Below are 111,497 nucleotides of genomic sequence, written 5' to 3' on the forward strand. Positions count from 1 at the left end.
AATAGGAATGGTTCTTATTCTAAAGAATTACATCCTCCGGCATGCCGATGCCGTCGTCGAAGGTTGAAAATCAACTAACGGCGTGGCGCGTTAGCGCATCGGGCTCAATCACCGCTGCGCCAGTACCTCTTGCCGCCAAAGGGGGGGCAGGATCGGCTGTCGCCGACACGCGCCGTTCAGATTGCAATCTCACCCGGTGACGTCAGGCCGCAAGCGTACTTAAAGCGCAATCGACTACCCGTGTCGTATTCGAGTACTGCATTTATCGCGATTGCATCGTTTAGGCTGCCATGCCCACCAAGAGGTGCCGGCGTTCGGCGAGATTTCGACCGCCCCCAATCACCGGACGCGCGGGGGGCCATGGGAACTCCGCGGGAACGCTGGTGCAACCGCCCGGATGAGCTGAAAGTTGATAAAGTATTACCCATGACTACCGCGAGTTCTTCTTCGTCCATCGCGCCCACGCCGGTCAAACTGGACCCCCAGCTCAAGGGCCGGCTCAAGCGTCTGGCCGAGGCGCGCCACCGTGCGCCGCACTGGCTCATGCGCGAGGCGATCGCGCAGTATGTGGAGCGGGAGGAAAAGCGTCAGGAGCTTCACGAACAGGCGGTGGCCGCCTGGGATGAGTTTCAGCAGACGGGTCTGCACGTTACGGCCGAAGAAGTGAGTGCTTGGTTGGCCAGTTGGGGCACGGACAACGAGCAGCCTGAGCCTGAATGCCACAAGTGAGGTTCACGCCTGCGGCGCTGCGCGACTTGCAGCGTTTGCGTGAGTTCTTGCGTCCAAAAAACCCGCAAGCAGCGCGGCGCGCTGCTCTAAGTATTTTGCAGGGCGTGAAGGTGCTGGGTTTGCAGCCGTTGATCGGACGGCCGCTGGAGGATTTGCCCCCTGAGTATCGCGAGTGGGTGATCGACTTCGGTAGCGGCGGTTACGTATCGCTTTACCGGTACGACGAAGACATCGATGTGGTCACGGTGCTGGCTCTGCGTCATCAGCGCGAGGCCGGCTACTGACCAGCGAATTCTGGTTTCGAGCGACTTGCTGACTCAGTGAATCTTGGGTGTTGCCCGCGCCATCGGCAAGATCTTCCTCTTGTCCACGACTGTTTGCTCCCGATGGTTACGGGGGCATGGCGGGAGTGGAGAGCGGCATTGGAATGAGGTGCCGTGCCTTGGCCGCAGTGACATCAGCACCTCACGAGCTCGCTCAGAACTCAGCAATCGTGTGAGATCTCGCTGTGCCGGACCAGTCCTCAATCTGGCGCGAGCGATCGAACCATCTCGCGCTGGATGCGCGCGACCTCGCAGTTCTTCGCGGTGACCGATACGCAGCGCGTGCTGTCGCCATCGGCGGTCGGCGGTCGTTATAGCCCCGCGATCCGTACCGAGCCGGCAGGTAGTGCCATCGCCTTCTTGTGATGCCCTCAAGCCGCACTAGCCCACACCGCGGGTCGGCGCGCCGCCCAGGGCATCGTCTGTTCCAGTTGCCCGGCCAGCCGCAGCAGCAGGTCTTCGCGCGCAAAACCCCCCATGAACTGGATACCGATCGGCAGACCGGTCTCAGGATCGACGCACAGCGGCATCGACATGGCCGGCGTGCCGGCGACATTGGCTGGCGGCGTGAAGGGCGTGTGGCGGAAGACCCGTGCGGTCCAGTCGAGGCCGCTCATGCGCTCGGCACCTTCGCTGTAGGTGCCGAGCGCGCCCGGCATCTCGGGCAGCGTGGGGGTCATGAGCACGTCGATGTCGTTGAACCAAGCACCCACCGCGCGCGATACGGTGTTGCGCACTTCGAAAGCCGCCGCGAAATCGACCGCGCGAGCCTCCTGGCCGTAGCGATAGTTGGCAAGCGTCGAAGGCTCCAGGGTGCTCGCAGCGATCGGACGCCCCGTGGCGGCGGCGAGCCCGTCGATCCAGCGTACGAGCGTTGCGCACCAGATCTGCGCGTTGGCATGCACGAAGGCTTCCCACGAGACCCCCAGCACGGGCGCCACCTCCTCAACGTGATGACCGAGCGATTGCAGATGGACGGCCACGTCGCGCGCGGCCTGTGCGATGGGAGCGGCCGTCTGCGCGCCGTTCCAGGGATGCAGCATGAGCCCGATGCGGAGCCTGCCGGGATCACGTCCGACCTGAGACAGGAAGCCTTCGGCGGGCGCCGGCGTGTAGTACGGATCGCCGCGCGAGTAGCCCTGCACCGCGTCCATCAGCGCGGCGCTGTCACGCACGGAGCGACTCAGACCCAACTGCACGCCCAGACCGCCGAAGACTTCATCCAGCGCCGGCCCGTTCGAGGTGCGCCCGCGCGTCGGCTTGAGACCGAAGAGCCCGTTGTAGGCGGCGGGAACCCGGATCGAGCCGGCCGCATCGGTCGCGTGCGCGATGGGCACGATACCCGCGGCCACCGCCGCGCCCGAGCCGCCACTCGAGCCGCCCGCGCTCAACCTGAGGTTCCACGGATTGCGGGTCGCGCCTTGCCGCACCGACTCGGTTTCGGTACTGAAGGCCATCTCGGGTGTGGTCGTGCGCCCGACCGTGACGAGGCCGGCACGTCGATAGTGGCGCATCAGCAGCGAATCGTCCGCGGCGACCAACCCTTCGGCGAGACGGCTGCCAAGTTCGCAGCGCCGGCCGGCCATCTGGATCGCAAGGTCCTTGATGAGAAACGGCACGCCTGCGAGCGGACCGTTCGTGGACGTCGCGGTGGCGAGGTCCGCCTCTTCGGGCACCCACTGCTCGACGACGGCATTGACGGCGGGGTTGACCGCATCGGCCGCCTCGAGGGCCAGGGCGGCGAGTTCGGCCGGCCGCACGTCGCCCTTGGCCACCAGGCGGGCCAGGTCGACGGCGTCGAGATTCGCGTATTCGCTCAAGTTCATGGTGTTCTTCCGTGGCAGTGAAGCACTGAAGATAAGCATGGGCGGCCAACTTGATTAGCCCATCCGAGTGGCAAGAATTGGCCCATGGATGGAACAATGCGGACCGATGCCATCGAAGAGGTCACCGCTATGAGAAGAGATGTGAACGACACCCTCGTGTTCGTGCGGGTGGTGCAGGAGGGCAGCTTCACCGCGGCGGCACATGCGCTGCAGATACCGAAGACGACGGTCAGCCGACGGGTCCTCGAGCTCGAGAAGCATGTCGGTGCTCAGTTGCTGAGGCGCACCACGCGCAAGCTCAGCGTCACCGAGGCCGGTGCGATCTACTATGAAAACTGTAGAGGCATCGCCGCGACGCTGGAGCACGCAGAGGGAGAGGTCCACAAGCTGCGCGACGGCCCGCGCGGCTGGCTCCGCTTGACGATGCCCTATTCATTCGGCGTCGACTGGATCGCTCCGCTGCTGCCGGGCTTTCGTGCGCGCTACCCCGACGTGAAGATCGAGATCGTCGCATCGCATGCAACGCTCGACCTGGTCGAGTCCGAGATCGACATCGCGCTGCGCCTGGGCGAACTGCCCGACTCCAGTCTCGTCGCGCGCCGGCTCGCGAGCTTTCCCTCGGGTGCTTTCGCGAGCCCGGCCTATGTCAAGCGCGCCGGCCTTCCCACATCGCCGGAGCAACTGTGCGAGCACCGCACACTCACGTTGCATCAGGCGCGTCGTGACGTGGGGTATGTGTGGCCCATGCGCAAGGGCACGGGCAAGCCGCGCGGATTTCTCGTCCATCCCGTCATCGTCGCGAGCGATCCATTTTTCCTGCATCCCGCGCTGCTGCAGGGTGAAGGTATTTCCCTGGCGATGGAGATGAGCATGGCGGCCGACGTGAAGGCGCGCCGGCTCGTGCGCGTGCTTCCCGCGTGGTGGGGACCGCCGCAGGAGCTGAATGCCCTGTCGTCACGTGCGCATTTGCCGTCGCCAAAGGTGCAGGCGTTCATTGCCTACATGAGGGAGCAACTGCGCTTCCCTTTGGCCGATTAACTCGGGGCAGGCTTCGTTTGACCCACCATCGAGGCCGGGTCTCTGGAAGGACCTCCGCGGTGACCACCCTCGGCAGTTCCCCGGAGAGGACCATCGACAAGCAGGGTCTGGATTGGGCCAGCGCGGCTGAGGGGGAAATGTACGCCGTGACGCCACGGTCTTGGTTTCAGCGCACGATCATTCCAAAGCCGAGCCCAGCAGAGCAATGTAGAACGTCGAAGGCAGCGACGCTGGCACTGCACCTCTGGTGCCGGAGTGCTCCCTCCCGCATTCGTATTGTCTCGGTTGTACTTTGGCTCGCCGTCGATCACCTAGGTAGACGACTCGTCGTCGTTGATGGGCGGATGGCTGCCCGACAAGGCCGGTCAAGGCCCGGCGGTTCGGGAACAGTGCTCGTTGGTGGATGTCGGCCATCCGCTCAACCAGTGCACGCCTATTGATCTAGGTCGCAAGCAAGTCCGTTTTACTGGAGATCGCAGCGTGCCCGCACCGTATGACCAGTTCGTATCGCAAGACCAAAAAGCCGACGTTTGGCCGCCACGAGCACCATGTCTTCGCCGACCGCTGCAAGCAACCCGTTGACGATTTCAGGCGAGGTGATGGCCTCCCTCTTGCCTTTAATCGGTCACCACGGCTGCGGCTCACCGAACGCATTCTCAGGAAATTCCAGCTCGGCTCGCGCGACAAGTTCGGCCGGAAACGCAAACAGAGTCTGCGGGTGACGCTGGCCCCGCTCGACCTCGCGCGCGAAACGCTGATGACGGCGCTCGATGCTGGCAGAGTTTGTCTGTGCTGCAAGAAGGGCAACGTCCGCCGCCATACCCAGTTGCGCAAGGATGCGCATGTAGGTTCCCATTGTGACGGTGGGTTCGCCACGCTCGGCCGCACCGAGCGTCGTGCGAGAAATGCCAAGCTCGCGAGAAAGGCTCAGCGCTGTCAGTCCGCGGGCACGGCGCACAGACGCCAACCGCTCGCCGAACTGGCGCAGCAGTTCACTGGAAGACGAGGAATCAAGTTTGACCGCAGCAGACATGCTGTTCAGCTTTTCAATCGATCTACTTTTAACGCTAGAGATTCTGCACCTTTGCCAGGGCCCTCCCGCTCATCGGGTCTCGTGCCTTCTCGTCGTCGATGGGGAACTGCACGACCTCGCCTAGAAGCACGCTCGCAGCTCGAGCTGTCGAGTGAGTGGCTCGACAACGCAAACGTGCCATCGCTATCTCGAGGATCATCTGCACTCGACCTTGCCTGGCCCTCACACCTTGCATATCCAGGACTTCAGGTAGAGCTCGAGCTCCGCCTTTCAGAATTCGCCGCGGCGGCGCTTGCTTGCGAGATCGTGTGTTTTGTGTTGGGCAGAGCAGCGCACTCATTCGAAATCGGTCAAGCAACTTTCGGTCCCCGTGGGCATCGCGGCGTTGTGCCTGAACCGGCCAGGTTGCGCCGACCCACAGTGCAAGGGGATCGGTGCCGTACGGCCGATGGGGCGATTCGATGGCTTGGTTCGACTGACGCCTCTGTCCAAGCCCGATCTCGCTTCACCGCTGCGAGATCAGCAGCCTGCGAGTTCGCTCAGAACCTCATAGAACGCCCGAAACTTCACTGCGCCGAAGCGAGCTTCCCATTCACGCTCGATCGACCTGACCGTCTCGCGCTGGATGCGTGCGACTTCCCAGCCCTTCGCTGTGAGTGATACACGGCGCGTGCTCGTGCCATCTCCGTGCGATCGCTCAAGGTAACCCAACGATTCGAGTTGGGCCAGCAGATAGTTCATCGCCTGTTTCGTCGTGCCCGCGCGTTTCGCGAGATCGAGCGGGCGTTCGTTCTCGGGCGGTGGAAACCGGAACACTTTGAAGTGCGCGACGAGGACGTCCGGATGGCCAGCAGCCGCCAGTTCGGCTTCAAGGCGGCGCTCCACCTGGGTGAGGACAAAGCGAAGCCTTGCACCGATCAATGGATCGTCAGGGTTCGTATCGGCGAGCAGGATCTTCGCATCGGCGGCTTGACGTGGCATCGATTTTTGGTAAAGTCACTTTACTTCATTGTAAGAAAGACCTGCATGCTGCGCCAAGACAAGATCGTCATCGGCTCCCTTTCAATGCAATTCCTCGTGGATGGCAACGACACCGGCGGGCACATGGCGATGGCGGAGATGATCGTGCAACCCAACGCGAAAGTACCGCCCCCCCATCGGCATGCGGATGTCGACGAAACGATCCATGTGCTGGAAGGTTCGCTCACCTACCGTGTGGATGACGAGGTTCGTACGCTGAACCAGGGCGACCACTGCTTTTCGCCGCGCGGAAGCGTCCACCATTTCAGCAATGCAGGCGATGTGCCGGCGCGAGCACTTGTCGTGTTCTCACCCGCGAAGATCGGGCCCGCTTACTTCTCGGAGGTTGCGCAGGTGCTCGGTGCGGGCGGGCCGCCCGACCTCGTCGCGCTGAAAGCGGTCATGGGACGGCACGGGCTCGCGTTGGCGCCCTGAGATCTGCTGCGAAGCGATCAGCCTTCACGCGGCTGCCCTCCGCCTGCTGCTCGAGCTGAACACACGCGCGTACCATGGGTTATCAACGATTAAAGGGCGCGTCTGTCCAGGCGATTCGACTGGCTCAGCACGCCGCTTCTTGCCGCCGACGCAGGCTTGAAACACGGTCAGTAGCAGCGTGCGGGGGTTCACAGCCCCGCGGGAGACGAGCGGGGCAGTCCCGGCCCGAAGCCAACGAGCGCCAGGCCCGCCCAAGATGTCATCGTGGCACGGGGCACATCCACGGCGAGCCCAATCGCTGTGCCTCTCGCACCGTCACCAGCACGGGAGGCCGGCGACAGTCTCGTCGCCAACGACCGTGAGAAGGCGGCGCCGCGGCCGCCGACTGTTGGGCTGCTAGATCACCGGGGTGCTGTCGCAGGACACGCAATGTTGCTTCAGGTCAATTAGGAGCGAGCTCAGCTTCTGAGTGTCAACGCCGAGAAAGCTGATGCATCCGACCGCTGTCGGGGCATGTGATTGAGCTCGAATGGGTGTGAATTGAACCATGGAGGCCAGCGACGGTGCCAATGCCGGTTCGCCGGGGCGGAAAGTTCTGAGTCCACGGCATTCACGCAAGGGAAGAATCTATCCCCATGTCGCGTTCATGTGTCCCTGGTGAGCATAGGACGGCTATTGGGCCGTCCAGCCTCCATCCATGGCCCACGCAGCGCCGCGGACTTGATCCGCGCTCGGCGAACACATGAACACGGCTAGTTCGGCCAATTGCTCGACGGTGACGAAGTCCAGGGAAGGTTGCTTCTCGCCGACCATCCTGACCCTCGTCTCGTCGACCGAGGCGCCGTCGAGCCTGGCTCGATCGTCGATCTGCTTTTGCGCCAAGGGCGTGAGCGTTGCCCCAGGGCAGATCGCGTTGCAAGTGATGCCGGTGGTTGCGGTCTCGAGCGCAACGGCCTTGGTCAATCCGACGATGCCATGTTTCGCCGCCACATAGGCTGACTTCTGCGCCGAGGCCACCAGGCCGTGGGTCGATGCCACGTTGATGATTCTTCCCCAGTTGGCTGCGCGCATGGCTGGAAGTGCCAGTCGCGTGGTATGGAAAGCGCTTGAAAGATTCACCGCGATGATTTCATCCCATCGTTGGACCGGGAACGCCTCGACGTTCGCCACATGCTGGATCCCCGCGTTGTTGACCAGTATGTCGACGTGACCGAAGCTGGAAGCGCAAAACTTCATCATATCTTCGATCTGCGCGGGGTCTCGCATGTCGGCCTCGTGGCGCATCGTTCTGGCACCGCTTGCCGAAAGTTCGCGTTGGGCGGCGTCGATGTCGCCGAGCCCGTTGAGAACGATGTTCGCGCCTTGACGCGCCAGCGCCTTCGCGATGGCCAGGCCAATGCCGCTGGTCGAACCCGTGACCAGCGCTGTCTTTCCTTCGAGATTCAATTGGACCTCCTATTACACGTGCAGCTGAGTTGAAGAGGTGTTTTCGCGGGCATCTTTCCCTCTCCAAACACCGGTAAAAACGACATAGGTAACAACGTTATCCTAAGCGAGGTATCGAATCCAAGAAGGTCGAAACGGGCAAGGGTTTGACCCTAGATGGTCGGAAGGTAACTTCGTTACCATCAAGGATAACAAAGTTACCTGCAAGTTCAAGGCATGACCAAACTCATCGACGCGAAGGCGAAGGCGCAAGGGCCGACATCTCTCGCGAGCGAACGCATCATTCCCGATCATCTGCGCGATCGACTGTCGCCCGTCGTGATGGAGACGTACGCCGCCGGCGATTTCCACCGTGCCGATATGCGAACGATCGCGCGCGAAGCCGGGATGAGCTTCAGGACGATCTACAGCTACTTCGGAGACAAGGAGGCGCTACTGTTCTGGTTCATCCAGCATTGGCTCGAAGGTCTGTATCCGGCGTCATTCAAGCCGCTCGAAGGAGAGGGCGACGTCAGGACAAAGCTGCTCGGCGTGCTGCAGATGCATCTGGAGTTCTACGAGAGGAACCCCAGTGTGGGCCGCATCATCTTCATGACCGTTCCGCTCGAGCGTTGGATGCGTGACCCGAGCTATGCGCAGTCCGGGATGATGAAGCGCCTGCTTCACACGATCAACGAGGCGCAAGGCCAAGGCGAACTCCGAAGCGACATCGACAGCCGAGTGGTGCTCGATGCCTTCAACGCCATCTTCAACCGGGCCTTCCTGATGTGGGAGTACCGCCGTCGAAGCTATTCCCTTTCGGCGCAAGCGGCGCCGCTGATGTCGATCCTCTGGGGCGGAATCATGGCGCCGGGCAAGAGACAGGACTCGGCATCCCCGCTTCCGGCGAAAGCACCTGCGCGAAAAAAGACGGTGAAGTGAAGACCGGCGCCCAGCCTCATCGCGCAATCAACCCCAAGAAAAACAGGAGACATGCATGAAGGTATCGAGTTTCTATTTCTCCCGGCGACACCTCTCGACAGCGCTGATTGCGCTCGCGGGAGTCATCGTTCTAGGCGCGCCAGAAGCGCGCGCGCAGCCCGCATCCGACAAGCCGCTGCGCATCATCGTCTCCGCCCCCGCGGGCGGAGGCTCGGACATCGTCGCTCGCATTTTGGGTGACGGGCTGCAAAAGGAATTGCGCCAGACGGTCGTGGTCGACCCCAAGCCGGGTGCCGGCGGCGCGATCGCAGTCAACGACCTGATGCACTCACCGCAGGATGGATCGGCGGTGCTGGTCGGCATCAGCGGCATGGTCTCCGAGGTACCGCATATCCTGAAGCTCAAAATCGATATGGCGAAGGAGATCAAGCCGCTCGCGGAATTCGCGCGCTTCGGCCTGGTGCTGGTCGGCCACCCCTCCGTGCCTGCCCGAACCGTGCCCGAGCTTGTCAGCTATGTGAAGGCGAATCCGGGCAAGGTCAGCTACGCCTCGTACAGCGCCGGCACGGTCGCGCACGTGGCGGGCCTGAAGCTGAACCAGGCCGCCGGCCTGGACATGACGCACGTCGGCTACAAGGGATCGGCACCTGGTCTCACCGACGTCATGGGCGGGCATGTGCCGCTGATGTTCGACGGCATGTCGACGGCACTGCCGATGATCAAGGCGAACAAGTTGAAAGCGTTCGCGGTGACTCTTCCGGAGCGTTCGCCGGCATTGCCCAACGTGCCGACGTTTCGCGAGCTCGGCTATCCAGGCATCGAGACGGTGGTCTGGATCGGCCTGTGGGTCACGCCGGGCATGCCGGCCGACGCGCAGGCGCGACTGCGCCAGGCAACGCTCAAGGTGATGGAACAAAAGGCCGTGCGCGACCGACTCATCGAATACGGTTTCGGCGTCGGTCAGCCGCGCACCCCGGAGGAACTGGTGACCTCCTTGCAAGCCGATTTCGAGAAGAACGGCGAGATGCTGCGAGCCATCAACTTCAAGCCCGAGTAGTCGCTGTGGTGCCACCCGCGAAAGCGCGGGCGGGCACTGTGGATGCGCGGCGCTCGCGGCTCGAGAGCCCGAGCGCCGCATCAATAACCGAGCTCGGCGCAGGTCTGCGCCTTCGAACGCTCCCTGGATCGAACCCCTATTCCATGCAACCTGTATTCATCGCCGGCACGGGCATGACCCGCTTCGGCAAATTTCTCGATCGCGGACTGAAGTCGCTCGCGGCGGAGGCAATCACCGCGGCGCTGTCCGACGCCGGAATCGAGCCATCGCAACTCCAGGCCGCTTATATGGGGAACGCGGCGGCAGGCGTGATGACGGGCCAGGTGCTGGTTCCGGGACAGGTGGTGCTTCGCGGCCTGGGGATCGGTCGCATTCCCGTGGTGAACGTCGAGAACGCATGCGCCACGTCGGCGACGGCGTTTCAACAGGCTTTCCAGATGATCGGACTGGGCGCTTACGACATCGTGCTCGTCGCTGGTTTCGAGAAGCTCTACAGCGAGGACAAGGCCCGCACGTTCTCCGTCTTCCAGGGCGCCGTCGACCTCGAGGCCATCGACGAGGTCTATGAAAAGCTCTCCCGAAGCCTTCACGAGACGAAGTCCGATGCCAACCTTGCGGAAGCGGGCAAGTCGCGCTCGCTCTTCATGGACCTGTACGCGAGCATGGCGCGCGACTACATGGCTCAAAGTGGGGCGACGCAGCGCGACTTTGCCGCGGTCGCCGCCAAGAACTCGTTCCATGGGAGTCTCAACCCGAAGGCGCAGTTTCAGGAAGTCCTCACCATCGAGCAGGTACTCGCTGCGCCTCTCATCGTGGATCCCATGACGCGGCCGATGTGTGCGCCGATCGGAGACGGCGCCGCGGCGCTCGTCCTGATGTCCGAAAGCGCGGTGAAGAGGCTTGGCATCCAGGAAAGAGTTCGTGTTCTCTCCTCCGTGCTGGCCTCTGGCTGGGACTACACCGACGATGACCCTGCACGGCTGGCGCCGGCTGTCGCGGCCCAGGCCTATGAATTGGCCGGTGTGGGGCCGGTCGATCTCGACCTCGTCGAGCTGCATGATGCCGGCGCCCCGGCCGAACTGATCTATTACGAGCACCTGGGGCTCGCGGCTTCGGGCGAAGCTGCTGCGTTGCTCGACAGCGGCGCGACGCGGCTGGGCGGCCGTGTCCCCGTGAACCCGTCGGGCGGGCTGCTGCGCAAAGGCCATCCGATCGGCGCTTCGGGGTGCGCGCAGTTGGTCGAGCTCACCGACCAGTTGCGCGGGCGTTGCGGTGCGCGTCAGGTGATCGGTGCCCGTACCGCGCTGGCGGAGAACGGCGGAGGCTGGATTGGCGACGATGCGGCGGCGATCGTCATCAGCGTGCTTCAGAAGGCGTGATGCAATGAGCAGCAAGTCCCACGTCAACCTGGCTTCGATCATTTCGGAGTTTGCCCGGTCGCAGCCGGAGCGCGAAGCGCTCGTGTTCGAATGCGGTGCGGCGCTGCCCGATGTCACGCGCACTTATGGCCAGCTATGGCGAAACGGCCAGGCCCTGGCGCGCGGCCTGCGTCGCCGCGGCGTGGGACCGGGCAGCGTGCTGGCGCTCCTGATGGCCAACCACGCCGAATTCGTCGACCTGCTGGTCGCTGCATCGTTGCTGCGCGCGGTCCTGGTTCCGATCGATCCACGCACCAAGGGGGAGAAACTCGCCTTCATGGTCGCCAATTCGAAGGCGACCGGACTGGTCGCGGCCGACTACGCGCTGCGTCACGTCGAAGATGCACTGGATGGCGCGGCCGAGGTGGCATGGGTCGCCGCGCTCCCCACCGACGAGGGCCCGGGCCGCGCCCTGTGGGCGCCGCGCGTCGAGTGCTACGCCGATCTTTGCCTGGACGCGGGTGAGGACCTGCCCCTTCCGGAGTCCAACGGCGCCGACAGGATGTTGATCCTTCACACCTCCGGCACCACGGGCGACCCCAAGGGCATCGTCATGACGCAGAGGCGCTTCTGCGAGACCGCCGCTGCCGCGCTGAGGGGATTCGGCTACCAGGCGAGCGACCGACTCTATTCCGGACTGTCGTTGACCCATGCCAACGCGCTGCAGGTGACCCTGGCGCCGGCGCTCCTGGGCGGCCTGCCCGTGGTGTTCTCGCGTCGCTTCACGCGCTCCAGGTTGTGGGACCTCACGCGCAGATACGGATGCACGACCTTCACGGTGCTGGGTGGCATGCCGACCTCGATCTACGCCGAGCCGGCGAAGGCCGACGATGCGGACAACCCCGTGCGGCTCGTCGTCTCGGCGGGGATGCCTGCCACCCTGTGGGAGCGGTTCGAGCGGCGCTTCGACGTACGGATCCTCGAGTTCTACGGATCGGCCGAAGGAGGCCTCGCGATCAAGCCATTGGGTGAAGGCCCCGTCGGCAGCATCGGCCGCATCGCGTCGCACTTCATCCATCGCATCGTCGACGACGCGGGCATGGATGTGTCGCAAGGCCATCCCGGCGAGCTCTGGCTGCGCCCTGCGGATGGCTCGCCCTTTCAGATCGAGTATGTCGGCGACCCCGAGGCTTCCGCTCGCAAGGGCGAAGGCGGGTGGCTGCACATGGGTGACGTGGTTCGTGAAGACGCCGACGGATGGCTGTTCTTCGAGTACCGCAAGGGCGGGGGCGTTCGCCGCAATGGCGACTTCATCAGCACCGCCTATGTCGAGAAGGCCATCGTCGATTCGGGCCTGGTCTGCGATGTGTTCGTGTATGGCATTCCGGCCGCCTCGGGTGCGGCCGGTGAAAAGGATGTCGTGGCTGCAGTCGTGTCGGCACCGGATGTGCAGCTCGACGTGCAGGCGCTCTTCCGATGCTGTCGCACGGCGCTCGAGGCGAACTTCGTGCCGAGCTTCATCCAGGTGGTATCGGAGATCCCAAAGACGGCATCCGAAAAACCCCTGGAACGCCTGCTCGCTCAAGCCCTGGTCGATCGCCCCGAAAACGTTCACACCGAGCGCAAGGCGCTGACGGACGGCGCGAGGGCGACGTCATGAAGCTGGACAGAAATGTGTCGGCCATCGTGACCGGTGCGAGCAAGGGCCTGGGTGCGGCAACCGCCATTCGACTGGCATCCTTGGGTGTCAAGGTGGCGCTGCTCGACCTGGACGTGGAGGCTGGAGAGTCACTGGCCCGCCAGATAGGGGGCGTCTTCTGCGATGCCGACGTGACGTCGGACGAAAGCGTCGAACGGGCGCTTGCTCGAGCCCGCCAGGCCAATGGCCAGGAACGCATCCTGGTCAACTGCGCGGGCGTCGTGCACGCCCACAAGGCCGCGGGACGCGACAAGCTCACCGGCGCTGTGCGGCACTACCCGATGGCCGAGTACGAGCGGGTGATTCAGGTCAACTTGCTCGGGACCTTTCGCTGCATCGCGAAGTCGGCGGCCGGCATGCTGGAACTGGACCGCTTGCCGAGCGGCGAGCGCGGCGCGATCGTCAACACCGCTTCGATCTCGGCGGACGAAGGCCAGATGGGGCAGGCCGCTTACGCCGCATCGAAGGCAGGCGTCGCGGGCATGACCCTGCCCATTGCGAGGGACTTCGCGGGCGAGGGCATACGGGTCAACGCGATCAAGCCTGGCTTCTTCGACACGCCGATGCTGCGGACAGGACCCGAACATGTGAGGCGAGCACTGGAGGCCTCGGTGCCGTTTCCGAAGCGCGTCGGCGAGCCCGGGGAGTTCGCCCAGCTGGTCGAGTTTCTCTTGACCAATGACTACATGAATGGTGAATGCGTGCGCCTCGATGGCGCGGTAAGGATGAGCCCGAGATGAGCCAACCTCTACAGTCCAGAATCGCGCTGATCTTCGGCGCGGGTGCGGCCGAAAGCGGCCCCGGAAACGGCGCGGCGATCGCCATCAGAATGGCAAGCCAGGGCGCGGTGGTGTTCGCTGCCGACAGAGACCTGGAGGCCGCGCGCCGCACCCAGCGGCTGGCGCGCGAGCAAGGGGGCCTCTGTGAAGTGATCGAGGCCGACGTGTGCAGCGAGCCCGCGATTCGCGAAGCGGTGAGCCGGGCACAGGAAGTCAACGGGAGCATCGATATTCTCGTGAACAACGTCGGCGTCGTGATCCAGGGCGGGCCCGAGGAGCTCAGTGTCGAAGATTGGGACCGTTCGTTTGCGTTGAACGCGCGATCGGCCTTCTTGGCCCTCAAGCACGTGCTTCCGATCATGAGCCGTGCGGGGCGAGGGGCCATCGTGCAGGTGTCGTCCATCGCGAGCACGCGCGCTGGCGTATCCGGCGCCTGCGCCTATCACGCGAGCAAGGCGGCGCTGAATGCGCTCGGGATGACCGTGGCGATGCACTATGCAGCCCGTGGCATCCGGTGCAACAACATCCTGCTCGGACTGATGGATACCGCGCTCGTGCGAGAGCAACTGGCGGGAGCCCATGCGCAAGGACTGGACCATCTGCTGAAGACGCGCAACGCGACTTGTCCGCCTGGCGCAATGGGCTCGCCGTGGGACGCCGCGGAAGCCGCGGCCTTCCTTGCGAGCGACGCGGCACGCTACATCAACGGCACGGACATCTTCGTGGATGGCGGACTGCACAACCAGATCGTCGCGCCGGTTTTCAAGTCCGGCGCCTGAGCCGCGCAGGCATCGAGCCCGGCCATCGAGCGACAGAACGCAAGGATTCGACCATGACATTCGCGACCGCGGATATTTCCGATGACGACCCGCTTTCGTGCGAGCTCTGCGATGCCCCTTTCCGTGATTTCGGACGGCGGCGCACCTTCTGGGGTCAAGCGGTGACGCTCAAGGTCCGTGATGACCACCGCGCCGGCGTCGAAGCCTGCCTCGAGCCTGGCCATGGAAGGATCCTGGTCATCGATGGCAGCGGCTCGCGTGCTGTCGCGCTGTTCGGCGGAACCATGGCATCCATCGCCGTGCGAAACGGTTGGGCGGGCGCCATCGTCTTCGGGGCGATCCGTGACGCCGAGGAAATCGCTACCTACGATCTCGGCGTCAAGGCGCTGTGCACGACGCCACGCAGTTCGGCGGTGAGATCTCCCCATGAGCGCGACGTCGCGGTGTCTTTCGGCGAGGTCACGATCGAGCCGGGTGCATGGATCTACGCGGACGCTGACGGCGTGTTGGTGCGCCAGGCTCGGTACGAACCGCCTGTCATTGCTTATCAGGTTTGACGGCGCTCAAAGGAGCGCGTCGGCAAGAAACGACGAATTGCGTTAGTTCAGCTTCTGGAGAACTGCATCCGAGACAGAGGCTCACGGGCCTCGGATGCTGATTGCCGGAGTCGAACGTGCTCGCACGGTGCCGGGTCGTGGATGCGCTGCACTCGCTCAGGAGTTCATGGTTCCAAAGCCTGCGAGATCGCCGCGCCGGCAAGTCTTGCGGTGGACAGCAAGCGGTCCAAGCCCTGACCGTGACGAGCGCTGGCCGACATGCCGGCCATGACAGTGCTCACGAAGTCCGTCAACCGGTCCGCTTCCAACGGGTGTTGCTTGGCAATGTACTGGTGAATCAGATCTTGCGCCGCGACGTGGTAGCCACAGGCAGCCTCGCGCGCATCCTGGTCGTTGCAGTGGGTGCCTTCGAGCACAAGACAGCCAGTGGCGGCGGCATCGGCGGCGTACGCACGTGCGGCGCGGTCTAAAACCTCCGCAAGTGACACTGCCAGAGGCCGTTCAGTGCTCAAGATCTGGGTGAGCGGGATAGCGCCGGTGGTGGCATAGCGCTCAAGGACACGCGCGTACAGGCTGGCCTTGCTCCCGAACGCCGCATAGAAGCTGGGCGGGTTGATGCCCAGCGCCTTGGTGAGGTCCACCACGCCAACGGCATCGTAGCCCCGCTGATGAAACAGTCGTTGGGCTGTGGCGAGTGCTTCGTCCGGGTCGAAACGGCGCGGGCGACCTCGGGCGCGAGAAATATTTGTAGTCGTCATTACAAAATCCTTGACTGCGCTGAAGTTGTTTTTGTATTCTCCACTACATTAATGTGAAGGAGCAATCATGTCGGCGTTCGAGGGCAAATCTGTGTTGGTGCTTGGCGGCAGTCGGGGAATCGGGGCAGCGATCGTACGGCGCTTCGCCCGGGACGGCGCGCAGGTGACATTCACCTACGCTGGCTCACCTGAGGCGGCACATTCTCTCGCCAGCGAAACAGGCAGCCGAGCATTCTTGGCTGACAGCGCTGACCGTGATGCGGTCATCGAACGGGTCCGGGCCAGCGGCCCGCTGGATGTGCTCGTCGTGAATTCGGGCATTGCCCTGTTCGGCGATGCGCTGGAACAGGACCCCGATGCGGTGGATCGCTTGTTCCGTATAAACGTCCACGCGCCGTACCACGCATCGGTGGAGGCGGCGCGGCGAATGCCCCAAGGCGGCCGGATCATCGTGATCGGATCGGTCAATGGCGACCGCATGCCGATCGCGGGCATGGCGTCGTATGCGCTGAGCAAGTCCGCGCTTCAAGGAATGGCTCGAGGGCTGGCGCGGGATTTCGGACCGCGTGGCATCACCATCAACATCGTGCAGCCGGGGCCGATCGACACGGAAGCTAACCCGGAGAACGGTCCAATGAAGGACCTGATGCACAGTTTCATGGCGATCAAGCGCCATGGTCGCTCGGACGAGGTCGCAGGCATGGTCGCCTGGCTGGCCGGGCCGGAGGCCAGTTTCGTGACCGGTGCCATGCACACGATCGACGGCGCTTTTGGGGCCTGAACCGGCCGCTCCGCCCTCGCGCGCTTCATCCTGGACGCGGTCGGTCGAGCTGTCACACGCGCGTAGCGTCGGGCCCGACGCGTCCACACGATGCTCGACTGTTGAGTTCCCTGGATTCCTGTCCCTCGGTCTCGCCGAGCTGTTCCATCAAGACCATCTTGCCGTGCATCGTCGATGCCGAGGACCTGTAACACGTCCTTGGCCAAGTCAATGGGAATAGCCGTGATATTCATAACGACGCCCCGGTTCAGGCGGTGGGTGACACCGCCACTTTGTCAGGTTCTCTCAACTGCGGGTGGAGGGCGTACGTCCCATTGCTTATGATTAGACTACGGCCATGCAAGACATCATTGCCGGCTTTCTTCGCTTCCAGGCGGAAATATTCCCCACTCGTAAAGAGCTCTTCAGGGAGTTGGCAAAGAGCCAGACCCCAAAGGCGTTGTTCATCTCGTGTTCGGACAGTCGGATGGTGCCCGAGCTCGTTACGCAACGGGAGCCGGGAGATCTGTTTGTCATGCGCAACGCAGGCAACATCGTTCCTTCATTCGGTCCAGAACCCGGAGGCGTCTCGGCAACCGTTGAGTTCGCCGTGTCAGCCTTGAAGGTCAGCGACATCGTCATCTGCGGGCATTCTGATTGTGGCGCCATGAAGGCGATTGCAACCTGTGCCTGCATGGACACGATGCCTGCTGTAAAGTCTTGGCTGCGCTACGCTGATGCCGCCCGCATGATCAATGAAGCGAAGCCTCACGCGGACGAACGCTCGCGCGTAGATGGCATGGTGCGGGAGAACGTACTCGCCCAATTGAACAACTTGCGAACGCACCCGTCTGTTGCGCTTGCAATTGCCCAGGGTACGCTGACTCTGCACGGCTGGGTCTACGACATTGAGAGCGGATCGATCGAAGCGTTCGAGATAGGGGCGAATCGTTTTGTGCCGTTGGCGAATCATCCAGCGGCTAGAAAGCTGGATAAAGCCTGATAGCGAGCCACCAAATCTCGTGTAGCAATGAATGGCACGCCTTTTATTCTGGAGCGATGGTGAGCCCAAGGCCGGACGCAGTCCGCAACCCGTGGCGGGGACCGCGGACTTCCTGAATGCCTTCGTCCGTGGATTGATGTTCGCGGCGCGTGGCCACTTCGGCGCCACGTATTACGTACCGATGGTGGTTGTCCCGCCACTAAAGATCGGCCACTTTTTCATCCCAGCGAAGCTCCGGGTGGGGCCGAAGTACGGAACACCGGCTCGAGCTCGAGTCATCGGCCGAAATCCCCGTCCTCGGCCACCAGCGATGCCGAAGCAGATCGTCAGCCGTTGGCGAGTATGCGCGTGGATGCGCGTCAGCACGTTGCGGAAGTACACCCGCGGATCCCGGCCATTGAGCTCGGCAGCCTGCACCAGGCTCATCATTGCTGACGCTCACCCGCAGGCGAGTGGCCGTCCACGAACAGCCAATTCTTCGTGTCGACTTTCCAGGGCTTGATCTGTCCGGTCGATCAGGTTTCCTTCGATGGACACCGCTCCATGCTGCAGGCGCTGTCAGGCGAGACAGCAAACTGCCCACTTGGCGACTTGGCGACTTGGCGACTTGGGGAGTCAAGCCTCTTGCTGGCGGGAGGCCATATGCAGCCAGGAGTGATGGAATCAGGTCGCAGGACTCTTTCAGAGCCGCCTCGAGCGTAAACAACAGCCGGTCGGCATTGTCGAGGCGGTAGCCCTCTTGCTTCAGCACGAAACGCAGAGCGTGGGGAAGTGACGGAGAGGACCCGCGCTCTTCGATCTTTTGAAGCCTGCTGTTGCCAATCTCTCCTCGTCAACTTTAATTCTGCGGCAGGTCTTCGTCAGCCGGATCCGGCAGCGAAAATACGGCCTGGGCCTCGATCACCGCGCCGAGCGGCAGCGAAGCGACACCTACCGCGCTGCGCGCGGGGTAGGGCGCAGTGAAATGTCCGACCATCCATGCGTTGACTAGCGGCCAGATCGACAGGTCGACGAGGTAGACGGTCAGCTGCACTGCATCGTCCAGACGTGATCCCGCGGCCTCCGCAATGGCCTGAAGGTTGCGAAACACCTGCTCGACCTGCCCCTCGGCGCTCTGGACCAGCGCCATCGTCCGAGGATCGATGCCGATCTGTCCAGCCGTGTGCACCATGCGTCCCGCGACGATGGCCTGTGAATAGGTTCCCATGGCGGCGGGCGCGTTCGGCGTGGCAATGGCGTGGCGGGCAGCCATAATTCACGCCTCCACCGGGGCCAGCGCATCGGCCCATTCGCGCAGCAGGCCCAGCGCGGTGAATAGTGCCTCGACCACGTGCCGCATGCGATCCTCGCGAAGCACCCCTTGGCGGTCCAGCGTGCCCAGGCCGGGCGTCAGCACGATGTTGCCGTCCTCGGACTGGATCAGCAGCACACCCATTCGCGCCATCATGTGGCTAAGCACGTGCGCGCCAGCGATACGGTCTTCGTTGCTGAAGATTGGAAGCCCGAAATCGGTCCCGCTCCAACTGCGCTCGTAGTTTATTTCGACGCCGCCGAGGTTATACGACTTGGTAATGAGAAAGCCGGGTCCCAACATGTTGGCATGACGTTCATAGGCTTCGAGAACGATGCGATGCGTCGCGTCGATCGGGCCGCTCAGCCGCTCGGGCTCATCGCGTAACACGCGCAGGACCTGCACCAGTGCTGCCAGCGACAGCCTGCCAGGGTCGACCGACGCATACACGCCTTTTCCGTGCGCCGAGCCAGGACCGAAGCGCTCGCTGTGCACGCCCAAGGCGCGGCGGACGTTCACCATGGCGTTTTCGCGACCGACAATCAGACCGCTGGTTGGCCCGCCCGCGACCTTGTCCATGCTGTAAAGCATCACGTCCGCACCGACGAGCCTCGGGTCAGTGCCCACAAACGGCACGCCCCATGCGTTGTCCACGATGTATGGCACTCCGAAATGCTGCGCGAGTTCGCCCACTGCCGCCTGGATCGCCGGCACCCCGTGGGCGTTCTTGTCACCATATCCGTAGCCAGGGGTATCGTAGCCCAGGGTGACGAAGCCAGCGAGGTCGGCCGCATGGATGTCGGCTGCAACGCGCAACGTCTCGACCGCGCGCAACGAATCGGTTTCCAGGAGCAGCGGGCACGGCGTCATCTTGGGGCCGTGCGCGTCATAGCGCGCGCCGGCCATCGGGACCATCACGATGTCTGTCTCCATGGCGCGACGCCCACCCAGGCCGAACTCGCCCGCAGTGGTGCCGCGGTCGGCGAAGATTTCCTTATAACGTGGAGGGAAGGGCCTTCCGTAGCTCAGGTGGTGCTCAGCATGCCGTTCGATAAGCCCGATACACCGCGCACGGTAGGGGGTGCCCCTGCCTAACTGCGGCGGAGTCAACAACGCGTCGTAGGCCACGCTCAATGCCGCCTCGCAGCTGTTGGCGACCGCGGCGTCGTAGCCATCGCCGTAGACCGATTTGACGAGTCGTCGGATCTCGTCCCCCAACGCCTTGGGTGACACGAAGTCAGCGGACACCGAAGACATCGCTTCGAGCACGTCCTGCCGGATCGAGCCCGGCAACGCCGAACTGGCACCCGAGGTGCCAATCAGGCCCTTGAGCTCGGTCGGTATCTGAAGCCGAGCGCCGGCTTGCGCGGCCAAGCCGCACAGCACCTCCCTGTCCTCCAGCAAGCGCGCGTAGAGATCCATTCGATGGACGGTCATGGCTGTGTCTTTCCTTGATGTGGTTTTGCCACGCCGCGCTCAGCCGCGGATGGCTTGCAAGATGAATTGCTTGGCACGGATGAAGCGCTCGTCGTGAATCAGCGTCTCGTAGCGTCGAGGCCGTTCGATCCCGACGTCGAGGCACTCCCTGATGCGACCCGGCCGTGCGCTCATGACCACCACCTTGTCGGCCAGGAAGAGCGACTCGTCGATGTCGTGGGTGATGAAGAGCACTGTCGTGCGAAGCCGCTCCCAGACTTCGAGCAGTAGCTCCTGCATCTGCAGTCGGGTCTGCGCATCCAGCGCGCCGAAGGGCTCGTCCATCAGGATCAGCTTTGGCTCGTTGATCCAGGCGCGGGCGAGCGCCACGCGCTGCTGCATTCCGCCCGAGAGCTCGTAGGGGTAATGGTTCTCGAAGGCGGACAGGCCCATGAGCTCGATGTAGCGCTTGGCGCCCGGCAGGTAGCGATCTCTGGCTTGTCCCGCCATACGTGGCCCGAAGGTGATGTTGTCGATCACGGTGAGCCAGGGAAACAGCATGGGGCGCTGAAACACCATGCCACGTTCCGGCGACGGGCCGCGCACCGCCGCGCCATCGACTTCGATGCTGCCGGCGCTGACCTCTTCGAAACCCGCGACCATGTTCAGCACGGTCGACTTCCCGCATCCGCTCGGGCCCAGCAGGCAGATGAACTGGCCGTCCTGAATGTCGAGCGTGAAGTCTTCCACCGCGTGCGTGGTGCGGGCGCGTCTAGGATCCTCGTAGTTCTTTGCGACACCGCGGAGTTTGACTTTGTCGCGCGATTTCAGAGCTTGGCTGTCCATGTCTTAACCCTTTCCGGACCAATGAACGCTCATGCGCTGCGCGGTCACCAGCGCCAGATCGAGCAGATAGCCAACGCCGCCGAGCAGCAGAATGCCGAGCAGCACCACGTCGGTCCGAAGGTAGGAGCTCGCGTTGATGACCATCCAGCCAAGGCCGGAGCTCGACGCGATCATCTCGGCGGCGATCAGCGTGGTCCAGCCGATGCCGATCGCCACGCGTACGCCGGTAAACAGTTCTGGCATCGCGCTGGGGAGGATCACGAAGCGAAACAATTGCGTGCGGCTCACGCCAAGGGACTGCGCTGCGCGAATCCTGTCTTCCTGGACGCCGGTCACCGCGGCCGCGGCGCTCACTACCACCGTGAGGAAAGTAGAGAGATAGATCAGCAGGAACTTGGAAAACTCGCCGATGCCGAACCAGACGATCACGAGCGGAATCAACGCGAGCTTCGGCAGCGGCCGCAGGAACTGCACGAAAGGGTCGAAGATGGCGTTGAGGGTGGCGAAGCGCCCCATCATCAGGCCCAGGGGAATGCCGGTGGCGGCCGCGGCGGCGAAGGCCGCCATGCCCCGCGCAAGGCTGACGAGCACGTGCTGCCACAGCGGGACCTGGCGATATCCGTCCGTGATCAGCGTCGTCGCTGTCTCGAACACTTCGCGTGGACCGGGCAGAAGCAAGGGGTCGACGAGCTTGTTCTCGCCGACCACCAGCCATGCGAGGAAAACCGATCCCACGGCCACGGTACTGACCAAGGTTTGTCTCGAGCGTCGCATCTTGGCGCCTTCTATCTTCCCGACGCACGCTTCATGTACGTGGTGTTGAGCGCTGGCGCGAAGCTCGAGGGCAAATCCGCCGAGCGGATTTCTCCGAGTTCGACCAAGAAGCGCCCGGTGTCCATCATGGCTGGCGCCACCTTGCCACCTTGGGCGAGCATTTCAAGCTGCTCGGCGTTGGGCGGCGTGTAAAGGCCCTCGAGCGTGGCGCGCACCTGCGACTCTTCCTGATTCAAATGCTTGGCCACAAGCTGTATCGCGGCGTCCTTGTCTTGCCTGTACGCATCGGCGGATTGGTCAAGCGCGCGAAGGAAGCCGACCACCTTGTCCGGATACCGCGCCGCGAACTCCCTGCGGACCACGAAGGTGTTGAAGACGAAGTAGCCGTCCTTCTGCAGCTGGCGCGTGCTGAGGATTTCCTTTCCGCCGGCTGCCTCCATTGATTGCGTGAATGGTCCCCAGACATACGCTGCGTCGATGTCGCCGCGACGCCAGGCGGCCACCATCTCGGAAGGTGCCAGCGAAACGAGTGTCACGTCCTTGGGCGCGACTTTGTTGACCTTCAAGGCCGCCATCAGCGCGTAGTGCGCGGTCGAGCCTGGCGGATACGCGACGCGCTTGCCCTTCAAATCCGCGATGGACGAGATCGGAGCGCGGGCGATGAGTCGTTCGGACGTGGAGATGACTTCGGCAATGGCGATCACGTCGACGGGAAGCCCTCGCGCAATCCCGGCGACCGTGGGAGAGGAACCCATCCGCGCAATGTCGACCTGTTTGGACGCAAGCGCAGTCAGCGCCGCGGCACCGGAAGGAAACTGCGCCCATTCGACCTTGGCGGCCATGTTCTTTTCGAACAGGGCCGTAGCCTTTCCGATCACCCACAACCGGGGCGCGCCGTACCAGCCGAGCCGCACAGGCTCATCAGCTGCCTGCGCCGGGGTTCCCAGGCCAACGAGGCCCGCGCAAGCCAGCGCCAGTGCAATCCATCTCGATCTCAAAATCATGTGGGATCCTTCGCGAGAAGTTGTGGGCAACGGTTCGTGGCAGACGCCGCCGACACAGAAACCTTGGCCTAAAGTAAAACTGCACTATAGCAGTTGGTCGGCGAACTGCAATACAGCAGTTGAACTCGTCGAGCCGAGGATCTCTGGCACTCAGCCGATGTGGTTTATGTCTACCAGGAAGCGAACGTTGCGCAAGCGCTCGCCGAGAACGCGCTGCAGCGGGACCGAATCGTCGTCCACCGCGTTGCCACGCAGTCCCATTGCGGTCCAGGGGCTGGCGGTCGGATGTCGGCGCGACGAAAGAACCGGTTGCAAGGAGGCATCGTTCGATGCGCAGCAGCGGATGTGGGTAATCGACGTCGTGTCAACGCGCGACCTTTGTACTCTCGAGCAAGCACATCGCGCAGTAGCGGCCGCCCTTTGCTTGGCGGCGTCGATGCAATCGAGACCCGATGAACCTGTCGCTCATCATTGCGCTGGCGCTGGCATTACTTGAGCTCGAAATCAGCGACGCGCAGCCTCTCGTTGTACCGCGGCAAGTTAAACTGCTGTGTAGCGGTTTCTTAACCATCCGGGATACGCCATGCAGCAAGGGGACGTCGCGCAAGCTTCAACGACCAAGATCCAGCAGATCGTGAATTCGATCCTGGCCAGCATCGCTGCGGGTGAGTTGCAAGAGGGCGACCGCGTGACGTCGGAGCGCAAACTTGCCCTCGATTTTGATGTCAGCGTCGGCACTGTGCAGCGGGCGCTTCAGAAACTCGAGCATCGTGGCGTATTGATCCGAGAGCACGGCCGCGGCAGCTTCGTGCGCGGAATGGGCGCCGCACTTAATGCGCATTACGTCCGTTTCTGCGACGCGCGAGGAAATGACTTGCCTTTGTATTGGCATGTTCTGGGGCACAAGAAGATCAAGCCCAAGCGAGACATCGTGGACTTCTTCGGCACTGACGAGGCATTGGTACGCATCGACCGACGCGTTGATGTAAACGGTCAGTTCGTGCTACATGCGCAGTTTTATCTGTCGGAGCATGCCTATGCCTCACTACCTTCCGAAGTCACCGACAGCACCAACCTGCGCGAGTCGTTGAGCCAGGCGCTTTCGGTGCCGGTTCTGCGCGTAGAGCAACTTGTTGGTTTCGATGCAATGCCCGCAGATGTCGCCGCCTCTTTGGGCTGCGACCAGTCCAGCCCATGCTTCATGCTCGAGCTGCGCAGTTACGCGGTAGACAACCGACCGGTATCTCTTCAGCGCATCTATGGAGAACCATTCAGAAACGCCCGGTTTGTGATGGACACGCGACGCATCGGCTAACGGGTCTTCGAGGCCGGAGCCCTCTCGCGTGTTCGCTTTGTCGACGCCGCCTTAGCGTTGGGCGTGATCGCGGCGAGCTCGCACTGGCGGCCTTGTGTCGTGTTCTTTGCCAAGACGCTCTCAGGTGCACAGCCACCGGATGTCACGCTGTTCGAGTGTAGCTGCCGGCGTCCTCCTCGCTCGAGGCGAAGCCGGTTGCCGGCGATTGGCCAATCTTCCGCAGCAGGATCGACAATACGGCACTTAGTCAATATCGACAGGGTGGAAGGGCCTGACGGCACCGTCGCCGAGCCATTCGAGCGAAAAATTGGCGTCCAGACCTCGGCCACAAGGCTGGAAGACTTCAGCATCGACAAGGTGCCGCACCGGTTCGGCTGGAGCAAGCTTTGAAGGTCCGCCACGGCCTGGGCTAGTGGCTCGCTCACTTCGATACGTTTCTCCACATCAAAGTTGAGCGTCAGGTTGAAGTCCTGCTTCCTTGCATCCGCATGTTGCTTCAAGCGGGCGCGGATCGAGGCTGCGATGTTGCGGCTCACGTCGTGACGCTTTCGAGGTAGGGTCGCATCACATTGGATACGCGGTCGATCGTGGCGTAGTGCCAGAGTGCATCGATCGTCACCTTGCGTTGCGCCCAGCCGTCGCGCAGCGCTTCAAGCGCCACGTCAAGGCCGATCTTGTGGCGAAACTTGAAGCAGTCGGTAATGGTCTTGGCCGCGTTGAAGATTGGCACGCTGACACCGTCGATCTGCATGGGTTCGACGCCTTCGGACAGTGCGGGGCCGGACATGCGGATGGCGCGCAGCGCGGGCTGGTCGAGCCTGGGTGTTGGCGAGTTGCGGGGAATCGCGATCCACACTTCGAATGGTGCTTGCGTGCCGATCTCATGGACGCGCAGCGCCGACAGCAAGCAGACGATGCCCTGCGGCACGCGGAGTGCGACCTCTGCCAGCGAGCGGTGCTCGCTCAGTGGGCGCCCCGGCAGGCTGTAGACACCACGGGCGACCCGTTCGAGCTGGCCTGCGGCGACCAGCCGGCTGAGCACCATCGTTGGAAGGCCATGCGTGGCGAGATCCCGCGCGCGCAGCAGCGGCCGCTGTTTGGCCAACGCCAGGACGGCTTGTTCGCGTGTCGAAGTCGAGAACATGCTGGAGTTTGTTGCATTTGCTAGTTACTTGTCAGTAAAAAAAGAAGAAATGCAACGAAGGCGACTACGCATCACCCCAGCGAGGTGGGTTAAATCGCCAGTAGCGATCAGGTCCCAAACCGGAATCAATCGCTGCTGCTGGTCTGGTGTGCCCAACGGTGAGCCCGGTAACCACGACAGTCAGGGAAAAGCTAGTGTCGGCGCGGGTTGGGAGGTTTTTCGAGGCAGCCCCGGCCACCAAATTTCTCATTTGGATGAACAAGCGAGCCTGACTCGGACGAGTCGGTTTTTTGCTTGCCTCTTGTAGGCATCCGGGATGCGTGCCACTCGTTCTGTGCCGGGCCCGGTTCGCAACCCGGTAGAAGCCGCTGTCGCGGCCAGTGGCATCGGCCTTGGCGAGTCGACGCGTGCTTGAGATCCCGCGTTCGCACTAAGCGCCGCGTTGGAGAGCGAAGGGCGTGGGGCGGGGTGTGCGGTCTTGCTGGCACCTTCACCGTAGCACGGCGTTCTCGCCGTCAAGGGCTGCGCGCCGCTGTGCGGCGCTGGCGGCCTTCGGCCGTCATAGACCCCTGACCGCTGCGCTGCGCCGTGCGGGCCACGGTTTCGGGCAATCCCGCCCGACAACCGGAGATCATCATGAATGAGAAATCGCACGTGTCGATGGAGCAGCATGTCTGCCTGGTGTGCGGCGTCAGTTTCGAAACCGGCCACCTGCTGCTCGATCGACGTCTGCGCGCGAGCATGGGGCGGCACACGCAGACAGGTTGGGGCCTGTGCGCCGAGCATCGCAAGATGTTCGACGCGGGGTTCGTTGCCTTGGTCGAATGCGATCCGCGACGCAGTGGAGCTGCGTCGGCCCAAGGCAACCTCCGTCCGGAGCAGGTGTATCGCACCGGTCAGATTGCGCACCTGAAGCGCGAAGTGTTCGATCGGCTGTTCGACGTCAGGCTGGCGGCTGACAAGCCTTGCGTGTTCGTGGAGCCTGGGCTGATCGCGCAGCTGCAGGCCATGGTCGGGCCGCAGCACGACTGAAGCGCGGTCGGCGCTCGGAAGCGCATCGACGCGCATGGATGCGCCGGGCGCTTCTTCAGGGTCGCAACGCGACCCTCTTACTCGGGGCGTGAAGCGTTGCTCAAGTGCCGTGCACTTGGGCGCGTGGCCGGAACGAGCGCTCGCGCGCTGCGTTACGCCGTGGGCAGCTTGATTGGCGCGTGTCTTGGTGCTTTGCGGCGCATGACGACATTGGGGCGCAGACGACCGCGACCGTGAGCGCAATGCTTCGAATCCCTTCGTTGGCGTTGGGGGGCTGGGGAGGGCTTGCCTGTGAGCCCTGAGGCTACCCCATCGTTCTCGCGTTCAAGGCCCTGCGCGCGCTTCGCGTGCTCGGCGCGTGCCGCGCGCCTGCGGCGGTCTTGAGCGCTGCGCTGCGACGGGGTGGCGGGGTCTCGCAGGCAATCCCGCCTGTGTCATCCACAGGAGTTCTTCCTCATGAACACACCCGCTTCCTCTGCATCCGCTGGCGCGGAGTCGTCCGAATCCTTGGCGTCGTCCTTTATGGCCGTGCGCACCGAGTGTGAAGTGCTTGTAGCGTTGAATTCGCTACTTGGCGCTGACGCGGTGCGGCTTTACGAGGCGCATGGGCGATCGCTACATCGGCTGGTCGGTGCCGCGCGGGATGCGTCGTTTCCCGGCGGAGAGTCGTTGCTGTGCGGTCTTCGAGTGGCGCGTGCGCTGCTTGTCGAGGAGATGCTGCCGGGCGAGACCTTTGGTTCGCCGAAGGCGGTGGCAGACTATCTGAAGCTGCACTTCGCAGGGCAGGGGCACGAAAGCTTTGCGGTGCTGTTTCTGAATGCGCAGCATGGGCTGATCGCGTTCGAGGACCTGTTTCGCGGCACGCTCACGCAGACCAGCGTCTATCCGCGCGAGGTGCTGCGTCGTGCGCTGCGGTACAACGCCGCGGCCGTCGTCCTGGCGCACAACCATCCATCGGGCATGGTCGAGCCGTCACGAGCGGACCTGGCGTTGACGGCGGCGCTGAAGGACGCACTGGCGTTCATCGATGTGCGGGTGCTGGATCACGTCGTCGTCGCTGGAAGTCGCACGGTGTCCATGGCCGAGCGCGGCCTCGTCTGAACGAGGCCGGGGCGCTGCGCGCCCCATTTTTTGAGACTGCGCCGCTGTAGCGGTTGCGCGCTTCGAGCCCGGCGGACGGATGAAAGGCAAGCCTCGATGCTTTCGGTGGGCGGACGCCGTAGCGTCGCGCACGGCCTTGCCGTTCGGCGCTCGGTGAGCGCAGCGCGTCGCCATACACAACAGCATCCAGCTCCAGCGCTTGGTCGGCGCCTCGAGACATGTCACTGGATTGCGCAGCACGCGTGCTGCGAGTCGAAAGTCTTCTCTCGTGAAGGCAAGGCGTCATCGGACGAGAAAGGGATGTCGTGCTACGCAGCGTGAGCGCGATGGAGGATGGCGAACCCCTTTGTGCCGTTCAGGGACTGCGCCAGCGCGCAGGCAAGTCACGACTTGACCCCGCCGGTCGGCCCGGTGATCAGCACGCTGTGTCTGGAGTCGATCCAGTCGCCCAGCGTCATGCTCATCACGGCCTGGCGGTCGACGCCGCGGCCGGCGCGAGCGCCTCCGTCATCAATGGCTGCTCGCCAAGATTGATACCACGGCCAAGATGCACACCAGAGCCCAGGTTCGTGACGTGGCTCAGGGGCACACGAATTCAGAAACACATTCCTGCACTTTAGGCGAACGCATTTCCACGAATAGACGCCGTTTTCTCCAGTTACGCGGAAAAACCGCTTGATGGCTATCGCCGTTAGCAAGCAAACGGCTGTGTCTTGACATTTGTGGCTTCGGTAGCTACATTTACTGTTTGGCGACCGCGGTCCCGCAGCATCGCTCGATTTGGTCAAGGGCAGTCATGAGTCTGCGCGAGGAATACGACATCGAGATGCCGGTCTGGCGCAGGTCGCTGCGGCTTGCCGGCGGGAGTCGGGGCACAGGACGCCGCGCGTACTCGCGGATAGACCTGAGATTCAATCGCTTCTCGCAAGGGCACGTCGCATCTTCAACGACGGGGCTGCCAGGAGCGCTGGGCGCAGCGTCGCGCCACCGCGCGATCACTGGATCATGGAGCTCGACGGCTGGACCAATCTCACAACCGGCGAGAACCGGCGAGCAGGGAAGGCGTCTAACTTATCAGCCTGGACCCTTCGGGAGAAGCTCGCTGAGGTGCGAGCCGCAACGGCGATGTCTACAACTTTTACGTCAAGCTGCAGGCAATCGATCGGCGCGTGGGCGTGCCTTTTGGCTGGTATTTCTGCATGCTCGATGGCGACCGCGTTCATGCTGAATCGGGTGAGCACGCGCTGTAGGCGGCCGAAGACGTTCGGACTGTGCTGCAGGAATGCGACTATCAGGTGTTGAAGACCTGGAAACAACGGCCCTATAGGTTTCAGGAGAGATGGAAATGAATGCCCCCCACGTGATCACGAGCCGCGAGTTCGGCCACAACGTCAGCAGCGCGAAGCACCTGGCCAAGGAAGGTCCGCTCTTTATCACCGACCACGGCGAACCTGCCTTCGTGCTCCTCAACATCGGCGACTATCGAGCGCTCTCCCGAGGCGACGGCGATAGTACGGTTTCGCTGCTTGAGCTGATGGACAGCATGCCCGATACGTCGGAAGTCGAAGACTTCGAGATCACTCCGACGGCCATCCAGCTGCGCCCCGAGGTCTAAGGGTGTACCTGCTCGACTCCAATGTGCTGGCCGAACTGCGTCCAGGAAAGCTCGGCCAATCAGAAGAGGTCCGGCGCTGGGCTGGAACAGTTCCACAGAACCAGTTTTTCCTTTCGGCCATCACCATTCTCGAACAGGAGGAAGGCATTGTGCGCCTGGAGCGCCGTTCACCGCCCCAGGGACAAGCGCTGCGTCGGTGGGCCACGGCCGTCCATAAGGCATTCGCTGGGCGGATCCTAGCTTTCGGCGAGCGTGAGGCGCTGTTGTGCGCGCCCATGCATGTCCCCGATCCAAGAGCTCGACGCGATTCGATGATCGCCGCCACTGCGCTTTCGCACGGTTTCACTGTGGTCACCCGCAACACCAGCGATTTCGTCAGCATGCGAGGGCTGAAAGTGTTGGACCCCTGGAACGCATGAAGCTCAATCAAGGATTTCGCCATACCTTGCAAGTCGCTGCGCGTAAAGCACTTCGCATTCATCCGAGTGATCGCACGGGAGGTGGACCCGCTCAAGAGCTGAGAATCTACTTGGGCCAGGAAAGCCAGAGCATCGACGCGCGCAAGGTCCCAACGGCCATTGCATGGATCTTCAGTGAATTTGCAGTTCTGTCCCGCGGCAAGCGTGCTCCGGCCACGCGCGCGTAGCAGCGCGATCTGTTTGGGTGTTGTTTTATGAGAGCGCAGATCTTCCGAGAGAGCCGACCAGCCGTTGTCGCCCGGAGACGGCGGTCTGAAGCCTGACCATTTTGGTGGTGCATGCTGGGCGCAACGCTTTGGGTTGAGCGGCAGCGTCGCCGTCGCTGAGGCGATGGAGGGTGTGCGCATGCGTCGGTGCGCAACCTTGGGCGCAGATAGCGCTACGCGCGGTGTATTGTTTGCGCGAAGCATTGCTCGCCTGGCGCGAATGCTCACGCCGACTTGAGCGCTCAGCAGGTCAGAGCAGGATTCAACAGTTCGATGCCAGCACCCTTGCACTTGATCCAGGGGCCGCCAGGATGCCCCTTGCCATCCCAGGCGGCCAGTGCTTGGCGCGCCTCGTGTGCATGTTCGTAGCAGTAGCGGCGGTGATAGCCGACCGGGTCTACGCCGACGACCACGGCGGTGGTGAAGTTGAATCGGCGAATGCCGCATAACTGGCCTTCGCGCTCGCAGATGTCCGTGTAGCCGTCCGCTGCCAGCGCAGGCGCCCACGGGTGGTTGGCGAACTGCGAGGTGATAGGCGAGGGCGGCTGGATGCGCATGGTCATCGGGGGATTGTGGCTCCCCGATGCCAGCTTGGGCCGAAGCGCCTGCGGCAGTTTGGATGGTGCGATGGTGCGTGGTGCTCGCTCGCTCCTGATCCACCGGTGAGGTATGGTAGGAGGTGTTTTACCCAAAACCCATAAAATGGGTAAAATATAGAAACTCTGGTTTTGAAGGATCTTCCATGGCTGCCGTTTCCGCGACCGTCGGCTCCTCCGACATCGAGCGCTTGGCGCGCGATCTGCCGTCGTTTTCTGCGACGAAGCTGGCCTCGGGCATGCAGGCGGTCGCCAGCACGGTGATGGCGCGCGGCGCGGTGGTGATCACGCGCCACGAGAAGCCCGCCATGGTGCTGATGTCGGTGGAGCGCTACCTGCAGATGGAGCAGGCGTCGGAGCCGGACCTCGAGGCCCTCACGCACCGCTTCGACGACATGTTTGCGCGCATGCAGGGCGAGGCGGCTGCACGCGCGATGGACGATGCATTTGCCATGAATTCTTCGGCGCTGGGTGAGGCGGCGGTCGCTGCGGCTGCCCCGGCTGCCCCGGCCGCGCCTGCTTCGCGCGGCTGATGCCGGCAAGGATCTTTGTGCTGGCGGGCGTCAACGGCGCCGGCAAGAGCAGTGTGGGCGGCGCCGCGTTGCTCCAGAAAAAGGTCGACTACTTCAACCCCGACTTGGCAGCCCGCGTGGTGCTGGATGCCAATCCGGGCCTGACGGCCGAGGAGGCCAACGCCCGGGCCTGGGAGTTCGGACGCAAGGGTCTGGAGCGAGCCCTGGCGCAGGGATTCAACTTTGCCTTCGAGACAACCCTGGGCGCGAGGACAATCCCTCAGATGCTCGCCGACGGGGCGCGCCAGGGCGCCCAGGTGCATCTTTGGTACGCCGGACTTTCCTCGCCCGAACTTCATGTTGCGCGCGTGCAGGGTCGGGTCGCTGCCGGTGGCCATGACATCCCGGAAGCAAAGATCCGAGAACGCTATGAGACAAGCCGCTCCAACCTGATCCGGTTGTTGCCGCTGCTGGCGAGCTTGCGGGTCTACGACAACAGCGCCGAAGGCGATCCCAAGGCAGGACGCAAACCGCAACCCCGGTTGCTGTTGCATATGGAAAACGGGCAGGTCGTTGGCCACGTTGCGCTGGACCAGGTGCCGCGATGGGCCAAGCCGATCATGGCCGCCGCGCTCATGCATCCCCACAGGGCAGGCTGAGCCCGAGCTTCGACACTGTTGACGACATCGCGCAGCGCGTCTTTGCACGAGCTGATTGACGGCATACCCGGAGTGCGAGGCGGCTGACCGCCCGGATCTCCCAAGCGCAGAAGGCCTTCACGGAGCACCGGAACGCAGAAACCACCCTGGGCGCGCTCTACTTCGACCACGTCTGGAAGGCGGGGCCGACGGCGAGCACCTTCACAAGGTGTCCGGCGCCGGCCAATTGCCGAAGGACTTCGGGCCTTGGGAGGCCGCGCTCGAGAGAATCGCAAGCAGCCGCGCGGAGAAGAAGGCGGGAGCGCTCCGGGCGCGCGATCACTGGGCGCGGGAAGATGCGCACCTGCTTCAAGGCAATACCCGCGTGCTCGGCCAAAGCTACCGCCTTGTGGCGGGCGATCTCCAGCAGACGCGAGTCACCGGTGAGCTATCGTTTTCTTCTGCGCCGTGGTGTCAACGATCGGCCGCTAGAACTTGGCCGGCTCGATGGCGTTGCTGGTGACAGCCGGGTCGATGGTGGCCTAGAGCAATTCCTCCACGCCAGCCTCGCCGATGGCCAATCGGAAGGACCCGCGCTGCGTGGCATCGCACGGCAGACGCACTCGTAGAACCGCATGCCGCTGAAGTGCTGCCCGACGATGTTCTCGGGCCAGCGCTGCACCAATTCCTCGTCGCTGAGGTGGTAGGCATGCTTGAAGTGCATCAGGCTGGCCCACCGACGCAGGGGAAGTTGCGGGCGCCCGGCGGCGGCAGCAACTGCGCTGGCGACCCGCACGCTGGGGCCTGACAAATCGCCCTGCGCAACGGTCCGGCCTTCGCATACCTGGCGGGCAAACTCCGGTACCAGCGCGGTCTCCATCTGCGCCCAGGGCAACTGGCTGGCCAGCATCACCAGCGGTGGCGTGCATCGATCATCTCGGCCATCGGCTGCCGGAAGAAATCATATCGAGGTGCGTTGATTTTCAGGGGATCTCACACCAAACTGCAGCCGCAGAAACCCAGTGCTCATGCGGGGTGGCAGGGTTTTGCATGGCCGACTGGCTACCTGCCCCGCCGCGGGCGGCGCGCTCTGACTTCGTTCAAAAAGCGCGCTGTCTGCGGGAGCTTGCTATCACCAAGCGACTACCCCTTGGAAGGAACTTGACGTTTTACGTAATTCACGAAAATGGTGCTTCTACGGAGATTTCCTCATGATTACTGTTTCCGCAAGCGAGTTCGCGAAGAATTTCGGCCACTACCGCGAGATGGTTCAAGCTGAATCTGTGGCAGTCACTAGCCATAACCGCGTGACTGGGTACTTTATTTCGAGAAAGGAGTTCGACGAGTTCGAACGCCTGAAGGCCCGCGCGACAAAGTCATATGAGGTCCAAGACCTGCCAGCTGAAGCGATTCAGGCGCTGTCAAGCAGCGCTATGGATTCAAGTCACGATGCCTTGAACGCACTGCTGCGCGACTAAGTGCATGACTTTTCCGAAACCCGAGGTAGGTCTCGTCGTCTCGTTTGCCTACTTGTGGAATCACGAAAAAAAAAAGGGCAGACGGAGGGAGTTAAGAATCGACCTTGCGTCATCATCACAGCCGTCGAAGAAGTCGAAAATCGAGTCGTCGTCACTGTTTCTCGGATCACGCATTCACCCCCGGAAAGTACAAACCTCGGCATCGAAATGCCACCCCCCTTGAGCAATACAATAAAGCCTTGCGGTTTGAGATCCATTTTGTATGGCATTCCCTATTCGCGAATAGCGAATAGCGCGGATCAGCTGGCCTTTGACAAGTGCAAGATGCCTGAACGTCAAAACGTCAGCGAAGCCTTGCCCGACCGTCCAGAGCCCCGGACCGCGATGGCTTCAAGGGTACAGCCGGTACATGCTCCGACAGTCCTCGGTCGCGGCCTCGTTGGAAGAACTCATGTAGTTCGCTCCGCGGGTAGACCGGGCTCAGGCACCTTGCGTTCGACGGTGTCCTAGCCGATAAAAGGTACCGCGCAGGCTGTCGATCTTTAAATAGCTCGAGCTCAGCAACTGCAACTGCCAACAGCAGGCGGGTTCTTGCTTCTCCCTTTTGAGGTGCCGACATGTGGGTTGGCTAGTTTGCGCCTGCGCTGGGCGTGTGTGTCGCGTTGTCGTGTGTACCGTGTTGTGCCGGCGTTCGGTGGACAAAGCGCTCGCGGGTTGCTGGCGCCGGATGCGATCGGTGTTGCAGCGAGAACGCCAGCGCCATGGGTGAAGTCATGCAGGGCGCCCCAGCGGCTTCGCTGCTGTCGGGCTGCTCCAGGTTCGCGCCTTTGCGCTCATCCCCTGCGGGGACGGCTTGCAGCCGCCTTGCGCATCCCTGGCGCGGGGCCTGCGGCCCCAGATCCTCGATCAGACCTTTCTGCGGCAGGTGGGGGCGCTCGCCGCGCGGCGGTTCCGGTGCGCCCCGGCCCGGCGTCTGGGGGCTGCCGTCTTCCTGAGTGCTTCACCTTCTCGGCGACCGTGCACCCGCGCGGCCGGGCGACCGGCTGCGCCTGCAAGGGGGTGTTCATAACGCTGCGCGTTACGAATGCTTCCCCCTTGCTCTCCCGTCCGAGCGTGCGCGCTGTGTCACCGGGCGAAGAACTCAGGAAGACGGCGGCCAGGCTCGGCAGCTCGGCCGATGCGATCCGGAACCCTTTCACGAGGGGCTCTGAATCTAGGAATCCGGCAGGGCTTCGTCCATGCATCCATCCATCCATTCATTCACTGATTCACGCACTGAAGCGATCGAAAGGAAACGCACATGACTGCCAGAGCGACTGCACGGACCCCTGCGGATACCACTGCGAGCACCGCCACCGACCGGGCCAAGGTGGCGCCCGCCGCTGCCAGCGATGGTGCCGCCACGAAGGCGCCGCGGGTTGAAAGGCCCAAGCACGCCGGCGACACGACCCAGGCGCAGCCTTCGAAGGCTGCCCCGCCGCAAAATCCCACCCACGAGAAACCGGTTGCGAACGAGTCCGGTGCCATTGCCGCCGCGCCGGCGCGCGACATCGACGTGCCGCTGCATCAACTGGTGCTCGACGACGCCAATGTCCGCAAGGTCCGCAGCGCGGGTGGCGTGGAGGAACTCGCCGCGCTCATCGATGCGCAGGGCCTGTTGCATCGCCTTGCCGTGGTCGCCCTGGCCGATGGTCGGTTCGGCGTCATCGCCGGGGGGCGACGTCTGCTGGCATTGCACAAGCTCGCCAGCTACGGGCGATGGTCGGCTGCCAGGCCCGTGGAGTGCCGGCTGTACGACAACGCGCAAGCGGTGGAGATTTCGCTGGCGGAGAACTCGGGGCGCGAAGCGATGCACCCAGCCGACGAGGCCGAGGCCTTTCTGGCGCGGGTCGAAGCGGGCCAGAGCGTGGCCCAGATCGCTGTGCGCTTCGGCGTGGCACCGCTGACCGTCGAGCGCCGTCTCAAGCTCGCCCGGCTTGCGCCACGCTTCCTCGCGATGTACCGGGAAGGGAGCATCGCGTCGGACATGCTGCACGCGCTGGCACTGACCGACAACCACAAGGCCCAGGAGGCCGTGTGGGACGGCCTGCCCACTTATCGACGGGACGCCTGGACCATCCGACGCCTCCTGACCGAAGGCGCAGCCACCGCGGAAAGCCAACTCGCGCGCTTCGTGGGCGTCGAGACCTACGAGGCACGAGGTGGCAAGGTCCGGCGCGACCTGTTCGCCAATGACGATAGCGGCCGCTCGGGCATCTATCTGGAGGCACCGGGGCTGCTGCGCCAGCTCGCCACGGAGAAGCTGCAAGCGGCGGCCGAAGAGGTGCGCGCCGAGGGCTGGGCGTGGGTCGAAGGCTTGATCGATGCAGATCGGCTGGCTTTGCGCGCCTATGGGCAGCAGGCGCCGTCCGAACGTGCACCCAGCGACGCGGAGGCTGGCATGTTGGCCGCGCTGGAGACCGAGCGCGAGCGGCTCGACGCGGCCTACGATCAGAACGAGGCGAAGTCACTGCAGTTCGATGGCGATGGCGATGACGCCTACGAGGCCGAGGAAGTGCGGCTGTCGGGTCTGTTGAGTGACCTCGACGACCGGATCGATGCGGCGCGCGCCTCGCTGCGGGTCTGGACGCCCGAGCAGATGGGACGGTGTGGTGCGATGCTGCGCATCGACAGCGACGGAACGCTCGTCGTGCATCGTGGGCTGCTTCGGCGCGAGCCCGCCCATGATGGAGCCTGCGGCGCTGGCACCGAAGACGGCGACGGGTTGGTCAGCAAGGCAGAGCGGGGCAGCGAGAGCGGTGAGGCGGCCGAGGCCGGCAAACGACGCGCCGTCTTCAGCGAGAAGCTGATGCGCGACCTCACGGCCCATCGCACCGCCGCCTTGCAGGCCGCGCTCACGCAGGACGTCGACGTGGCACTCGCGACGCTGGTGCACCGCATGGTCGAGACGGTGTTCGATCTCTATGACCGGGGCAATGACATCGTGAGGGTGACGGTGCGGCCAACAGGAGACCTCGCGCTCGCCGAGCATGCGAGCGACTACGTCCATACACCCGCCGCCGCGCTGCTGGAGCGCGCCGCGAGCGATTGGGGCGAGCGCCTGCCTCGTGATCCGGCCGCGACCTTCCGTTGGCTGCTTTCGCAGGAGCGTCAGACCTTGCTGCAGCTGCTGGCCTATTGCACGGCGCGCAGCATCGATGCGATCCAGGGCCGTGAACGCCGGCGCAACCAGAGCGATGCAATCGCCGAGGCGCTCGGCCTGGACATGGCCGACTGGTGGACGCCAAGTGCTGCGAACTACCTGCACAACGTGAGCAAGGCCAAGGCGGTAGAGGCGGTCAGGGAAGCCAGTGGCATCGACTGCACCAAGGAAGTCGCCGCCATGAAGAAGTCCGAGGCCGCGGACTATTGCGCAGCCAAGCTCGAAGGCACGCGTTGGCTGCCTGTTCCGTTGCGGCCGCTGGTTGCCGGTACGTCGCGCGCCTGCGAGGACGCGCAAGCCGAGCAAGAGAAGAACGATGGGGGAGAAGAAGCCCTGAACCGGGCTGGGCCGGATGGCGATCCGGTCTCGGACGCTGGTCGTGACCAACCGGACCATGAGGCCTAGCCGGCTGGATTGATACCGAGCATCCAGCCCGCGCAGAGCGCGCCTGAGCCTGTCGCCCGTGAATGTGCGGGCGGCAGGCTTTTTTGCCTGAGCTCGTGTTCTGACGCATGACGGACCGCGCGGATGCATGACCTCGCGAACAACGAGCGATGGCATGTCGCTGCAGCAATCCGCTTCCACCAGCGTCGTGCGCAGCGGCGGTGGCTGGTTTTTTTAAGGGGGTGGCCAGCGCGCTGTGCGCGGGTCGCTGGTCAGCGCGGGCTTGGGCCCGCGGGTGTTGTTGTGTGGAGCGCACGACTCGCTTCGCCTCGTGCTGGCAGGGCACGACATGGCGTGGGGGAGGGCGTGTCGCGGTGGCGCGTTTTTTTTGGGCGGTGGCCAGCGCGCTGTGCGCGGGTTACTGGTCAGCGCGGGCTCTGGGCCCGCGGGTGTTGTTGTGTGGAGCGCACGACTCGCTTCGCCTCGTGCTGGCAGGGCACGAAATGGCGTGGGGGGGCGTATCGCGGTGGCGCTTTTTTTTTGGGCGGTGGCCAGCGCGCTGTGCGCGGGTTACTGGTCAGCGCGGGCTTTGGGCCCGCGGGTCTTGTTGTGTGGAGCGCACGACTCGCTTCGCCTCGTGCTTGAGAGGCGTGGTGATGTGGCGGGGCTGGCTCGCATGACCGTGAGCGTGCCACGCCGTTCTCGCTGTCAAGGCCTGCGCGCGCTCTGCGCGCTGGCGGCCTGCGGCCGTCTTCGAGCCTTGACCGCTGCGCTTCGGCGTGACCGTGACGGTCCTGGGCAATCCCGCCCTTTTCTTGGAGCGTCACATGACTTTCTCGTACTTCTTTTTGAGCGACGAACAGGTTCGGCGACTTGTCGCGAATGGCCGCGCATCGCGCGAATTTGAGGCGCGCGACGAACTCTTCGATCCGTCACCGGTGGTCAAGCTCTTCACGCCGGATGCCGGCGCGACGTGGTTGCTGAGCGAGATCGATCCCGACGATCCGACGATCGCCTTCGGCTTGTGCGATTTGGGTCAGGGCTATCCCGAGTTGGGATGCGTGAGTCTTGACACGCTGGCTTGCCTGAGGGGGCCGTTGCGCCTGCCGATCGAGCAGGACGTGGGATTCCAGGCGACGCGCCCGCTCAGTGCCTATGCAGTCGCGGCGCGCCTGGCGGGCCGGATCGAGGCCTGAGCGGCCGGCCTGTGCCGGCAGCTGGGCTGCCGGCACTTGTTTGTGCTTCTTCCCTTCTCTTGTTCATTCATTCTTTCCTTCTTTCGTGCGAGGGGCGCTGCCTCTTGCGTCTTTGGAAGGACGGTCTGGGGGGCTCACCGGGGTGTCCGGCGCCGCCCTTGGGTCGCTGCCTGGTGGTCAGGCCGTTCCCGGGACCGCCTCTTTCCGACGCCTGGCTGCGGGCCTTGCGGGCGCCAGGGTGCGGCTGCGCCCCCGTCCTCACCCGGTCCCTGCGCTTTGCTGCGGGCTGCGGCTTGCGGGCGGGCCCTGGCGCCCGCGCGGTCCTCGCCGTCATGGCGTCGAGGCGGCTCCGCGGGAGCCGGCCCGTCACCTCACAGAAAGGCAGACTCCCCATGGACAGCTCCGATCCCCGTACGCCATTCTCCCCACCCCCCGCCGTCGCAGGCGGCGCGCCTGGTGCCGGCGGTCCGCGCGAACCGCAGGCTTCGATCGTGTGGCGTTACGCGCTCAGCGTCGATCGTCACTGGGCCCTGGTTTTCGATGCGCAGGGGCGCAATCTTGGGGAAGTTCACCGTCCCGCCCTGGCCGCGGGGCCTGATGGCCGGCTCCTCACCTTCGAGCAAGTCGTGCGTCTGATGTGTGCGGCGCCGCGCATGCGCACGCTGCTGCAGGAGATCGTTGCAGCTGGTGGCGCCGACGTGCCCGCGTCCCGCGCGCAAGATGGGTGCTTGGCCCGTGCCCGCGCCCTTTTGGCGGAGCTGGGCTAGCTGTCCCGCCGGTGCGGCCGCCCTCGTGATTCGCTGGCGGCCGCGGGCCAATGCGATCGTATGCGGTCTCTCTTTGCTCAGGGAATCACGATCGATGTGTCGGTCTTCACGCGATCGAGCGCCACGAGCGAGCGAAAACTCTTGACGGCCTCGTTCTGCGCAAACAAGCGCCGCGTGAGACCTTCGTAACTGCGCATGTTGGGTGCGACGATGATGAGCACACAGCTGACGCCACCCGTCACGTAGAAGCATTGTTGGACTTCGGGCGTGTCTCGAAAAAGCGCTTTGGCGCGATCCACCGTCGACGCTCGCTCGTCGACGAGTTGTACCTCGACGATGGACGTGATGGTGGCCGACACCGCCTCCGGGTCGACGATCGCCACGTTTCTTATGATCACGCCCGCCGCTTCCATCGCCGCGATGCGCCGCTGCACGGCTGCCGCGGACAGATGGACCTCCTCGGCGATCACCCGCTGCGGTGTCTTGTTGTCACGTTGCAGGATGCGCAGGATCTCGCGGTCCTGGCGGTCGAGCGCGAATTCGGTGGCCGAGGGCTTGGGTGCCATGTCGAGTGAAAAGTGCGTCCGGGTGGTGATTTTCGGGTGATTTAATCAGGGCGGCGAATATAAAGTGCGCGGATGACCTCCATCTCCAACGCACGGCCTGTCGGCGCGGCCCCCTCCCACCCCCTCCTGGGGGTGGCCTGCGGCGCGGGTGCCGGCGCACTGTGGGGTCTGGTTTTTCTGGCACCGGCCTTGGTCAAGGACTTCGATCCGCTGCAATTGAGCATCGGTCGATACTTGTGCTATGGCGTCCTCGCCGCGCTGATGCTTGCGCCGCGCTGGCGGCAGGTGACGACGAACTTGTCGCGATCGCACTGGTTCACCTTGTCCTGGCTCGCCCTGACTGGGAACATCGTTTACTACATCTTGTTGTCGGGCGCGGTGCAGATGGGAGGCATCGCCATGACCTCGCTGGTGATCGGGTTCCTTCCGGTGGCCGTGACCGTCATCGGTAGTCGCGACACCGGCGCGGCGCCTTTCAAGGCGCTCGTGCCTTCGCTCCTGCTGAGTGGCGCCGGCACGCTTTGTATCGGTTGGGAGGCTTTGGCTACTTCGAACGCGGCGGCGTCCGGGTCAGGCGGGCTCGGGCTTGTGTGTGCCGTGGGGGCGCTGGCGTCCTGGACAGCGTTTGCGGTGGGCAATGCGCGCGCCCTGAAGCGGGTGCACGGTGTCTCTGGACACGACTGGAGCCTGTTGACGGGGATCGTCACAGGCGCGCAGAGTCTGGTTCTACTGCCACTGGCCCTGCTCCTGGCGACGACGCACTACGACGCGCATCAGTGGGTGCGATTTGCCTTGGTGTCGCTGACTCTGGCCCTGGTTGCTTCCATCGCAGGCAATGCCCTGTGGAACCGGATGAGTCGCCTGCTCCCCCTCACGGTGGTCGGGCAGATGATTCTTTTTGAGACCGTTTTCGCGCTCGTCTATGGCCTCGCATGGGAGCGCAGGCTGCCGAGCGTGTTCGAGACGCTCGCGCTCGTCTTCGTGATCTCGAGCGTGCTGGCTTGCCTCGCCGCGCATCGCCGCTTGCCCGAGAAAGGGAAGTTCGCTTAAGCGAGCGCTCGGACAGGGCGGGTGCGCGTCGCCTACTGGCGCCGTACCCCCGATCGACCTGATCGCGGGTGTTCGGCATGCCGAACACCTGTCGAAAGGGGGGCGAGGGATTCGCCGCTGGCGAGGTCGGGCGCTCACATGCGCGTGGAAACCTGGTTTCCAGCGTTGCACGCCTCGCCTCCACGTTCCGTTGGCGGCTTCGTGTTGGCACCGGGAGGCCGTGTGACGGTGCCGCGTCCTCGGCTCCCGCCAGCCCCTGCCGTCGCGCGCCTGTTTCGCGTTTACTTCGCGCCCGGATGCAACCCCAGCACATTCGCCCCGATGGCAGGGTCGACGAAGCGCTCGAGCCGCTGCGGATGCAGGATCACCGTGATCTCGCACGAGCCCGTGCCCACCGTCAGGCCCAGCAGGTGGCCGCCCGCGCCGATGAAGCTGCCGTCGGTCACGATGCCGTGCGCATGGATCGAGGGCTTGCCTTCCTTCCAGGCGATCGAGCCCGTGAGGTTGGCGAGCTCCACGTCCTTGAAGGTCTTCGGGTTGAAGACCTTCTTCGCGAAGTCGTAAAAGCCGAAGGTGGCCTCGCGCATGAAGCCGATGCCCACGATGCTGGCGCTCGGTATCTGCTCGACCACGGCGAGGCGCTCGAGGTGCGCGAGCACGTCGTCCCCGTTGCGCAGCACCATCAGGTAGCCGGTGGGCGTGCGCGTGACCTTGCCGGTCAGGTCCTGCGCGCTGGCCGAGGCGCTGAAGGCGAGCGAGGCACAGGCGGTGGCCAGTGCGAGGAGGGCGGAGGCGAGGGTCTTGAACATCGGTCTGTCTCGTTTCTTTTTGAAGATGCAACCAGGTTGCGGGTTCGGCTTTGTTCGCCGCACGGGTGAGGAACAGCCGCACGCCCGCACCGAAAGTGCTGGCGCGCCGCTGTCCGGCACGGGGCGCGGGCAATTGCCCGCGGAAGATCAGGCGTTCACGAGGCGTTCGCGCCCTGGGCGACGGCCGCGTGCACCTTGGCGCGCAGCCGCGCGACGTCGACGACGAAGCGGCCGTGGGTGCCGCTCGCGACTTCCTTGTCGCCTTCGTGCACCGTGAACTCGAAGTCCACGCCGCGGCCGTCGACCGCGCGCACGCGCGCCTCGATGCGCACCGGCTGGCCCAGCAGCGTGGCGCCCACGTGCTTCAGCGCGATCGCGGTGCCGACCGAGGATTCGCCCGCGCCCACGTGATCGAGCAGGAAGTCGAGGCAGGTCTGCTCGACGTCGCGCACCAGCTCGGGCGTGGCATAGATGCGCAGGTCCTCGCCGAGGAAGTCGACGGTGCGCGGGCGGTCGATCACGAGTTCGCGGCGGGTGAGGGCGCCTGCGCGCAGTTCTGGGTTCATGGGGCTTGGTCCGAAAGCGTTGAGCGTCAATTGACGTTGTCCCGACTGGCTGTGCGTCGGTGCGAAGGGCAGTCTAGGAAGCGCGGCGCGGCGCGGCAAACGAGTTTTTCTCGAAGCATTGCGTAGAAAATATTGAAGGCCTCGCGCCCCCGCCCCGTGCCCGCTCCCGAAGGAATCCGTCCACCATGTCGCGCCCCATTCCCCCGCTCAATCCGCTGCGTGCCTTCGAGGTCGCGGCGCGGCACCTGAGCTTCACGCGCGCGGCCGACGAGCTCTTCGTCACGCCCTCGGCCGTGAGCCACCAGATCAAGACGCTCGAGGAGAACCTCGGCATCGCGCTGTTCGTGCGCGACACCAAGTCGCTCGCGCTCACCGCGGCCGGCAAGGCCTACCTGCCGGGCATCCAGGAAGCCTTCAAGCAGGTGATGTACGCGACGCAGCAGCTGCGCCAGTCGCAGGGCACGCCCTCGCTCAAGATCAATCTGCCGCCGACCTTCGCGGTCAAGTGGCTGATCCCGCGCATGCGCCGCTTCATGCAGGCCTACCCCGACATCGACCTCGAGATCTCGACCTCCAAGCACATGGTCGACTTCACGCGCGAGGACTTCGACATGGCGGTGCGCTACGGCCGCGGCATCTACCCAGGCCTGCACTCCGAGCTGTGCCTGCCGGTCGAGGTGTTCCCGGTCTGCAGCCCCGCGCTGATGCAGGGCGAGCATCCGCTGCGCACGCCGGCCGACCTCCGGCACCACGTGCTGCTGCACGACAACAGCACCTACAGCGACGTGAGCAACCCCGACTGGGGCATGTGGCTCGAGCATGCGGGCGTGAGCGACGTGGACGTGACGCGCGGCCCCTCGTTCTGGCCCAGCCACCTGGTGATCGCCGCGGCGGTCGACGGGCTCGGCGTGGCGCTGGTGAAGAAGAACTGGGTGATGAAGGACCTGGCCGACGGCCTGCTGGTGCGGCCCTTCGACGTCACGCTGCCGGTGGAGTTCTCCTACTTCATGGTCTATCCACAGGACCGCGCCGCCGATGCGCGCATCGCGGCCTTCGTGTCATGGGTGCACGAAGAGCGCGCGAAGGACGAGGCCGCGGCTCAGAGCCTGTAGAGCCGCACGGCGTTGTCGTGCAGCAGCTGCCGGCGTTCCGTGTCGGAGTGCCCGGCGATGGCCGCGAGGAAGCCGCGCAGGAGGGTCTCGTAGCTGGCCACGAGCCTGTCGACCGGGAAGTTGCTCGCGAACATGCAGCGCGACGCCCCGAAGATCGCGATCGCATCGCGCATCAGCGGCACGTTGGCTTCCTCGGTCCATGGCAGGCCGCGTTGGCCCAGGCCCGAGATCTTGATCGCGGTGTTCGGCGCATCGGCCAGACGCTCGAGCGCGCGGCGCCAGCCCGCGAGGCCCTCGGTGCTGCGGTCGGCGGGCAGGCCGCCGTGGTTGAGGATCAGCAGCGTGCGCGGAAAGTCGCGCGCGAGCTGCGCGGCCTGGTCGAGGTTCCACCACGGGGCCTGCAAATCGAACGAGAGCCCGTGCGTTTCGAGCAGCGCATAGCCCGCGCGCCAGCGCGCATCGTCCATCGAGCCCGCCATGCCGCGCGCGGCCTCGGCGGCCGTCGGGGCGGTCACCGGCTTGTGGCGGATGCCGCGCACCAGCGCGAACGCGGCCTGCGCCGCGAGCACCTCGGCCACGTCGCCACGATCGAGCGCCGCATGCGCGACGATCGCCGAGGGCCGGCCTTCGGTGGCCGCGAGGCCGGTGAGCCAGCGGCTCTCGGCCACCGGGTCTGCGCGTTCCCATTCGGCCTCGATGTGCACCGTGCGCGCCGGCGCGAAACCGCGCGTGTCGCGCGCGAGATCGGCCGGCAGGTAGTTGCGCTTCAGCGCCGAATAGTCGCCGTAGCGGAAGTTCGGCACCGTCTCGCCCTGCAGCCAGGGATAGGGATGCGCATCGAGGTTCCAGAAATGCTGGTGCGCGTCGACGAAGGGTTCGCTGAATTCGAAAGCCATCGCGCGATTCTCGGCCGAGTGCCCGGCCTCAGCTCGAGAGGTTGATCTTGCCCGCGAGCGCCTTGAAGAACTCGCTCTCCCTGGCCATCACCGCCTCGAGCGCGGCATCGTCGGCATAGGTGTCGGTGCTGAAGTGCAGCTTGGCCAGCGCCTCGAGCCAGGCGGGTTCCTTCACGGCCTTCGCGACCGCGCCCTTGAGCACCGCGATCACGTCGTCGGGCGTGCCGCGCGGCGCCGACAGGCCGCGCCAGATGCCGATCGACAGGTCGATGTTGCGTTCCTTGAGTGTCGGGATCTTCTCGAAGCCGTCGGCCACGCGCCGGTCGGCCATCACGGCCAGCGCCTTGAGCTTGCCCGCGGCCACGTAGCTCGACACCTCGGCCGTGCTCACGGTCACCGCGTCGATGTGGCCGCCGAGCAGCGCCAGCACCGCGGGCGCGCCGCCGGCATAGGGGATGTGGTTGAACTTCGCGCCGGTCTTCTCGGCCAGCGCGGCGGCCGCCATGTGCCAGGTCGAGCCGTGGCCCGCATTGCCCACGCGGATGTTCGCGTCGCCCTTGCGCGCGGCCTCGAGGAACTGCTCGAGGGTGGCGTAGGGCGCGTCGGCGCGCACCACCACCGCGGCCGGGTCGGCATTGAGCCGCGCGATCGGGCGCAGGTCCTTGTACGAGAACTTGGCCAGGCCCAGGTGGTTGAGAAAGGTCAGCTCGGTCGACGACAGCACGATGCGGTAGCCGTCGGGCTTGGCATTGACCACGTCGCCCAGTCCGAGCACGCCGCTGGCGCCGGGCTTGTTGATCACGACCACCGGCTGCGGCAGGTACTTGGCGACCGCCGCGCCGAAGGCCCGGCCCACCACGTCGGCGCCGCCGCCGGGCTGCCAGGGCACGACCAGCTCGATCGGCTTGTGCGGATAGGCGCCGCCCTGCGCCCGTGCGAAGCCGGGCGCGAGCAGCAGCGCCCCCGAGAGCGCGGGGATGGCGCCGAGCCAGCGGCGGCGCGAGAGGTCGATGGTGCTTTCTTGCATGGTCTTGTCTCCGTCTCGTTGTTTTCTGTGTGTGCCTCAGTCCGCCGTCGCGTCGGCCGCGGCATGCGCCACGCCGAACGCGCCGCTGCTTCGCAGCGCCGCGATGTCCTCGGCCGTCATGCCGATCTCGCCGAGCACCTGCTCGGTGTGCTGGCCCAGCAGCGGCGCCGGATGCCGCACCTGCTGCGGCGTGCCGCCGAGTTTGACCGGAAAGCCCAGGGCGCGTGTCTCGCCCTCCACCGGGTGCTGGATCTTCAGCACCATGTTGCGCGCCACCGCCTGTTCGCTCGCCAGGGCCTCGGCGTAGTCGTAGATCGGCGCGGCCGGCACGCCCGCGGCCAGCAGCGCGTCGACCCATTCGGTGGCGGTGCGGCGCGCGAACTCGCGCTCGAGTTCCTCGATCAGCACGACGCGGTTGCGGATGCGCAGCACGTTGTCGGTGAAGCGTGCGTCGCGCACCAGGTCCTCGCGCCCGATCACGCCGCACAGCGCGGTCCAGAGCTTGGGGTTGGCCGCGCCGATGACGAAGGGGCGGTCGGAGGCGCGCACCGCCTGGTAGGGCGCGCTCATGCGGTTGGCGCTGCCGATCGGCGTGGGCACCTGGCCCGTGCCCCAGTACTCGGCCGATTCCCACACCGACAGGCCCAGCGCGGTCTCGAACAGCGAGGCGTCTACGAACTGGCCCTCGCCCGTGAGGCCGCGGCCGATCACCGCGCTGAGGATGCCGTAGGCCGCGAACAGGCCCGCGCCCAGGTCGGCCAGCGGGATCGCCGACTTCACCGGCGGCTCGCCCGGATGGCCCATCACGCTCATCACGCCGGTCATGGCCTGCGCGATCAGGTCCAGGCCCGGGCGCTTGGCCCAGGGGCCGGTCTGGCCGAAGCCCGAGATGCTCGCGTACACCAGCCGCGGGTTGAGCTGGCGCAGGGTCTCGTAGTCGATCTTCAGCCGAGCCGCCACGCCGGGGCGGTTGTTCTCGACCAGCACGTCGGCCTCCTTCACGAGCGCGTAGAAGGCCTCGAGGCCGGCCGGATTCTTGAGGTCGATCTCGATGCTGCGCTTGTTGCGGTTGAGCGCGAGGAAGCCGCCACTGTCGGCGCCCTTGAGGCGAAAGCCCATCGAGCGGCGGGTCTGGTCGCCGATGCCGGGCGTCTCGACCTTGATGACGTCCGCGCCCATGTCGCCGAGCAGCATGCAGCAGAAAGGGCCGGCCATGATCTGGCTGACGTCGAGGACCTTGATGCGGGAAAGGGGAAGGGTCACGCGGGGGCTCCGGATCTGAAAAGAGGGTGGCGGGCTCAGCGGCCCGTGAAGACCGGCTTGCTCTTGGCCAGGAAGGCCTGGAAGCCGATGCGGAAGTCCTCGGTGTCGAAGCAGGCGTAGGCCTCGGCGTTCTCCTCGGCCGACAGCGGCGCGGGCTGCGCGAGCCGGCGCACGAACTTCTTGTGCCAGCGCGCCACCAGCGGCGCGCCATTGGCGATGCGCCGCGCGGTCGCGTAGCCCTGTTCGAGCACCGCGGCGTCGTCGACCACGCGGTTCACCAGGCGCTTCTCGAAGGCCTCCTTGGCATCGAACACGCGGCCCTCGAGCACGATCTCGAGCGCGGTCGCGCCGCCGACCAGGTCGACCAGCCCGCCGAGCTCGCCGTACGACATCACCAGGCCGAGCTTGTTGACCGGCACGCCGAAGCGGCTCGAGCTGCCGCAGATGCGCATGTCGCAGACGGTGGCGATCTCGAGCCCGCCGCCCACGCAGGCACCCTCGATCACCGCGAGCGTGGGGTGCTTGCTGGTGGCGATCGCATGCATGGCGCGGTGCGTGACCTCGGCATAGGCCGCGGCCTGCGCCGCGTTGGCGCGGCTGCGCTGGAACTCCTCGATGTCGGCGCCGGCCGAGAAGGCCTTGCCGCCGGCGCCCCGCAGCACCACGCAGCGCAGCTCGTCGTCGGCCGAGAGCTCGGCGAAGGCATCGGCCAGGCCCTGCCACATGACCTGGTCCATGGCGTTCATCTTGTCGGGCTTGTTGAGGGTCACGGTCGCGATGCGGTCGTCGCGCTCGACCAGGATGAGCGAGGTCATGTCGGCTTGTCTCTTTCGTAGGGGGCGGGTTGCGAACGGGCCGAAGTCTAGGGAGCGGTCCGCGCGCGGCCAAACGAAAAAAACTGGGGCGGTCTTCAAGAAAAACTCGCGCCCCGCAGGGCCCGCGGCTTGTGAATTTTTCTCGCCCGGACTTCAAGTAAATCCACGTTGCCGCTCCCGGCACGCGTTCCTAGACTCGCGGCCCACGACGACCGGTGCCGCTTCGAGCGAGACACCGGCACCCGGACCACCGCCGAGACAAGGAACCCGCGCATGGCGCTCATCCACTACATCACCCAGATCCAGATCGACTTCGGCGCCGTGCAGCTGCTGGCGCAGGAGTGCGACCGCCTCGGCATCCGCCGTCCGCTGGTCGTGACCGACGCCGGCGTGCGCGCCGCGGGCGTGCTCGAGCGCGTGACGGCGCAGCTCGGCGCGGGCCGCGAATTCGTCGTGTTCGACGGCACGCCCTCCAACCCCACCGAGTGCGCGATGCGCGCGGCCGTGGCGCTCTATGCCGAGCACCGCTGCGACGGCATCGTCGCGGTCGGCGGCGGCTCGCCGATCGACCTCGCCAAGGGCGTGGCCGTGTGCGCCACGCACGAGGGGCCGCTGAAGTCCTTCGCGGCCATCGAGGGCGGCGTGGCCCGCATCACCGCGGCCACCGCGCCGGTGATCGCCGTGCCCACCACGGCCGGCACCGGCAGCGAGGTCGGCCGCGGCGCGGTGCTGATCCTCGACGACGGCCGCAAGGTCGGCGTGCTCTCGCCGCACCTGGTGCCGCGCGTCGCGCTGTGCGATCCCGAACTCACGCTGGGCCTGCCGCCGGTGCTGACCGCCGCCACCGGCATGGATGCGATCGCGCACTGCATGGAGACCTTCATGGCGCCGGCCTTCAACCCGCCGGCCGACGGCATCGCGCTCGACGGCCTGCGGCGCGCCTGGCGCCACATCGAACGCGCCACCGCCACGCCCGGCGACCGCGCGGCGCGCCTGAACATGATGAGCGCCTCGATGCAGGGCGCGCTCGCGTTCCAGAAGGGTCTGGGCTGCGTGCACAGCCTGAGCCATTCGCTCGGCGGCATCGCGCCGCGCCTGCACCACGGCACGCTCAACGCGATCCTGCTGCCGGCCGTGATCCGCTTCAACGCGCAGGCCGAGTCGATGCGCAAGGACGAGCGCCTCGCGCGCATGGCGCAGGCCATGGGGCTGGGCAGCGGCGACGAGGTGGCGCCGGCCGTCGCGGCCATGAGCGCGCGCCTCGGACTGCCCACGGGCCTGGCCGCGCTCGACGTCGCGCCCGACCTGTTCCCGCGCGTGATCGAGGGCGCCCTCAAGGACCACTGCCACAAGACCAATCCGCGCGAAGCCAGCGTGGCCGACTACCAGGCCCTGCTGGCCGAGTCGATGTAAGCCTCGAAAAGAACCGAAGGAGACAACGCCATGCAACGCCGCCGCTTCATCGCATCGACACTGGCCGCCAGCGCGGCCCTGCCCTTCGCCACCGTGCGCGCGCAGACCGCGCCGCTGCCCACCACGCCCGTGCGCATCGTCGTCGGCTTTCCGCCCGGCGGCGGCACCGACGTGATGGCGCGCGTGATGGCGCAGAAGCTCGCCACGCTGTGGGGCGTGCCGGTCACGGTCGAGAACAAGGCCGGCGCGGGCGGCGTGATCGCCGCCGAGTACGTCGCCAAGCAGCCGAACAACGGCACCACGCTGCTGATGACCAACATCAGCAACCATGCGATCGCGCCCGCGCTCTACCCCACGCTGGGCTACGTGGTGGAGCGCGACTTCACGCCGCTGGTGCTGGTGGGCGTCACGCCGAACCTGCTGATCTGCAACCCCTCGAAGCCGGCGCGCACGGTCAAGGATCTGGTGGCGCTGTGCCGCGACAAGCCGGGCACCGTGACCTTCGGCTCCTCGGGCGCGGGCGCCTCGCAGCACCTGGCGATCGAACTCTTCAAGCTGCGCGCGGGCGTCGATGCGCTGCACGTGCCCTACCGCGGCTCGGGCCCGATGCTCACCGACCTGATCGGCGGCCAGATCGACTACAGCTTCGAGACCATGACCTCGGCCACGCCGCACGTGGCCAGCGGCAAGCTGGTGGCGATCGCGCAGACGCGGCCGCGGCGCTCGAAGGCGCATCCCGAGGTGCCCACCGTGGCCGAGCTCGGCTACCCGGGCTTCGATGCCAGCACCTGGTACGGCCTGGTCGGGCCGGCGCAGATGAACGCCGCGATGGTGCAGCGCATGAACGAGGACTTCAACCGCGTGCTCGCCCTGCCCGACGTGGCGGAGAAGCTCGCGAGCTACGGCGCCGAGGACGGCGGCGGCAGCGCCGCGAAGTTCGCCGAGTTCATCGGCACCGAGAAGGACAAGTGGGCCAAGGTGGTCAAGGAAGCCAAGGTCACGGTCTGAGCGGCGGCCCCGGAAGGCGCGCGCCTTCCCCGAATTTCAACGACAGGAGACGACAACCATGCACAGGAATTTCAGGTCCCTGGCCGGCGCGCTGCTGGCCGCGCTGCTCGGCCTCGGCGCCGGCGGCGCCGCCGCGCAGGCGCCGGTCAAGCTGCGCTTCAGCCACACCGTGCCCGAGAGCGATTCGCAGCACAAGGCCGCGCTCGAGTTCGCGAAGCGCGTGAAGGAGCGCACCGGCGGCGCGGTGGAGATCCAGGTCTTCGCCAACAGCCAGCTCGGCAACGACGTGACGCTGGTGACCGGCGTGCGCAGCGGCACCATCGACATCGGCGCCACCGGCAACCCCTTCGTGACCGGCCTCGCGCCCAAGCTCAATGCGCTCGACCTGCCCTACCAGTTCGCCGATGCGCAGCAGGCCTACCGCACGCTCGACGGCCCGGTCGGCCGCTCGCTGCTCGACGAACTCGGCACGCACCAGATCAAGGGCCTGGCCTTCTGGGAGATCGGCTTTCGAAGCCTCGGCAACAACAAGCGGCCGATCAACGGCGCGGCCGACATCAAGGGCCTGAAGATCCGCACCACGCCCAATCCCTCGCACCTCAAGGCCTTCCAGCTGCTGGGCGCGAACCCGCAGCCGATGCCCTTCGCCGAGGTGTTCGGCGCGCTCGAGTCGGGCGCGGTCGACGGGCAGGAGAACCCGCCCACGCTGATGCTGTCGTCGAAGATGTACGAGGTGCAGAAGTACCTCTCGCTCACGCGCCATGCCTACACGCCGCTGGTGGTGATCATGAACAAGGCGCGCTTCGATGCGCTCAAGCCCGAGTTCCAGAAGGCGATGCTCGAGGAGGCCGCGGCGGCCGCGAACTTCCAGCGCAAGCTCAACAACGACGGCGAGAAGGACGCCATCGCCCAGCTGCGCGCCAAGGGCATGCAGATCAACGAGACGCCCGACGTCGCGAGCATCCGCCAGGTGGTGCGCGAGGAGACCCGCAGGATGTACGTCGAGAAGAACGGCGACGCGGTGCTCAAGGCGATGGACGCGCAGCCGTGAGCGCCGTGCTTCCCGCCGCCATCGTCGACGCGCACCACCATCTGTGGCACCTGGGCGAGGGGCACTTCCCCTGGCTGCAGGACGGCTACGACGCCGAGGCCTTCTTCCTCGGCGACTACGCGGTGCTGCGGCGCGACTTCGGCGTGGCCGACTACCGCGCCGCCACCGAGGGCCTGCCGGTGGTGGCCACGGTGCATGTGGAGGCCGAGCGCTCGCGCGCCGAGTCGCTGGCCGAGACGCGCTGGCTGCATGCGGTCCATGCGAAGCACGGCTTTCCGAGTGCCGTGGTGGCCAACGTCGAATTCCTCGCGAGCGACGCCGAAGCGCAGATGCGCGCGCAGGCCGAATGGCCGCTGGTGCGCGGCGTGCGCTGCAAGCCGCGCATCTCGCGCGGCCCCGACCACCGCGTGCGTGGCGAGCCCGGCACCCTGCAGGACGAACGCTGGTGCGCGGGCCTGGGCCTCCTGCGCGACAACGGCCTGCTGTGGGACGTGCGCGTGCCCTACTGGCACCTGGAGGAAGCGGCGGAGGCGGTCGCACGCTTTCCGGGGCTGCGCGTGGCGATCGAGCATGCGGGCCTGCCCTGGGACCGCAGCGAATCCGGCCTCGCGCACTGGCGGCGCGGCATGCAGGCGCTCGCGGCGCTGCCCGAAGTGATGGTCAAGCTCTCGGAATTCGGCCTGCCCGATGCGCCCTGGAGCGCCAACAGCAACGTGCGCGTGGTGCGCGAGACGGTCGAGATCTTCGGCGCCGGGCGCTGCATGTTCGCGAGCAACCTGCCGGTGTCGGGCCTGCGCGCGCCCATGGCCGAGGTGGTGCGCGCGGTGGCCGAGGGGCTGGACGGCCTCGACGACGCGGCGCGCGACGCGGTCTGGCGCGGCAACGCCCTGCGCTTCTACCGCATCGACCCGGCGGGCCCGGGTCGCTGAAGCGGCCGGGTGCAAGAACCGACTACAACAGGAGACTCCCCATGCTTTCCCGCCTCTTCGAGCGCGGCGCCAACGTGTTGATAATCGCGATGATGGCCGTGATGGTCGCGCTCGTGTTCGGCAACGTCGTGCTGCGCTACGCCTTCAACTCCGGCATCGTGTTCTCGGAGGAAGCCTCGCGCTTCGTCTTCATGTGGCTCACGCTGGTCGGCGCGCTGCTGGTGATGAAGGACAACGCGCACCTGGGCATGTCGACCGTCGTCGCGCGGCTGGGCGAGCGCGGCCAGCGTTTCTGCCGCGGCGTGGCCGATCTCGGCGCGCTGGTCTGCTGCCTGCTGCTCGCGCATGGCAGCTGGAAGCTGGTGGTGATCGGCATGGACGACCGCGCACCGGTCACCGGCGTGCCGATCGGCCTGGTCTATGCCTGCCTGCTGGTCAGCAGCGTGGGCATGGCACTGATGCTGGTCGGCTCGCTGTGGCGCCTCTTCACGGGCCGCATGGCGCGCGAGGAACTGGTCAACGACACCGGCAGTGCGGGCGAGTGAGCGCGAACGAAAAGAACACGGGACATCCATGACCATCTTCGTCTTCATCGCCTCGCTGCTCGGGGCCATGGCCTTCGGCATGCCCATCGCCTTCGCGCTGCTCGTCTGCGGCGTCGCGCTGATGGTGCACCTGGGCAACTTCGACACCCAGATCCTCGCGCAGAACATGCTCGAGGGCGTCAACAACTATCCGCTGATGGCGGTGCCCTTCTTCATGCTCGCGGGCGAGCTGATGAACGCGGGCGGCCTGTCGGCGCGCATCGTCAAGGTGGCCGACGCGCTGGTCGGCCACGTGCGCGGCGGCCTGGGCTACGTGGCCATCATCGCGGCCACCGTCGTCGCGAGCATCTCGGGTTCGGCCGTGGCCGACACCGCCGCCGTTGCGGCGCTGCTGATCCCGATGATGCGCAAGGCCGGCTACGACGTGCCCCGTGCGGCCGGCCTGATCGCGGCCGGCGGCATCATCGCGCCGGTAATCCCGCCCTCGATCGCCATCGTGGTGTTCGGCGTGGTGGCGCAGATCTCGATCACCAAGCTGTTCCTCGCCGGCCTGTTCCCCGGGATCATGATGGCGCTGACGCTCACCGCCACCTGGTGGCTGTGCGCGAAGAAAGAGAAGAACGTCGCGGTGCGCAGCTTCAGCGCGGGCGGCCTGGGCCGCGCGCTGCTCGACGGCGTGTGGGCGCTGGTGCTGCCGCTGGTGATCATCGGCGGCATGAAGTTCGGCGTGTTCACGCCCACCGAGGCTGCCGTGGTGGCGGCGGTCTATGCCTTCGTGGTGGGCCGCTTCGTCTACCGCGAGCTCGAGATGCCGCGCCTGCCCGAGCTGGTGCTCAGCGCCGCCAAGACCTCGAGCACCGTGCTGTTCCTCGTGGCCGCGGCGCTGGTGTCGGCCTGGCTCATCACCATCGCCAACATCCCGGCCCAGGTGGGCGAGCTGCTCGAGCCTTTCGTCGACAACAAGATCCTGCTGATGTTCGTGATCATGGTGCTGGTGATCATCGTGGGCACCGCGCTCGACCTGATGCCCACCGTGCTGATCATGACACCGATCCTGATGCCCGTGATCCACAAGGCCGGCATCGACCCCGTGTACTTCGGCGTGATGTTCATCATGAACAACGCCATCGGCCTGCTCACGCCGCCCGTGGGCACCGTGCTCAACGTGGTGGCCGGCACCTCGCGCGTGAGCCTCGACCAGGTGATCCGGGGCGTGTGGCCCTTCCTGCTGTCGCTCACCGGGCTGATGTTCCTGTTCGTGCTGTTCCCGCAGCTCATCACCGTGCCCGCCAGCTGGCTGCGCTGACAAGATGTGAGCGATAGGCCCTGGCTCAGGGTTCGGCCAGCGGCGCGATGCCCGCGAAAGCATCGGCCGCCGAGCGAAGCCATTGCGTGAACGCCGCGACCGCGGGCCGGTCGCCTGCGCCGCGCTGGCACAGCAGGTGGTAGCGGTACGGGCCGGGCAGATCGCCGGGCCAGGCCCGTGCCAGTTCGCCGCGCTGCAGCGCATCGCGCGCCAGCACGTCGGACGCGAGCGCCACGCCTTGTCCCGCGGCCGCGGCATCGAGCGCGAGATAGCTGTGCGAGAAGCGCAAGGCGGCCGCCGGTCGCAGCGATGCGCCGGATGCGACGCCCTGGGCCGCGAACCACGCCTCCCAGCTGATCTGCTCGGGAATGCGGGGCTCGAACTCGTCGTGCAGCAGCACCGTGTCGAGCAGATCGCGCGGCGACGCGGGCATGCCATGCCGTTCCAGCCAGCGCGGGCTCGCGACGGGATGGAAGGCCTCGCGCAGCAGCGGCCGTGCCTCCATGCCGGGGTAGGGGCCAGAGCCGAGCCGGATCGCCACGTCGACGCGATCGCGCGCGAAGTCCACCGGGGCCACCGCGGCGAGCACGCGCACCTCGACCGCGGGATGCGCGGCGCGGAACTCGCCGAGCCGCGGCATCAGCCAGCGCGTCACGAACGAGGGCATGGCGCTGACCGTCACCTCGCTGGCGCCCTCCGCATGCTGGCGCCAGCGCATCGACACGCGTTCGAGTTCCTCGAGCAGCGGCGCGACGCCGCGCAGGTAGGCCTGCCCGGCGTCGGTGAGTTCGACCGAGCGCGGCGTGCGCAGGAACAGCGGCAGGCCGAGCCAGTCCTCGAGCTGCCGCACCTGATGGGCCACCGCGCCGGCCGAGACGAAGAGTTCCGACGCGGCCTTGGCGAAGCTGCCATGGCGCGCGGCGGCCTCGAACACGCGCACCGACGGCATGGGGGGAAGCTGGCGTGCCATGGCTATCGCTCCAGGTTCAGGGGAGGGGAAGAGCGCTCGGCGGGACATGCCGAGCGCGAATTGCTTTGCGGCTCAGGCCCCAAAGCTTTGGTTTGTCCGCGTGGACCCGCATTCCTATGCTTCATCGCAGCGATCCGCTTCAACTTTTCTTCACGCAACAACACAGAGGACAGACGATGGACCTTCAGATCCATGGCCAGGCCAACGCGAGCCTGCCCGCCGCCTACCGGCAGGTGCTGGTGTCGTGGTCGGTACAGGGCGGGCTCAACCCGCCCGTGATCACGCATGCCAAGGGCTGCCATTTCCACGACACGAACGGCAAGGCCTATCTCGACATGACCAGCGGCTATGTCGCGGTGCCGCTGGGCCACGGGCATCCGAAGGTGGTGCGCGCGATCCAGCAGCAGGCCGAACGGCTGTGCTGGGTGGCCTCGAGCTACTTCAACGACGTGCGCGCCGAATACGCCGAGTTGCTGAACCGCATCTCGCCGTGGAGCGAGGGGCTGCGCGTGCACTTCGCGAGCGGCGGCGGCGAGGCCAACGACGATGCGGTGAAGATCGCGCGCCTTGTCACGCGCCGCCCCAAGGTGCTGACCGCCTACCGCTCCTACCACGGCAGCACCATCGGCGGCAGCGCGCTGACGGGCGTGGACCGCTGGCGCGACCCGCTGCCGAACCTGCCGGGCATGGTGAAGTTCTTCACTCCCTATCCCTACCGCAGCCCGTTCCACACGCGCGAGCCGGCCGAGGAATCGCGGCGCGCGCTGCAGCATCTGGAGCAGGTGCTGTCGCACGAGGGCGCGCACAACGTCGCGGCCATCGTGCTCGAGCCGATGACGGGATCGAGCGGCATGGTGATCTATCCCGAGGGCTATCTGCAGGGCGTGCGCGCGCTGTGCGACCGCCACGGCATCCTGCTGGTGTACGACGAGGTGATGACCGGCTTCGGCCGGACCGGCGCCGCCTTCGCCGCGACGCGGCTCGGCGTGCTGCCCGACCTCATGTCCTTCGCCAAGGGCGCGAGCTCCTCGTACACGCCGCTGGGCGGGGTGCTGGTGCGCGAAGGCGTGGCGAGCCACTTCGACACCGAGCTGTTCGACGTGGGCCACACGCATGCGGGCCATGTGCTGGCCGTCGCGGGCGGCGTCGCCGCGCTGCGGGTCTACCTCGAGGAGGGCTTGTTCGAACGTGCCCTCGAGATCGAGGGCTGGCTGCGCGAGGGGCTCGGCGAACTGCAGCGCAGGCACCCGGTGGTGGGCGACGTGCGCGGGCTCGGCGCGCATTTCGGTATCGAGCTGGTCAAGGACCGCGAGACGCGCGAGCCGCTGGTGGAATGGCACCATCCCGAGGGCTCGGCGCCGATGAAGCTGTTCTACGGCGAGCTGATGAAGCGCGGTGTCCATGCCTATGGACGGTACAACGTGGCGATGGTCTCGCCGCCGTTCGTGATCACGCGCGACGAACTGTCGCAGGGGCTGGAGGCCTTCGATGCCGCGCTGTCGGTGGTGGAGGCCGCGCTGTGAACGACGCCTTCGACTACGAGGACATCCGCTATGAAGAGAAGGATGGCGTCGCGCGCATCACCATCGATCGGCCCGCGCGCTACAACGCGCTGCGCGGCCGCACGGTGGAAGAGCTGCTGCACGCGATCGGCCGCGCCGGCTGGAATCGCGACATCGGCGCGGTCGTGCTCGCCGGTGCCGGCGACAAGGCCTTCTGCACGGGCGGCGACCAGTCCGACCATGGCGAAGGGCAAGGCGGCTACGGCGGGCGCGGCACCATCGGCCTGCCGATGGACGAGCTGCAGAGCCTGATCCGCGACATCCCCAAGCCGGTGATCGCGCGCGTGCAGGGCTATGCGATCGGCGGTGGCAACGTGCTGGTCACGGTGTGCGACCTCGCCATCGCGAGCACCGACGCGGTCTTCGGCCAGGTCGGACCGAAGGTGGGCTCGGTCGATCCGGGCTTCGGCACCGCGTTGCTCGCGCGCGTGGCCGGCGAGAAGCGCGCGCGCGAGATGTGGTTCCTGTGCCGCCGCTACGGCGCCGACGAGGCGCTGGCGATGGGCCTGGTCAACCGCGTCGTTCCGCCCGACGAACTCGATGCGGAGGTGGCGCGCTGGTGTGCCGAGATCCTCGCGAAGAGCCCGACCGCCATCGCGATCGCGAAGCGCTCGTTCAATGCGGACTCCGAGAACATCCGCGCCATCGGCGCGCTGGGTTTCGAGGCGCTGGCGCTCTACTACGGCACGGCGGAATCGCGCGAAGGCGTGGAAGCCTTTCTCGCAAAGCGCGCGCCCGATTTCCGTGCCGCGCGCCGGCGTGGCGGCTGAGCCGGCAGGAACGGAGGACGGTACATGGAATTCCCCGATCTCACGCTCTGGCGGCCCGATGCCGAACGCATCGCCTCGGCGCCACTCACCGCGCTCGCCCATCGCATGGGCCTGGCGGGTTATGACGAACTGCACCGTGCCTCGGTGGACGATCCGGCGGGCTACTGGCGCCACGTGCTGGCGCAGCTCGACATCGTCTGGGATGCGCCGTGGCAGCGCTTTCGCACCGACGCACCCGATGCCGCGCATCCGCGCTGGTTCGACGGCGGCCGTCTCAACTGGGTACGCAGCGCCTTGCGCTGGTCCTGCGATCCCGAGCGCGCGACGCAGCCCGCGCTGATCGCGGAGACCGAGGACGGTCGCGTCGAAAGGATCAGCCACGCGGAACTCGCGCTGCGCGTGCGCCGCTTCGCCGGCGGCCTGCGCGCGATGGGTATCGCGCCCGGCGACCGCATCGGGCTGATGCTGCCGATGGGTGCGGAAGCAGCCATCGCTTTTCTCGCCATCGCCGCGCTCGGGGCCGTGTGCGTGCCGCTGTTCACCGGCTTCGGTGCCGAGGCCATCGTTTCGCGGCTCGAGCTCGCGCAGGCGCGCATGCTGATCGCGGCCGAAGGCTTCATGCGGCGCGGCCGCCGGGTGTCGGCGGCCGCGGCCGTCAGCGAGGCGCTGGGGCGCCTGCCCGTGCTCGCGCAGGTGGTGGTGCTCGGCGACCGCGATGCCATCGAAGGCGCCTGCGAGCGCCGCCCATGGGATGAGGTCGCCGGCGCCGAGCCGATCGCGGACTTCGTCTCGATGGATCCCAACGATCCCTTCATGATCGTGTTCACCTCGGGCACCACGGGCGCGCCCAAGGGCACGGTGCATGTGCATGGCGGCTTCCCGCTCAAGATCGCGCACGACAGCGCCTTCCATTTCGAGCTGCGGGCCGGCGACACCTGGTGCTGGCCTTCGGACATGGGCTGGATCGTCGGGCCGATCACGGTCATCGGCGCGCTGATCGCCGGCGCCACGCTGCTGTGCTACGACGGGGCGCCCGGCTTCCCCGACTGGTCGCGCTTCGCGTCGATGATCGAGCGGCATGGCGTGACGCATTTCGGCGCCTCGCCCACCTTGATCCGCAGCCTGGCGGCGCATGCGGACGCGGCCACGCGGGGTGACCTGCGCAGCCTGCGCATGCTTATGGCGGCCGGCGAGGTGCTCGATCCCGAGCACTTCGAGTGGTTCTTCCGCCGCTTCGGTCGCGGCGCGCTGCCGCTCATCAACTACACGGGCGGGACGGAGGCGTCGGGCGCCATCCTCGCCAACGTTCCGGTGCGGCCGATCAAGGCCTCGGGCTTCAACAGCGCCTCGCCGGGCGTGCAGGCCTTCGCGGCCGACGACACGGGCGCGCGGGTGGTCGGCGTGCCCGGCGAACTGACGATCGCGCAGCCCTTCGTGGGCATGACGCAGGGCTTCTGGCGCGACGACGCACGCTACCTCGAGGCCTACTGGCAGGCGGTGCCGGGTCGCTGGGTGCATGGTGACCTGGTCTACGAGGATGGCGAGGGCCATTTCTTCGTGCTCGGCCGCTCGGACGACACGCTCAAGATCGCGGGCAAGCGGCTCGGGCCGGCCGAGGTCGAGGCCGTGCTGCTGGCCGCGCTCCCGTTGAAGGACGCCGCCGCGGTCGGCCTGCCCGATCCGGTGAAGGGACAGAAGCTGGTGCTGGTGCTGGTATCGCAGCCGGCGGGGGATGGGGCCCCGTACAGCGACGACCTGGCGGTGCGCGCGGCGGCCGCCATCGAAGCCGCTCTCGGCAAGCCTTTTCGGCCCGCGGTCGTGCATTGTGTCGACGATCTGCCGCGCACGCGCAATGGCAAGGCGATGCGCCGGCTCATCCGCCGCGTGCTCGCGGGGCAGCCACCGGGCGACCTCTCGGCGCTCGAAAATCCCGGCGCGGTCGAGGCGATCCGGCGGCTCGCCGACACGCCTTGAGGGCGGGGGCCGTTCAGGCACGGCCCTCTTCCACCGCATGGCAGGCCACCTGCACGCCACGGATGCTCTGGAGCTTCGGCCGCTCGGCCGAGCAGCGCGCATTCGCATGCGGGCAGCGCGGATGGAAGGCGCAGCCCGCGGGCGGATTGAGCGGATTCGGCACCTCGCCCTGCACCGGCGTGCGCGCGCGCCCCGTGTGCTTCATCTGCGGGATGGCGTCGAGCAGCATGCGCGTGTACGGGTGCTGCGGCGTCGCGAACAGCTTCTGCTTGTCCGCCACCTCCACCAGCCGCCCCAGGTACATCACGCCCACCTGGTCGGCCACGTGGCGCACCACCGCGAGGTTGTGCGAGATGAACAGGTAGGTCAGGCCCTGCTCGCGCTGCAGGTCCTTCATGATGTTGAGCACCTGCGCCTGCACGCTCACGTCGAGCGCCGAGGTGGGCTCGTCGCAGACCAGGAACTCGGGCTGCGTGGCCAGCGCGCGCGCGATCGAGATGCGCTGGCGCTGGCCGCCAGAGAACTGGTGCGGGTACTTGCTCATGTCCAGCGGCGACAGGCCCACCGACTGCAAAAGCTGGCCCACGCGCTCGCGCAGCTGGGACTTGTCGCTCAAGATGCCGTGCTCGCGCAGCGGCTCGCCGATGATGTCCTCTACGATCCAGCGCGGGTTGAGGCTCGCGTAGGGGTCCTGGAAGATCATCTGGATGCGCCGGCGCAGCTTGCGGCCCTCGGCGGTCTTGAAGGCCGCGTGCGCGTCCTGGCCGTCGAACTGCAAGCCGCCGCGCGTGGGCGCGTACAGGCCCACGAGCAGGCGCGCGACCGTGCTCTTGCCGCAGCCCGATTCGCCGACCAGCGCGAGCGTCTTGCCGCGCTCGATCGAGAAGCTCACGCCATCGACCGCATGCAGCAGCACGCGCGGCTTGCGCTCGAGCACGCGGTTGAGCCAGGGCGGCGAGACGTCGAAGGTGCGCGCGAGGTCGTGGGCTTGGACGAGGGCTGTCATGGGTGGGCGAGGGAAGGGTGGGGAAAGAGAGGGCTTGCCGCGGTGCGCGCATGCAGCCAGCAGGCGGCATGCGTCGCGCCCGCGGCGATCAGTTCGGGCCGTTCCCGCGTGCAGCGCGCGAAGGCCTGGCCGCAGCGCGGATGGAAGGCGCAGCCGGAAGGAATCCGGTTCAGGCGCGGCATCGCGCCGTCGATCTGCGCGAGCCGCTCGGGCGACGAGTCCATGTCGGGAATCGAGGCCATCAGTCCGGCCGCGTAAGGATGGGCGGCGTGCCGCACCACGTCGTGCACCGGCCCGATCTCGGCCACGCGGCCGGCATAGAGCACGGCCACGCGGTCGCAGGCCTCGGCGATCACGCCCATGTCGTGGGTGATCAGCATCACGGCGGCGCCGCGCTCGCGGCAGATGCGCTGCAGCAGCGCGACGATCTGCGCCTGCACCGACACGTCGAGCGCGGTGGTCGGTTCGTCGGCCACGATCAGCACCGGCTCGGCCGCCAGCGCGAGCGCGATCACCACGCGCTGGCGCATGCCGCCCGAGAACTGGTGCGGGAAGTGATCGATGCGCTGCGCCGCGGCCGGAATGCCGGTCTCGTCGAGCAGCGCGATCGCGCGGGCGCGGGCCTTTCGGGGATCGAGCCGCAGATGGGTGCGGATGGCCTCGGTCAGTTGCTGGCCGACGGTGAACAGCGGATTGAGCGAGGTCAGCGGGTCCTGGAAGATCGAGCCGATGCGGCGGCCGCGGATGTGGCGCATGGCCTCGTGATCGAGCTGGTCGATGCGCTCGCCCTGCAGCCGGATGCGGCCGCCCGCGATGCGCCCGGGCGGTTCGAGCAGGCCGATGATCGAGGCGCCCGTCAGCGACTTGCCGGCGCCCGACTCGCCGACCACGCCGAGGATCTCGCCGGGTGCGATGGAGAAGCTGACCGCGTCGAGCGCGCGCAGGGTGCCGCGGCGCCCGGGAAATTCGACCACCAGGTCTTCGACGTCGAGGATGTTCATGGAATCCGTTCCTGGCGTGCTCATCGCAGCCTCGGGTTGAGCGCGTCGCGCAGCCAGTCGCCCAGCAGGTTCACGCTGAGCGCGACCGCGATCAGCATCAGGCCGGGGAAGAGCGCGATCCACCATTCGCCCGAGAACAGGTAGTTGTTGCCCACGCGGATCAAGGTGCCGAGCGAGGGCGAGGTCGGCGGCGCGCCCACGCCGAGGAAGGACAGGGTCGCCTCGGTCACGATGGCGGTCGAGACCTGGATGGTCGCGAGCACGAGCACCGGCCCGAGCACGTTGGGCAGCACATGGCGCCGCATGATGCGAAAGGGCGCGACGCCCGTGACCTGCGCGGCCTGCACGTATTCCTTGTGGCGCTCGGACAGCGTCGCGCCGCGCACGGTGCGCGCGTACTGCACCCAGCCGCTCAGCGAGATCGCGAGCACCAGCACGGCGAAAGCCACCGAGGCGTGGGCGTTCGGCAGCAGCGAGCGCGCCACCCCGGCGATCAGCAGCGCGGTGAGGATCGGCGGGAACGACAGCATGACGTCGCACACGCGCATGAGCAGCGCGTCGACCCAGCCGCCCGCGAAGCCGGCCAGCAATCCGAGCGCGACGCCGACCACGGCGGAGACCGCGACCGAGGCCAGGCCCACGACCAGCGAGATGCGCAGGCCGTGGATCACGGCCGACAGCATGTCGCGTCCCTGGTCGTCGGTGCCCAGCGGGTAGTTGGCACTGCCTTCCGGCGCCCATGCCGGCGGTAGCCGCGCATCGAGCAGCTCGAGCCGGGTCAGGTCGAACGGGTCGTGCGGCGACACCCAGCCCGCGAAGACGGCCGCCAGCAGGCAGGCGAGTGCGACCAGCGCCGCCGCCATGGCGACCGGCGAGCTGCGAAAGCTGTGGCCGACATCGCTGTCGAGCCATCGGGTCCAGAGCTGTTTCATGGCGCGAGCAGGTCCTCGGCGAGTGCCGCGAACACGCCGCTGCCGACCGGGATGGTGGCGTCGTTGAAGTCGTAGCGCGGGTGATGCAGGAAGCGGCCGTCGGTCATGCCCTGGCCGAGCCGGAAGTAGGCGCCCGGCCGTTGCTGCAGCATGAAGGCGAAATCCTCCGATCCCATGCTGGGCTCCATGTCGCGGACCACGTGGGCCTCGCCGACCACCCGGCAGGCGACGCGCGCGAGCGCTTCGGCGGCCTCGGGGTGGTTGACGGTCGGTGGGTAGAGCTCCTCGTAGTGCACCTCGGCCTGGGCGCCGAAGGCCAGTGCCACGCGCTGCGCGGTCTCGATCAGGCGTTCGCGCAGCACGGCCTGCACCTGGGGCTTGAACCACTTGACCATGCCGTGCAGCTGCGCGTGGTCCGGAATGACCGACAGGGCCTCGGGCGCGCCCGACTGGAAGGACTGGAAGCTGATGACCGCCGCATCGACCGGATTGACGTTGCGGCTCACGATGGTGTGCACCGCCGAGACGATCCCGGAGGCCACGAGGATCGGATCGATGGCCTGCTGCGGATGGGCGCCGTGCCCGCCGCGACCCTGCACGCGGATCGAGAAGCGGTCGATCGCCGCCATCATCGGCCCGGGGTTCAGCGCGATGGTGCCCGCGGGCAGTGAGGGCCAGTTGTGCAGCGCGAACACCTGCTGCGCGGGGAAGCGCTCGAACAGGCCGTCGCGGATCATCTCGCGCGCGCCGGCATGGCCTTCCTCGCCCGGCTGGAAGAAGAAGTAGACGGTGCCGTCGAAGTCGCGGGTCTGCGCCAGGTACTTCGCGGCGCCCAGCAGGATCGCGCAGTGCCCGTCGTGCCCGCAGCCGTGCATGCGGCCCGGGATGCACGAGCGATAGGCCGGATCGCCGAGTTCCTGGATCGGCAGTGCGTCCATGTCGGCCCGCAGGCCGATGCTGCGCCCGCTGGCCGTGGAACGGCCGTGCAGCACGCCGACCACGCCGGTGCGGCCCACGTGGCGGTGCACCTCGATGCCGAGCGCCTGGAGGAAGGTGGCGATGCGCGCGGCGGTGCGTTCCTCCTCGAAGCCGAGCTCGGGGTGCGCGTGGAGGTCCTGGCGCAGCCGGGCCAGGTCGTCGTGGAACGCGCGCACCGCTTCGACGGTGCGCGCCATGGGAGGCGTGGGATTCATGCGGGCCGCTTTCAGGCTGTCTCTAGACGGGGATCGATCGCGACATAGAGGATGTCCACGACCAGGTTGATGCACACGTACATGGCCGCGACGAAGCACAGGTACGCGGCGATGACGGGCGTGTCGGCAAAGCCGATCGCATCGACGAACAGGGCGCCGAGGCCGGGCCACTGGAAGACGGTTTCGGTGACCACGGCGAAGGCGATGACCGCGCCCAGCTGCAGCCCCACGATCGTCACGACCGGCACCAGCGCGTTGCGCAGCGCATGGCGGTAGAGGATCGCGCGCTCGCGGATGCCGCGCGCGCGGGCGAAGCGGATGTAGTCGGCGCGAAGCACCTCCATCATCTCGGCGCGCGCGAGCCGCACGATCAGGGCGAGCTGGAACAGCGCGAGCGTGACGGCCGGCATCGCGAGGTGCAGCCAGCCGTCGCGCGTGAGCAGCCCGCTCTTCCACCAGCCGATGGCCACCACCTCGCCGCGGCCGTAGGAGGGCAGGAGGCCGAGCGTGACGGAGAAGACCAGGATCAGCAGGATGCCGATCAGGAAGGTGGGCAGCGAGGCGCCGATCAGCGAGAGTGCCATGGTGCTGCGCGCGAACCAGCTCCGCGGGCGCACCGCGCACGCGACGCCCAGGAACAGGCCGGCCACCACCGAGACCACGGCGGCGACCAGGCTGAGCTCGAGCGTGGCCGGCAGGCGCTCGGCCAGCAGTTCGCGCACCGGCCGGCCCTGGCGCAGCGACACGCCGAGGTCGCCTTGCGCGAGCCGCGCCGAGAAGCGTGCGAACTGCAACACGAAGGGGTCGTCCAGCCGCAGTTCCTGGCGCACGCGCGCGCGGTCGGCATCGCTTGCATCGGGCCCCAGCATCTGCGTGACCGGGTCGCCCACGTGCTTGAACAGGCCGAAGGCGATGAACGCGACGGTGGCCAGCACCCCGACGGCCGCCAGCAGTCGGCGGATGAAGAACGCGAGCATCGGGCCTACCGGACGTTGATGAAGCGCAGGTTGACGCGGTTGTCGCTCTGCAGTGCCGCGTCGACGTTCTTGCGCATGCCCCAGGCCAGGCCCTGCTGGTAGAGCGGGATGTGGCCCACGTCGTTGCGGTGCAGGGTCATCGCCTGCGTGACCAGCCGCGTGCGCGCCTGCGGGTCCATCTCGGTCAGCACCTGGCCGATCAGCCGGTCGACCTCGGGATTGCTGTAGCGCCCGACGTTCCACTGGCCGGCCTTGCCGTCGCGCGTGGCCATCATCACGTTGAGGGTGTTGTAGGCGTCGAGGTTGACGGGCGTGTAGCCGAAGAAATTGAAGCTCGAGTCGCCCGCGCCCACCTTGGTGAAGAAGCGCGCGCCCGGCAGTGCGTTGACCGCCACCTTCACGCCGATGCGCGAAAGCATGCCGGCGATCGCGGTGCAGACCTGTTCGTCGTTGACGTAGCGGTCGTTGGTGCAGTCGAGCGTGACCTCGAAGCCGGTCGGATAGCCGGCGTCGGCGAGCAGCTTCTTCGCGGCCGCGAGGTCGTAGGGAAAGGGCCGCGCCACCATGGCGGCGTCGACCGAGTTCACGCCGCGCGGCACGAGGATGCCGGTGGGCACCGCCGAGTCGCGCAGGATGCGCTTGCCGATCGCCTCGATGTCGATCGCCTGGTAGATCGCCAGCCGCACGCGGCGATCGGCGAAGGGATTCCTGCCCTTGACGCTCGCGTAGCGCAGCTCGGGGCTGGCCTGGTCCATCGAGAGGAACAGGTTGCGGATCTCGGGGCCCTGCAGCACCTTGTAGCCGGTCGAGGCCTCGACCCGCGGAATGTCCTGCAGCGGGATCGGGTAGGCGAAGTCGAGCTCGCCCGACAGCAGCGCCGCCACGCGGGTGGCGGCCGACGAGATCTTCACCATCGTCGCCTCGGTGATGTTGGTGCCGGGCTTGTCCCACCAGCCCGTGTGCGCCACCAGCACCGTGCGCACGTCGGGTTCGCGCACCGAGAGCTTGAAGGGGCCGGTGCCGTTGGCGTTGCGGGTCGCGAAGTTCTCGCTCTTCTGCCGCATGTCGGCCGGGCGCAGCGCGCCGTTCTTCTCGGCCCAGGCCTTGGACATCACCTTGAGCTCGGGCAGCGACTGCAGCAGCGCCGCGTTGGGGAATTCGGTGACGACGTCGACGGTCGTGGCGTCCACCGCCTTCACGTCGGCGATCGAGGCGGCGAACACCTTCATGTCCGATTCGGGCGTCATCGCGCGCTTGAGCGAGAACACCACGTCATCCGCCGTCAGCAAGCTGCCGTCGTGGAAGCGCACGCCCTCGCGCAGGCGGAAGCGCCAGACGGTCGGCGCCGGCTGGGTCCACGACTGCGCGAGCGCGGGCTCGATGCGCTGCTCGCGGTCGCGCCGCACCAGTCCCTCGTAGATGTGGCCGAGCACGGTCATGGTCGGCCCGTGGTTGAAGGCATCCGGGTCCATGGTCGCGGCGTCGTCCTGAGACGCCCACTTGAACGCAACGGCATGCGCGGAACAGCAAAGCACGAGGGCGAGAAGGCCGGCGAAGCGGCGAAGGGCCCGAGGCGGCATGATTGACTCCAGTAAACGGTACGCACCGTATCTAAAACTTTAGAACGGTACGTACCGTATGTCAACAGGCATCGGAATGTCAGAATCGCGCCATGACCATGCAGGACACCCCCGACCAGAGTTCCGAGCCCGTGGAGCAGGGGCCGCGCGGCCGGCGCCGCCGGCAGCAGACGCACGACGCCATCCTCGAAGCCGCGCGCGAGGTGCTGCGCGTGCACGGCTACGCGCGCTTCGCGATGGAGCAGGTCGCGGCGCTGGCCGGCGTATCGAAGACCTCGATCTACCGCCGCTGGCCGAGCAAGGGCGCGCTGCTGATCGAGCTCTACATGGAGGGCCTGCCCGACACGGCCATCGTCGAGGACGCGGCCTCGCTCAAGAGCGAGTTGCGCCGCTACCTGGTGTCGACGGTCGAGCGCGTGCAGGACCGCGAATGGCGCACGATCCTCAGTTCGCTCGTGGCCGAGGCGCAGTACGACCAGGCCACCGCCACCTTGCTGCGCGACAAGGTGGTGCTGCCGCGCCGCGAATCGGGCCTGCGCCTGCTGCGCAAGGCCCAGGAGCGCGGCGAGATCGCGGCCGACGTCGACCACGACATCGTGCTCGACCTGCTGTTCGGGCCGGTCTGGTATCGCCTGCTGTTCGAGCATGCGGAGCTCGATGCCGATTTCGCGAAGCGGCTGCTGGCGCAGGTCGAGAAGATGCTGTTCGTGCCGAAGGCCGCGGGCAAGGGCGCGCGGGGCGCCTAGGCTCCGCTTTCATCATCGCCTCGCGAGGCGAAGTTGCCGCTCACGCGCAGGGCGGCACGTCTCCGTGCCCATGCCATCGGCTTGCGCGCCGCGCGCCACATGATTGTTTTTGCCATCCGGATGCGGCCTTTCGCAATCGCTACGCGCGAACTCGCCACGTAGCATCCGCGGACTTTTCGCAACTGCCTTGCAAGTGGAAGGCACAGGTTGCGGCTAGTGCCGAGGTCGCATCAACAACTTCAACGGAGACAAAGATCCATGCGGGGATTCAAGAAAAGACGCGTCTTGCCATTGCTGGCTGTCCTGCTTCTTCAAGCGTGCGGCGGCGGTGGAGGAGGCGGTGGCGCCATCCAGATCGATCCGTCGGCGGTCGCCACGACACAGCCGCCACCGTCGCCGCCTTCGGCGGGCACGGCATGCGCCGCACTTCGGGGTGCCAAGGTGGACGGGGCCGCGATCGGACTGCCGACCCAGGGCGCAACGGTCACCGAAGCAGCGCTCGTGCCGGGCACGGGCCAGGCGGGCGAGCATTGCATGGTCAAGGGCCGCATCGCTTCCGTCTCCGAAGGGGCACAGGACATCGTGTTCGCCCTCGCGCTCCCCACGAACTGGAACGGCCATGCGATGCACTTCGGTGGCGGCGGATTCGACGGCGTGGTTCCGGATCTCGTGACCACGCCGCTGACATCGGGCGCCAGCCCGCTGCAGCGCGGGTACGCCATCTTCGCCGGCGACTCGGGGCATCAGGCGCCTCCGACCGACCCCTTCCATACCGCCTTCGCATCGAACGGCGAAATGCTCCGGAACTACGCCGGCGATGCCTTGAAGAAGACGCGCGACGCGGCGATGAAGCTGATCGGCCTGCGCTACGGGAAGGCGCCAGCCAAGACCTATTTCATGGGCGGCTCGAAGGGCGGTCACGAAGGCATGCAGGTGATGCAGAAATGGCCCGCCGACTACGACGGCGTGGTCACCTACTTCCCGGCCTATGCCTACATGCCGCAGATGATGACCATCCAGGTCGCAACGCGCGCGCTGTGGGGCAATGGCGGCGTCGGCTTCCTCGATCCGAAGAAGCTGCAGGCGCTGCGCACGGCCGAACTCGCGGCCTGCGATGCGCTCGATGGCGCCGCCGACGGCATCGTCGGCAACCTCGCCGCATGCACGTTCAAGCCGCAGAGCCTGCGTTGCAAGGGCGGCGCGGATGCGGGAGACGATTGCCTGTCCGATGCCCAGATCAAGACGGTCGAGACGCTGCAATCGCGCACCGAGTTCTCCTATGCTTTCAAGAACGGCGCGACCGGCAACCCCGGCTTCCTGCCGTCCACCGACTACGCCTCGGTGCTCGGCGCGACCGCGACCTTTCCGGTGCCTCCGAATCCGCTGCTGCTGGGCGCCCTGGGTGCGTTGCCAGACGCCTTCATCCGCAATGCGGTGCTGATGGATCCCTTGGGCCTGTCGATCGGCCTCGATGGCGCCTCACCGGGAAGCTACCTGCCGCGCATCCAGGAGCTGTCCGCGGTCATGGACGCCACGAGCACGAACATCGAGCCCTTCGTCGCGCGTGGCGGCAAGTGGCTGCTGGTGCACGGGACCTCCGATCCGCTCATCACCTTCCAGGGTTCGGTCGACTACTACAACGCGCTGCTGCTGAAGCTCGGCCGGCCCCAGGTCGATGCCTTCCTGCGCTTCTACCAGGTGCCGGGATACGGGCACGGCACCGGACACTTCAATGCGACCGGCGGCATTCCGGTGCTGGACGCGCTCGAGGGCTGGGTGGAGCAGGGCAAGGCGCCGGGGGAACTGGTGGCAACCGACGCCAACCCCGCGACGGCCGGACGCACGCGGCCGCTTTGCATCTATCCGAGCTGGCCGAAGTACAACGGGTCCGGCGACTTGAATGCGGCGGGCAGCTATCGCTGCGCGACGAGCTGACGCAGTCCATCCGGTCGGCTTCTCCCGTTCCTCACGTCGACTTCTTCTTGCGCGGCAAGGAAGTCTCCAGCAGATCGATGAACGCCTTCGCGGCAGGGCCGGGAAGGCGCGAGGTCTGCCACACGAGATGGATGGGACGCTCGAGGCCTGGCGAAAGCACGGGCACCAGCGCGACCTTGCTCGCATCGAAGAACGGGACGGCGATGCTGGGCACGACGCTGATGCCGAGGCCCGCCGCGACGAGGCCCGCGACGGTCGGCAGGTGCTCCACTTCCATCACCTCCTCGACGGCGATGCCGCGCATCGCGTGTTCCAGATGCTGTCCGATGCTGCCCGAGCGGGCGTAGCGGATCAGGGACGCACCTTCCAGGTCCCGCAGGTCGACCCGCTTTCGCGAGGCGAGCCGATGGTCCGCCGGGCATGCGAGCACGAACGACTCCTGCATCAGCACACGGTACTGAAGGCCCGCGAGCGGGCCCGGCGCGCTGAGGATCGCGAAATCGGCCTGCCGCTCGCGCACCAGCTCCATGCACTTCGGAGGCAGGTGGTCGAACAGATCGACGCGGATGCCCGGATAGCGGGCGCGGAAACGCGCGATCAGCGGCGGCAGCCAATGGGCCGCGAAGGGCGGTGAGGTGGCGACCGCGACCCGTCCCTTGTTCATGCCGGCGTGATCTCGCAGGTCGGCACCGATCTCGTCGAGCTCCGCGACGATTCGCCGCGCCGAGGCGACGAGTCGTTCGCCGTCGCCCGTCAGGCTGACACGGCGCCTGTCGCGGTCCACCAGCCGCAGGCCGACCTCGGCTTCGAGCTTCGCAATCATCTGACTGAACGCGGACTGCGTCACGTTGCATCGCTCCGCGGCCTGCGAGAAGTGCCGGAGCTCGTCCAGCGCGATCAGCGCACGCAGCACGCGGGTGGAGACGTTGATCAATTTATCTACTCACAGGACGCAAAGAATTAATTTTACTGAACGAAACCCGCTGCCTAGGATTCGCTCCACGACAACGGCAAGGAGCCGAACCATGAGACAAGACACACGACGCCACTTCTCCGCCGCGCTCGGCGCGGCCGCCTTCTGGGCGATATCGGGCATGTTCTCGCCGAGCGCGGGTGCGCAGCCTTATCCGAGCAAGCCCATCCGCCTCGTCATTCCCTGGCCCGCGGGCGGCAGCACCGACGTGCTGGGCCGTGCGCTCGGCGTCGAGCTGGGCAAGCAGCTCGGGCAGCCGGTCATCATCGACAACCGGGCGGGCGCGGCCGGGAAGATCGGCACCGCCATCGCGGCGAAGGCACCCGCCGACGGCTACACCATCTACCTGGGCACCGTCGCCAACTTCAGCGTGGCCGCGGCGTGGGAGCCCTCGCTGCAGTACGACCCGATCAAGGATTTCTCTCCCGTGGCCTACGTGGCCGACTCGCCGGCGATGCTCGCCGTCAGCAGCTCCCTGCCGATCCACGACATCAAGGAACTGCGCGACTACATCCGCCAGTCGGGGCGCCAGATGTCCTATGCCAGCGCGGGCGAAGGCAGCGGCTACCACCTGATGGCCGAACTCTTCAAGCTGCAGGCCCGGCTCGACCTGCTCCATGTTCCGTTCCAGGGAACGCCGCCCGCGGCGACGGCGGTGGCTGCCGGCCAGGTCGACATGACCTTCGATGCCGCCGGGCTCAAGCCCTTCGTGGAATCGGGAAAGCTGCGGCCGATCGCCGTCACGGGCAACGAACGATGGGCCTTCGTGCCCGACGCCGCCACCTTCGCGTCGCAGGGCGTGAACAACCTCGAGGGCAACAGCTGGTTCGCGATCTTCGCGCCCGCGGGCACGCCGGCCGATGCCATCGACAAGCTCAACGGCGCCATCAACAGGTCGCTCTCCTCGCCCGAGTTGCTGGCGGTGCTGAAGGCCAATGGCTACATCCCGGTGGGCGGCACGGCCGCAGCGCTGGGCAGCATGGTGGCGAAGGACATGGCCAAGTGGAAAGACGTCGTGCAGAAGGCCCATCTGCGCGCCGTGAAGTAGCAGGCGCGGGCGCGATGAGAACGAAACGAACGCTGTTCAAGGGCGCGACCATCCTCACGATGGACGACGCGCTCGAGGACCTGGCTCCTGGCGATCTTCTGGTCGAGGACGATCGCATCGCCGCGATCGGGCCGTCGCTGGCGGTCGATGACGCCGAGATCGTCGATGCGAGCGGCATGGTGATGTGCCCGGGCTTCGTCGACACGCACCGGCACACGTGGCAGACGCCGCTGCATGGCGTGCGCACGGACTGGAACCTGCTGGACTACATGACCTACATCCGGGGCATGTACTGCATCAGCTACGACCCCGAGGATGCCGAGCTCGCGAACCGGGTCGGCGCGCTGGAGGCACTGGATTCCGGGATCACGACGCTGGTCGACCATTCGCACCTGCAGCTGTCGGAGGCCCATTCCGATGCGTTGGCGGAGGGCTTCCTGAGCTCGGGCATCCGTGGCATCCATTGCTACGGCACCTACCGCAACCTGGCCTTCCGGCCCGGCGAGCCGGCGCAGCGGCTTCCCGAACTGCTCGGCGAAGTCAACGGGCCGCTGAACGAATGGCACCGGCGCAACGCGGCGCGGGTGCGGCAGAAGTACTTCGCCGACGACTCGGCGCGGGTTCGCTTCGGCATCGCCTCGCGCGAGTTCGAGACGCTCTCCGAAGCCGGTTCGATGCTCGACGAACTGCGCTGGGCGCGCACGCTGGCACCGGCGCGCATCAGCATCCACGTGGGCATGAGCGCCAATGAGCCGCTCGACGTGGTACGCGCGTTGCACGAGGCCGGAGAGATCGGCCCGGACCTGCTGTTCGTCCATGGCAACCATCTGCCCGACGAGGTACTGCGCATGGTCATCGACGGCGGCGCGTCGATCAGTTCCGCCATCGAGATCGAGATGACCTACGGCGCCTGGCCCGTGGTCGAACGCTTCACGTCGATGGGCGGCCGGTCGAGCCTCGGCATCGATGCCACCATCGACTTCGGCGGCGACATGTTCGGCCAGATGCGCGCGCTGCTCAACACCTGGCGCCTGGAGCGGTCGCTGAGGAATCCGCTGCGGATGACCCGCAAGGTCCATCAGAAGAAGGTGCTGGAGATCGCCACCGTGCGAGCCGCCGAGGCGATCGGGCTCGGCGAGATCACGGGCAGTCTCGTGCCGGGCAAGAAGGCGGACCTGCTGCTGATGCGCACAGACGGCATCGGGCAGGCGCCGATGTGGGATCCCTATGCGGCGATCGTGAGCTACGGGCATGCGAGCCTGGTCGACACCGTGATGGTCGACGGCCGCTTCGCCAAGCGCCGCGGCCAGCTGGTCGGGATCGACTGGCCCGCGGTTCGTGCCTCGCTGCAGCGCTCGAAGGAGAACATCCAGCGCCGGTTCTCGCTCGTTCCCGAGCAGCCCATTCGCGCGCGCTGGGCACAGGGCTTTCGCATCGAGATCGCGGACTGAGAGGTTGCGGAATGCTCAAGACCCTGCCGCCGGCACTCACGCCCGACCTGCTCTGGATCCTCGCCGCGATGGGTCATGGCGATCGCCTGGTGCTGGCCAATGCGAACTACCCCGCCTATGCGTGGCATGCGCGGCATGCGCGCACCGTGCCCCTGCCCGGCGTGTCGCTGGTGGAGGCGACCCGGGCCATCGCGCAACTGATGCCCGTCGACGACCTGGCGGAAGCGCCGGTCCAGCACATGGTCGCGGATGACGAGCGGGACGAGTTGCTGGCCGTGCATCGCGATGTGCAGCAGGTTCTCGAGGCGGCCGAGCGCCGCCCCGTCGCCATGAAGCCGCTGTCGCGCGCGGAGTTCCTCGAACTGGCCGCCACGGCCTTCGCCACCGTGCACACCACCGACAACCGTCCCTATGGCTGCTTCGTCATCGCCAAGGGCGTGGTGCGCAACCCCTGACTACTTTCCTTGGAGCCAAGAATGTCCCTGAACGAAATGGCGGTGCTCGCAGCCCGCGTACAAGCGCTGGAAGATCGCAGCGCGATCCTCGAAACCCTGAACGAGTACGGGCAGGCACTCGACTATGGCGACGTCGAACGCCTGGTGGACTGCTTCACGCAGGACGCGGTGCGCGAGACACGCCGCCCCGACGGCACCGTCAACCGATGGGAGGGCGCCGCGGGAACGCGGGAGTTCGCGACCACCCACACCCATGCGCCCGACAAGTACCACAAGCACCTGGTGCTCAACAGCACGGTGAAGCTGCAAGGCGACACGGCGGACGTGGTGAGCTACATGTTCCGCTTCGACGCCGCCGCCAGCGACAAGTCCTATGTCTGGGGCATGGGCAAGTACGTCGACCGGATGCAGCGAGGCGCCGATGGCCGCTGGCGCATCGCGCTGCGCGTGACCTTCATCGAGGACGACTGGCCGGGCCGCTCGCGGCCCGCGACCGGACTGGTCCTGTCGGGTGCCGACACCGCGCGCGCCTGAACCGCCATCGGAGACACCATGAACATTCGATCCAGGGCGATCGGGAAGATCGTCCTTTGCGTGTCGGCCTGGGCGGCCCTGACCTCGCTTCTTTCCTCGGCCCATGCCCAGGAGGCGGCCTTTCCCGTCAAGCCGATCCGGCTCGTGATTCCGTTTCCGGCGGGCGGGCCGACCGATGCCCTCGGTCGCCGCATCGCGCAGACGCTCGGCGAGTCGCTCGGCCAGCCGGTCGTCGTCGACAACAAGCCAGGCGCCAGCGGCATCATCGGCAGTGCCGAAGTCGCCCGTGCACCGGCGGACGGCTACACGCTGCTCTTCTCCAATTCCGATGTCTTCATCAACGTGACGGGCATCGTGAAGAAGATGCCCTACGACCCCTTGCGCGATTTCGCGCCGGTGTCGCTGCTCGCGAGGTACGGCGTGGCGATGATGGTGCGGCCGGACATGCGGGATGCCGCGGGCGTGCCGGGCCTGCCGGGTGTGCTCAGGGCGATCCAGGCGAACCCCGGCAAGCTCAGCTACGGATCCTGGGGACCGGCCACCTATCCGCACCTGATCGGCGAGGCGCTCGCCCGGCGCGCCGGCGCGCCGCTGGTGCACGTGCCCTACCGCGGCGCCTCGCCCGCGCTGCAGGACCTGCTGGGCGGCAGCATCGACATCGCCTTCCTCGGCACCGCCGTGGCCGCGGGCTATGCGCAGAAGGGACAGGTCAGGCTGGTGGCGGTGACGGGCGAGCGGCGCGATCCGCTGGCGCCGGACGTTCCCACCTTCGCCGAGCAGGGCATGGCGGAGGCGCTGGTGCGCATGTCGCCCTGGATCGGCGTGGCGGCGCCCGCGCGCACCCCCGATGCCGTCGTGCACAAGCTGCAGCAGGCGCTGGTCGACGCCCTGGCCACGCAGGAGGTTCGCCGCACCCTGCGCGACCTCAGCATGGAGGCCGTCGGTTCCACGCCGCAGGCCTTCGGTGCGCAGCTGCGCAACGACTTCCCGTGGATGACCGACCTGATTCGAGCGGCCGGTGTCGTCGCCGAATAGCACGGGCCGCTCCCAGCCAACGATGGATGACATGCAGAACGACTACCTGATCGTCGGCGGAGGAACCGCTGGCGCCGTGATCGCGGCCCGGCTCTCCGAAGACCCCGCCTGCCGCGTGGTGCTCATCGAGGCAGGCGACGACGTCGTCCCCGGCGACGAGCCGGCGGACATCCGCGATCCCTTTCCCGCGGCCACGCTCAACCCGCACTATTTCTGGAGCGGGCTGACGGCAACCGCCTCCGACGGCGGCGCGCCGGCGCCCTATCCGCAGGCGCGCGTGATGGGCGGCGGCTCCAGCATCAACGGTCTCTATGCGCTGCGCGGCGTGCCCTCCGACTACGCACGCTGGGCCGAAGCGGGCGGCGGCGACTTCTCGTGGGATGGCGTGCTGCCGCGTTTCCGGGGCATCGAGAACGACCGCGACCGCCAGGACCAGCGGGCGGGCTGGCATGCCGTCTCGCGCACGCCGAAGGAGCAATGGCCGGACTTCGTCCGGGCGATGGAACAGGCGGCCGGACGCGACGGGCTGCCTTTCGTGCCGGACATCAACGAGCAACCCGGCGACGGCTTCTTCGCGATGCCGAATGCCATCGATGCCGAGGCGCGCGTGACGACCGCCGGCAGCGTCCTGACGCCCGAGGTCCGCGCGCGAGCGAACCTGCGGATCCTGCCGAACACCGTCGCGACCCGGCTGCGCACGCAGGCGGATACCGTCGTCGGCGTGGATGCGATCCAGAACGGCGCGACGATTCGACTGAGCGCCGATCGCGTGGTCGTATGCGCCGGTGCCATCCATTCGCCGACGTTGCTGCTGCGTTCCGGCATCGGCCCGGCGGACGAACTCGCGGCGCTCGGGATTCGACCGGTTCTCGACCGCGCCGGCGTGGGGCGCAATCTGCAGAACCATCCGTACATGTTCTTTGCGCTCACGCTGCCGCGCGGCAAGCGCGTGGCCCCGGACCTGCGGCGCTTCGCGCTGGCCGGTATCCGGTCGTCGTCGCGGATGCCGGACTGCCCGCCCAGCGACCTGTTCAACTTCATCATCGGGCGCGTGAGCGGCGAGTCGTACGGTCCCGATTTCGCGCTGGTGGGAAGCGCCCTGTATGCGCCGAAGTCCCGCGGATCGGTGCGGCTGCGAAGCGCCGATGAACGCGATGCGCCGGACGTCAACTTCCGCTTCCTCTCGGACCCCGCGGATGCGCCGCGGATGGTCGCCGCCGCGCGCCAGGCGGAGCGCCTGCTTCGCGATTCGGCGGTGCTTGCCCAGTACCACGAGGCCTTCCTGCTGCCGGGCGCGCTGGCCATCAAGCAGTTCAACCGGCCCGGCCTGGCCGGCAAGGCGCTGGCGCTCGCGGCGCAGGCGGCCGCCAATTCGCCGGCCATGCTTCGCCGCCGGATCTTCGGGCGAGCGTTCAACAGCGGCCCGCCCGCGGTGCACCGCGGGGGTGGAAGGGCGATCGCGGATGCGCAGATCCTCTCGTCGATCAGTCCCATGGGACATCCGGCGGGCACCTGTGCGATGGGCCGCGCGGCCGATCCGATGGCGGTGGTCGACCCGACGTTTCGCGTGCACGGCATGAAGAACCTGTTCGTCGCCGATGCCTCGGCGATGCCGGTCGTTCCCAGTGCCAATACCAACCTTCCCACGATCCTGCTGGCCGAGATGGCGGCCGAGCGCATCGGTGCCTCCACCTTCGGCCCATTCGTTTCATGACTTCCGCTTCTCAACGAATCCTGATCGCCGGCGCCACGGTGGTCTCGATGGACGATGCCCTGGGCGTCGTCGACAACGCCCGACTCGCCATCGACGGCGAGCGCATCGCATCGCTTTCGAGCGGGGCCTGCGAAGCGCCGAGCCCGGGCGACGTCGAAGTCATCGACGCGCGCGGCTTCATCGTGATGCCGGGCTTCATCAACGCGCACATGCACACCTGGCAGACGGCGCTGCGCGGCGTGGCCAGCAACTGGACGCTGCTCGAATACTTCCGCTGGATGCACGCGGGCCTGGCGACGCGGTTCACGCCCAACGATATCCACGTCGGCACCCTGGCCGGCGCCCTCAACCAGCTCGACTGCGGCACCACGACGCTGGTCGACTGGTGCCACAACAATCCGACGCCCGAGCACACGGATGCCGCGGTCGACGCGCTGGAGCGCAGCGGCATCCGCGCGGCCTTCTTCCATGGCAGTCCGAAGCCCGATCCGAAGCCCGGCCAGGCGCCCTTCTGGGAGGTCGCCCATCCGCGCAGGGAAGTGGAGCGACTGCTGGCGCAACCGCGCTTCGGCACGGGCCGGCGGCTGAGCCTGGGCATGGCCGTGCTCGGTCCGCATTACTCGACGCTCGATGTCGCGCGCGCGGACTTCAGGCTGGCGCGCGAGCTGGACCTGACGGCCTCGATGCACCAGGGAGGCGGTCCGGCACGCGCCCCAGGGGGCTGGGAGGTGCTCGAGCAAGAGGGCCTGCTGGGCCCGCGCATCAACATCGTGCACGGCAACGATCTCACCGATGCGCAGCTCGACCGCTTCGTCGGCGCCGGCGTCTCGTTCTCGGTCACGCCCGAGAACGAGATGACGCAGGGCCACGGCCATCCGATCGTCGGCCGCCTGCGCGACCGGGGCGTTGCCGCCTCCATCGGCGTGGACCTGGAGTCGGGCCTGTCGGGCGAGATGTTCACGGCGGCGCGCATCGCGCTGGTCCACCAGCGCTCGCTCGACAACCAGGCGTTTCGCCAGGCGGCGCGAGGCACCGATCCCGTCATTCCGCCGACCTCCACCCTCCGGACGATCGACGCCCTGCGGTGGGCGACGGTCGAGGGTGCGCGCATGCTGGGCCAGCTCGACCGCATCGGCACCGTGACGCCCGGCAAGCAGGCCGACCTGGTGTTGATCGACGCGAGGCGCCCCAACATGCAGCCCCTGCACGATCCCGTCGCTGCCGCGCTCATGCAGACCAGCCTGGCCAACATCGATTCGGTGATGGTCGCGGGCAGATGGCGCAAGCGCGGCGGCCGGCTGGTCGGCGACGACCAGGTGCCGCTCGATCCCGAGCGGTGGCTGGCGCCGCTGAGGGAGTCGGGGCGTCGTCTGGCCGCGGCGGTGGGATGGCATCCGGCGCACAGGGCCTGATACCGATGCTGTTCGTCGCCGAGGCGACGACGAACACCGGGCGAACGAACTAGAACCCCGCGCCCTTCATCGCCGCATCGAAGCGAAGCTGCCGCTCCAGCGCCACGCCATACGTCTCGTGAGCCCCCGCATCGAAGCGCACATGCTCGGTGAACTCGAAAGCGAAATCCGCCAGCCCGCCGACACCAAGGCCTTCCAGCGCCAGCAGCGCGGCCCCGCGCAGCGAGGCCTCGTCGATTGCCGACACCTGCACGTCCTGCCCGATGCAGTCGGCGACGATCTGGCGCCAGGTGGCCGAGCGCGAGAGTGCGCCGCCCGTGACGACGATGCGCCGCGCGGGCCGCATGCGCGCTTCGAGCTGCTGCTTCAGGCCCGCGAAGCGCAGGCCGACGCTCTCGAGCATGGCGCGATGGATCTGGGCGCCGCTGGTGGCGGCCGTGATGCCCGCGATGCAGGCGGTGCGGCCGTCGATCCAGTCGGGGCTGCGCGCGCCCAGCACATAGGGCAGCACCGCGAGGCCGTGCGAATCAGGGGCCATCGCGGCCACCTGGGCATCGAGGTCCGGCGTGGCGCCTTCGAACAGGCCGCGTGTCCAAGCGGCCGAGGCGCCGCCCTCTGACATAGCCATGCCGCCCGCGAGCCGGCGCGCATCGACGCGATAGCACCAGAGGCCCGGATCGTCCAGGCGCGCCTCGTGCGCGTCCCACACCACGCGCATCGAGCCGCTGGTGCCGAGCATCAGCACCAGGGTGTCGCGGTCGATGCCGCCGACCCCGATGTTCGAGCAGGCGCCGTCGCCGGTGACGGGGAACCAGGGCACGCCCTGCAGCCGCGGCCAGCGCTGCGCGAACTCGGGCACGAGCTGGGTGCGCGGCTGGTCGGTCACCGGCGGCAGCATCGACACGGGCACGTCCGCGACCGCGAGGGCCTCGGGATGCCAGCCGAGCGACCACAGGTCGAACAGGCCGGTGCCCGAGGCCATCGAGACCGAGGTGCCGAGATCGCCGAAGAGGCGCGCCAGCAGGTGGTCGGCCGCCGACACCCAATGCGCGGTGGCGGCCCAGGCCACGGGGCGCGACTGCCGCAGCCACGGCAGCTTGGCGGTCCAGTAGCTCGAATGCACGGGGCAGCCGGTGTCGGGGCGCAGCGCGGCGGCGCGATGGCCGGGCTCGCGCTGGCCGGCCGCGATGGCGCCCGCGCGGCGATCGGCCCAGCTCAGCACCGCGGTGGTCGGCGCGCCGTGCGCATCGAGGCCGAGCAGGCTGTGCCAGAAGCAGCTGATGCCCACGCCGAGGATGCGCGTGTCGGGCGAGGCCTTCAGCACCTGGTCGATGGCTTCGATCACGCCGCGCGCCAGCGCCTCGGGATCGATCTCGGCCATGCCGGTGGCATCGGTGCGCAGCAGGTTGGCACGCTGCGAGGCCGGCCCATGGGGCATGCCCGCGAGGTCGAACAGCGCGGCGCGCGTGGAGGAAGTGCCGATGTCGATCGACAGGACGGCGGAGGTGCTTCTCATCGGGCGATGCAGCTCAGCCCTTCACGGCGCCCATGGTCAGCCCCTTCACCACATAGCGCTGGAAGATCATCGTGAGAACCAGCGCCGGCGCCATGATCGCGACCGAGGCCGCCATCACGCCGCCCCAGTCGATCTCGGCGTACGAGAGGAAATTGAACACGGCGATCGGCAGGGTCTTGGTCTTCTCCATGCTGAGCACCTGCGAGAACATGAAGTTGTTCCACGAGAAGATGAAGGCCAGCGTGGTGGCGGTGATCACGCCCGGCCCCGACAGCGGCAGGATGATCTTGAAGAAGGCGTACTGGCGCGAGGCGCCGTCCACCATCGCCGATTCCTCCAGGTCGCGCGGCAGCGCCTCGAAGTAGCTCGCCATGATCCACACCACGATCGGCAGCGCGATCAGCATGTGGCTCAGCACCAGCGCGGTGTAGCTGTCCATCAGGTTCAGGCGCGAGAAGATGATGTACCAGGGCATCAGGAACGAGATGCCCGGCATCAGACGTGCCAGCAGGATGAACATCGCGAGCCGGCGCTGCGTGAAGCGCGCGATCGAATAGGCGGCCGGCAACCCCAGCAGCAGCGAGAACCCGACGGCCAGCAGCGCCACCGTGGTGGAGTTGATGAAGTACTTGACGAAGTCCTGCTCGCCGAACACCTTGCGGTAGTTCTGCAGGGTCGGGCTGAACACCAGCTTGGGCGGCCAGGCCACGATGTCCACCTGCGTCTTGAACGAGGAGGCCAGCATCCAGGCGAAGGGGAACAGCACGATCAGCACCATGGCGATCACCGCCAGGTAGAACAGCACGCGCGGCAGCAAGGAACGGTTCGACGGTGTGCTCATGTGTTCTCGCTCAGCTTGCGCAGCCGCGTGATGGCGAGGCTGCAGGCGAAGACCACGAGGAACAGCACCACCAGGACCACGGCCGCCTGGCCCATGCGGAAGTATTCGAAGCTGTACTTGAAGCCCATGATGTTCAGTGTCTCGGAGGCATAGCCGGGGCCGCCGCCGGTCATCGCGAAGATGATGTCGAATGTCTTCAGCGCGTCGATCAGCCGCAGGATCAGCGCGGTGAGGATCACCGGCATCACCATCGGCAGGGTCACGAGCCGGATGATCTGCCACTCGCTGGCGCCGTCGATGCGCGCCGCCTCCACCGGTTCGTCGGACAGCGAGGCCAGGCCCGCGAGCACGATCAGCGTGATCATCGGCGTCCATTGCCAGACGTCGACCAGCACCAGCGAGATGAGCACGGTGTCGGCATGCGATACCCACGAGCCCGTGGGCAGGCCGAACGCCTGCAGCACGTAGTTGGCCAGGCCGATGGTCGGATCGTAGAACAGGTTGAACACGATGCCCACCGCGACCGGCGTGGCGACCAGCGGCAGCAGCAGCAACAGCTTGGCGAGCGCGCGGCCGATGAAGGCGCGGTTGAGCAGCAGCGCCGCCGCCACGCCGAGCACGCCCTCGATGCCCACCGCGAGCACGGTGAAGGCGACGGTGCGCCACAGCGCATGCAGGAAGCGCGGCTCGGTGAGCACGCGCACGTAGCTGTTCACGCCCGAGAAGGAAGGCGGCATGCCCGAGGTGAGCGTCCAGTTGGTGAAGCTCAGCCAGGTGGTATAGAGCACCGGGAACACCATCAGCAGCGCGACGAAGAGCACCGCCGGCAGCGGAAAGATCCAGTGCAGGTGGCGCTCGGCGCGGGTGGAGTGGATCATGCGGCCTCCGTCGGGACTGGGTTCGATCGGCGATGCCGGGGCGCCGCCGCCCCGGTGGCCCCGCTCACTTGCCGTACTCGCCGGTGTCGCGCAGCAGGTCGTTCACCTTGGCCGCGCGGTCCTTGGCCATCGCCTCGATTTTGGTCGAGGTGCCCTTCGAGTTGATCGACTCGATGATGACCTCGCCGATCAGGTCGCGCGCCTCGCCCACGGCGCTCATGAAGGGCTTGTCGGCCGGGTAGCCGTTCTTCGCCGCGAAGGTGCGCGTCTCGACCAGGCCCGGGTTGACCTTGGCGAGCACGGCCTTGTCCTCCCACACCGAGGAGCGCGCCATGGTGATGTTGGCGAGCATGGCGCGCGTCGCCAGGTCCTTGCCGGTGGCCCAGTCGAGGAAGGTCTTCGCGAGGTCCTTCTTCTTCGACTGGCTCGCGATCGACATGCCCCAGGCCGTCACGTAGAACGGCGAGTTGGTGACCGGTCCGGCCGGGAAGTTGGCGATGCCGATCTTGTCGGCGCCGATGGAGGTCTTCGCGGGATCGACGAGCTGGCCGTAGAACACCGAGGCATCGGTCCACATCGCGACGCGGCCGGCCTGGAACAGCGGCATGATGTTCTCCCACGACATCGAGGTCACGCCCTTCGGACCGTAGCTGCCGACCACCTTGCCGTAGTAGCGGATCGCATCGACCGCGCCCTTGGAATCGAAGGCCGCCACGCCCTTGTCGAGGTACTGGCCGCCGTGGTTGTAGACGTAGCTCGAAAGCTGCGTGACGGCGGCCGCGCCCTTGCCGCGCGCCGCGAGACCGGCCACGCTGTCGGAGTTGAGCTTCTGCGCGGCGGCGGCGAGCTCGTCGAAGTTGGTCGGCACCTTGAGGCCCGCGGCGGCCAGCAGGTCCTTGCGATAGAACAGCACCTGCCATTCGGTCACCAGCGGCACGATGCTCGGCTTGCCGCCGTAGGTCGACACGCTCATCGCGGTGGCCGGGTAGTCGGCGAAGTCGTAGCCCGCGAGCGGTTCGAACCAGTTGTTCTTCGCGAACAGCTTGCCTTCCTGCAGCGGCCGGGTCATGAACACGTCGACCGACGAGGACTTGGTCGCGAACTCGGTCGTGAGCTTGGTCGAGAGCTGGCTCTCCTGCAGGCTCTCGGCATTGACCTTGATGCCGCTCTGCTTCTCGAACTCGGGGATCGCGGCCTTGAGCAGCTCGCCGTAGGGATGGTTGGCGAGCAGCACGCGGATCTCCTTGGTCTGCGCCAGGGCCGGGCCGCCGATGCCGAGCGCGAGCGCGGCGAGCAATGTGGTCTTGAGGGTCTTGTTCATGGTGTCTCCAGTTGAAAGGGGCGCCTTCTTTGCAAGGGCGCTCGGGTGCGTCAGCCGATCGCGAGCGCGGTGGCCGGGTCGAACAGGTGCGATTTCTCCATCTTCACCTTGAGCCGCAGCACATCGCCCACGCGCAGCGGCGTGTCGGGCGTCTCCATGCGCGCGACGATCGAGTGCGCGCCGCAGCGCAGGTAGGCGAAGATCTCCGAGCCCAGCGTCTCCACGACCTCGGCTTGGGCCTCGAAGCCCGTGGCCGGGTCGAAGGGCGCGTCGGCGCGCGCGAGCGAGATGTCCTCGGGCCGCAGGCCGAAGACGACGTCGCGCCCCGCGTGCGCCTGCAGCGGCTGCGCCAGGCGATCGGGCAGCGCGAGCCGCAGGCCCGGTGCCTCGACGTACAGGCGGCCGTCGGTTGGCTGCAGCTTCGCCTCGAGGAAGTTCATCGCCGGCGAGCCGATGAAGCCCGCCACCAGCCGGTTGGCCGGGCGCGAATACACCTCCATCGGCGTGCCGCTCTGCTGCAGCACGCCCTTGTTCATGATGAAGATGCGGTCGGCCATCGTCATGGCCTCGACCTGATCGTGCGTGACGTAGATGATCGTGGTGCCCAGGCGGCGATGCAGCTTGCTGATCTCCGCGCGCATGGCCACGCGCAGCTTGGCGTCGAGGTTCGACAGCGGCTCGTCGAACAGGAAGAGCCGGGGCTTGCGCACGATGGCGCGGCCCAGCGCGACGCGCTGCCGTTGGCCGCCCGAGAGCTCCTTCGGCTTGCGCTCGAGCATCTCGCCCAGGCCGAGCACGTCGGCCGCCTCTTCCACGCGCTGGTCGATCTCCTTCTTCGGCATCTGCCGGATCTTCAGGCCGAAGCTGATGTTGTCGCGGATGTTCAGGTGCGGATAGAGCGCATAGCTCTGGAACACCATCGCGATGTCGCGGTCCTTCGGCGGCATGTCGTTCACGCGCGTGTCGCCGATGTAGATGTCGCCCGAGGTCACGCTCTCCAGGCCCGCGATCATGCGCAGCGCCGTGGTCTTGCCGCAGCCCGAGGAGCCCACCAGCACGGCGAATTCCTTCTCCTCGATGCGCAGCGAGAGGTCGTCGACGACCTGGGTGTTCCCGAATCGCTTGACGACGTTCTTCAGTGTCACGCCTGCCATGTCGTGCCGCCGTTCACTGCAGGTTGGCGTGGCGCGCATCGAGCTGCGCGTCGGCCACGCCGAGCCGCTGCTGCACGTGCCAGGCCAGCGCGTCGCCCAGCAGCAGGATGGCCTGCTCGAACAGCGAGCCCGCATGCTGCACCGTGCCGACGCCGTGGCGCACGGGCAGGCACAGCACGGTGTCGGCGCCCTCGGGCGGCTGGCGCACCGTGGTGACGAGCGCCACGGTGGCGCCGGCCTTGCGCGCGACGGCGATGTGCTCGAGCGTGGCCTTGGTCCTGGCCGAGGCCGAAACCGCCACCAGCAGGTCGCCCGCGCCGATCGCGGGCGCGGTCGGCTCGCCGGCCACGTGCACCTGCACGCCGATGTGCATCAGCCGGATGGCGAGCGCGCGCACCATGTTGCCCGAGCGGCCCTGGCCGCTGAAGAAGACGCGGCTGGCGCCGAGCACGGCCGAGGCCAGCGCGCCGAGCTGCGCATCGTCGAGCGCATCGAGCACCTGCCGGTGTTCCTCGATGACCGCGGCATAGCGCGCGCGCAGCGCGGCGGCGGACGACAGCCCGTTCATGCGGCCGCCTTCACGACCGCATGGCCGCCGATTTCGCGGCGCAGCGCCGCGATGCTCTTCATCGTGGGCGAGTCCTCCTGCTGCGAGCGGAAGCGAGCCTGCAGCGCGGCCGAGATCGTCGGCGTGGGCACGCGCAGGCGGATCGCCTCCTCGAGTGTCCAGCGGCCCATGCCCGAGTCGGCCACGTGGCCCTTGATGCCGGGCAGCGCGGGATCGGCGTCGAGCGCATGGCACAGCTTCTCGAGCAGGTGCGAGCGGATCGAGCAGCCGCCCTGGTAGGCGTGCAGCGTGGCATTGATGTCGACCTGCATGTCGGAGGCCATCAGCAGCTCGTAGCCTTCGCCATAGGCCTGCATCAGCGCGTACTCCACGCCGTTGTGCACCGCCTTCGCGAAGTGGCCCACGCCGCTGCCGCCGACGCGTGCATAGGCGCCCGGCGCGGCCAGCGCCTCGAAGACGGGCACCAGCCGCTCGAAAAGCGCGGGCTCCGCGCCGACCAGCAATCCGCAGCCGTCGCGCGCGCCCTGCGTGCCGCCGCTCACGCCCGCGTCGACCAGCGTCACGCCGCGCTCGCGCAGCGCGGCCGCGAGGCGGCGCGTGTCGCGGAAGTCGGAGTTGCCGCCGTCGACGATGGTGTCGCCCTCTGCGAGCATCGCGCCGAGCGTCTCGATCAGCGCGCAGGTGCCCTGGCCCGGTGGCGTCATCAGCCACACCACGCGCGGTGCCTTCAGGTGCGCGACCAGCGCGGGCAGGTCGGCCGCGACCGCGATCCCCTTGGCGCGTGCCGCATCCTGCGCGGCGGCCTGGCCGTCGTGGGCCAGGACCTGGTGGCCTGCCGCATGCAGGCGATGAACCATCGCGCCACCCATCCTGCCGAGTCCAACGAATCCGATTTCCATGTCTGTGTCTCTGTCTCCAAGAATGGGCGTGGAGTAAAGCACAGCGAAAGTGAAGCACAAAGAAGTAAATTCTTTTCAGGAATCGGCTTCGGAAGAAACCCATTTTCCGAGGGCACGCGGGCGTTTTCAGGGGGCTTCGGCGTGCCCGAAAACGCTCAGGGAAATCCCTTGGCACCGAGGTCTTACGATGCAGCGATGAACGACCGAAGGAGACCCCCGCGCGCCCCCGCGCAGGACCACGAGAACGGCACCGCCGATCATCCCGCACCGGCGCCGGACGACACGGCGAATGCATCGAGCGGCGTGCCGCGTTCGCACGTGCAGCTGCGGCTCGAGGGCGTCTACGGTTCGCTGACGCCCGCGGGACAGAAGCTGTGCGACTTCATCCTGCAGCACCCCGAGCAACTGCTGCACATGACCATCACCGAACTCGCGCAGGCGGCCGGCGTCAGCGATGCGACGGTCACGCGTCTGTGCCAGGCGGTCGGCTACCTCGGTTTCTCCGAATTCCGCGTGCTGTTCGCGCGCGACCAGGCCGTGGCCCATCAGCGCGCGGTGGGGCAGCTGAAGTCCACCGATGCCTCCGAGGAGATCCGCGACAAGGTGATCGCGGGCACGGTCGCGAGCCTCAACGACACCTGCACCACGCTCGACCTGCGGGCGCTGCAGCGCGCGGCCAATGCGATCGCGAAGGCGCGTCGCGTCGATGTCTACGGCGTGGGCGGCAGCGCGGCCGTGGCGCTCGACATTCGCCACAAGCTGCTGCGCCTGGGCATTCCGATCACCGCGCATTCGGATGTCGACATCATGGCGATCTCGTCCTCCACGCTCTCGGCGGACGACGTGGCGATCGGCGTGAGCCACACCGGGCGCACCGAGCCGGTGGTGGCCGCGGTGCGGCGCGCGCGGCTCGGCGGCGCTGGCACCATCGGGCTCACGCATGCGCCGCAGTCGCCGCTCGCGGAACACTGCGATGCCGTGCTCGCCTACGCGGCCAAGCGCACCGCCTTCTCGGCCGACTCGCTCACCGGCCGCATCGCGCAGCTGGTGATCGCCGACATCCTCTATGCCACGATCGCGAGCTCGACCTACGAGCAGTCGGCGCTGCTGGTCGACCAGGCCAACGTACTCGCCGATTCGCGCCGCATCGGCGCGCGGCGCCGGGCCGAATGAACCGCTGCTAGCGCGGCTTCGACGACATCTCCCACACATCCGGCGTGGTCGCGACCAGGCCCTTGAGGTCCGTCCATTGCTGCGCTTGCGGCAGCGCGGTGCGCCCCTGCACCGCCGCCGTCGCGAAGGCGACCATGCGGCCGCGCACGCGGTCGAGTTCCTGCTTCGGCCAGGTCTCCATCGAGTGCGGGCCGCGCGAGACGACGATGTCCTTGAGCCCGCGCACGCGGTCGTAGGCCGCGACCGTGCCTTCGAGGCTTTCCGCGCGGTCCCACAAGCCCTTGGCGAAGAACACGGCGGGCCACTTCGGCATGTTCGCGAGCACCGCCGAGTTGGGATAGAAGGCGACGTAGTTGTCGGCCGCCATGCCGCCGAGGAAGAGGTTGCGGTCCGCGAGGTCCGGTGCCTCGGGCAGGTAGCCCGCGCCGCTCACGAACGAGGCGTAGAGGATCGCGCCCTTGATGTTGGCGTAGCCCTTGGGCGCGCTGCACTGCACCGTCGGCATGTCGTAGCTGCAGCCGCCGGCGTAGTTCTTGGTCATGGCCCAGCCGGTGGTCATCGAGCCGCGCGAGTAGCCCAGCAGCAGCAGCGGAATCTCGCGCGACTTCATGCCGGCCATCAGCTTGCCGGCCGCCGGCGCGCCCTCGAGCTCCTGGCCCGAGGCCATCAGCACGCGCAGGCCGCGACCGCTGTCCATCTGCGCGAGCACGCGGAAGATGTCCTCGCTCTGCTCGAGCGTGTTGGTGTCGCTGAAGCCGCCCGACAGGCCTTCGCCGCGCCGGTCGTAGGCCAGCACGTCGAAGCCCGCGCGGTTCAGCGCATGCAGGTGGTCGCGCCAGAAGCGCATGCCGGGGCCTTCGGTGGTCGCGTTGGGAAAGCGCACCGAGGTCGCGCGGCGCGTGGCGGGATCGACGCGCACCGTCACCTCGTCGGGATGTTCGATGGCCGTGAGCTGGCCGCCGCCGCCCGGGCTCATGATCACCAGTGCGCGCTTGCGGCCGCCGCGCCCGTCGTCGACGCCCGCGCCTTCCACGTACCAGCCGCGCAGCTTGATGTCGCCCTGCATGTTGAGCTTGAGGCGCTCGAGCGGATCGCGCGGCACGGTGAACTCGACCACGTGCGTGCGGCCGTTCGCCTCGGCCACGGCTTCGTTGTAGGGCGCTTTCGCGAAGAAGCCCGGCTTGCGGATGTCGCGCAGGTTCACCTGCCCGTCGGAATCGATCTTGCCGACCGGATCGACCATGCCGGTGACGCGCGTCGCGCGCTCCTTGTTCGGCGGCAGCCAGCGCTGCATCTGGTCGTTGATGCGCTTGAAGCAGGCCGCGTCGCTCTTGCACGCGGCCCAGCGTTCCTTGAGCTTGGCGTCGGTGAACTCCTGCACGTGGAAGTCGCCCGCGTAGCCGGCGGGCGCGTGGGCGGCCGTCAGCAGCAGGGGCACGCAGCGCGACGTGCCGTCGGCTTGGCGCAGCGTGTAGCCGGGCAGCTCGGCGTTGCGGTCGGTGCCGACCCAGGCCTTGCAGTCGGTGGGCGGCACGGCGCGCGTGACGGGCATCGAAGAGTTGGGAGCGGTGGTGCAGGCGGCCAGGGCGATGCACGCGGCGATGGCGGCGGCAGCCGGCCGGAATGTCGGGAAGGGCATGTGTCTCCTGTGCGCGGGTGTCTCCCGCGGTCGATGTCACATGTTCGCGGATGGCGCTGTCAGTCGGCTGTCCGTGGGCTGCGGGTATTCCCGCCTTGCATCAGCCCGGGTCCGCGCCCGGCACGCACAGGCGCGGTGTCCAGTCCTCGACCTGCCGCGAGGCCGCGCGGCGCCGGAAGGTGGCGCGCCAGCGCTCGGCGAGCGCGGGCAATTCGGCCGCGCGTTCCCACTCGGGCGCGAAGCGCTCGTCGCGCGCGAACAGCAGGGCGATGAGGCGCGACAGCGGCCACCCGGGATGCGGCCGCTCGACCAGCGCGATCGATGCGCCACGTTGCACCGGCCCGGGCTGCAGCACGCGGTAGTACCAGCCGGTGCGGCCGCTGTCCTGCATCTCGCGCGCCATGCCCAGTTCGCCGAAGCGCACGTCGAGCTTCCAGCAGGGCTGCCGGCCCTGGGACACCTGCACCAGCGCCTCGCCGAGCCGCAGCACGTCGCCGATGCAGACGCTGGATTCGTCCCAGCCCATGGTCGAGAGGTTCTCGCCGAAGGCACCGGGCGCGGCCAGCAGGTCGTGGCGGCGGCTCCATGCGGCCCAGGCGCCGTAGTGCTCGCGCGGATAGTGGTGCACCGCTTTCTCAGGACCGCCATGGATGCGCAGGTCGGCCTGCGCGTCGCCCGCGAGGCCGGTGGCCGAGAGCCACAGCGCATCGTCGCTCGGCGACTTGACGATGCCGCTTTGCGTGCGTCCATCGGCCAGCGGCGCGACGGGGCCCGTGAGCAATGCGTCGATGCGTGCCGGCGCCAGCGTCATGCGAGCTGGCCCAGCCAGGCGCGCAGCATCGCCGAGGCGCTTGCTTGCGGCGCGTTGCCCTGCTCGGCGCTTCGGGCGCGCAGGGCCGGAACATCGATTCCGGCCTGCGCGAGTTCGCACGCATGGCCGATGAGCCAGGGTTCGATGCGCGCGGGATCGGCCTCGGGATGGAACTGCAATGCGAGTGCGTTGCGGCCATGGCTGAAGGCCTGGTGCGGCGTGAGCGGCGTGCTCGCGAGCAGCTCGGCGCCCTCGGGCAGTTCGAAGGTGTCGCCATGCCAGTGCAGCACCGGCACGTTGGCCAGCGGCGCGAGGCACGACGCCTGGCCGGCCGCGCTCAGCGCGACCGGCGCCCAGCCGATCTCCTTGGTGCCCGAGAAGTAAACACGCGCGCCGAGCGCGCTGGCCATCAGCTGCGCGCCCAGGCACAGCCCCAGCGTGGGCCGGCCCAGCGCGAGGCGCGAACGCAGGCCCGCGATCTCGTCGTGCAGGAAGGGATAGAGGCCGGTGTCGTGGGCGGCGATGGGGCCGCCGAGCACGACGACCAGGTCGGCCTCGCGCCATTCCGCGGGCTCGAGCGGCGAGACGCCGGCCTGCCGGTAGTCGATGGTCCAGCCGGCCTCCCGCAGGACCGGCGCGAACAGGCCGAGGTCCTCGAAGGCCAGGTGCTGCAGCGCGATGCATCGCATGGCAGGCTCCTCTATCGAAAGGCGATGGAACTCAGGCCGCGCGCAGGCAGTCCGCGTTGCGCGGATCCTTGAGCGAGCGGCGCGCGTAGTACTCGAAGGCCACGGTGTTGCGGCGCGGGCGCACGATCCAGTCGTGCGCTTCCTTCGCGAGGCGGTGGTCGATCGGCCGGATGGTGCCGGCCGCGGCGGCCAGCAGGTGCATCCTGGCGGCGCGTTCGAAGGCGATCGACAGCACGCAGGCCTCCTCGATGCTCGTGGCTGCCACCAGCAGGCCGTGGTGCGACAGCAGCAGCGCGCGCTTCTGGCCGAGCGCGGCCGAGATGAACTCGCCCTCCTCGTTGCCCACGGGCACGCCGGGCCATTCGCCGACGAAGGCCACGTCGTCGTAGAGCACGCAGTTGTCCATGTGGCTGATCTTCAGCGGCTCCTCGAGCATGCCGAGCGCCGAGGCATGCAGCGCGTGCGTGTGGATGATGCAGTTGACGTCGGGCCGCGCGCGGTACACCCACGAGTGGAAGCGGTTCGCGGGATTGGGCATGCCCGCGCCGTCGAGCACGTTGAGGTCCTCGTCGACCGTCAGCAGGTTGTCCTCGGCGATCTCGTCGAAGCCCAGGCCCAGGCGCTGCGTGAGGTATTCGCCGGGCTTGCCGGTGCGTGCCGTGATCTGGCCCGCCAGGCCCGAGTCGTGCCCGTTGTCGAACAGGATGCGGCAGGTCAGCGCGAGCTTCTGCCGCGGCGTGTAGCGGCTCTCTGCGAAATGCTGGTCCATCTGGACGATGGATTGAGCGACGAGTTCTTCCTTCGCGAGTTCGAAGGTGTCTTGCAGCGCCATGGGATGGTTCTCCTTAAGGGGTTTCGCTGGTCGAGAAGGTCTTCTCGGGATGCGCGGGAAAAAGTGCCTGGTAGCCGTCGAGGTCCTCGATGCGCGCGAGCCAGGCGCGGATCGCCGTGAAGCCCTGCAGCTCGATGCCGCCCATGGGCGCGAGTCGCGTGTAAGGGTACAGCGCCACGTCGGCGATGCTCGGGTGCGTGTCGGTGGCGACCCAGGCGTCGGGGCCTTGCCGTTCGAGCCGCGCTTCGAGCAGCGCGAGCGCGGCCAGGGCCTCGTGCCGATGGGCGAGGAATTCGGGACTCGCGGGATCGCGGTCGCGGTGCAGCGCCAGGTGCAGGCGCAGCTTCGCGAGCGGCTTCATGTGGCGCTCCTGCTCGAAGGACAGCCAGGTCAGCACGCGCGCTTGCGCGAGCGGCTCGGCGGGCCACCACGGCGAGCCCTGCGCGAGGAAATGGAGGATCGCCATCGATTCGGCGATGCAGTGGCCGTCGTCCAGTTCGAGCACCGGCACCTGCGCGAGCGGCGCGATCGCGAGGAAGTCGGGCCGGCGCAGGTCGCCGCGGTCGATCGAGCGCGTGTGCCGCTCGAGCGGCAGGCCGAGCAGGCCGGCCATCAGCCGCACCTTCCAGGCATTGCCCGAGCGCAAGGTGTCGTGGAGCTTCATGGCCATCAGTCGACCTTGGTGCCCGCGGCGCGCACCACGCGCGTCCACTTCTCGGTCTCGGCGCGCAGGTGCTTGCCGTAGGCGGCGGCGCCCGTGGGCAGCGGCTCGATGCCGAGTTCGGCCAGGCGTGCCACCAGGGCAGGGCGCTTGAGCGCGCGCGTCAGTGCCTCGTCGACCACCGCGACCTGCGCCGGCGGCGTGCCGGGCGGCGCCAGCAGCGCATTCCACGAGCCGATCTGGAATTCGCCCAGGCCCTGTTCCTTGCTGGTGGGCAGGTCGGGCACGGCGGGGTTGCGGTGGTCGGCGGCGATCGCGAGCATGCGCAGCTTGCCGGCCTTGGCCTGCGGCTGGATCACGGGAATCGCGTCGATCACGATCTGGACCTGACCGCCGAGCGCGGCGTTCACCGCCTCGGCACCGCTCTTGAACGGCACGTGAAGGATGTCGCTGTGCGTCGCGAGCTTGAACAGCTCCAGGCCCAGGTGCGGCGAGCTGCCGTTGCCGGCCGAGCCGAAGTTCAGCGTGCCGGGGTTCTTCTTCGCGTAGGCCGCCAGCGCGGGCAGGTCCTTCACGCCATCGAGGCCCGCGACCGCGAGCACATAGGGCGAGTTGCTCACCAGCGAAACGGGCGTCAGCGCCGCCGGGTCGTAGCCGAGCCGCGCGTAGATCATCTTGTTGACCACCTGCGTGCCCACCGTGCCGAGCAGCAGCGTGTGGCCGTCGGGCTGCGCCTGCGCCACGGCCTGCGCTGCGATCGAGCCGCCCGCGCCGGGGCGGTTGTCGATCACCACCTGCTGCTTCAGTTCCTCGCCGAGCGCCTGGCCGATGAGCCGGCCGGCCATGTCGGTGATGCCGCCGGCGCCGAACGGGATCACGAGCCGGATCGGCTTGGAGGGATAGGGCTGGGCCTGGGCCGCCGCGCCGACGCAGGCCAGCGTCAGTGCGAGGACAGGGGCGATCCAGCGGCGGAACGGCGAACGTGCGGACATACCATACTCCTGTGCGGCGCGGGATCGGCCGCGTTGCGTGTGCGATCGAGGGTCGAGAAACAAATTTATTTTAGGACACAAGTGTCCTAAAGAAAAGCCATGTCCATCAAGTTGAAGTTGTTGCGGGTCCAGACCGGGCTCACGCTGGAAGGGTTGGCGCAGGCCACCGGACTGACCAAGAGCTACGTGTCCAAGCTCGAGCGCGGCGTGTCCACGCCCTCGGTGGGCGCGGCGCTGAAGCTGTCGAAGGCGCTGGGCGTGCAGGTCGAGGAGCTGTTCGCCGAGTCGTCCGAGGAGGACCCGGTGGTCATCCACCGCCAGCAGCCGGCGGCCGCGGGCGGCGCGGCGCGGCTGGTGTCGGGCTCGCTGCCGGGCCATCGCATGGTGGCCTTCGTGCTGCACCCGACCGACGAGCCGGTGCGCAACCATCCGATGAGCCACCACGAGGGCGAGGAGATCCTCCACGTGCTCAAGGGCCGCATCACGCTGCAGCTCGCGAGCCGCACCGAAACGCTGTCGGCCGGCGACACCGCGCATTTCAACGCGGGCATCCCGCACAAGATCACCTCGGTGGGGAAGACGCCGGCCTCGGTGCTGCTGGTGATCGCACAGGCGGAATGAGCGACTGAACGCCGGGCTGCGATTTCAGTCCTGCCGGCTGTGGCCCGTCGGGCCTCGCGTCGGAAGAATCGTCGGGCTCCGAGTCAGCCCGCGCAAAGCCTTCCGATGTCCACGCTCCCCACCTTCACCGCCGCTCGCGGCCTTGCCCCCAAGAGCTCCTCCGCCTCGCAGGCACCGGCGTCGCGCGCCTGGAGCGTCCACGCGCCCTTCGTCGCGCTGCTGCTCGAGCACACCCGGCCTGCGATCGTCGTCGACCTGGGCGCGGACGGCGGCGTGGCGGGCGCCACGTTCAGGCAATGCATCGCGCGCGGCGCGGCCTGCCATGCGGTGGACACGCGGCTCGCGGGCCACCGCGAGGCGGCCGCGGCCTTCGCGGACGGCAGCATCGACCTGCTGCACGTCGATGCCGCCGACCCGGCCCGGCTGGCCACGCTGGACCTCGCGCCGTGGCGCGCCAAGCTCGGCCCGCGCGCGCTGGTGCTGGTGCACGGAACCCGCGCCAGTCGCAAGCTGCGCCGCCTGTGGGCGCTGCTGCGGCAGCGCCATCCGTCCTTCGAGTTCGAGCAGGGCCTCGGGCTCGGCGTGCTGTGCCTCGGGCCGCGCGTGCCGCCGCTCGACGGCGTGCTCGCGCGCCGCATCGAGGGCCAGGCGCAGGAACTCGAACGGCTGCGCAGCCAGGCCGCGGACGCCACGGCCAAGCGCGAGCGGGCCGAGGAAATGCTCGAGACGCGGCACTTCGAATCGCTCGAGAAGGACGTGGAGATCGCCGAGCGCGATGCACGCATCCTCGCGTTGAAGGCGCATGCCGTGGCGCAGGCCGCGCGCATCGACAGCTTCGAGGGCAGCCTCGGATTGCAGCTGGTGGTGTTCTACGGCGGGTTGCGGCTGCGCGTCTTTCCGGCGGGCACCCGCCACGGCGATTTCTACGAGCGCTGCCGCGGGCAGTTGCTGCGGCTGGTCCGGCGCTGGGTCGCGCATCGATCGGACCGGCGCGCGCTCCCATCGCCCGAAGCGATCGCCGCGCTGGCCCCGCGCGATTTCGCGCGGCAGCGGCCCTGGCTCGCGCCGCTCACGCCGCTGTCGCGCCAGAGCCTGGGCGCACGCATCCTCATCGTCGCCGAGCTGTCGCTGCCGGCCTGCAAGCGCTACCGGGTCGACCAGAAGGTCGACATGTTCGAGCACCTGGGCCTGGAGACTACGGTGCTCGACTGGCGCGACGCCGAAGCCTGCCGCGCGGCCTTGCCGTTCCATGGCCTCCTGATCCTCTATCGCGTGCCGGCCGTGCCGCACATGGTGCTGCTGGCGACCGAGGCCCGGCGGCTGGGCGTGCCCAGCTTCTTCGACGTCGACGACCTGATCTTCGACTGGGACGCCTATCGGCGGCAGTTGCTCGCCTCGGGTGCGGCCTCCGACGGCCTGGCATCGGCGAAGGCGACGACGGCCCGGTACCGCCAGATGCTGAGCCATTGCCAGCATGGCATCGGCAGCACGGCCGCGATCGCGCGCGGCATGGGCGAGATCGTTCCGGGCAAGACGTACGTGGTGCCCAATGCGCTGGACGAGCGCATCCTCGCGCTCGCAGCGGAGCTCGAGCGGCGTCCTGTGAAGACCGATCCGCGCTTCGTCACCATCGGCTACGGCAGCGGATCGCGCACGCACGACGGCGACTTCGGTGTCGTGGCGTCGGCGCTGTTGGCCGTGATGCAGCGCCATCCGCAGGTGCGGCTCGCGATCCACGGTCCGCTCGAGCTGCCGGCGCCGTTCCGGCGCTTCGCCGACCGGGTGTTCCAGATTCCGTTCCTGCAGGGCGACGATTACCTGCGCGCGCTGGCCTCCTGGCAGATCAGCATCGCGCCGCTCGAGGACAGCCTGTTCAACGAGGCCAAGAGCAACATCAAGTTCATCGAGGCGGCGATCCTCGGCGTGCCGAGCATCTGCTCGGGCACGGGGCCGTTTCGCGAAGCCATCGAGCACGGCCGCACGGGCCTGATCGCCGACACGTCCGAGGAATGGGAGGCGGCCCTGACGCGGCTGGTGCTCGACGCCGGCCTGCGCCACGGCATCGCGCAGGAAGCCCGCCGCGCCGTGCTGTCGCGCTACCACCCGCGGGTGGTGGCCACGCGGCAGCTGCAACAGGTGGTGGAACCGCTGCTGCCCGCGCCTTCCACGCGGCTGAAGGTGCTTGCGGTGAACGTGCTGTTCGCGCCGGTGAGCTTCGGCGGCGCGACCGTGGTCGCGGAGCAGCTGTGCCGCCGGCTGCAGGCCGACGGCTGCGACGTCATCGTCTTCACCGCCATCCTCGGGTCCGAACTCGAGCCGTACAGCGTGATGCGCTACGAGGTCGACGGGCTGCCGGTGATCGCGGTGCAGGTGGCCGACGACACGCAGCGCGCGCTCGACTACGACGATCCCCGGGTGGGCGAGATCTTCGCGCGGCTGCTGAAGTCGCTGCGGCCCGATGTCGTGCATTTCCATTCGGTACAGCGACTCGGCGCGACGATGGCCCACGCCTGCGTCGACGCCGGCGTGCCTTACGCCATCACCTTGCACGACGCCTGGTGGCTGTGCGAGCGCCAGTTCATGGTGCGCGACGACGGCGTGTACTGCAACCAGAAGGCGATAGACCTGCGCGCCTGCTCCAAGTGCGTGCCGGACAGCGGCTTCACCTTCAAGCGCCGGTTCTTCCTCGGCGATGTGCTCGACCGCGCGAGCCTGCTGCTGGCGCCCAGCGAATTCCAGCGCGAGCTCTATGTGGCGAACGGCGTCGCGCCGCAACGGATCGCGGTGAACCGCAACGGCGTGCCGCTGCCCGCGCGCCCGCGGCCGGCGCGCCGGCCGGAATCGCCGTTGCGCATGGCCTACCTCGGCGGCCGCGCGGTGCACAAGGGCTACTTCTGGCTGCGGGAGATCCTGGCGGGCATGCGCGCGGGCGGCTACGAACTGGTCATCACCGACATCGCCCTGCGCACCGGCGCGGCATCCGTGAACGTCACCGAGTGGCGCGTGCCGGGCCGCGTGTGCGTGGTCGCGCCGTTCGAGCAGGCCGAGATGGACGCGTTCTACGACGACATCGACGTGCTGCTGGTGCCCTCGCTGTGGAAGGAGAGCTTCGGCCTGGTGGTGCGCGAGGCGCTGGCGCGCGGCATCTGGGTGATCGCGACCGCGGCGGGCGGTGTCGTCGAGGACATCGTCGATGGCGTCAACGGGCGCGTGGTCGAGATCGGCGACACCGATGCGTTCCGCGGCGCGATCGAGGACGCGCTGGCCAGTCCCGATCGCCTGCCGCTCGGTGGCGTCAACGCGATGCTGCCGCGCATCCGCGGCTACGACGAGCAGGCCGCCGAGCTCAAGGCGTATCTGCAGCGCATCGCAGCGCCGGCGGCGCGCGTCGTCGACACGACGCAGCGGGCGTGGCGCGCGCCGGTGATCCCGATCGCCGTGCATGGCGACGTTCCCGGCGCCTGAGGCGTAGGCCGAATGGCCGACCCGGAAATCGGGTCGTTACTCACGGATGGGAGGGGGCGGGACGCGGGGCAAGGGCTTACAAATCGCGGGTGGGTTCTTCGGGCCCATGCCACCACCCTTTCACCACGAATTCATGCTCTGGATGTCCTTCTCCTGCCGGCGCGGGCAGAACCCGCTCCCGTCGTCGCCGCATGCCGCGCCGCGCCGGTCCGAGCGGCCATCGGAGCGCTGGCGGCATGGCGATTCGGCCGCGCTCGCGGCCTTGCTGGCCAGGGAGGCGCCTCGCATTCCGGTGCCCGAGGCCGCGCCCGCCGAATACGCGCCCGAGTCCCTGGTCCGCAGCATGCGCTTCGAGCCGGCCCTGCATTTCCAGGTCGAGCTCGGCCCCCGTTTCTGCGTTCGCGTCGAGAGTCGGCGGCGTACGCCGCTGTACGTGGTCGGCGGCCGCGATTGCTGGCTGCAGGTCGGCGGGGAGCCGGCGCTGCACCTGCGGCATGGCGACGTGGTGTTCCTGCCGCGCGGCGATGCGCACCGTGTCTTCTCCGATCCCGGCCTTCCCGCGTCGAGCCTCGACGAACTGCTGGCGCGTTCCTCCGGCGCCGAGCGGCACGCGCAGGCGGGCGGCGAGCACAGCGTGTGGAGCGGCGGCTTCTACCGTTCGGTGGAACTGGCCGCCCATCCGCTGGTGGCGTCGCTGCCGCCCGTGTTGCATCTGCGTGCCGCGGACGCCGCGCCCTGGCTGCGCTCCATGGCGGACGCGGTGCGCTGGATGGCCGACCGCAGGGCCGGCGGCAACGGCGTGGGCGTGACCGAGATGCTGGTCGCGCTGATGCAGCATGCGGTGCTGGCCTGGTTGCGCAATCCCGAGGTGGGCTTTCCCTTCGCGGGTTCTCCGGGGCTCGAGCTCTGCGATGCCAGGCTGCTCACGGCGCTGGAGGCGATCCATGACCGGCCCGCCGATCCATGGACGCTCGAATCGCTCGCCGCGCTGTGCCACATGAGCCGAACGGCCTTCGCCACCCGATTCCGCGCGCAGATGAATCTCTCGCCGATGCAGTACCTGGCGCGCTGGCGCATCCACCTCGCTTCGCGGCTGCTGCGCGAACGCCGGCTGACCCTGCAGCAGGCGGCCGATGCGGTGGGCTATTCGACCGGCGCGATCCTCGCGCGTGCCTACAAGCGCGAACTCGGGAGCTCGCCGTCGCACGCTGCCTGAGGGTGCGCCCATCCCCCAGTTGGATGAGGCGTGCGTCGGGCGCAACGCCGCGACGAAATTCCGTCGGCATGCGATCGATCCGTCACCAGGGCGCTGCTTCGCGCCCATAAGATGCGGCCCGCGGGCACATGAGGGACGAGGAGGGCCGTGCACCGCGCCCATCGCGGCGTGTTCGGCCGAGTCCCCCCGACGCTCGCTTTCACTCCCCTGATCGACGTGGCGCGCGGCGCGCTTTGACAGAAGGCATGCGTGATGGTCATCTCCAGAATTCGCAAGACCCTGCTGGCCGGATGCTGCTTGCTGGCCGCACTGGCCATTTCGGCCCAGCAGCCGCTGCCGGGCGTTCCGGGCCTCAGCTACAAGATCGGACGGCCCGCCGTTCCGGCCGCGGCCTGTCAGAAGATCACCGTCACCGAATTCAGGTCGATGGTGAGCAAGGCGTTCCAGAAGTCGGGCTTCTCGCTCGTCGCGGTGGATGCGCAGAAGAACAAGTCGACGGTGTTCCAGTTCAGGTTCGATGCCTGACGCTGCCATCCCTGCGAGATCACCGAACAGTACGACCCCTACCAGCAGCTTCCGCCGGCGGGCTTGTCGGGCACCGCGAGCCGCGCAACCCTGGAGTCGAGATTCACGGCGGCCCGGGAGCGCGGCCTACGAGACGATGCGGACCGATCTCGAGCGCCATCTGCGGCCTGGCTCCGTGTTCGCGGTCGCCCCAGGCAGGCACCCCTCCGATCGCCGCGGCCGGTGCCCACGCTGCCCGCCGTGACATGCGTGCAACAGCAGGAGAAATTCCCGCGCACTGACGACCTGCTCCGCCGGGGATCGCTTCTCCGGGCGAGTAAAATTTATTTACAACTACACACGGGACGAGGAGACAAGGGGAGGCGTGGCCAACTCGCTTCCCTGTCCCGGCAAGACAACAATGAACACATCGCTTCGCCTGCTGCCGGCCGTCCTCGGGATCTCGGTCATCCTGTCTTCTTGCGGCGGAGGTGGCGGCGGAGCCGGCAGCTATGGCGGACTGCCACCGGCCACGGCGGCCGCGCTGGCGACCATCGAGGAAGCCCGCAATCCCCCCGCGACCGTGCCCGATCCCGTCACCCGCCCGCTGCGGACGACGGTCTACACCTTCCAGCTGGGAACCGTCGATGCGAGCAGCTTCGACACCTTCTCGACCGAGCTCACGAGTCCCGCGCTCGCCGGCTACCTGCTGGATCGGATCGTCTTCGTCGATGCAACGGCGCGTGGCCAATGGCGGGCCATCTACCAGCGCAAGGGCCAGACGGCGCGCTACGAGCATCGCTTCGTCTCGACGGGCGCGCCGCTGACGCTGGCCGATTTCCAGGCGCAGGGCGCGGAGGGCTATCGCCTCACGCCGGGCAGCGGTGCCCAGCCGAAGAGCGTCTTCAGCAAGGTGTTCGGCGAAGCCATCCAGTACGGCTATGTCGATGCGATCAAGGTTCCGCTCGCCGCCGCGACGTCGCAGGAGCTGCTGCGGCCGCTCAACGACCTGGGCAAGCTGGGCTACTGCGGCACCCAGGTCCAGGGCACGGGCTTCGCCCTGGTGAAGGAGACGCCATCGACCTCGCGCTGCGTCTTCGAGCTGGTGGCCGCCAAGTCCGGCGGGAACACCGGCTTCGTCGCGGAGCAGAACGAGCAGGGCGCCAAGGGTTCGGTGTTCGTGACCTCGGCCCTCGTCGGCGAGAACGTGATGAACCTGTACGTGAGGGACGAGACGCAAACCTCCAGCTTCAAGTTCGAAGCCGTGGACGTGACGGCGACGTCCAGGCCGAACACCATCGAACAGGCGGCGGAGCTGTTGGCCGTCCTCAATCGCGAAGGCGCGGTGGGGGCCAGGCCCTTGCGCACGTACCAGGACGGCGGGCGTCCCTACATCCTCTTCATGACGGCCTTCGATTGCAGAGGGTTGCTCTGCTAGCGCTGCCCTGGTGAAGCTCGTCGTCGGCGCAATCTACTGCCGACCCGCCGCCTTCACCGTGTCTTCCACCCGCCCCAGTTCGGCCTGCGTCTGCGGTCCGGCATTGCGCGCACGCACGGCCGGCAGCACCCGGTGGGCCGTGGCGATATCCGGCGGCGTCCACGCGCGCGGATCGGTGCGCGACAGGAAATAGAGGACGTTGATCAGCCCGCTCGGCGACAGCTTGTCGAGCTGGTCCGCATCGAGCAGCTTCAGGGCCAGCGCGATCGCCTCGGCCGAATCGTTGAAGTCGCGCTGCAGGCGACCGGTCGCGCGGCGCCGCTCGTCGGCACCGGCGGCATTCACCTGCGACACCAGCCGCACGAGCTCCGCGTTCTCGATGCTGGCGATGGTGGCTACGCCCTGCGCAGCGGCCTTGCGAACCTGTTCATCGGGCGACTGCTGCAGCCCGGCGAGCAGGCCTTCGGCTTCTTCCTTGGAGAGCGCGAGCCGCACCATGGCCAGTGCCGCGTTGCGCTTGGAGCCGTCGGCCGCGCTGAGCTCGGGCACGAGGCCATAGACCCACTTGTAGCGCTCCACCCGCTCCTTGGACTCCTCGACGCTGGTGCTGCGCCGGCGCAGTTCGGCATCGAGCGCGGCGGTCTGCACCTTCAGGTCGGCTTCGCGCTGGTCGATCTGCTGCTTGGTCTGCGCGTTCCAGGCCGTGAGCGCGATGGTGACCAGCGAACCGGCGATGCCCACCACGGTGGTGGCCCGCTGCAGCCACGATGTCTGGGAAGGAAGATCGCTCATGGGGAACCGGACGCGAAGTCCGCCGTGCCGCAGGGAACCTGCCGATGGCCGTGACGGTAAGGCGCGCGTCCGGCACCGACCATCCTCCCGAGGAAGTAGAGCAAGCGGGATATAGGCGTGGGATGGCGGCGGTGAAAGACTCGAACCCACAACAACAAGAACATGACCCGCGTGCAACGGCGGGCATGTCAGTCGCACGGTGGATTCGAGGTCGATTCGATCAACTTGGGGGACCATGCCATGCAATATCCCGGCCGCGTCATCAAGCAGGGCGAAACCGATGCCCGCATCGTTAAGGAACTCAAGAACCGGTTGAATCGGGTGCTGGTCCTGAAGGGCGGCGAAGCGGTCAAGCTCGATCCCCAGCAGCCGAGCTTCGGCCCGATGATGAAGAGCGCGGTCAAGCTCTTCCAGTCGCGCAGCGTGGACAGCGAAGGCCATGTGCTGAAGATCGACGGCGAGGTCGGCAGCATCACCTGGGCAGCCCTGTTCGGCGACGACCAGGTGCCCGTGGCCACCAGCACCACCGACGATCTGCTGAAGCGCGCACTGGCGGTTGCGTCGGGCGAGGAATCTCGCCAGGTGCGCGAAGTGCCGCCCGGCTCCAACCGGGGGCCCGACGTGGAGGCCTACCTGCGCAGCACCGGGCTCGGCGGCGGCCACTCGTGGTGCGCGGCCTACGTCTACTGGTGCTTCGAGCAGGCGGCCCGGCAACTCGGCCGCGCCAACCCCTTGTTCAAGACCGCGGGCTGCCTCGCGCACTGGAACGGCGCGCCTTCCAAGGGGGCGCGCCGCATCAACGCATCCGCGGCCAAGGCCGACCCGGCCGTGCTGCAGCCCGGCATGATCTTCATCATGGACCACGGTGGCGGCCTGGGTCACACCGGCCTGGTCGAGAGCGTGACGGGTGGGATCATGACGACGCTCGAGGGCAATTCGAATGTGGGCGGATCGCGCGAGGGGATCGGCGTGTTCAGGCTGACCCGCAAGGTCAACAGCGTGAACAAGGGCTTCATCGACTACGCGGGTCTCTGAGGAACGCCGGCCATGAGCAACGCACAGCATCCCTATCACCCGATCATCTACGTGCGCGGCTTCGCCGCCACGCAGGGCGAGATCGAGGAGACCGTGGCCGATCCCTACATGGGTTTCAACATCGGCTCGACCAAGACGCGCATGGCCTGGACCGGCGACATGCGCCGCTTCTACTTCGAGTCGCCGCTGGTCCGGCTGATGGGCGACCACCGCTACGAGGACGTGTTCGTCGATGGCGACGACCTGATGGCCGCCACGCGCGCCGACCAGGCGGTGCCCTACCGCAGCATCGTCATCTACCGCTACTACGACGATGCCTCGAAGGACTTCGGCAACGGCAAGACGCCGCCGATCGAGACCTTCGCGCAGGGGCTCGGCCAGCTGATCCTGCGCCTGCGCGAGCGGGTGTGCGCGAACCCGAAGAACGCGATGGCGCCGGCGGACTTCAAGGTCTACCTGGTCGCGCATTCGATGGGCGGCCTGGTCTGCCGCGCCTTCCTGCAGAACCCGAAATTGGGTTCGGCCGAGGCGCGCGCGGCGGTCGACAAGCTCTTCACCTATGCCACGCCGCACAACGGCATCGACATGCGCATCGTGCGCAACGTGCCGGGCTGGCTGTCCTTCGGCGACGCCAACAACTTCAACCGCGAGCGCATGGCCGGCTACATGGCCGTGCCCAAGGGCGACGACGTGTCGCTGGTGACCAACTTCCCGCCCGAGCGGGTGTTCAACCTCGTGGGCACCAACGCGCGCGACTACGCGGTGGCCGGCGGCCTCTCGGCCTGGGCCGCGGGCGATGCCAGCGATGGCCTGGTGCGCATCGAGAACGCCACCACCCACGGTCTGGCGGCCGACGGAACGGATGTCGGTTCGCCGCGCGCCTTCGTGAATCGCAGCCACTCGGGGCACTACGGCATCGTCAATTCGGAAGAGGGCTACCAGAACCTCACGCGCTTCCTGTTCGGCCAGCTGCGCGCCGACGGCATCCTCGACATCGACGACATCACGCTGCCCGAAGAAGTGCAGGCGGCGCTCGACGAGGGCAAGAGCGTGAAGGCCTCCTACCAGTTCGAGGTGGTGGCCAGCGTGCGAGGCGCGCAGTGGCAGATCACGCGGCGCGAGGCGCGCGAGAACTCGGCCATCTTCCGTTGCTACGACGAGCTGTTCCCGGCCCAGGGCAAGCAGCGCACGCCCGACCGCGGCAAGAGCCCGCACCTGTTCTCGCTGTTCCTCGACCCGAGCAAGAGCGTCGTGGCCTCGGGCTCGGTCAGCTTCGCCTTCGACATCAAGGTGCTGGTGCCCGACTACGAGATCGACGGGCTGCTGTTCCTCAAGCGCCACTACGAAGGCGGCTTCGTCTTTCGCGACCTGATCATCGTCGAGGCCTTTCCGGATGCGGCCGCTCCCTACGGGTGGCGCGTCTTCTATGGCGCGCAGGACGTCCATCCGGGCAAGCCCGGCATCGAGGCCACGCTGTACCCGCTGGAGGGCACCGACGGCTATGCCTTCGACATGACGATCATCCAGGACGCGCGGCCCGGCCTCACGGGCACCTTGCGCGTGGAGATGCGGCCCTGGCGTTGAGCTGCCTGCGCCCGACTCAGGACGGCGCCTGCGCGCGCCGCAGCCAGCCCAAGGTGCCGCCCTCCACATGCCAGTTGCCGTCCCGCGCCTCGAGCACGAGCCGCGCGCGGCTCTCGCCGAACGGCCCGGGGTTCTGCTGCACGATCTCGATCTCCCGCTCGCCCACGCCCGCCACGATCGCGACATGCCCGTAGCGATTGAGCAGTGTCGGCGTGAACACGATCAGGTCGTCGACCTTGGGCTTCTCGGCCTGCCCGTTGCGGTACTGCAGCAGCGCGCGCTTGGCATTCGGCTGGCCCTGCGGCGTGGTCGCGTCGTAGAAGTCGCGGGCATGGCCGTAGGCGTCGGGCATGCGATGGCCGAAGCGCTCGAAGTAGTAGCGCTTCACGAACTCCACGCACTGGTACTGGATGCCGAGGTTGTAGCCGTCGCTCGACAGCGCGCGGCCCTCGGCGTTGTTCACGCCGCCGTTGTAGTAGACCTTCACGCCGTTGAACTCGTCGACCACCGCGCCGACCTTGCGCGCGGGGTTGAGGTTGAAGTAGGTGGCGCCCCAATAGCCGGCGATGGCCAGCGCGGCGATGGCGGCGAGGGTGAGGAGCAGGAGGGCGGGGCGGCGAAGGGGCATCGGTGGCGAAGGAACGGTGGCGGGCATGAACGCCCGCCATCCTCGCACGAAGCCCGAAGCGGACTGCCGAAGAGCCACGGAAACCGGTGACCATGACGGCGCACCAGCACTCAGGCCGCCCGCTCCTCGTCGCGCAGCAGCACCGCCTTCTGCCGCTCGTAGTCGGCCGCGATCTGCGCCAGCCGGCGCCCGCGCGCGGCATCGCTGGTCCATCGAGCGGCGCGCACGCGCTGCAGCGCGAGGTCGCGCTGCAGCTGCGCCACCGGCAGCAGGGCCGCATGCGGCGCGGCCTCGTAGCCGGCCGGCGCGTTCAGCGCGCGCAGCACGGCGCGTTCCCGGGCGCTGCGCGGCCCGGCGGCGGTGCCGTAGCGCAGCAGGAAGCGGCGGAGCTCCTGGCGCGTGGCGCGCGGCCAGTCGGCGCGGATGGCGAAGCGCTCGGCGGGCAGGGGCTCGGATTGCCAGACGATCCTGAGCTGCCGGCCCTCGGGCGGAAAGCGTCGGCAGAACAGGCGGTGGTCGTCGAGCGTGCCGGTCGCGATGTCGACATCGCCGTTGGCCAGCGCGAGGCTGCCCGCGAAGGTGGAGCCGACGGTCTCGGTGCGAAAGGCGGTCTCCATGTCGATGCCGCGCGGCAGGAACAGCCGCGCCTGCGGCAGCACGTAGCCCGCGATGGAGCGCCGCTCGCCGTAGGCGATGCGCCAGTCCTGGGGCTCGGCCAGCAGCCGGTCGAGCGCATCGGGCGGAGCGGCGCGGCGCACCAGCAGCACCGCGCGATTGGGGTCTTGGGCCGCGGGGCGCCTCGCCTGGGCGAGAATCCGCATCCGCCCCTCGACCACCGCCTGCAGCGCGGCCTCGGGGGCCAGGAAGCCGGCGTCGACCTCGGCGTGCGCGACGGCCCGTGCCAGCGATTCGAGGCTGGACAGCGTGGCGGTCTCGAGCGCGCAGCCGACGGCGGCGCACAGCGGGTGCAGCAGCGGTTCCCACGCGGCGCGCGAGGCCAGGGCCTCGTCGAGCAGCGGCAGGGCGAAGCGCAGCCGGGCGGAAGACGCAGGGGAGAAGGCCTCGCTCGAGGCCGCCGAGGCTGGCGCTAGACGCGAGCCCGACAACAGGAGCATGCCGGCGCCGCCGCGCGCGACACGCAGCAATGCGTCGCGCCGGGTGGCACCCGTTGGTGCATGCGAAGGGGGAAGGAAGGACGGTGCCATGCGGATTCACGAAGAACGCTGGTAGAGCCCGAACGCGCCGCGGCGCGCCATGGCGCGGCCGCCGTCCGGCCAATGACAGCAGGGTTTGGAGTCTGCGCATCCGCCTCCGCGCGCGCTACTCCCGAACAGGAGGGAACATGGGTCTGGAATCCACGGCGCTGGCCGACGCGGTCCGGCGCCTGTATGCCGAGGTGGCGGCGCCGGGTGCCGGCGGCGTCGACCTCAACGTGCTGCGCGAGTGCATCGGCGCCGAGCACGTGGTGATGACGAGCATGCACGACGGCGACACCGAGTGGCGCGCCTGCACGCAGTTCGGCCAGGTCGAGGAGCGCGAGCTCGGCCAGTGGCTCACGATGGCCGACCACGAGTCGCTGATCCGGCTCACGGCCTCGGGCCTGCCGGTGCGCACCTCCACCTTCCTGAGCCGCCGGGCGATGGCCAGCACCGAGCTCTACCAGGAAGTGCTGCGGCCGCTCAACGGCGGCCTGGCCGCGGTGTCGTACTGGCGCGAGCACGACGGCTGGCGTGGCCTCAGCTACTGCCGCTCGCTCGAATCGGGCCACGATTTCCGCGAGGACGAGCTGGCCTCGATCCAGGCCCTGGTGCCGCACCTGCGGACCATCGAGCAGCTGCATGCGCAACTGCGGCAGCGCACGCGCGCCAGCGTCGACGCGGCGCACGACATGCTGAACCTCGCGCCGCAGGCGGTGATGCTGCTCGACGCCGCGGGCCGCGTGGTGTTCCTCAACCGCAGCGCGGGTGCGTTGCTGGCGCAACCCGGTTGCGGCCTGCGCGCCGACCGCGAGGGCCTGCGCGCGCGCGACGGCGCCGAAGACCGCCGGCTGCGGCAGGCGGTGCGGCTCGCGGCCGAGCTCGCGCCCGAGTCGCGCCGCGCGGCGCTCAGCGAGGGCGCGGTGGCGGCGCGGGGCCTGCCGGTGACCATCCGGCGCATGCCGCCGCTGCGGCCGCTGATCCTGTCGGTGGTGCCGGCGGCCAGCCTGTCCGCGCAGGCCGAGTTCGGCAGCGCGCGCGTGGCGGTGATGGTGCACAACGCCGGCACCGACGGCACCATCGCCGCGGCCCGGCTGGTCGAGGCCTACGGGCTGACCGCGCGCGAGGCCGAGCTGGCCGTGCTGCTCGGCAAGGGCGAGGACCTGGCCGGCGCGGCCGGGCTCATGGCGCTGTCGGCGGGCACCGCGCGGCAGTACCTCAAGCAGATCTTCGCCAAGCTGGGCGTGCAGCGGCAGGCCGAGCTGGTGCGCCTGCTGGTGGCGAGCTTTCCGCAGGAGTGAGGCCGAAAGGCCTCGCGCACATCGCGCTCAGGCGGCCGGCGCGCCGGGCGGCATCGCGCGCGCGGCCGCGTTCACGAGCTGCACGCGGTTGCGCACCTTGAAGCGCGCGCGCAGCTGCCGCAGGTGGTAGTCGACCGCATGGCCCGACATCTGCAGCCGGTGCGCGATCTCCTTGTCGCCGCGGCCCTGCCGCAGTTCCTCGAGGATGCGCAATTGCATCGCGCTGAGCATCCTCGACGCGTGGCCGATGTCGCCGAGCGGGCTGGCCGCCGGTGCCGAGGCGAGGCCACAGGACTGCACGCGCCGGTGGAAGTCCTCGGCCAGCATGCGGGCCAGCGCGACGATGCCCGCGCCGATCCACGCGCTGTCCGTGCGTTCCGACTGCAGGCTCACCAGCGTGTGCTCGCCCAGCGGCAACGACAGCGGCGGCGCGGGCAGCCTGAACAGCACGCCGCTGCCGATGCCGCTGGCGCGCAGGTCCTCGAGAAAGCGCTCATGCAGCGCGAAGCGGGTGTCCTCGGGCGGCCACTGGCGCGCGAGGCCGTCGCGGTCCCAGACCCACGGGCCGGCGCTGCGCTGCGCGGCCTCGACGCGCGGATCGACCTCCTGGTATTGCTGCGAGAAATAGCGTTCGGTCCAGCGCGGATTGGCATGGCCGGTGAAGAAGCTCGAGGGCCGCCACCGGCCCTGCGCCAGCGCCACGGTGCCGTAGGCGAACCACTGGAAGCCCAGCGCATGCAGCATCGGGCCCATGCGCAGCAGCGGGTCGTCCTCGCCGGTCGCAGCGCCGCCGTCGACGGCGTGCGGCAGCGGGCCGTCGGTGACGAAGCGCACCGGCGCCGCGCCGTGCGGCGGCAGCCCCGTCATGCCGCGCAGCATGGGGTCTCCCGACGGCATGGCGGGCGGTGGCGTTTCGGCGCGCGGCTGCGGCAGTTCGGACGAGCGCGCGCTGCGTCGGTACGGCAGGAAGACATGGGCGGCGGGCAAGGGTTCGATGCGGTGGACGAGGCGGGTGGAGGCCGCGCGCGGCGCGCGGCGAGCGTGCGGTCCGGGGAACGCCGGACCGGCGCTGCGACCGGTGCGCGAGAGGCCTCTGGCAACGGTGTGAAGGCATGTTGCCGCCGCTGCCGAAGGGCGTCGATAACCTTCCAGATAATGGCCGCCGCGATGCGCAATGGCGCTACCGCCTGTTACCCCGATTACGCGTGTTTGTTGCGTCCGCGACGAAGCGTTTGGCGCGCCGATCGGGTCCAATGGCGGGCTTTTCGATCCCTGGATCCCGATCCCATGAGCCTGCCTCCGCTGCTGCGCCATACGAGGGCGAGCAAGAACATCTCCCAACTCGATCTGTCGCTGCGGCTGGGCGTGTCCCAGCGGCACGTCAGCTTCCTCGAGACCGGCCGCGCCGCGCCGAGCCGCGACCTGCTGCTGGCCTGGATGAACGAGGTCGAGGCGCCGACCTCGCTGCGCAACGCGGCGCTGTCGCTCGGCGGCTTCACCACCGTCGCCGGCGCGGAGGGCGCCTCGTGGATCGGCATGACCGACGCCAACGAGGCCGCGCTGCAGCGCATGGTGCAGCTGCACAACCCGCTGCCGGGCCTGGTGTTCGATCCCGACTGGAAGATGCTCGCGACCAACTGCGCGGGCCAGTGGCTCTGCACGGTCGTGATGCCGGCCTACTGCGAGGCCATCGGGCATCGCTTCGAGGGCCTGGACATGATCGACTGCGTGGCGCACGACGACGGCCTGCTGAGCCATTCGCGCAACGCGGCGCAGGTCGGCGCCAGCCTGCTCGCGCAACTGCAGACCGAGAGCTGGCTGCGCCCGTCGCTGCGCCCGCGCGTCGATCGGCTGGCCGAGTCGCTGCACCGGCGCTACGGCCGGCTGCCCGAGATGCCCTCGCTGGGGCTCGCCACGCCGAGCCTCAACCTGAGCTTCGACACGTCGCTGGGCGTGCTGAGCTTCTCCACCTTCCAGAGCGCCTTCGGCATTCCGCAGGACATCAACTCCTCGTCGCTGCGCATCGAGCTGTGGTTCGCGGCCGATGCGCACACGCGCGAGGTGATGAGCGACGCCGATGCCGAAGCGGAGGCCTGCTGCTGAGGGCGCGACGCCGGCGCGGCGTCAGGGCAGCTTCGCCGCCACGCGCGCGGCCAGCGCGTTGACGCGTTCGCGCGCCACCGCATGCAGCGCCGCGTCGCGCTCGCCGCCGCCCACGCGCACCTCCACGCTCAGCAGCCCCTTGCGGATCTGGATGCGGTTGAGGATGTCGATGAAGGCCTCGTCGCCGAGGCCCGCCACCGGCGTCTTGGGCTCGCCGACCTTGCGCGAGATCTCGAAGTAGCGCTGCGAAAACGCGGGCGTCGACGCGAGGTTGCGCACGCTCATCTGCACCTGGTGCGAGACGGTCACGCGCTTGCCGTCGACGGTGTCGGTGCGGCGCAGGTTGTAGAGGCAGCCGATCGGCTTGGGAATCTCCTCGATGCGGTTCTCGCGCGACTCGTGCGTGATCTTTCCCTTGAACTGCACCGGCGTTGCGATCGTCATGTCGGGGAAGACGGCCTTCACGTCCTCGGTCGTCATCAGCGCGCAGGCATCGGGCCACTGGTCGGCGGGCGCGGTCTGCGACACGCGCGTGTCGGCCGGCACCGCCACCGCCGCCTGGGCAGCGATCGGCGCCGCGGCCGCCACCATGCCGACGCCCGGCTGCCAGCGCGCGAGCGCCTGACGCGCGAGCGCGCTCGCATTGCCGGGCGTCTGGCTCGAATAGGGATCGAGGCTGGCGAGCACGATCAGGTCGCCCTTGCGCGCCTGCACGGCGATCCGGTGCGCGCTGGTCTCGAGGAAGGCCTCCTCGCCCACGTCGGCCAGCGGCTCGATGCGCAGGCTGACCTTGGGATCGGCGGCCACGCGTTCGCGCGCGGTGCGCAGCGAGGCGAAGCTGTCCCTGGCCGTGCCGCGGCCGACCGCGGGCGAGTCGCCCCAGCGGATCACGGTCAGGCTCGCGAAACGCGCGACATCGGTCTTCGAGGTCGGGCTCGGCAGGCGCACCACGTAGGTGCAGCTCTCGGCGTACTGCGGGCCGCGGCTCAGGGGGCTCAGGGTCGGGCCCTTGTCGGTGACCGGGCGTCCGGGGAACAGCGCCTCGAGGTCGGCGCGCGGCATCAGCCTGCAGGCATCGGGCGCGTTCGCGGCCATGGGAGAAGGCGCGGGCGGCGGCGCGGCTGTCACGGTCGCGCTCTGCGCGAGGGCGGCGGCATGGACCGCGCCGGCCAGCAGCAGCCAGGCGGGGCGGATCGGGGCGAGGGGGCTAGAGGTTTTCAAGCGGACTCCGGTATTCGGGTAAACGCGTAGAAGCGGCGCAAGGCGCGCATCCTCGCCGCGCCGGCGCGGGCCGTCGATTACCTGCGGCGTAGTCGGCCGTACGTAGTTCCCGAGGCCCGCGTGTCAGTTTTCGGTCAGCCGCCGACGCCGAGCATCCCTGCCTCCATCACAACAGGCCGCAAGCGCGCTGCGCAGGCACGCCCACAGAGACAGACATGAACGACCGCAACCTAGGCAGAGGGCTCTTCCTCATCGCCATTTCCCTCCTGTTCGGCATCACCGCCGCGCGCAACTACCCGATCGGCGACTTCTCGCGCGCGGGTCCCGGCATGTTCCCGTTCATCGTCAGCATCCTGCTCGGCCTGATCGGCGTGGCCACCGTGATCCGCTCGCGCTTCGTCGCGCGCCAGCCGATGGAGCTCAACCTGCGCAACATCGGCATCGTGATCGGCAGCCTCTGCGGCTTCGCGCTGATCTCGGAGCACATCAACATGGTCGCGGGCATCGTGTTCATGGTGTTCGCCTCGACGGCTGCCGGCCTCTCGTACTCGTGGGTGCGCAACGTCAAGATCTCCCTCGGCCTGGTCGCGATGGCTTTCGCGCTCCAGAAGCTGCTGGGCCTGAACCTGCCCCTGCTCTGAGGACCGCGCCATGGAAGTCTTGAACAATCTCGCGTTCGGTTTCTCGCACGCGCTCACCATGCAGAACCTGCTGTTCTGCGCCATCGGCTGTACCGTGGGCACCCTGGTGGGCCTGCTGCCGGGCCTGGGCCCGCTGGCCACCATCAGCCTGCTGCTGCCGCTGACCTACTCGATCCCCACCGGCGGCGCGCTGATCATGCTGGCCGGCATCTACTACGGCGCCCAGTACGGCGACAGCGTGAGCGCGATCACGATGAAGATCCCGCATGCCAGCAGCATCGTGGCCTGTATCGACGGGTACGCGATGACGCTCAAGGGCCAGACCGGCCTGGCGCTGTTCACCGCGGGCTTCTCGAGCTTCGTGGGCGGCACCATCGCGATCGTCGTGCTGGCGTGGATGGCGCCGATGCTCGGCGAAGTGGCCTTCCTGTTCGGCCCGGCCGACTACTGCTCGATGATGCTCGTGGGCTTCGTGTGCGTGAGCTTCGTGACCACCGGCAGCCTGCTCAACGGCCTCGCGATGTGCTTCATCGGCGTGCTGCTCGGCCAGATCGGCACCGACGTCAACAGCGGCATGCAGCGCTACACCATGGACCTGCCCTTCCTCGCCGACGGCGTGGGCCTGGTGAGCATCGCGCTGGGCTGCTTCGGCATCGCCGAGATCACCAAGAACCTCGACGCGCGCGAGGAGCGCTCGCCCTTCAACGGCAAGATCAACCTGATCCCGACCTGGGCCGAGTTCAAGCGGATCATCCCGAGCGCGCTGCGCGGCGGTGCTATCGGTTCGTTCCTGGGCATCCTGCCCGGCGGCGGTCCCTCGATCGCCCAGTTCGCGGCCTACGCCATCGACAAGAAGGTCAGCAAGTACAAGCACGAGATCGGCACCGGCTGCATCGAAGGCGTGGCCGGCCAGGCCGCTGCCGACGAAGCCGCCGCGCGCACCAGCTTCATCCCGCTGATGAGCATCGGCATCCCCGAGAACCCGGTGATGGCGCTGATGCTGGCCGCGTTCGTGATCAAGGGCATCCAGCCCGGTCCGAACATGATCGCCAGCCACCCCGACCTGTTCTGGGGCCTGGTGGCCAGCATGTGGGTGGGCAACTGCTTCCTGCTCGCGCTCAACGTGCCGCTGGTGCGCTACTGGCTGTCGGTGTTCAAGATCCCGTACGCCGTGCTGTTCCCGTCGATCCTGTTCTTCTGCTGCATCGGCACCTACAGCGTCAACAACAGCCTCGACGACATCTTCATCACCGCCGTGTTCGGCTGCCTCGGCTATGCCTTCATGCGATTGGAACTGGACGCCGCGCCGCTGATGTTGGGCTTCATCCTCGGGCCGATGCTGGAGGAGAACTTCCGGCGCGCGATGCTGATCAGCCGCGGCAGCTTCGGCGTGTTCGTGAACCGCCCGATCAGCGCCACGCTGCTGGGCCTGATCGGCGTGTTCGTGGTGTGGCAGCTCGTGGCCTTCGTGCGCTCGATCCAGAAGGCGCGGCGCGCGGGGCCGGCGGCGTTGCCGGCGAGCGAGGCGCATGGGGCTTGAGGGGCGATTGCGCCCGGCAAGCTCGCACTGAGCCGTCGTTCACGGGCTGATGCCCGAGAAGGACACGGAGCCGGCCCGTTGAAGCCGGCGATGGACGCCCGATGGATCTCATCGGGCGTTTTCTTTTTGGGGAGAGGCGACCCTCGTTTGCCGGCACGTCCATGGCGGTAGCATCCGGCCAAGACCATCCATTCCCTGTCGCCTCCCCACGAAGATGAGCCGCGTCACCATTTCCACCGCGCCGTGCGACCCATCCGCTTCGCTGGTTAGCGAGATCCGGCGCGTGACGAAGCTCGGGGTCCTCGATGTGCGAGGGCGCCTTTCCAGCGGAATCCCGGTGTTCGATCAGGAGCTTTTCTCCAATCGGACGGAAGACGTCTTCGCCAAGGCGCGCGCGTTGCTCTCGGCGCTGGAGGGCGGCGGGCATCGGCCTCTCGTCGCAGAGGATGGCCGGCCCATCACGCCCGAGATCCTGCGAACCATCTTGCAGGCGTCCGAGGAGGGGGCCGAGGCGCTTCGCCGGCTCGATGACCTGGGACATGTGTAGGCGTTCACTGGAATGACGCGATGAGAAGCACGAGACCGCCCACGGCAGCGGCGATCAGCGCGCAGATGCCGGCGGCCGCCAACATGTGCGTCGCATGGCGGCGGTCATTGGCGGCGTCGTCGTGCCGGAAGCCGCGCAGCAGGCCGTTGGCAAGTGCGAGCAGGTGGAGCAGCGCCCCGAACGCGGCAAAGATGCCGGCCAGCATGGCAAAGCCCAGTGCGGCCCACGACAGGTTCGCGATGACCCTGGCGATCATGGCGCTTCGGCATGCGCGGGAAAGCGCAGGCCAAACGAAGTGCCATCGGCCACCGTCGACGTCACGCTCATGTCGCCGCCATGGGCGCGCGCGATCTCGCGGACGATGAAGAGGCCCAGCCCGACGCTGCGCACGGTGTTGCTGCCGGTCTCGCCGCGGACCATGGGTTCGAACATGTCGGCCAGCACCGCGTCGGGAATGGGCGCGCCGAGATTGCGCACCACGATCTCGGCCGTGGCGCCGGCCACGCCCGAACGGACGAACACGGGCGTGTCGACCTGGCCGTATGCGGCCGCGTTGCTCACGAGGTTGCCGATCAGCTGCGCGAGACGGTCGGCGTCCGCCACGCAGGCGCTGTCGCCTTCGGGCATGTACTCGATCGTCCGGCCCGGGTAGGCCAGGCGCAACTCCGCCAGCGCGCCGTCGACCACCTCGTGCAGGTCGATCGCCCGGAGGTTGACGGTGAGGCCCTTGCCGACGCGTGCCTGGGTGAAGTCCAGCAGCTCCTCGATGAGCCGCCGTGCCCGGTCGGCCGAGTGCCGCACGTGCCCCAGGATGCGGGTACGGCGCTCGCCCTCGACATGCTCGAGCATCTGGACCCCCATCAGGATGGCCGACAGCGGATTGCGCAGGTCGTGGCTCACGATGCCGACCATCTGCTCGGCGAACAACGCGCGGTCCCGCATCAGGCTGCGGGTCTCGCGCTCGGCCTCGAGCAGCGCGTCGGCCTTGCGCCTGGCACCCATCAGCTCGCGTTCGTAGCGGCTGCGGTCCTCGGCGGCGAAGGCCGCGATCTCGTCGAACTCGCCTTCGGGCCGCTGGCGCCGGCGGGCGTTGAGGATCATGGGGATGGTCCGGCCGTCGCGATGGCGCAGGTCGAACTTCACCTCGGCCAGCGATCCCTGCATCTGCAGCGAAGGCGCCCAGTGCGTCTGATGGAAGATCCGGCCGCCCATGGTGAACAGGTCCTGCAGTCGCTTCGCGCCGACGAGTTCGTCGCGAGGAATGCCGATCCAGTCGCAGAAGGTGCCGTTGGCCTTGACGATCGTGCCGTCGCGCGTCGTCACGAGCAGGCCGCACGGTGCCTCGTCGAAGAGGCTGGCGAGGTCGGGGATGGCCTGCGTCATCCGGCTCACGCCGACGCAAGCGGCAGCGCGGCGAGGAAGGCCTCGATCGCATCGCAGCACGCGCCCGGCGCGCTCAGGTGAGGGCAGTGGCCGACGTTCTCGACGACACGCAGGGTGCTGTGGGGGAGGACCCGGTGGATGTACTCGCCAACGACGAGCGGCGCGAT

Annotated in this window: 108 protein-coding genes and 1 pseudogene (1 of these 109 cut by a window edge); 58 read left to right on the forward strand and 51 right to left on the reverse strand. The window is 67.6% G+C overall.

Annotated features, from left to right (window positions below):
• The first annotated feature begins 426 nt into the window (after window positions 1-426).
• Together INQ48_37055 and INQ48_37060 are read left to right on the forward strand one after the other, a co-directional pair.
• Window positions 427-729: a CopG family ribbon-helix-helix protein gene (locus INQ48_37055; GenBank protein QRF61018.1), complete on the forward strand. Its 303-nt coding sequence runs from the start codon at window positions 427-429 to the stop codon at window positions 727-729.
• Entirely contained in the window at window positions 717-1,013 is a 297-nt protein-coding gene (locus tag INQ48_37060) for a type II toxin-antitoxin system RelE/ParE family toxin (GenBank protein ID QRF61019.1), read from the forward strand. Before INQ48_37055 ends, INQ48_37060 begins: the two co-directional genes overlap by 13 nt.
• Before the next feature lie 410 nt (window positions 1,014-1,423).
• Here INQ48_37060 and INQ48_37065 read toward each other — a convergent pair whose 3' ends face one another.
• A complete protein-coding gene (locus INQ48_37065; protein QRF61020.1) occupies window positions 1,424-2,878 on the reverse strand; it encodes an amidase in 1,455 nt (484 codons plus the stop codon).
• 129 nt (window positions 2,879-3,007) lie between these two features.
• On the opposite strand from INQ48_37065, the gene INQ48_37070 reads away from it, so the two are divergent.
• Window positions 3,008-3,916, forward strand: a complete 909-nt coding sequence (locus INQ48_37070; GenBank protein QRF63135.1) for a LysR family transcriptional regulator — start codon at window positions 3,008-3,010, stop codon at window positions 3,914-3,916.
• A 625-nt stretch (window positions 3,917-4,541) separates the two neighbouring features.
• On the opposite strand, the gene INQ48_37075 is transcribed toward INQ48_37070, so the two are convergent.
• Complete coding sequence (locus INQ48_37075; protein ID QRF61021.1) at window positions 4,542-4,949, reverse strand: helix-turn-helix transcriptional regulator; 408 nt, start codon at window positions 4,947-4,949, stop codon at window positions 4,542-4,544.
• A 519-nt stretch (window positions 4,950-5,468) separates the two neighbouring features.
• On the reverse strand, window positions 5,469-5,930 hold the full coding sequence (locus tag INQ48_37080) for a winged helix DNA-binding protein (GenBank protein QRF61022.1): 462 nt from the start codon (window positions 5,928-5,930) through the stop codon (window positions 5,469-5,471).
• 45 nt (window positions 5,931-5,975) lie between these two features.
• On the opposite strand from INQ48_37080, the gene INQ48_37085 reads away from it, so the two are divergent.
• Window positions 5,976-6,404 carry a cupin domain-containing protein gene (locus INQ48_37085; protein ID QRF61023.1) on the forward strand — a complete coding sequence of 143 codons (429 nt, stop codon included), beginning with the start codon at window positions 5,976-5,978 and terminating at the stop codon, window positions 6,402-6,404.
• 672 nt (window positions 6,405-7,076) lie between these two features.
• Here the strand turns inward: INQ48_37085 and INQ48_37090 are convergent.
• Window positions 7,077-7,850, reverse strand: coding sequence for a 3-hydroxybutyrate dehydrogenase (locus INQ48_37090; protein QRF61024.1), 774 nt, complete (start codon window positions 7,848-7,850; stop codon window positions 7,077-7,079).
• A gap of 216 nt (window positions 7,851-8,066) precedes the next feature.
• Here INQ48_37090 and INQ48_37095 point away from each other — a divergent pair, with 216 nt between their 5' ends.
• The 7 genes from INQ48_37095 to rraA all read left to right on the forward strand — a co-directional run bounded on the left by INQ48_37095 (window position 8,067) and on the right by rraA (window position 15,000).
• Window positions 8,067-8,771 (forward strand): TetR/AcrR family transcriptional regulator, encoded by a 705-nt coding sequence (locus INQ48_37095; protein QRF61025.1) that lies wholly within the window; start codon window positions 8,067-8,069, stop codon window positions 8,769-8,771.
• Window positions 8,772-8,826: 55 nt separating this feature from the next.
• Window positions 8,827-9,828, forward strand: coding sequence for a tripartite tricarboxylate transporter substrate binding protein (locus INQ48_37100; protein ID QRF61026.1), 1,002 nt, complete (start codon window positions 8,827-8,829; stop codon window positions 9,826-9,828).
• Between the two features lie 143 nt (window positions 9,829-9,971).
• Window positions 9,972-11,207 carry a thiolase family protein gene (locus INQ48_37105; protein ID QRF61027.1) on the forward strand — a complete coding sequence of 412 codons (1,236 nt, stop codon included), beginning with the start codon at window positions 9,972-9,974 and terminating at the stop codon, window positions 11,205-11,207.
• Between the two features lie 4 nt (window positions 11,208-11,211).
• Window positions 11,212-12,846, forward strand: a complete 1,635-nt coding sequence (locus INQ48_37110; protein QRF61028.1) for an AMP-binding protein — start codon at window positions 11,212-11,214, stop codon at window positions 12,844-12,846.
• The gene (locus INQ48_37115; protein QRF61029.1) at window positions 12,843-13,625 is read left to right on the forward strand and encodes an SDR family oxidoreductase; all 783 of its coding nucleotides are present in this window, start codon (window positions 12,843-12,845) and stop codon (window positions 13,623-13,625) included. The genes INQ48_37110 and INQ48_37115 overlap by 4 nt, the downstream gene beginning before the upstream one ends.
• Entirely contained in the window at window positions 13,622-14,443 is an 822-nt protein-coding gene (locus INQ48_37120; GenBank protein QRF61030.1) for an SDR family oxidoreductase, read from the forward strand. Before INQ48_37115 ends, INQ48_37120 begins: the two co-directional genes overlap by 4 nt.
• 53 nt (window positions 14,444-14,496) lie before the next feature.
• Window positions 14,497-15,000: a ribonuclease E activity regulator RraA gene (rraA, locus tag INQ48_37125; protein ID QRF61031.1), complete on the forward strand. Its 504-nt coding sequence runs from the start codon at window positions 14,497-14,499 to the stop codon at window positions 14,998-15,000.
• 164 nt (window positions 15,001-15,164) lie between these two features.
• Here the strand turns inward: rraA and INQ48_37130 are convergent, their stop codons facing one another.
• Complete coding sequence (locus tag INQ48_37130; protein QRF61032.1) at window positions 15,165-15,758, reverse strand: TetR/AcrR family transcriptional regulator; 594 nt, start codon at window positions 15,756-15,758, stop codon at window positions 15,165-15,167.
• A gap of 67 nt (window positions 15,759-15,825) precedes the next feature.
• On the opposite strand from INQ48_37130, the gene bdcA reads away from it, so the two are divergent.
• Both bdcA and INQ48_37140 read left to right on the forward strand, forming a co-directional pair.
• The gene (bdcA, locus tag INQ48_37135) at window positions 15,826-16,539 is read left to right on the forward strand and encodes an SDR family oxidoreductase (GenBank protein ID QRF61033.1); all 714 of its coding nucleotides are present in this window, start codon (window positions 15,826-15,828) and stop codon (window positions 16,537-16,539) included.
• 337 nt (window positions 16,540-16,876) lie between these two features.
• Window positions 16,877-17,521 (forward strand): carbonic anhydrase, encoded by a 645-nt coding sequence (locus INQ48_37140; GenBank protein ID QRF61034.1) that lies wholly within the window; start codon window positions 16,877-16,879, stop codon window positions 17,519-17,521.
• 171 nt (window positions 17,522-17,692) lie between these two features.
• On the opposite strand, the gene INQ48_37145 is transcribed toward INQ48_37140, so the two are convergent.
• From INQ48_37145 to INQ48_37170, 6 genes are all read right to left on the reverse strand, one after another.
• A complete protein-coding gene (locus INQ48_37145) occupies window positions 17,693-17,950 on the reverse strand; it encodes a transposase domain-containing protein (protein QRF61035.1) in 258 nt (85 codons plus the stop codon).
• Between the two features lie 409 nt (window positions 17,951-18,359).
• The gene (locus tag INQ48_37150) at window positions 18,360-18,773 is read right to left on the reverse strand and encodes a RidA family protein (protein ID QRF61036.1); all 414 of its coding nucleotides are present in this window, start codon (window positions 18,771-18,773) and stop codon (window positions 18,360-18,362) included.
• Window positions 18,774-18,776: 3 nt separating this feature from the next.
• Complete coding sequence (locus INQ48_37155) at window positions 18,777-20,249, reverse strand: hypothetical protein (protein ID QRF61037.1); 1,473 nt, start codon at window positions 20,247-20,249, stop codon at window positions 18,777-18,779.
• Window positions 20,250-20,288: 39 nt separating this feature from the next.
• Window positions 20,289-21,074 carry an ABC transporter ATP-binding protein gene (locus tag INQ48_37160; protein QRF61038.1) on the reverse strand — a complete coding sequence of 262 codons (786 nt, stop codon included), beginning with the start codon at window positions 21,072-21,074 and terminating at the stop codon, window positions 20,289-20,291.
• A gap of 3 nt (window positions 21,075-21,077) precedes the next feature.
• Window positions 21,078-21,848, reverse strand: a complete 771-nt coding sequence (locus INQ48_37165; GenBank protein QRF61039.1) for an ABC transporter permease subunit — start codon at window positions 21,846-21,848, stop codon at window positions 21,078-21,080.
• Window positions 21,849-21,859: 11 nt separating this feature from the next.
• Window positions 21,860-22,852, reverse strand: coding sequence for an aliphatic sulfonate ABC transporter substrate-binding protein (locus tag INQ48_37170; GenBank protein QRF61040.1), 993 nt, complete (start codon window positions 22,850-22,852; stop codon window positions 21,860-21,862).
• Window positions 22,853-23,435: 583 nt separating this feature from the next.
• On the opposite strand from INQ48_37170, the gene INQ48_37175 reads away from it, so the two are divergent.
• On the forward strand, window positions 23,436-24,167 hold the full coding sequence (locus tag INQ48_37175; protein ID QRF61041.1) for a GntR family transcriptional regulator: 732 nt from the start codon (window positions 23,436-23,438) through the stop codon (window positions 24,165-24,167).
• On the opposite strand, the gene INQ48_37180 is transcribed toward INQ48_37175, so the two are convergent.
• Together INQ48_37180 and INQ48_37185 are read right to left on the reverse strand one after the other, a co-directional pair.
• The gene (locus tag INQ48_37180; protein QRF63204.1) at window positions 24,164-24,703 is read right to left on the reverse strand and encodes a hypothetical protein; all 540 of its coding nucleotides are present in this window, start codon (window positions 24,701-24,703) and stop codon (window positions 24,164-24,166) included. The genes INQ48_37175 and INQ48_37180 overlap by 4 nt on opposite strands.
• Window positions 24,700-25,311 (reverse strand): AbiEi antitoxin N-terminal domain-containing protein, encoded by a 612-nt coding sequence (locus INQ48_37185; GenBank protein QRF61042.1) that lies wholly within the window; start codon window positions 25,309-25,311, stop codon window positions 24,700-24,702. The genes INQ48_37180 and INQ48_37185 overlap by 4 nt, the downstream gene beginning before the upstream one ends.
• 636 nt (window positions 25,312-25,947) lie before the next feature.
• On the opposite strand from INQ48_37185, the gene INQ48_37190 reads away from it, so the two are divergent.
• From INQ48_37190 to INQ48_37210, 5 genes are all read left to right on the forward strand, one after another.
• A complete protein-coding gene (locus INQ48_37190; GenBank protein ID QRF61043.1) occupies window positions 25,948-26,343 on the forward strand; it encodes an ATPase in 396 nt (131 codons plus the stop codon).
• Window positions 26,344-26,799: 456 nt separating this feature from the next.
• A complete protein-coding gene (radC, locus tag INQ48_37195; GenBank protein QRF61044.1) occupies window positions 26,800-27,444 on the forward strand; it encodes a DNA repair protein RadC in 645 nt (214 codons plus the stop codon).
• Between the two features lie 1,345 nt (window positions 27,445-28,789).
• On the forward strand, window positions 28,790-29,059 hold the full coding sequence (locus INQ48_37200) for a type II toxin-antitoxin system Phd/YefM family antitoxin (protein QRF61045.1): 270 nt from the start codon (window positions 28,790-28,792) through the stop codon (window positions 29,057-29,059).
• A 2-nt stretch (window positions 29,060-29,061) separates the two neighbouring features.
• Window positions 29,062-29,478 (forward strand): type II toxin-antitoxin system VapC family toxin, encoded by a 417-nt coding sequence (locus INQ48_37205; GenBank protein ID QRF61046.1) that lies wholly within the window; start codon window positions 29,062-29,064, stop codon window positions 29,476-29,478.
• Window positions 29,475-29,705, forward strand: a complete 231-nt coding sequence (locus tag INQ48_37210; protein ID QRF61047.1) for a hypothetical protein — start codon at window positions 29,475-29,477, stop codon at window positions 29,703-29,705. The genes INQ48_37205 and INQ48_37210 overlap by 4 nt, the downstream gene beginning before the upstream one ends.
• Before the next feature lie 281 nt (window positions 29,706-29,986).
• Here INQ48_37210 and INQ48_37215 read toward each other — a convergent pair whose 3' ends face one another.
• Window positions 29,987-30,307, reverse strand: a complete 321-nt coding sequence (locus tag INQ48_37215) for a hypothetical protein (protein QRF61048.1) — start codon at window positions 30,305-30,307, stop codon at window positions 29,987-29,989.
• A gap of 179 nt (window positions 30,308-30,486) precedes the next feature.
• On the opposite strand from INQ48_37215, the gene INQ48_37220 reads away from it, so the two are divergent.
• Window positions 30,487-30,873: a hypothetical protein gene (locus INQ48_37220; protein QRF61049.1), complete on the forward strand. Its 387-nt coding sequence runs from the start codon at window positions 30,487-30,489 to the stop codon at window positions 30,871-30,873.
• The gene (locus tag INQ48_37225) at window positions 30,873-31,511 is read left to right on the forward strand and encodes a zeta toxin family protein (protein QRF61050.1); all 639 of its coding nucleotides are present in this window, start codon (window positions 30,873-30,875) and stop codon (window positions 31,509-31,511) included. Before INQ48_37220 ends, INQ48_37225 begins: the two co-directional genes overlap by 1 nt.
• Before the next feature lie 343 nt (window positions 31,512-31,854).
• On the opposite strand, the pseudogene INQ48_37230 reads toward INQ48_37225, so the two are convergent.
• Window positions 31,855-32,435 (reverse strand): annotated as a pseudogene (locus INQ48_37230) (transposase).
• Window positions 32,436-32,701: 266 nt separating this feature from the next.
• Between INQ48_37230 and INQ48_37235 the strand changes: the two are divergent.
• The 4 genes from INQ48_37235 (at window position 32,702) to INQ48_37250 (ending at window position 38,517) form a co-directional block, all read left to right on the forward strand.
• A complete protein-coding gene (locus INQ48_37235) occupies window positions 32,702-32,968 on the forward strand; it encodes a type II toxin-antitoxin system Phd/YefM family antitoxin (GenBank protein QRF61051.1) in 267 nt (88 codons plus the stop codon).
• Window positions 32,969-34,268: 1,300 nt separating this feature from the next.
• On the forward strand, window positions 34,269-36,575 hold the full coding sequence (locus INQ48_37240) for a ParB N-terminal domain-containing protein (protein QRF61052.1): 2,307 nt from the start codon (window positions 34,269-34,271) through the stop codon (window positions 36,573-36,575).
• A gap of 806 nt (window positions 36,576-37,381) precedes the next feature.
• A complete protein-coding gene (locus INQ48_37245) occupies window positions 37,382-37,750 on the forward strand; it encodes a DUF2958 domain-containing protein (protein ID QRF61053.1) in 369 nt (122 codons plus the stop codon).
• A 392-nt stretch (window positions 37,751-38,142) separates the two neighbouring features.
• Entirely contained in the window at window positions 38,143-38,517 is a 375-nt protein-coding gene (locus INQ48_37250; GenBank protein ID QRF61054.1) for a hypothetical protein, read from the forward strand.
• A 77-nt stretch (window positions 38,518-38,594) separates the two neighbouring features.
• On the opposite strand, the gene INQ48_37255 is transcribed toward INQ48_37250, so the two are convergent.
• Window positions 38,595-39,083, reverse strand: coding sequence for an Lrp/AsnC family transcriptional regulator (locus INQ48_37255; GenBank protein QRF61055.1), 489 nt, complete (start codon window positions 39,081-39,083; stop codon window positions 38,595-38,597).
• 72 nt (window positions 39,084-39,155) lie between these two features.
• Between INQ48_37255 and INQ48_37260 the strand changes: the two genes are divergently transcribed.
• Window positions 39,156-40,133, forward strand: coding sequence for a DMT family transporter (locus INQ48_37260; protein ID QRF61056.1), 978 nt, complete (start codon window positions 39,156-39,158; stop codon window positions 40,131-40,133).
• Between the two features lie 281 nt (window positions 40,134-40,414).
• Here INQ48_37260 and INQ48_37265 read toward each other — a convergent pair whose 3' ends face one another.
• On the reverse strand, window positions 40,415-40,942 hold the full coding sequence (locus INQ48_37265) for a DNA-binding protein (protein ID QRF61057.1): 528 nt from the start codon (window positions 40,940-40,942) through the stop codon (window positions 40,415-40,417).
• A gap of 155 nt (window positions 40,943-41,097) precedes the next feature.
• Window positions 41,098-41,508: a LysR family transcriptional regulator gene (locus tag INQ48_37270; GenBank protein ID QRF61058.1), complete on the reverse strand. Its 411-nt coding sequence runs from the start codon at window positions 41,506-41,508 to the stop codon at window positions 41,098-41,100.
• Window positions 41,509-41,693: 185 nt separating this feature from the next.
• Between INQ48_37270 and INQ48_37275 the strand changes: the two genes are divergently transcribed.
• Window positions 41,694-42,620: a transcriptional regulator GcvA gene (locus tag INQ48_37275; protein ID QRF61059.1), complete on the forward strand. Its 927-nt coding sequence runs from the start codon at window positions 41,694-41,696 to the stop codon at window positions 42,618-42,620.
• Here the strand turns inward: INQ48_37275 and INQ48_37280 are convergent.
• Genes INQ48_37280 through INQ48_37295 form a run of 4 tightly spaced genes read right to left on the reverse strand, consistent with a single transcriptional unit; the run spans window position 42,608 to window position 46,621 of the window.
• On the reverse strand, window positions 42,608-43,516 hold the full coding sequence (locus INQ48_37280) for an amidohydrolase family protein (GenBank protein QRF61060.1): 909 nt from the start codon (window positions 43,514-43,516) through the stop codon (window positions 42,608-42,610). The two genes, INQ48_37275 and INQ48_37280, sit on opposite strands and share 13 nt — an antisense overlap.
• 28 nt (window positions 43,517-43,544) lie before the next feature.
• The gene (locus INQ48_37285) at window positions 43,545-44,543 is read right to left on the reverse strand and encodes a tripartite tricarboxylate transporter substrate binding protein (protein QRF61061.1); all 999 of its coding nucleotides are present in this window, start codon (window positions 44,541-44,543) and stop codon (window positions 43,545-43,547) included.
• 36 nt (window positions 44,544-44,579) lie between these two features.
• On the reverse strand, window positions 44,580-45,806 hold the full coding sequence (locus INQ48_37290) for a CoA transferase (protein QRF61062.1): 1,227 nt from the start codon (window positions 45,804-45,806) through the stop codon (window positions 44,580-44,582).
• Window positions 45,807-45,841: 35 nt separating this feature from the next.
• Window positions 45,842-46,621 carry an enoyl-CoA hydratase/isomerase family protein gene (locus INQ48_37295; protein QRF61063.1) on the reverse strand — a complete coding sequence of 260 codons (780 nt, stop codon included), beginning with the start codon at window positions 46,619-46,621 and terminating at the stop codon, window positions 45,842-45,844.
• Between the two features lie 273 nt (window positions 46,622-46,894).
• Between INQ48_37295 and INQ48_37300 the strand changes: the two genes are divergently transcribed.
• From INQ48_37300 to INQ48_37325, 6 genes are read left to right on the forward strand one after another with little or no spacing between them, the layout of a single operon-like run.
• Window positions 46,895-48,034 carry an iron-containing alcohol dehydrogenase gene (locus INQ48_37300; GenBank protein ID QRF61064.1) on the forward strand — a complete coding sequence of 380 codons (1,140 nt, stop codon included), beginning with the start codon at window positions 46,895-46,897 and terminating at the stop codon, window positions 48,032-48,034.
• Between the two features lie 30 nt (window positions 48,035-48,064).
• Window positions 48,065-49,042, forward strand: a complete 978-nt coding sequence (locus INQ48_37305; GenBank protein ID QRF61065.1) for a tripartite tricarboxylate transporter substrate binding protein — start codon at window positions 48,065-48,067, stop codon at window positions 49,040-49,042.
• Window positions 49,043-49,100: 58 nt separating this feature from the next.
• Window positions 49,101-50,093: a TRAP transporter substrate-binding protein gene (locus INQ48_37310; protein QRF61066.1), complete on the forward strand. Its 993-nt coding sequence runs from the start codon at window positions 49,101-49,103 to the stop codon at window positions 50,091-50,093.
• Window positions 50,090-51,022 (forward strand): amidohydrolase family protein, encoded by a 933-nt coding sequence (locus INQ48_37315; GenBank protein ID QRF61067.1) that lies wholly within the window; start codon window positions 50,090-50,092, stop codon window positions 51,020-51,022. The genes INQ48_37310 and INQ48_37315 overlap by 4 nt, the downstream gene beginning before the upstream one ends.
• Window positions 51,023-51,063: 41 nt before the next feature.
• Complete coding sequence (locus INQ48_37320) at window positions 51,064-51,567, forward strand: TRAP transporter small permease (GenBank protein QRF61068.1); 504 nt, start codon at window positions 51,064-51,066, stop codon at window positions 51,565-51,567.
• Between the two features lie 28 nt (window positions 51,568-51,595).
• Window positions 51,596-52,873, forward strand: a complete 1,278-nt coding sequence (locus tag INQ48_37325; GenBank protein ID QRF61069.1) for a TRAP transporter large permease subunit — start codon at window positions 51,596-51,598, stop codon at window positions 52,871-52,873.
• Window positions 52,874-52,898: 25 nt separating this feature from the next.
• On the opposite strand, the gene gcvA is transcribed toward INQ48_37325, so the two are convergent.
• The gene (gcvA, locus tag INQ48_37330) at window positions 52,899-53,843 is read right to left on the reverse strand and encodes a transcriptional regulator GcvA (protein QRF61070.1); all 945 of its coding nucleotides are present in this window, start codon (window positions 53,841-53,843) and stop codon (window positions 52,899-52,901) included.
• A 176-nt stretch (window positions 53,844-54,019) separates the two neighbouring features.
• Here gcvA and INQ48_37335 point away from each other — a divergent pair, with 176 nt between their 5' ends.
• Genes INQ48_37335 through INQ48_37345 form a run of 3 tightly spaced genes read left to right on the forward strand, consistent with a single transcriptional unit; the run spans window position 54,020 to window position 58,149 of the window.
• Window positions 54,020-55,366, forward strand: coding sequence for an aminotransferase class III-fold pyridoxal phosphate-dependent enzyme (locus INQ48_37335; protein QRF61071.1), 1,347 nt, complete (start codon window positions 54,020-54,022; stop codon window positions 55,364-55,366).
• On the forward strand, window positions 55,363-56,175 hold the full coding sequence (locus INQ48_37340) for an enoyl-CoA hydratase/isomerase family protein (GenBank protein QRF61072.1): 813 nt from the start codon (window positions 55,363-55,365) through the stop codon (window positions 56,173-56,175). The genes INQ48_37335 and INQ48_37340 overlap by 4 nt, the downstream gene beginning before the upstream one ends.
• A gap of 24 nt (window positions 56,176-56,199) precedes the next feature.
• Complete coding sequence (locus tag INQ48_37345) at window positions 56,200-58,149, forward strand: AMP-binding protein (protein QRF61073.1); 1,950 nt, start codon at window positions 56,200-56,202, stop codon at window positions 58,147-58,149.
• Window positions 58,150-58,162: 13 nt separating this feature from the next.
• Here the strand turns inward: INQ48_37345 and INQ48_37350 are convergent, their stop codons facing one another.
• The 6 genes from INQ48_37350 to INQ48_37375 are packed head-to-tail and all read right to left on the reverse strand — an operon-like array spanning window position 58,163 to window position 64,730.
• Window positions 58,163-59,155, reverse strand: a complete 993-nt coding sequence (locus INQ48_37350; protein QRF61074.1) for a dipeptide ABC transporter ATP-binding protein — start codon at window positions 59,153-59,155, stop codon at window positions 58,163-58,165.
• A complete protein-coding gene (locus tag INQ48_37355; GenBank protein QRF61075.1) occupies window positions 59,152-60,156 on the reverse strand; it encodes an ABC transporter ATP-binding protein in 1,005 nt (334 codons plus the stop codon). The genes INQ48_37350 and INQ48_37355 overlap by 4 nt, the downstream gene beginning before the upstream one ends.
• A 20-nt stretch (window positions 60,157-60,176) precedes the next feature.
• Window positions 60,177-61,088 (reverse strand): ABC transporter permease, encoded by a 912-nt coding sequence (locus INQ48_37360; protein ID QRF61076.1) that lies wholly within the window; start codon window positions 61,086-61,088, stop codon window positions 60,177-60,179.
• Entirely contained in the window at window positions 61,085-62,263 is a 1,179-nt protein-coding gene (locus INQ48_37365; protein QRF63136.1) for an amidohydrolase, read from the reverse strand. The genes INQ48_37360 and INQ48_37365 overlap by 4 nt, the downstream gene beginning before the upstream one ends.
• A 29-nt stretch (window positions 62,264-62,292) precedes the next feature.
• Entirely contained in the window at window positions 62,293-63,258 is a 966-nt protein-coding gene (locus tag INQ48_37370) for an ABC transporter permease (protein QRF61077.1), read from the reverse strand.
• A 5-nt stretch (window positions 63,259-63,263) separates the two neighbouring features.
• Window positions 63,264-64,730 (reverse strand): ABC transporter substrate-binding protein, encoded by a 1,467-nt coding sequence (locus tag INQ48_37375; protein ID QRF61078.1) that lies wholly within the window; start codon window positions 64,728-64,730, stop codon window positions 63,264-63,266.
• 200 nt (window positions 64,731-64,930) lie between these two features.
• On the opposite strand from INQ48_37375, the gene INQ48_37380 reads away from it, so the two are divergent.
• Both INQ48_37380 and INQ48_37385 read left to right on the forward strand, forming a co-directional pair.
• The gene (locus INQ48_37380; GenBank protein QRF61079.1) at window positions 64,931-65,584 is read left to right on the forward strand and encodes a TetR/AcrR family transcriptional regulator; all 654 of its coding nucleotides are present in this window, start codon (window positions 64,931-64,933) and stop codon (window positions 65,582-65,584) included.
• 258 nt (window positions 65,585-65,842) lie between these two features.
• On the forward strand, window positions 65,843-67,519 hold the full coding sequence (locus INQ48_37385; protein ID QRF61080.1) for a tannase/feruloyl esterase family alpha/beta hydrolase: 1,677 nt from the start codon (window positions 65,843-65,845) through the stop codon (window positions 67,517-67,519).
• A gap of 31 nt (window positions 67,520-67,550) precedes the next feature.
• Here the strand turns inward: INQ48_37385 and INQ48_37390 are convergent, their stop codons facing one another.
• Window positions 67,551-68,453, reverse strand: coding sequence for a LysR family transcriptional regulator (locus INQ48_37390; GenBank protein QRF61081.1), 903 nt, complete (start codon window positions 68,451-68,453; stop codon window positions 67,551-67,553).
• 91 nt (window positions 68,454-68,544) lie between these two features.
• Here INQ48_37390 and INQ48_37395 point away from each other — a divergent pair, with 91 nt between their 5' ends.
• The 7 genes from INQ48_37395 to INQ48_37425 are packed head-to-tail and all read left to right on the forward strand — an operon-like array spanning window position 68,545 to window position 76,141.
• Window positions 68,545-69,540 carry a tripartite tricarboxylate transporter substrate binding protein gene (locus INQ48_37395; GenBank protein QRF61082.1) on the forward strand — a complete coding sequence of 332 codons (996 nt, stop codon included), beginning with the start codon at window positions 68,545-68,547 and terminating at the stop codon, window positions 69,538-69,540.
• 14 nt (window positions 69,541-69,554) lie between these two features.
• Complete coding sequence (locus tag INQ48_37400; GenBank protein ID QRF61083.1) at window positions 69,555-70,991, forward strand: amidohydrolase family protein; 1,437 nt, start codon at window positions 69,555-69,557, stop codon at window positions 70,989-70,991.
• A gap of 11 nt (window positions 70,992-71,002) precedes the next feature.
• Window positions 71,003-71,446 (forward strand): hypothetical protein, encoded by a 444-nt coding sequence (locus INQ48_37405; GenBank protein ID QRF61084.1) that lies wholly within the window; start codon window positions 71,003-71,005, stop codon window positions 71,444-71,446.
• A gap of 21 nt (window positions 71,447-71,467) precedes the next feature.
• Window positions 71,468-71,980 carry a nuclear transport factor 2 family protein gene (locus INQ48_37410; protein QRF61085.1) on the forward strand — a complete coding sequence of 171 codons (513 nt, stop codon included), beginning with the start codon at window positions 71,468-71,470 and terminating at the stop codon, window positions 71,978-71,980.
• 18 nt (window positions 71,981-71,998) lie between these two features.
• Window positions 71,999-73,015 (forward strand): tripartite tricarboxylate transporter substrate binding protein, encoded by a 1,017-nt coding sequence (locus INQ48_37415; protein ID QRF61086.1) that lies wholly within the window; start codon window positions 71,999-72,001, stop codon window positions 73,013-73,015.
• A 31-nt stretch (window positions 73,016-73,046) separates the two neighbouring features.
• Window positions 73,047-74,729: a GMC family oxidoreductase N-terminal domain-containing protein gene (locus INQ48_37420; protein QRF61087.1), complete on the forward strand. Its 1,683-nt coding sequence runs from the start codon at window positions 73,047-73,049 to the stop codon at window positions 74,727-74,729.
• On the forward strand, window positions 74,726-76,141 hold the full coding sequence (locus INQ48_37425) for an amidohydrolase family protein (protein QRF61088.1): 1,416 nt from the start codon (window positions 74,726-74,728) through the stop codon (window positions 76,139-76,141). Before INQ48_37420 ends, INQ48_37425 begins: the two co-directional genes overlap by 4 nt.
• Before the next feature lie 49 nt (window positions 76,142-76,190).
• On the opposite strand, the gene INQ48_37430 is transcribed toward INQ48_37425, so the two are convergent.
• From INQ48_37430 to INQ48_37460, 7 genes are all read right to left on the reverse strand, one after another.
• A complete protein-coding gene (locus INQ48_37430; protein ID QRF61089.1) occupies window positions 76,191-77,657 on the reverse strand; it encodes a gluconokinase in 1,467 nt (488 codons plus the stop codon).
• Window positions 77,658-77,670: 13 nt separating this feature from the next.
• Window positions 77,671-78,498 (reverse strand): carbohydrate ABC transporter permease, encoded by an 828-nt coding sequence (locus tag INQ48_37435; GenBank protein ID QRF61090.1) that lies wholly within the window; start codon window positions 78,496-78,498, stop codon window positions 77,671-77,673.
• On the reverse strand, window positions 78,495-79,376 hold the full coding sequence (locus tag INQ48_37440) for a sugar ABC transporter permease (protein QRF61091.1): 882 nt from the start codon (window positions 79,374-79,376) through the stop codon (window positions 78,495-78,497). Before INQ48_37440 ends, INQ48_37435 begins: the two co-directional genes overlap by 4 nt.
• A 64-nt stretch (window positions 79,377-79,440) precedes the next feature.
• Window positions 79,441-80,697: a sugar ABC transporter substrate-binding protein gene (locus INQ48_37445; GenBank protein ID QRF61092.1), complete on the reverse strand. Its 1,257-nt coding sequence runs from the start codon at window positions 80,695-80,697 to the stop codon at window positions 79,441-79,443.
• A gap of 50 nt (window positions 80,698-80,747) precedes the next feature.
• The gene (ugpC, locus tag INQ48_37450; GenBank protein QRF61093.1) at window positions 80,748-81,851 is read right to left on the reverse strand and encodes a sn-glycerol-3-phosphate ABC transporter ATP-binding protein UgpC; all 1,104 of its coding nucleotides are present in this window, start codon (window positions 81,849-81,851) and stop codon (window positions 80,748-80,750) included.
• Window positions 81,852-81,864: 13 nt separating this feature from the next.
• Window positions 81,865-82,419, reverse strand: coding sequence for an SIS domain-containing protein (locus INQ48_37455; GenBank protein QRF61094.1), 555 nt, complete (start codon window positions 82,417-82,419; stop codon window positions 81,865-81,867).
• Window positions 82,416-83,318 (reverse strand): NADP-dependent phosphogluconate dehydrogenase, encoded by a 903-nt coding sequence (locus INQ48_37460; GenBank protein ID QRF61095.1) that lies wholly within the window; start codon window positions 83,316-83,318, stop codon window positions 82,416-82,418. Before INQ48_37460 ends, INQ48_37455 begins: the two co-directional genes overlap by 4 nt.
• 195 nt (window positions 83,319-83,513) lie before the next feature.
• Between INQ48_37460 and INQ48_37465 the strand changes: the two genes are divergently transcribed.
• Entirely contained in the window at window positions 83,514-84,491 is a 978-nt protein-coding gene (locus INQ48_37465) for a MurR/RpiR family transcriptional regulator (GenBank protein ID QRF61096.1), read from the forward strand.
• Window positions 84,492-84,498: 7 nt separating this feature from the next.
• Here the strand turns inward: INQ48_37465 and INQ48_37470 are convergent, their stop codons facing one another.
• From INQ48_37470 to INQ48_37495, 6 genes are all read right to left on the reverse strand, one after another.
• The gene (locus tag INQ48_37470; protein QRF61097.1) at window positions 84,499-86,130 is read right to left on the reverse strand and encodes a hypothetical protein; all 1,632 of its coding nucleotides are present in this window, start codon (window positions 86,128-86,130) and stop codon (window positions 84,499-84,501) included.
• A 100-nt stretch (window positions 86,131-86,230) separates the two neighbouring features.
• A complete protein-coding gene (locus INQ48_37475; protein ID QRF61098.1) occupies window positions 86,231-86,941 on the reverse strand; it encodes an MOSC domain-containing protein in 711 nt (236 codons plus the stop codon).
• Complete coding sequence (locus tag INQ48_37480; protein QRF61099.1) at window positions 86,938-87,630, reverse strand: glutamine amidotransferase; 693 nt, start codon at window positions 87,628-87,630, stop codon at window positions 86,938-86,940. Before INQ48_37480 ends, INQ48_37475 begins: the two co-directional genes overlap by 4 nt.
• Before the next feature lie 31 nt (window positions 87,631-87,661).
• Window positions 87,662-88,462: an aldolase gene (locus INQ48_37485; protein QRF61100.1), complete on the reverse strand. Its 801-nt coding sequence runs from the start codon at window positions 88,460-88,462 to the stop codon at window positions 87,662-87,664.
• A 13-nt stretch (window positions 88,463-88,475) separates the two neighbouring features.
• Window positions 88,476-89,132, reverse strand: a complete 657-nt coding sequence (locus INQ48_37490) for a glutathione S-transferase family protein (protein QRF61101.1) — start codon at window positions 89,130-89,132, stop codon at window positions 88,476-88,478.
• Entirely contained in the window at window positions 89,132-90,115 is a 984-nt protein-coding gene (locus INQ48_37495) for a tripartite tricarboxylate transporter substrate binding protein (GenBank protein QRF61102.1), read from the reverse strand. The genes INQ48_37490 and INQ48_37495 overlap by 1 nt, the downstream gene beginning before the upstream one ends.
• 99 nt (window positions 90,116-90,214) lie before the next feature.
• On the opposite strand from INQ48_37495, the gene INQ48_37500 reads away from it, so the two are divergent.
• From INQ48_37500 to INQ48_37520, 5 genes are all read left to right on the forward strand, one after another.
• Complete coding sequence (locus INQ48_37500) at window positions 90,215-90,736, forward strand: helix-turn-helix domain-containing protein (GenBank protein ID QRF61103.1); 522 nt, start codon at window positions 90,215-90,217, stop codon at window positions 90,734-90,736.
• Between the two features lie 105 nt (window positions 90,737-90,841).
• Window positions 90,842-94,201, forward strand: coding sequence for a glycosyltransferase (locus INQ48_37505; GenBank protein ID QRF61104.1), 3,360 nt, complete (start codon window positions 90,842-90,844; stop codon window positions 94,199-94,201).
• Window positions 94,202-94,544: 343 nt separating this feature from the next.
• Window positions 94,545-95,417 (forward strand): AraC family transcriptional regulator, encoded by an 873-nt coding sequence (locus INQ48_37510; protein QRF63137.1) that lies wholly within the window; start codon window positions 94,545-94,547, stop codon window positions 95,415-95,417.
• Window positions 95,418-95,666: 249 nt separating this feature from the next.
• Complete coding sequence (locus tag INQ48_37515) at window positions 95,667-95,942, forward strand: hypothetical protein (protein ID QRF61105.1); 276 nt, start codon at window positions 95,667-95,669, stop codon at window positions 95,940-95,942.
• 400 nt (window positions 95,943-96,342) lie between these two features.
• The gene (locus tag INQ48_37520; GenBank protein ID QRF61106.1) at window positions 96,343-97,359 is read left to right on the forward strand and encodes a hypothetical protein; all 1,017 of its coding nucleotides are present in this window, start codon (window positions 96,343-96,345) and stop codon (window positions 97,357-97,359) included.
• Window positions 97,360-97,392: 33 nt separating this feature from the next.
• Here the strand turns inward: INQ48_37520 and INQ48_37525 are convergent, their stop codons facing one another.
• Window positions 97,393-98,151: a hypothetical protein gene (locus tag INQ48_37525; GenBank protein ID QRF61107.1), complete on the reverse strand. Its 759-nt coding sequence runs from the start codon at window positions 98,149-98,151 to the stop codon at window positions 97,393-97,395.
• Window positions 98,152-98,391: 240 nt separating this feature from the next.
• On the opposite strand from INQ48_37525, the gene INQ48_37530 reads away from it, so the two are divergent.
• Both INQ48_37530 and INQ48_37535 read left to right on the forward strand, forming a co-directional pair.
• The gene (locus tag INQ48_37530) at window positions 98,392-99,186 is read left to right on the forward strand and encodes a CHAP domain-containing protein (protein ID QRF61108.1); all 795 of its coding nucleotides are present in this window, start codon (window positions 98,392-98,394) and stop codon (window positions 99,184-99,186) included.
• Between the two features lie 12 nt (window positions 99,187-99,198).
• Window positions 99,199-100,770, forward strand: coding sequence for a hypothetical protein (locus INQ48_37535; protein ID QRF61109.1), 1,572 nt, complete (start codon window positions 99,199-99,201; stop codon window positions 100,768-100,770).
• Window positions 100,771-100,786: 16 nt separating this feature from the next.
• Here INQ48_37535 and INQ48_37540 read toward each other — a convergent pair whose 3' ends face one another.
• Window positions 100,787-101,398 carry a CHAP domain-containing protein gene (locus INQ48_37540; protein ID QRF61110.1) on the reverse strand — a complete coding sequence of 204 codons (612 nt, stop codon included), beginning with the start codon at window positions 101,396-101,398 and terminating at the stop codon, window positions 100,787-100,789.
• A gap of 110 nt (window positions 101,399-101,508) precedes the next feature.
• On the reverse strand, window positions 101,509-102,513 hold the full coding sequence (locus INQ48_37545) for a PhnD/SsuA/transferrin family substrate-binding protein (GenBank protein ID QRF61111.1): 1,005 nt from the start codon (window positions 102,511-102,513) through the stop codon (window positions 101,509-101,511).
• 227 nt (window positions 102,514-102,740) lie between these two features.
• Here INQ48_37545 and INQ48_37550 point away from each other — a divergent pair, with 227 nt between their 5' ends.
• Complete coding sequence (locus INQ48_37550) at window positions 102,741-103,895, forward strand: hypothetical protein (protein ID QRF61112.1); 1,155 nt, start codon at window positions 102,741-102,743, stop codon at window positions 103,893-103,895.
• Between the two features lie 27 nt (window positions 103,896-103,922).
• Here INQ48_37550 and INQ48_37555 read toward each other — a convergent pair whose 3' ends face one another.
• Window positions 103,923-104,882 (reverse strand): autoinducer binding domain-containing protein, encoded by a 960-nt coding sequence (locus INQ48_37555; GenBank protein ID QRF61113.1) that lies wholly within the window; start codon window positions 104,880-104,882, stop codon window positions 103,923-103,925.
• Between the two features lie 300 nt (window positions 104,883-105,182).
• On the opposite strand from INQ48_37555, the gene INQ48_37560 reads away from it, so the two are divergent.
• The gene (locus tag INQ48_37560) at window positions 105,183-105,998 is read left to right on the forward strand and encodes a helix-turn-helix domain-containing protein (protein ID QRF61114.1); all 816 of its coding nucleotides are present in this window, start codon (window positions 105,183-105,185) and stop codon (window positions 105,996-105,998) included.
• A 21-nt stretch (window positions 105,999-106,019) separates the two neighbouring features.
• On the opposite strand, the gene INQ48_37565 is transcribed toward INQ48_37560, so the two are convergent.
• Window positions 106,020-107,219 carry a hypothetical protein gene (locus tag INQ48_37565; protein ID QRF61115.1) on the reverse strand — a complete coding sequence of 400 codons (1,200 nt, stop codon included), beginning with the start codon at window positions 107,217-107,219 and terminating at the stop codon, window positions 106,020-106,022.
• Window positions 107,220-107,434: 215 nt separating this feature from the next.
• Here INQ48_37565 and INQ48_37570 point away from each other — a divergent pair, with 215 nt between their 5' ends.
• The 3 genes from INQ48_37570 (at window position 107,435) to INQ48_37580 (ending at window position 109,947) form a co-directional block, all read left to right on the forward strand.
• Entirely contained in the window at window positions 107,435-107,860 is a 426-nt protein-coding gene (locus INQ48_37570; protein ID QRF61116.1) for a tripartite tricarboxylate transporter TctB family protein, read from the forward strand.
• A gap of 10 nt (window positions 107,861-107,870) precedes the next feature.
• Window positions 107,871-109,400 carry a tripartite tricarboxylate transporter permease gene (locus INQ48_37575; protein ID QRF61117.1) on the forward strand — a complete coding sequence of 510 codons (1,530 nt, stop codon included), beginning with the start codon at window positions 107,871-107,873 and terminating at the stop codon, window positions 109,398-109,400.
• 214 nt (window positions 109,401-109,614) lie between these two features.
• Window positions 109,615-109,947, forward strand: coding sequence for a hypothetical protein (locus INQ48_37580; GenBank protein QRF61118.1), 333 nt, complete (start codon window positions 109,615-109,617; stop codon window positions 109,945-109,947).
• A gap of 4 nt (window positions 109,948-109,951) precedes the next feature.
• Here INQ48_37580 and INQ48_37585 read toward each other — a convergent pair whose 3' ends face one another.
• The 3 genes in view from INQ48_37585 to INQ48_37595 are tightly spaced (at most 5 nt apart) and all read right to left on the reverse strand, a layout consistent with a single transcriptional unit that may run on beyond the window.
• Window positions 109,952-110,203 carry a hypothetical protein gene (locus INQ48_37585; GenBank protein QRF61119.1) on the reverse strand — a complete coding sequence of 84 codons (252 nt, stop codon included), beginning with the start codon at window positions 110,201-110,203 and terminating at the stop codon, window positions 109,952-109,954.
• Window positions 110,200-111,330: a PAS domain-containing sensor histidine kinase gene (locus INQ48_37590; GenBank protein ID QRF61120.1), complete on the reverse strand. Its 1,131-nt coding sequence runs from the start codon at window positions 111,328-111,330 to the stop codon at window positions 110,200-110,202. Before INQ48_37590 ends, INQ48_37585 begins: the two co-directional genes overlap by 4 nt.
• 5 nt (window positions 111,331-111,335) lie before the next feature.
• Window positions 111,336-111,497: the end of an alpha/beta hydrolase gene (locus INQ48_37595; GenBank protein QRF61121.1), read on the reverse strand. Its footprint extends 651 nt past the window's final position; only the last 162 of its 813 coding nucleotides appear in the window; its start codon lies beyond the right edge, outside the window; the stop codon is at window positions 111,336-111,338.

The sequence above is a fragment of the Variovorax paradoxus genome (assembly GCA_016806145.1).
Taxonomy (GTDB): Bacteria; Pseudomonadota; Gammaproteobacteria; order Burkholderiales; family Burkholderiaceae_C; genus Variovorax.

Bases quoted from the DNA above. Each gene is read 5' to 3' on its own strand.
- INQ48_37055 (QRF61018.1), top strand. From the start codon at position 427: ATGACTACCGCGAGTTCTTCTTCGTCCATCGCGCCCACGCCGGTCAAA.
- INQ48_37060 (QRF61019.1), top strand. From the start codon at position 717: ATGCCACAAGTGAGGTTCACGCCTGCGGCGCTGCGCGACTTGCAGCGT.
- INQ48_37065 (QRF61020.1), bottom strand. From the start codon at position 2,878: ATGAACTTGAGCGAATACGCGAATCTCGACGCCGTCGACCTGGCCCGC.
- INQ48_37070 (QRF63135.1), top strand. From the start codon at position 3,008: ATGAGAAGAGATGTGAACGACACCCTCGTGTTCGTGCGGGTGGTGCAG.
- INQ48_37075 (QRF61021.1), bottom strand. From the start codon at position 4,949: ATGTCTGCTGCGGTCAAACTTGATTCCTCGTCTTCCAGTGAACTGCTG.
- INQ48_37080 (QRF61022.1), bottom strand. From the start codon at position 5,930: ATGCCACGTCAAGCCGCCGATGCGAAGATCCTGCTCGCCGATACGAAC.
- INQ48_37085 (QRF61023.1), top strand. From the start codon at position 5,976: ATGCTGCGCCAAGACAAGATCGTCATCGGCTCCCTTTCAATGCAATTC.
- INQ48_37095 (QRF61025.1), top strand. From the start codon at position 8,067: ATGACCAAACTCATCGACGCGAAGGCGAAGGCGCAAGGGCCGACATCT.
- INQ48_37100 (QRF61026.1), top strand. From the start codon at position 8,827: ATGAAGGTATCGAGTTTCTATTTCTCCCGGCGACACCTCTCGACAGCG.
- INQ48_37105 (QRF61027.1), top strand. From the start codon at position 9,972: ATGCAACCTGTATTCATCGCCGGCACGGGCATGACCCGCTTCGGCAAA.
- INQ48_37110 (QRF61028.1), top strand. From the start codon at position 11,212: ATGAGCAGCAAGTCCCACGTCAACCTGGCTTCGATCATTTCGGAGTTT.
- INQ48_37115 (QRF61029.1), top strand. From the start codon at position 12,843: ATGAAGCTGGACAGAAATGTGTCGGCCATCGTGACCGGTGCGAGCAAG.
- INQ48_37120 (QRF61030.1), top strand. From the start codon at position 13,622: ATGAGCCAACCTCTACAGTCCAGAATCGCGCTGATCTTCGGCGCGGGT.
- rraA (QRF61031.1), top strand. From the start codon at position 14,497: ATGACATTCGCGACCGCGGATATTTCCGATGACGACCCGCTTTCGTGC.
- INQ48_37130 (QRF61032.1), bottom strand. From the start codon at position 15,758: ATGACGACTACAAATATTTCTCGCGCCCGAGGTCGCCCGCGCCGTTTC.
- bdcA (QRF61033.1), top strand. From the start codon at position 15,826: ATGTCGGCGTTCGAGGGCAAATCTGTGTTGGTGCTTGGCGGCAGTCGG.
- INQ48_37140 (QRF61034.1), top strand. From the start codon at position 16,877: ATGCAAGACATCATTGCCGGCTTTCTTCGCTTCCAGGCGGAAATATTC.
- INQ48_37145 (QRF61035.1), bottom strand. From the start codon at position 17,950: ATGATGAGCCTGGTGCAGGCTGCCGAGCTCAATGGCCGGGATCCGCGG.
- INQ48_37150 (QRF61036.1), bottom strand. From the start codon at position 18,773: ATGGCTGCCCGCCACGCCATTGCCACGCCGAACGCGCCCGCCGCCATG.
- INQ48_37155 (QRF61037.1), bottom strand. From the start codon at position 20,249: ATGACCGTCCATCGAATGGATCTCTACGCGCGCTTGCTGGAGGACAGG.
- INQ48_37160 (QRF61038.1), bottom strand. From the start codon at position 21,074: ATGGACAGCCAAGCTCTGAAATCGCGCGACAAAGTCAAACTCCGCGGT.
- INQ48_37165 (QRF61039.1), bottom strand. From the start codon at position 21,848: ATGCGACGCTCGAGACAAACCTTGGTCAGTACCGTGGCCGTGGGATCG.
- INQ48_37170 (QRF61040.1), bottom strand. From the start codon at position 22,852: ATGATTTTGAGATCGAGATGGATTGCACTGGCGCTGGCTTGCGCGGGC.
- INQ48_37175 (QRF61041.1), top strand. From the start codon at position 23,436: ATGCAGCAAGGGGACGTCGCGCAAGCTTCAACGACCAAGATCCAGCAG.
- INQ48_37185 (QRF61042.1), bottom strand. From the start codon at position 25,311: ATGTTCTCGACTTCGACACGCGAACAAGCCGTCCTGGCGTTGGCCAAA.
- INQ48_37190 (QRF61043.1), top strand. From the start codon at position 25,948: ATGAATGAGAAATCGCACGTGTCGATGGAGCAGCATGTCTGCCTGGTG.
- radC (QRF61044.1), top strand. From the start codon at position 26,800: ATGAACACACCCGCTTCCTCTGCATCCGCTGGCGCGGAGTCGTCCGAA.
- INQ48_37200 (QRF61045.1), top strand. From the start codon at position 28,790: ATGAATGCCCCCCACGTGATCACGAGCCGCGAGTTCGGCCACAACGTC.
- INQ48_37210 (QRF61047.1), top strand. From the start codon at position 29,475: ATGAAGCTCAATCAAGGATTTCGCCATACCTTGCAAGTCGCTGCGCGT.
- INQ48_37215 (QRF61048.1), bottom strand. From the start codon at position 30,307: ATGACCATGCGCATCCAGCCGCCCTCGCCTATCACCTCGCAGTTCGCC.
- INQ48_37220 (QRF61049.1), top strand. From the start codon at position 30,487: ATGGCTGCCGTTTCCGCGACCGTCGGCTCCTCCGACATCGAGCGCTTG.
- INQ48_37225 (QRF61050.1), top strand. From the start codon at position 30,873: ATGCCGGCAAGGATCTTTGTGCTGGCGGGCGTCAACGGCGCCGGCAAG.
- INQ48_37235 (QRF61051.1), top strand. From the start codon at position 32,702: ATGATTACTGTTTCCGCAAGCGAGTTCGCGAAGAATTTCGGCCACTAC.
- INQ48_37240 (QRF61052.1), top strand. From the start codon at position 34,269: ATGACTGCCAGAGCGACTGCACGGACCCCTGCGGATACCACTGCGAGC.
- INQ48_37245 (QRF61053.1), top strand. From the start codon at position 37,382: ATGACTTTCTCGTACTTCTTTTTGAGCGACGAACAGGTTCGGCGACTT.
- INQ48_37250 (QRF61054.1), top strand. From the start codon at position 38,143: ATGGACAGCTCCGATCCCCGTACGCCATTCTCCCCACCCCCCGCCGTC.
- INQ48_37255 (QRF61055.1), bottom strand. From the start codon at position 39,083: ATGGCACCCAAGCCCTCGGCCACCGAATTCGCGCTCGACCGCCAGGAC.
- INQ48_37260 (QRF61056.1), top strand. From the start codon at position 39,156: ATGACCTCCATCTCCAACGCACGGCCTGTCGGCGCGGCCCCCTCCCAC.
- INQ48_37265 (QRF61057.1), bottom strand. From the start codon at position 40,942: ATGTTCAAGACCCTCGCCTCCGCCCTCCTCGCACTGGCCACCGCCTGT.
- INQ48_37270 (QRF61058.1), bottom strand. From the start codon at position 41,508: ATGAACCCAGAACTGCGCGCAGGCGCCCTCACCCGCCGCGAACTCGTG.
- INQ48_37275 (QRF61059.1), top strand. From the start codon at position 41,694: ATGTCGCGCCCCATTCCCCCGCTCAATCCGCTGCGTGCCTTCGAGGTC.
- INQ48_37280 (QRF61060.1), bottom strand. From the start codon at position 43,516: ATGGCTTTCGAATTCAGCGAACCCTTCGTCGACGCGCACCAGCATTTC.
- INQ48_37285 (QRF61061.1), bottom strand. From the start codon at position 44,543: ATGCAAGAAAGCACCATCGACCTCTCGCGCCGCCGCTGGCTCGGCGCC.
- INQ48_37295 (QRF61063.1), bottom strand. From the start codon at position 46,621: ATGACCTCGCTCATCCTGGTCGAGCGCGACGACCGCATCGCGACCGTG.
- INQ48_37300 (QRF61064.1), top strand. From the start codon at position 46,895: ATGGCGCTCATCCACTACATCACCCAGATCCAGATCGACTTCGGCGCC.
- INQ48_37305 (QRF61065.1), top strand. From the start codon at position 48,065: ATGCAACGCCGCCGCTTCATCGCATCGACACTGGCCGCCAGCGCGGCC.
- INQ48_37310 (QRF61066.1), top strand. From the start codon at position 49,101: ATGCACAGGAATTTCAGGTCCCTGGCCGGCGCGCTGCTGGCCGCGCTG.
- INQ48_37320 (QRF61068.1), top strand. From the start codon at position 51,064: ATGCTTTCCCGCCTCTTCGAGCGCGGCGCCAACGTGTTGATAATCGCG.
- INQ48_37325 (QRF61069.1), top strand. From the start codon at position 51,596: ATGACCATCTTCGTCTTCATCGCCTCGCTGCTCGGGGCCATGGCCTTC.
- gcvA (QRF61070.1), bottom strand. From the start codon at position 53,843: ATGGCACGCCAGCTTCCCCCCATGCCGTCGGTGCGCGTGTTCGAGGCC.
- INQ48_37335 (QRF61071.1), top strand. From the start codon at position 54,020: ATGGACCTTCAGATCCATGGCCAGGCCAACGCGAGCCTGCCCGCCGCC.
- INQ48_37345 (QRF61073.1), top strand. From the start codon at position 56,200: ATGGAATTCCCCGATCTCACGCTCTGGCGGCCCGATGCCGAACGCATC.
- INQ48_37350 (QRF61074.1), bottom strand. From the start codon at position 59,155: ATGACAGCCCTCGTCCAAGCCCACGACCTCGCGCGCACCTTCGACGTC.
- INQ48_37355 (QRF61075.1), bottom strand. From the start codon at position 60,156: ATGAACATCCTCGACGTCGAAGACCTGGTGGTCGAATTTCCCGGGCGC.
- INQ48_37360 (QRF61076.1), bottom strand. From the start codon at position 61,088: ATGAAACAGCTCTGGACCCGATGGCTCGACAGCGATGTCGGCCACAGC.
- INQ48_37365 (QRF63136.1), bottom strand. From the start codon at position 62,263: ATGGCGCGCACCGTCGAAGCGGTGCGCGCGTTCCACGACGACCTGGCC.
- INQ48_37370 (QRF61077.1), bottom strand. From the start codon at position 63,258: ATGCTCGCGTTCTTCATCCGCCGACTGCTGGCGGCCGTCGGGGTGCTG.
- INQ48_37375 (QRF61078.1), bottom strand. From the start codon at position 64,730: ATGGACCCGGATGCCTTCAACCACGGGCCGACCATGACCGTGCTCGGC.
- INQ48_37380 (QRF61079.1), top strand. From the start codon at position 64,931: ATGACCATGCAGGACACCCCCGACCAGAGTTCCGAGCCCGTGGAGCAG.
- INQ48_37385 (QRF61080.1), top strand. From the start codon at position 65,843: ATGCGGGGATTCAAGAAAAGACGCGTCTTGCCATTGCTGGCTGTCCTG.
- INQ48_37395 (QRF61082.1), top strand. From the start codon at position 68,545: ATGAGACAAGACACACGACGCCACTTCTCCGCCGCGCTCGGCGCGGCC.
- INQ48_37400 (QRF61083.1), top strand. From the start codon at position 69,555: ATGAGAACGAAACGAACGCTGTTCAAGGGCGCGACCATCCTCACGATG.
- INQ48_37405 (QRF61084.1), top strand. From the start codon at position 71,003: ATGCTCAAGACCCTGCCGCCGGCACTCACGCCCGACCTGCTCTGGATC.
- INQ48_37410 (QRF61085.1), top strand. From the start codon at position 71,468: ATGTCCCTGAACGAAATGGCGGTGCTCGCAGCCCGCGTACAAGCGCTG.
- INQ48_37415 (QRF61086.1), top strand. From the start codon at position 71,999: ATGAACATTCGATCCAGGGCGATCGGGAAGATCGTCCTTTGCGTGTCG.
- INQ48_37420 (QRF61087.1), top strand. From the start codon at position 73,047: ATGCAGAACGACTACCTGATCGTCGGCGGAGGAACCGCTGGCGCCGTG.
- INQ48_37425 (QRF61088.1), top strand. From the start codon at position 74,726: ATGACTTCCGCTTCTCAACGAATCCTGATCGCCGGCGCCACGGTGGTC.
- INQ48_37430 (QRF61089.1), bottom strand. From the start codon at position 77,657: ATGAGAAGCACCTCCGCCGTCCTGTCGATCGACATCGGCACTTCCTCC.
- INQ48_37435 (QRF61090.1), bottom strand. From the start codon at position 78,498: ATGAGCACACCGTCGAACCGTTCCTTGCTGCCGCGCGTGCTGTTCTAC.
- INQ48_37440 (QRF61091.1), bottom strand. From the start codon at position 79,376: ATGATCCACTCCACCCGCGCCGAGCGCCACCTGCACTGGATCTTTCCG.
- INQ48_37445 (QRF61092.1), bottom strand. From the start codon at position 80,697: ATGAACAAGACCCTCAAGACCACATTGCTCGCCGCGCTCGCGCTCGGC.
- ugpC (QRF61093.1), bottom strand. From the start codon at position 81,851: ATGGCAGGCGTGACACTGAAGAACGTCGTCAAGCGATTCGGGAACACC.
- INQ48_37455 (QRF61094.1), bottom strand. From the start codon at position 82,419: ATGAACGGGCTGTCGTCCGCCGCCGCGCTGCGCGCGCGCTATGCCGCG.
- INQ48_37460 (QRF61095.1), bottom strand. From the start codon at position 83,318: ATGGAAATCGGATTCGTTGGACTCGGCAGGATGGGTGGCGCGATGGTT.
- INQ48_37465 (QRF61096.1), top strand. From the start codon at position 83,514: ATGAACGACCGAAGGAGACCCCCGCGCGCCCCCGCGCAGGACCACGAG.
- INQ48_37470 (QRF61097.1), bottom strand. From the start codon at position 86,130: ATGCCCTTCCCGACATTCCGGCCGGCTGCCGCCGCCATCGCCGCGTGC.
- INQ48_37475 (QRF61098.1), bottom strand. From the start codon at position 86,941: ATGACGCTGGCGCCGGCACGCATCGACGCATTGCTCACGGGCCCCGTC.
- INQ48_37480 (QRF61099.1), bottom strand. From the start codon at position 87,630: ATGCGATGCATCGCGCTGCAGCACCTGGCCTTCGAGGACCTCGGCCTG.
- INQ48_37485 (QRF61100.1), bottom strand. From the start codon at position 88,462: ATGGCGCTGCAAGACACCTTCGAACTCGCGAAGGAAGAACTCGTCGCT.
- INQ48_37490 (QRF61101.1), bottom strand. From the start codon at position 89,132: ATGGCCATGAAGCTCCACGACACCTTGCGCTCGGGCAATGCCTGGAAG.
- INQ48_37495 (QRF61102.1), bottom strand. From the start codon at position 90,115: ATGTCCGCACGTTCGCCGTTCCGCCGCTGGATCGCCCCTGTCCTCGCA.
- INQ48_37500 (QRF61103.1), top strand. From the start codon at position 90,215: ATGTCCATCAAGTTGAAGTTGTTGCGGGTCCAGACCGGGCTCACGCTG.
- INQ48_37505 (QRF61104.1), top strand. From the start codon at position 90,842: ATGTCCACGCTCCCCACCTTCACCGCCGCTCGCGGCCTTGCCCCCAAG.
- INQ48_37510 (QRF63137.1), top strand. From the start codon at position 94,545: ATGCGCTTCGAGCCGGCCCTGCATTTCCAGGTCGAGCTCGGCCCCCGT.
- INQ48_37520 (QRF61106.1), top strand. From the start codon at position 96,343: ATGAACACATCGCTTCGCCTGCTGCCGGCCGTCCTCGGGATCTCGGTC.
- INQ48_37525 (QRF61107.1), bottom strand. From the start codon at position 98,151: ATGAGCGATCTTCCTTCCCAGACATCGTGGCTGCAGCGGGCCACCACC.
- INQ48_37530 (QRF61108.1), top strand. From the start codon at position 98,392: ATGCAATATCCCGGCCGCGTCATCAAGCAGGGCGAAACCGATGCCCGC.
- INQ48_37535 (QRF61109.1), top strand. From the start codon at position 99,199: ATGAGCAACGCACAGCATCCCTATCACCCGATCATCTACGTGCGCGGC.
- INQ48_37540 (QRF61110.1), bottom strand. From the start codon at position 101,398: ATGCCCCTTCGCCGCCCCGCCCTCCTGCTCCTCACCCTCGCCGCCATC.
- INQ48_37545 (QRF61111.1), bottom strand. From the start codon at position 102,513: ATGCTCCTGTTGTCGGGCTCGCGTCTAGCGCCAGCCTCGGCGGCCTCG.
- INQ48_37550 (QRF61112.1), top strand. From the start codon at position 102,741: ATGGGTCTGGAATCCACGGCGCTGGCCGACGCGGTCCGGCGCCTGTAT.
- INQ48_37560 (QRF61114.1), top strand. From the start codon at position 105,183: ATGAGCCTGCCTCCGCTGCTGCGCCATACGAGGGCGAGCAAGAACATC.
- INQ48_37570 (QRF61116.1), top strand. From the start codon at position 107,435: ATGAACGACCGCAACCTAGGCAGAGGGCTCTTCCTCATCGCCATTTCC.
- INQ48_37575 (QRF61117.1), top strand. From the start codon at position 107,871: ATGGAAGTCTTGAACAATCTCGCGTTCGGTTTCTCGCACGCGCTCACC.
- INQ48_37580 (QRF61118.1), top strand. From the start codon at position 109,615: ATGAGCCGCGTCACCATTTCCACCGCGCCGTGCGACCCATCCGCTTCG.
- INQ48_37585 (QRF61119.1), bottom strand. From the start codon at position 110,203: ATGATCGCCAGGGTCATCGCGAACCTGTCGTGGGCCGCACTGGGCTTT.
- INQ48_37590 (QRF61120.1), bottom strand. From the start codon at position 111,330: ATGACGCAGGCCATCCCCGACCTCGCCAGCCTCTTCGACGAGGCACCG.